Below are 115,343 nucleotides of genomic sequence, written 5' to 3' on the forward strand. Positions count from 1 at the left end.
GTTACATGTTATATCCGGGTTCCCAAAAGTTTAAAACTTTTGAGCTATTTGTTTGGATTCCTGAAAAATTTCAAGTCTCCGTAAGTTCACTCGTTATTCAGTTTTCAAGGTGCAAAGAATGCCTTATTATCAAGCATTTTCTTTTGTTTTGTCGTCCGTCTCAGCGGCGACTTTAATAATATAACATGATCCTTTTATATAATGCAAGTACTTTTTTTAAAAAAATGTTCCCACTAAAAAGTGAGAACATTTTATGCTAAAGATTAGATAATAATGGATGGTATAAAACCATTCATTTAAAGCATTCTGTCACTTTTGGGGATCATTATTAAAATCCCTGGCCCCACTCAAAGCTTTTGTCGGTTAAATACTATTTTTCTTTCATCGTTGGAAATAATAATACGTCACGTATAGATGGTGAATCAGTTAATAACATAACAAGTCGATCCATTCCAATTCCTAACCCACCTGTAGGCGGCATTCCATATTCTAAAGCTCTTATAAAATCATCATCCATCATATGAGCTTCGTCATTTCCTTGCTCACGTTCTTTTATTTGAGACTCAAATCTTTCCCTTTGATCTATTGGATCGTTTAACTCAGTAAAAGCATTCGCATGTTCTCTAGCAACGATAAACAATTCAAAACGATCTGTAAATCTAGGATCCGCTTCATTCTTTTTAGCTAATGGTGAAATTTCTACAGGGTGTCCATAAATAAATGTAGGTTGAATCAACGTCTCTTCAACAAACGTTTCAAAGAATTCATTCACAATATGTCCATATGCCATCGTAGGATCTACTTTAACATTGTGCTTTTTGGCAAGCTGATGTGCTTCCTCATCCGTCATCTGGACACTGAAATCTACACCCATTACATCTTTAATCGCATCTACCATTGAAATTCTTTTCCATGGAGCACCTAGATCAACTTTAACTCCCTGATAGTCAACTACTTTATTACCTAAAACTTGTTCAGCTATATGCCCGATCATTTCCTCTGTTAATTGCATGATATCTTCGAAGTTTGCATAAGCTTCGTAAAGCTCCAACATAGTGAACTCTGGGTTATGACGTGTAGATATTCCTTCATTTCGGTATACTCGTCCTATTTCGTAAACTTTCTCCAACCCACCTACAATTAATCTTTTAAGATGCAATTCAATTGCAATTCTCATATATAATTGCATGTCCAATGCATTATGATGAGTAATAAACGGGCGTGCAGCTGCACCTCCTGCAATAGTATGAAGTGTTGGAGTCTCTACTTCTAAGAAAGATTGTTGGTTTAAATATTCACGCATAGATTGAATGATTTTTGAACGAAGGATAAATGTTTCTTGTACATCCTGATTCATAATTAGATCTACATATCTTTGACGATATCTCAGTTCTACATCTTTAAGCCCATGAAACTTTTCAGGTAATGGGTATAAAGATTTAGAAAGAACTGTAACTTCCGTTGCCTTAACAGAGATCTCTCCTGTTTTTGTTTTAAAAACAAACCCTTTCACCCCAACAATGTCTCCAATATCCAACATCTTGTAAGCTTCAAATTGATTTTCCTCAACTGTATCTTTACGAACATAAATCTGAATCTTACCAGAAATATCCTGAATATGAGCAAAACCAGCTTTACCCATACCTCTTTTTTGCATAATACGACCTGCAATAATGACTTCCGCTTTTTTCTCTTGCAAATCTTCTTTTGTAAACTCGGAATAATCAGAAATAATTTCATTGGCTGTATGTGTACGTTCAAACTTACCACCAAATGGATCTATTCCTAAATTTCTAAGTTCATCTAACTTATTCCGGCGTATTTGTAACAACTCATTTAGTTCTAATTCTTGGCTCACTTATAACTCCACTCCTTTAGCTTTCACAACAATATTACACAAAAAAGCTTCCATAGGAAGCAATCATCGGAAGCTTTTTTGTAGATGGGAATAATGAATAAACTATTTCATGATATCAATGATTTTATATTGTATCACGCCAGCAGGTACATTTACATCTACAACCGATCCTTTTTCTTTACCTAGAATCGCTTTCCCTACAGGGCTTTCATTGGATATTTTATTTTGAGAAGGGTCAGATTCTGCCGTTCCAACGATAGCATATTCAACCTCATCTCCATACTCAACGTCCTTTAGAACCACTCGAGAACCGATGTTTACTTTATCAGTACCTACATCATCGTTATTAATAATACGTGCATTACGAAGCATTTTTTCAAGTGTAATTACTCGCCCTTCAATAAATGCTTGCTCATTTTTAGCATCTTCATATTCAGAGTTCTCACTAATGTCTCCGTATCCGATAGCTACCTTAATTCTTTCCGCAACCTCTCTACGTTTTACGGATTTTAAATTTTCCAATTCATCCTCTAGCTTTTTTAAACCCTCTGGGGTAAGAATTACTTCTTTATCAGACATATTGAAATCTCCTGTCATTTAAGTATTTTTCATATTTGCTTCAACCAGCAAATAGAAATTGCTCTATTTTAATATATTAAAGTTTCAGCCCATGATGACAGATTCATGATGACTCTTTAATTCAAGGGTTGTTTCATATTTTATTCTAATGGTTGATTATATGGTAAGGATGTTAAAAAGTCAATAAAGGGTTGCTTATTTAGATAAATCTAATGAATTACGACATTATTATCTACGTTCTCACTTTTTTGCTGTTGAGATTCAACAAAATTTTTAAAAATATTTTTCATTCCATCTCTTGTCGTTTCAGACATAATTTCATCTTTGACTTTTGCAGAACCACGTAATCCTTTTAAATACCAAGCCATATGTTTACGCATTTCTCTTACAGCAACATTCTCGCCCTTTAAATCAACTAAACGATCTAAATGCAACAACGCGATGCGCATTTTTTCATTTACATCAGGTTCAGGCAATAGTTCTCCATTCGTTAAGTAATGAATCGTGCGATAAAGCATCCATGGATTTCCTAACGCTGCTCTACCAATCATAACACCGTCACATCCAGTGTAATCAAGCAAATGTTTTGCATCTTCAGGTGTAAACACATCACCATTTCCGATTACTGGGATTTGTACCGATTGTTTGACTTCTTTTATAATATCCCAATTCGCTTTGCCAGTATACAATTGCTGCCTTGTTCTTCCATGAACAGCTACAGCTTTACCACCTGCACGCTCCACAGCTTGTGCATTTTTAACAGCAAATATATGTTCATCATCCCATCCCATTCTCATTTTTACAGTAACTGGTTTAGATACTGCTGATACAACAGCAGAAACCATCTCTTCTATTTTAGATGGATCTAACAGCCATTTAGCACCTGCGTCACATTTCGTAATTTTAGGTACTGGACATCCCATGTTGATATCTATAATATCAGCATTCGTATTTTGATCAACGACCTTTGCAGCTTCAACGAGTGAATGTTTATCCCCTCCAAAAATTTGTAAACTAAGAGGTTTTTCTCTATCATCGACAAACAACATTTGCATCGTTCTTTCATTTCCATGTAAAATCGCTTTATCACTTACCATTTCAGCACATACTAATCCAACACCAAATTCTTTTGCAATTAATCGAAATGCTGGATTACAAACTCCTGCCATAGGAGCTAGCACGACATTATTTTTGGTTTGGATATTTCCAATTTGCAACATTTCTTTATTCCTTTCAATTTAATCTTCACTTTTTAATTCTTCAGCATCGATGTACAATGCTTCTGATATTAGTTGAATTGTTTTTTCATCAGGTTTAATGGATCCTCGTTCAATAGAGCCTAATTTACTAATTGAAATACCTACTTTAACCGCAAGTTCAGTTTGAGTGTAACCCTTTAATTTTCTGAAAGCTCTAATACGTTGAGCCACTCGGTTCTTTTCCAAAGTCTTACTCCTTCTCTCTCACTCTCAAGTTCCATTAATTGATCCACTGTACTTTGAATTTGTTGTCTTTCTTCTTCTGCTTGAATCACATCCAAGAGTGGGATAAGTACAAACAACCTTTCATTCATCCGTGGATGAGGAACAATAAGTTGGTCTGTGTTTATTTGAACATTGTCATATAACAATAAATCTAAGTCAATGGTCCTTGGCCCCCAATGAATTACTCTTTGTCTTAATAATGATTTTTCAATTACTGTTAATTGATTTAGTAATTGTTTGGGAGAAAACGTGGTTGTAACCAAAACAACCATATTTAAAAAAGCATTCTGATCTGTATACCCTACAGGATCAGTTTCATATATATTTGAACATCCTATCACTTTTATAGGGCTTTTATTTAATTGTTGTACCGCATCTTTAAGATAAGTTTCTCGCTCACCTATGTTTGACCCTAACCCTATATATGCAATACTCTTCCTATTGTCTTCATTCATGTTTACACGTTCTTTCGATGGATTTCAACAGCAACACCTGAAAAGTGTATATCAAAAGGTGGATTAGGTTTAGTTACCTTCACTGTAATTTCGTTGATCTTAGTATAAGTTTTCAACACTATAGATGCAATATTTTCTGCTAAAGCCTCAATAAGTTGATATGAACGTCCTTCCACAATTCCTTTAATCACATCGTAAACTTCTGCATAATTAATGGTTTGATTTAAATCATCACTCTTTCCTGCTGATTGTAAATCAAAAAAAAGAGTAGTGTCTATGTAAAATTTCTGACCTAATTTCCTTTCTTCAGGAAAAACCCCATGGTAACCGTAAAACTCCATTTTTTCCATTATCATTTTATCCAATTTTAAAACTCCCCTCATTATATTTCAATCACTTTTTAACAACATTGCATCCGTCATCGTTGCCACTCGTTTCATTTCTTTAATATCATGGACACGAACGATTTGACACCCTTGCATCATTCCATAAACAATAGTAGTCGCTGTACCTTCTATAACATCATTAGAAGGTAAATCCAATACATTTCGAATCATAGACTTTCTTGATGTACCTAATAAGACAGGATATCCCATTGCAACAATTTCACTTAGATGATTCATTAAGATTAAATTTTCATCAAGAGTCTTTGCAAATCCGATGCCTGGGTCTAAAATAATCTGCTCATTTTTTATTCCTGCTTGATGAGCAATGTTTATGCTTTCATTTAAATCAAAAATAACGTCCTGAATAAAATGATCGTATCCTTTTTCCTCTCGATTATGCATGATGATGACTGGACATTGATGTTTAGCAATAACAGAAGCCATATTCCTATCTTTTTTTAGACCCCATACATCATTCACAATATTCGCTCCAGCGGTTAAGGCTTTCTCAGCAACCTCAGCTTTGTATGTATCGATAGAGATGGGAACTTGAATCACATCCTTTAGTACTTTTATAATTGGAATGACTCGTTGTAATTCTTCATTTACATCAACTGTCTCGGCGTTAGGTCTTGTAGATTCCCCACCCACATCAATGATATCCGCTCCCTCTTCAATCATCTTCAATGCTCTTTCTACTGCTGTTTCTTCACTTATATACTTCCCACCATCAGAAAAAGAATCCGGGGTTACATTTAAGATACCCATGATTAGCGTTTTTTCTCCCAATGTTATTGATCGGTTCTTACAATTTAATTTTCGAAAACCAGTGTGGGGTCTTGATCTAGATATAAATAAATTCTGTCTCATTTGTATCCTCCTATAGCTGATCTATATTTTTCAATCCAATCCCTTGTCTTGGAACCAACTCTTCCTGACCCTACGTTAAACTTTTCACCTTGTAAATCATATAGTGCTGTTATTGGTACGATTTCTTGAATAGAATTGGTTATAAATATCTCATCAGCAGTCATTAAATCCTCCCATAAAAACCTTCCTTCAATGACTTGAATGCCTATCTTTTCTAACCATTCAATTACATAAGCTCTTGTAACTCCTGGTAAAATTCCAGTATCTATGGATGGAGTGTAACAATCCTGGTCACGAACGAAAAAAACATTACTTACAATACCTTCTGCTAAATACCCTTCAGCAGTTAAAAATAGTCCCTCTGCTTTTTTATCTGTAGCCGTTTCATTCATTTCTTTTTTTGCTAAAATATTATTCATATAATGAAGTGATTTTAAGCGTATGTCTGCCTCTGGAGTATTTCGTTTAATATTTAATAGCTGAATTGCTTTTCCTTTTTGATATAAATCCTCGTTTATAACAGGTAGAGCTTTCATATAAATGATCTCATTGTAATTGGAATATTCATCTAAAGGTAATCCTAAGTGGCCCTCTCCTGCTGTAATGGTATAACGTATATATCCATCTTCTAGTTGATTTATTTTAAGCAATTTTTCAATTTGTTGTAAAACACGATGTTTGTCATGGACCCAATTCACACCAATCATTTTACAGCTTTTTTCTAAACGATTTAAATGTTGTTCTATTAAAAAAGGTTTTCCTTGATAAGTCCGAAACGTTTCAAATAAACCCATACCGTAAAGAAAACCGTGATCAAATATAGATATCACGGCCTCCTTTTCGTCAAGTATTGTATCATTTATACTAACTTTCATTTGTCTGTTCTCTCTTTGCATTTTTTCGGGAGATGAAATTGTTTAATAGTTGTAAACCATGGTCTGTAATAATTGACTCAGGGTGAAATTGTACCCCTTCGATGTTATATTCCTTATGCCTTAATCCCATAATCTCACCCGCTTCTGTTTCAGCACTAATCTCCAAACAATCCGGTAGTGACTCTCTACGAACAATTAAAGAATGATATCTCGTTGCTGTGTAAGGAGATGGAATATCTTCAAATATCGTTTTGCCATCATGAAAAATCGGAGAGGTTTTACCATGCATAAGTTGTTCAGCTTTAATCACTTCTCCACCAAAAACTTGCCCAATCGCTTGATGGCCTAAACACACTCCCAATATAGGGATCTTTCCTTTGAAATGATCAATTAAACTCAAACTGACTCCCGCTTCATTAGGTGTACACGGTCCTGGAGAAATTAAAATATGATCAGGTTGCAACTGTTCTATTTTTGAAATGTCAATTTCATCATTTCTATGAACAAGAACCTCTTGTCCAATTTCACCTAAATACTGTACCAAATTGTAAGTAAATGAATCATAATTATCAATGACAAGTATCATACCAAATGCGCCCCCTTTTACACTTGATGGATTAATTCACTGTATTGAATCGCTTTCCATAATGCTTTCGCTTTATTTAAACTTTCCTTATATTCTCTATAGGGATCAGAATCAATGACAATACCAGCCCCTGCTTGTATATAACCGATCTGATCTAAAACAACTAAAGTACGTATTATAATATTAAATTCCATATTCCCATTGTAGTCAATCCAACCAATGGACCCTGTATATGGACCTCTCCTAACTGGTTCTAATTCTTCAATGATTTCCATCGTTCGAATTTTTGGTGCTCCGGTTATAGTTCCACCAGGAAATGTTGCTGCAATAACGTCGTACCCGTCTTTGCCTTCAACTAATTCACCGTGTACCTCTGAAACGATATGCATGACATGCGAATAGTATTCTATTTCCATAAAATCTGTAACTTTCACCGAACCAAATTTAGAAATTCGACCTAGATCATTTCTTTCTAAATCCACTAACATAACATGTTCTGCGCGTTCTTTCTCATTCAATATCAGTTCTTCTGCCAGTTTCTTGTCTTCTGCATTGTTATTCCCTCTGCGTCTTGTACCTGCTATTGGTCTTGTACTTACAATATCATCCTCAAGTTTAACTAATAACTCCGGAGATGCGGATACAAGATGAAAATCAGGACATTTCAAAAAACTCATATATGGTGAAGGATTCAACAGTCGCAGCCATTCATAAAGTTCTTCTGGAGAACTATTTAATCGTCTGCTTTGCCGTAGTGAAAGATTTACTTGAAAAACATCCCCTTGGGATATGTATTGTTGAATTTTTTTAACTGCTTCCATATACTCATCTTTTGCAAAGGCTTTCTCAACTCCTTCTATGGATTCTACATCGATGTGAAGTTGATCTTGTTCTACTGAATTTTGAAATATCCTCTGTCTTTGATGAGATGGGTGGAGATCGTTTATATTTACGATATCATCCCACTTTTTTTTCATATGTTCCACTTTTTCTTTAGCCTTTAAAAATTGATAATGAAGCATATCCTCGTTTATATGCTTATCTGCAACAGGAAGATGGACTGCACAATACAGACATTGATTAACCTGATCTATAATCCATAACTCATCTATCATCATAAAATAATAATCTGGAAGTTCTAATTCCTCTTTTGAAAGATTTGGTATTTTTTCTATTGAGCGAATAACATCATAACTCCAATAACCAACACAGCCTCCAACAAATTTTGGAGCCCCTTCTACTTTAGGAGAAGCATAACCGCGCATCCAGTTTTTTACTAAATCCAAAGGTTTGCCTTGAACGTGAATTTTATTGTTATTTTCATCAGAAATGATGCCTTTATTATCGCTGCCAAATATAGTTGAAAAAGGCTGTAATCCTAAAAAGGAATATTGCCCGGTCTTGCCGCTTTCTAATACAAATGCATGATCTGAACAATTCTCCCAAGCTTTTTCCCAAGAAATCACATCAACACTAGGTAAAGGGAATGCTTGTATATATGGGAGCATCGTATATTCATTTGTCCAATGCTTCCACTGCTCTAAAGAGGTTAATATCACGATGAATACCCCCGAGTTTGTTTAATTTTTTTTAACTCATTATTAATCATATTGATTACTAAGTATATCTGAAATAAATTAAAATAAAAAGTCCCTCTTTCGAAGGACCAGATGATAAATGATTTTATAGTTTTCAATCGACGTTTAATAAATTCCGTTTTCAGCGCCGAGAAGATTTAATTTAAACAGGTTATAGGGTTTTTGGGGTGATTACAATTATTCGAATTGATATAGTGGAGTGCTTAAATAACGCTCACCATTACTTGGAACAACTGCAACGACTCTCTTACCTTTGCCTAGTTTTTTTGCGACTTCAAGTGCTGCATAAATCGCTGCGCCAGAAGAAATACCACCAAGAATACCTTCGGCTTTTGCCACTTCACGAGAAGTTTCAAAAGCTTGTTCATTCTCAACTGTAATCACTTCATCATAAATATTTGTATTTAAAATTTCTGGAACAAAACCTGCTCCTATACCTTGGATTTTATGAGGTCCTGGTTTACCTCCAGACAGTATAGGAGATGCCGCAGGTTCAACTGCTACTATTTTTACATCTGGGAAGTTTTCCTTTAATACTTGACCCGCACCAGTAATCGTTCCACCTGTACCAATTCCTGAAATAAAGGCATCTAATCCTCCTCCATCAAGAGAATGAATGGCTTCTACAATTTCAGGACCTGTGGTTTTCACATGAATTTGTACGTTTGCTTGATTGTTAAACTGCTGAGGCATAAAGTAATTAGGATTCTCAGCTTGAATCTCTTCAGCGCGTTTGATAGCACCCTTCATACCTTCTGGACCAGGAGTCAGAACTAACTCCGCACCATATGCACGTAATAAGTTACGTCTTTCCATACTCATCGTTTCAGGCATAACAAGGATAGCTTTGTAACCTTTAGCTGCCGCTACCATGGCTAAACCTATACCTGTATTTCCACTTGTCGGTTCAATAATCGTATCGCCTGATTTTAATAATCCTTCTTTTTCGGCTGTTTCAATCATGTTAATTGCAATACGGTCTTTAACACTTGCTCCTGGGTTTTGAAATTCTAACTTTACATAAATTTCTGCACTATCCTCAGGAACAACTCTGCTTAAACGAACTAAAGGTGTGTTACCAATTACCTCTGTAATGTTATTAACAATTTTAGACATTATTTTCCCTCCCGTTTTTTCTAATTATTGCATAAATAAATATATTTAAATGTTATTTCCGACTAAATTAGTAGGTTTTATAAAATAATAGTACCAATTCATATTATAAATGTCAATATGAATTACCTGTCCATTTTTAAAATTAATTTTTGTAAGTCCTCTGCATCAAATTGATATTTTTCATTGCAAAAATGACATACAACCTCGGCTTGTCCATCTTCAGTAATAATTTTATTTATTTCAGCTTTTCCTAAACTAACTAAAGTATCTGTTACTTTTTCCCTACTGCATTGGCATCTAAATTTCACATCCATTTGATCCATGATCTGAACAGAAGGGAGAACCTCTTGTAAAATTTGCTCTAATGTCTTGTTCTCTTCTAACAATTCTGTCACTGGTTTAATTTGACTAAAACTTTGTTCTATGTTCGTAATTTCCTCATCACTTAATCCTGGCATCAGCTGTATGATGAAACCACCTGCTTTTCTAACTGATGTATCCTGATCAACTAAAACTCCTACAGAAACAGCTGAAGGGGTTTGTTCTGATTTCGCAAAATAGTACGTGAAATCTTCTCCTAATTCACCTGAAATAATAGGGATGCTCCCTCTATAAGGTTCCTTTAACCCTAAATCCTTAATAATATAAATCGAACCTTCTCTACCTACTGCACCTGAAACGTCTAATTTATTTTGAGCATTGCTTGGCAAATGGACATGTGGATGATCTGCATAAGCACGTACTTCTCCATGAGCATTGGCATCAACGACAATCTGACCCATCGGACCATTCCCTTTGATTTGAATCGTCAGCTTTTCTTCATTTTTAAGCATTGCACCCATCATAACTCCTACAGAAGCAGCCCTTCCTAATGCTGCCGTAGCAGTAGGCCATGACTCCTGCCTTTGACGAAGCTCCTCAACAAGATTTGTAGTATGAACAGCAAATGCACGTACTTTCCCGTCCATAGCTGTACCACGAATAAGATAATCATTCATTTTGTTTATTCCTCCTAAGATGAAGATGGCATTTCATTACGTTCATAAATAATTCTTAATCCTTCTAATGTTAAGAGAGGATTAGTACGTTGAATTGTTTTAGACTCATTAGAAATTAATTCTGCTAATCCCCCCGTTGCGATGATATTTGGTTTTGTTGTAAATTCTTCTTGGATTCTTTCCACAATTCCATCAACCTGACCAGCATACCCAAATATGATACCCGCCTGCATGGAGCTCACCATATTCCTGCCAACAACATGTTTAGGTTTAACTAGCTCAATTCTAGGTAACTTAGCTGCTTTTTGATACAGCGCTTCAGTAGAAATCCCAATACCAGGTGAGATTAAACCTCCGATATACTGAGATTTTTCATCAATATAATCAAATGTTGTTGCTGTTCCAAAATCTACGATAATTAGTGGAGCACCATATAACTCAATCCCTGCAACGGAGTTAACGATTCGATCTGCCCCTACCTCCCTAGGATTTTCATAACGAATATTTAACCCTGTTTTGATGCCAGGACCTACAATAATTGGCTCTTTACTTAAGTATTTTGTACATAATGTTTCCAAAACGTACATTAATGGAGGGACTACAGAGGAAATAATTATCCCTTCAATCTGTTCTTTTTCAATTTTTGCATGATGAAATAAATTATGTATCATAATGCCATATTCATCAACGGTAGCTGAACGATTTGTACTCAGTCTCCAATGATGTAATAATTTTTTACCTTCATATACACCTAACACAATATTGGTATTTCCAACATCTATAACAAGAATCAAAACGTAGTCACCTTCTTTTCATTTAAATCTAAACTAATGTCTATGTTCTGGATTGAAGTCGTTAATCCCCCAACTGAGATAACATCCACTCCAGTTAAGGCAATTTCTCTTACAGTATTAAGGGTTACTCCTCCTGATGCTTCCACAATAACATGAGAAGATTGCTCTTTTATTAATTTTACACTTTTCGTCATATGTTCAATAGACATATTATCCAGCAATATTATATCTGCAGCTAACGCTTCTTTTATTTGATCCAACGATTCAATTTCCACCTCAATTTTCATCGTATGAGGGATTTGATTTCTTGCTGATTCAATTGCATTCTTCACACTGCCTGTTGCCTTTATATGATTGTCTTTAATCATAACTGCATCATACAAACCTAGCCGATGATTGTACCCACCACCAACTTTAACCGCATATTTTTCTAATATGCGATGACCAGGTGTCGTTTTCCTTGTATCAGCAATTTTAACGGGTAAGCCACTTAATTCTTTGACAAAGGAATTTGTTTTGGTCGCTATTCCAGAAAGGCGTTGCAATAAGTTAAGGGCTATCCTTTCACCCATTAATATGTTCCTCGTGTTTCCTTCTACTGTTACGATGGTATCACCCTTATTTAAAAAGGAACCCTCTATTGCTTTTTCATTAAATTTGATGTTTGGATTTACAATTTCGAAGACTAGTTTCGCAATTGGCAAACCTGCCAGCACTCCACTTTCTTTCGCATGAATGAACCCAATAGATTGATGTTCAACCGGGATAGTAGATATACTTGTCACATCTCCTGTACCTATGTCTTCCTTCAACCAGTCTTTAATATTTTCCTTTATTTCTTCCATACTTCCTTCAATCATGTTCAATACACTCCTCTACTATACCTTGATCACGATGATGCAATATATGTTTACGCCATACAATTTCATCTCTTTCAGGGAAATCCTCTCTATAATGTGCACCACGGCTTTCTTCTCTTACTTTTGCTCCTTCTGTAGTTAACAATGCACAGATTAATAAGTTAACAAATTCAAACTCCTCTAACTTCGTAAGATGTGATTCAAACACAGGCAATTGTCGCTTCAATTCTACAAGCCCTTTATCTAATCCTTTTAGTGATCTTTCTAGACCGACGTACCTAAGCATAATTTTTTGCAGCTTTAATCGCCTTTCAACCATAGCCTGGGTATTATGTTTGCGATCAAATTCCACTTTTACTTCAGGTACCTGTTTCAAAGAAGCAAGTTGATTGATTTGATTTACAATTCTTCTTCCAAAAACAATCGCTTCAGATAGTGAATTGCTTGCTAAACGATTTGCTCCATGAACGCCAGTTGAAGATACTTCCCCACAGGCAAATAACCTTTTGACAGAAGTTTCTCCATTTAAGTCTGTTTTCACTCCACCCATCATGTAATGTGCAGCAGGTGCCACAGGGATCCAATCAACCGTTAAATCCAATCCATAATCTAAGCAAAATTGATAAATGGTTGGGAAACGATGTTTCACCTTATCAGGAGATTCATGAGAAATATCTAAATAAACAAAGGTAGAATTCGTCTTTGCCATTTCACTTACAATTGCTCTAGCTACTACATCACGAGGTGCCAGCTCTAGCTGAGTATGATATTGATCCATAAAACGCTCACCTTTAATGTTTCTTAATACAGCACCTTCGCCTCTAACTGCTTCAGATATTAAAAAACGGGGTGCACCTGGGTAATATAAAGCAGTTGGATGAAATTGTATAAATTCCATATCTTTAATCAGCGCCCCTGCTCGATACGCCATGGCTATACCATCACCTGTTGCAATAGTTGGATTTGTTGTGTATCGAAAAAGCTGTCCAGAGCCTCCTGTACATAGAACTACTGCTTTTCCCTGTACATAAACACGTTCACCATCAGATTTTTGTATGAGTGCACCACAGCATTCCCCATCGTTTGTAATCAAATCAATAACAAAATGGTCATCCCACATTTCAATGTTCTCCCTATCTCTGACTTGCTCCGATAAGGCACGTACAATTTCAGCACCTGTTGCATCCCCATACGCATGTAATATACGTCTTTGACTATGAGCCCCTTCCTTCGTGAGGGCAATTTCACCATCTTCTTCATCAAATTGAGTTCCCAGCTTCATCAGATCTTTCACACCATCAGGCCCTTCATGTACAAGAACGTTCACTGCTTCTGTGGAACATAAACCTGCCCCTGCAATTAGTGTGTCTTGTCTATGATAAGCAGGGGAATCTTTTTCATTCATAACAGCTGCTATCCCGCCTTGAGCATATCGAGTATTACTGTCTAATAATGTTTTTTTCGTAATCATAATAACATCATTGTCTTTACTTGCTTTGATCGCTGTAAATAAACCTGCAATCCCTGAACCAATCACGATAACATCTGTATGTATATGTGGTAATTCATCTATTGAAAAATCAATCAAATATTGAGGTATCACTCTTCATCACCTGTTTTCTTCTACATAGATTAGTGCATATAAAAAGAACACCCACAAAAGTGATGTGATCCCCAGTTCGTCGTGGATGAACTGGTGTCGAATTTAGACACATGGACGTGGCTGTTTTTCGACTATTACTTTTGCGGGGCTCTGAGCCATTATAAAATGGACTATTATTTAACTTCTAACATACGCTCTAATGATAATTTTGCTTTCTCTGCAATGTGAGGCGGAACATAAATTTGTGGTTTCATATCCTCTAAGGAACGCACTAATTTTTTTAAATTATTCACTTTCATATTAGGACAAACTAAAAACTTCGTTGCAAAATGGAATTTTTTATTAGGACTGTCCTTACGAAGCTGATAACCTGTGCCGTCCTCTGTACCAACGATAAATTCTTGACTATCAGATTCTTTACAATATTTCAAAATCCCTGTCGTGCTGCCCACAAAGTCTGCAATCTCCACGACTTCTGGCCTGCACTCTGGGTGTACTACAAACTCTGCATTAGGATATTTAGCTTTCATTTCTTCTACATCTCTGACAGTTAACATATCGTGAGTGTTGCAATACCCTTCCCAAAGGATCATCTTTTTGTCCGTAAATTGGGACACATAATGGCCTAAGTTTTTATCAGGTACCCAAATAATTTCATCGGAGTCTAAAGACTGAATTACTTTCACTGCGTTTGCAGAAGTACAGCATATGTCAGTTTCAGCTTTGATTTCAGCTGAGGAATTAATATAAGTTACCACTGTTGCATTAGGATGTTTACGTTTTAATTCACGCAATCCCTCTACATTAACCATATCAGCCATAGGACAACCTGCTCTTTCATCAGGTATAATGACTGTTTTATCTGGAGCTAATATTTTAGCACTTTCACCCATAAAATGGACACCACAAAAAACAATGACATCTGCATCTGTCTCAGCGGCTTTCTGTGCTAATAAAAATGAATCTCCACGAAAATCTGCTACTTCTTGTATTTCATCGCGTTGATAATAATGTGCTAATATAATGGCGTTTTTTTCCTGTTTTAGTTCGAGCAGTCTTTCTTTCAACTGCTGATTTCGTTCTGCTTTTCTCTCTAAAGCCAAAGCTTCCATTATTAATCCACCCCTCTAAATGACTTTGTGAAAAAATGAACATATAAATACGAGTGCTTTTAATTTATTATGTTTAAAACCATGTTACTTTACTAAATCAAATTTTTCAACTAATTTACACAACATAAATCGTGATGTCAACCAAAATTGGGCAAGAAAAATCCGGAAGTGTTCAATACACTCCGGATTTTGATTAATAGAACTAACTTATTTATTTTTATGCTTTGCCATCTGTATCGTCTTTTTCATCATTATTTTTATCAAATTTAAGTTTATTAGCGTCATCTTGGTCATCCTGTTTTTGAATGTTGACTTTAACATCGTCATCACTTACTTTAGGACTAGCATTGACCTGTACATCTTTATGTTCACCAGGTTTTCGCTCAAGAATTTTCCCTTCTTCTATAATTTCAGTAATTTGATCTTTATCTAATGTTTCTAAATTCAATAATGATTTTGCGATAAGATGTACTTTATCTTCATGTTTGGTTAAAATTTCTTTTGCTTGATCATATCGCTCTTGAATCATTGTTTGCATCTCTTGATCAATTTCATATGCTATAGCATCACTATAGTTCTGCTCATGACCAATATCTCTTCCTAAAAACACTTGTCCTTGTGTTTGACCAAATTGCATTGGACCTAGTTTACTCATTCCGTATTCCATAACCATTGCTCTAACGATACCTGTTGCTTTTTTGAAATCATCATAAGCTCCTGTACCTACTTCACCTATAAATAATTCTTCTGCAACCCTTCCACCAAGCAATCCAGTAACTCTATCTAAAAGTTCATTCTTTGTATTCAGCATACGATCTTCCCCATCTTTAGGGATCATCATGGCATAACCACCAGCACGTCCTCTTGGAACAATCGTAACTTTATGCATTATGTCAGCATTTCGAACAAAATAACCAATGATAGTATGCCCTGCTTCATGATATGCAATGGTACGTTTTTCTTTTTCGCTAATCACACGGCTTTTCTTTTGGGTACCTACAACTACACGATCAAATGCTTCATCCAATTCACTCATACTGATATCTTTACGATTTCTTCTAGCTGCAATAAGAGCAGCTTCGTTTAATAAATTTTCTAGATCGGCTCCTGTAAATCCTGTAGTATAACGAGCCAATGTTTCTAAATTAACATCGTTTGAAATAGGTTTATTGCGAGCATGTACCTTTAAGACAGCTTCACGTCCTCTTACATCAGGACGGTCTACAGTAATCTGTCTATCAAAACGTCCAGGACGTAAAAGTGCAGGATCTAATATGTCTGGTCTATTGGTTGCTGCAACGATAATAATTCCTTCGTTTGCCCCAAAACCATCCATCTCAACAAGAAGTTGATTTAAGGTTTGTTCACGTTCATCATGACCTCCACCTAAACCTGCTCCACGTTGTCTACCAACAGCATCAATTTCATCAATAAAGATAATGCATGGCGCATTTTTCTTTGCATTTTCAAATAAATCACGTACGCGAGATGCACCAACACCTACAAACATTTCCACAAAATCTGAACCACTTATAGAGAAGAATGGAACACCTGCTTCTCCAGCAACAGCACGCGCTAATAACGTTTTACCTGTCCCTGGTGGTCCAACTAATAAAAGTCCCTTTGGAATTCTTGCTCCTAAATTTGAAAACTTTCTTGGATCTTTTAGAAATTCAACAACTTCTACAAGTTCTTGTTTTTCCTCATCTGCGCCAGCTACATCATTAAAAGTTACCTTTTTCTTTTCGTCATTATATAAACGGGCTTTGCTTTTACCAAAGTTCATCACTTTGCCGCCGCTACCCTGAGCTTGATTAAGCAAGAAGAAAAATATAACAAAGATAATGACAAACGGGATAAGTGATGTCAACAATGTCACCCATACGCTTGGTGTTTCCATCGGTTTGTACTCAACCTCTGTATGCTGTTTCAACAACTCATCAAGTGCATCGGTGTCTGGACCATAAAGCTGAAAATTTATAGATCCTGTTTCACTTATAGGATTAACAAATGTCCCTTCTAAATTCGTAGTATAACCATCAAATTGTGAAGAAACCTCTAGAATATTATTATCTAATAATTGCTCTTCAAATTGAGAGTAGTTCAAAACCTCCACCTGTTCGTTTTGACCACTAATAAATCGAACAATACCAATAATAATTAAAAAAACTAATAAATAAAATCCAGTGTTGCGAATGAATCGATTTTTCATCCCCTACCTCCTCTACAAAGCACATTATCTATTTTAACATATCCTAACTTTCATTCACAACTTAGCCATTAAGTGGTGTTCAAAGGCCTTATTGAACTACGTCATTAAGAGTGTGAATAAACTTCATTTTTTAATATTCCTATATAAGGAAGATTGCGATATTTCTCAGCATAATCCAAACCATATCCAACAACAAACTCATTAGGTAATATAAAGCCTTTATAGTCAACCTCTAGATCTACGGTTCTTCCTCCTGGTTTATCAAACAAAGTCACGATAGTTGTAGAGGAAGCATTTCTGCCTTTTAGAACATCTACTAAATAACTTAAAGTTAAACCACTGTCAATAATATCCTCTACAATAAGCACATCTCTACCTTCAACAGGCACGTCTAAATCTTTAATAATTTTCACAACGCCTGATGATTTGGTAGACTGACCATAACTAGAAACCGCCATAAAATCAATTTCCAGAGGGATGTCTATTTTTTTAACTAAGTCTGACATAAAAATAAAAGCACCTTTTAAAACACAGATCACTAATGGGTTTTTCCCTTTAAAATCTCTAGTAATCAATTGACCTAGCTCATTAATTTTTTCTTGAATTTGCTCTTCGCTGTATAATGTCTGTTTTATATCGTTATGCAAAAAACTGACCTCCTAAATTAAAGTATGGAATTTTTGTATTGAATATGTAAAATACGTGAAGTCTTTTCTTCCATTTCTGCATGGCTGGAAACACGAATACCAGGAATCCATAGCACTTGCTGCTTAGCATCAACCAATAATGGAATTTTCTCTCTCATGGAAGGTGGAATTTTTTCATCAATGAAAATATCTTTTACTTTTTTAGTTCCATTTAACCCTTTTAATTTGATTCGATCTCCTGGTTTCCGATTTCGAATAGATAAAGGGAAAATAAGTTGATTCATATCAAAAATCACTTCCGTATTTGATTGGCCTTTTATGAGAGAATCTAAGTCGCTTTTTGAAGCTGATTCAGCTGCAAACTCAAATAATAGGTTTGCTTCAAACACTTCAAGTTGAGTTGTATTCTCCTCAACCTTATAACTGAATGATAAATTTTCTTGTATTTTCTTTTGATTTGAAAACTCAACTTGATCATATTCTCTAATAAAAAAAATCTGTTCACTAATATCGAGATGCATTGTGGATGTACGATTTTGTTCTATTGCGACGCGGCAAATTTCTATCGTTTTGTATTCAAATGAATAGTGCCCAGAACAAAGATAACTTAATATTAGTTTAATCAGTCTTCTTTGTAAAGCAATGTGTAGGGAAATAAAAGTCTTTCTAGAAAAATAAAAACCGTAGTTATTTTTCTTTATGATTTTCTTAAAGTATTTATCCGTCTCCTGCTCCAAATAACTTTGTTCTTCAGTCATCATATCAGACAGACGATTTAAGGATTGTTCCAACTTATGATTATATTTCTTTAAGTATGGGATTACATCTAATCTAATTTCATTTCTGAAATACTTTTTCTGTAGATTGCTACTATCTTGAGTATATTTTAATTGGTTTTGATGACAATATGAAAGGATTTCTGATTTGTATATACGTAACAAAGGACGAATAAATTGCATTCTATTTTCCATCCTTCTCATAGAAATGCCAGTTAATCCTTCTGGTCCTGTACCACGTATCAATCTCATCAATATTGTCTCTGCTTGATCATCAGCATGATGTGCTAAAGTTATTTTACTTGAACTGTATTGTTCTGCAATTTGATATAAAAATTCATATCTCTTTTCCCTAGCCGCAACTTGTGCATTTTTTCCTGTTTGTTCAATATAAGCAGGAACATCTATTTTTCCAATTTCACAAGGAACTTGTAACTCATTACACCACTGTTGAACTAAGGTTTCTTCTTGATCTGCCTCAATCCCTCGAAACTGATGATTGATATGCACTGCGATTAACTTAAAATTCCAATTCGATGAAAGAGTATGTAAAATATGAAGCAAAGCCATTGAATCAGGACCACCCGATAAAGCAACGATGATCCTTTCACCAACTTCAAACAAATGGTTTTCTTTAATGAGATTCTCAACGTTTTGAACTAACTCCATATGTTCGCTCCTCTTCACTGATGTTATGGCGTGTCGTTGACTTTCACTATTGTTTAATCATGTACTAGTAAATAAAACTAAAATAAACAGTCACAACTAACACAAAAATGGAAGAAGCCAATGCAGGTTTTAACCATGGTAATTCAATTGAGTATGAATTTTCAAAACCATCACCATACATTAGTTTTTTCCATTCTTCAAGAGCACGTCTTGTTGATGAAAATTTTCCGTTTATCGCTTTTTCAAAAAAGGGGATCATATGTTTACAATAAGGATTCATTTTAGCTCTTCTTAATAAATAAGCACCGTTTTTTTCCTTCGAAACTATATTTGAATTGGAAATGGCTCCGGTCAAAATCAAACATAAAATAGCAAAGGAAAAAATATCATAAGCTTCGTCTGCTTTTCTTGTCCCAGCTAACCAGTGCCCTCGATCATATATTTCTGTAAATTGCTTTATGGAGTGTCCTTTTGGTGTCACTCCCCCATAATCTATCAATGTCACTTTACCAAACTCAGAAACAATTACATTTTCAACTTTTAAATCACCAAATATGAAATCCATTTGATGTAATACTTGTAATTGATTTAAAATATTCAACCCTACTAAGTGAATCCACTGATGTCCATTTGAATTTAAAAATAATTTTGCATTCAACCCTTCAATATATTTCATAACATAATAAGGGTAAACCTCACCATTCAACTCAAAATCATCAGAATCTATAAAGATTTCCTTTTCTGGTTCAAGCTTTTTATTTATTTTTTTTAATACATTAATTTCAGACTGAAGACTTATGTCGTCCAAACCAATCTTGATGGCAGATACTTTCTGATCATGGTTTACTAAATAGACTTTACCACTTGTACCTTCTCCAAGCAAACATTCTATACAATAAATTTTTTTATTCCACTTTCCTTGGAGTTTAAATCCCCGATGTAAAACAAGACTATTTGTTGATTTATACGATGTAATCACTTAACATCGCACCCTTTTTATGTACATCTTTAGTTTCATTCAACATTTTCACTTCATCTTCTGAATGTTTGTCGATCATATATTTAATAACTTTTAATAGAGCAGGACCTGTGGGCGTTGCACCCCTCATATTTATTTTATAAAATAAACGTTTCATTATTGCAAATTCAGTGGACCAATCCAAATCCATCTCCGCAGGTTCATTTTTATTTTTTGACCCAGGAAAATGGAACAAAGAAACCTCACTTCTACCTTTTCTAGCTTGTAAACTTAACATTAAATCATGAACTGCATCTTCAACTGCATTAATTTTAGGTTTCATACTGGCACTAGCATCTATAAGTAATACTACCCGTAAAGACATATTTTCTTCCAAATCTTCTATTACATCTACTACCTTTTCACGTTGATCAGGATGCAAGTTTTCTAATGAGGTTGTTGATCCTATGATATGCTGCAATTCTTCATTCACAACTTGCTGTATCGTATGTACGACCGTTTTACGAGTCATCATTTGAACGGTTTGAGATAATTGTTTGGAATTAACAATTTTACTTAATCCACCTCCGGATTTAGCCATATCTTCAATTTCTCTCGTACCGCGCAGTCCAAAATCTCCCTCGTCTACAACCCCTATTACATTAACAACGATATTTTCCTCACGAGCTTGAGCTGCTGCCGTCACTGGATCTAACCCTACATTTGAACACCCATCTGTTATGACAATAATTTGTTGTACCATAATATCAAAACCTCCAAACTAATAGATTAATAGAAACAAAAATATTATTTTCTATTATTCCCATTTATTGAAGGATTAAAACCTTTTTTAATAACAACCAGAAACAATTATCCAATTATCCTACTGTTTTTGAAGGTCTCTCAATTTGTGTTTGACCCGTCCAACGAAATGTAGACCATTCAGGTACATGCTGATCAAGTCTAGCTACAACTACGGTCATATCATCAAGTATCTCTCCATGATTTTGGCGAACAATCGCCTCGAATAAACAATCCGCTATATCTTGGGGATCGTCCGTCTGCATGTTTTGTATATTTCGTTTCATCCAAAGCTCTTTATTGTTAGCTAATCCAGGCGCATCGTAAATTCCATCACTCATCATAATGATAATATCATTGGGTTGCATTTGCATTTCTATTATATCAACATCAATTTCATGTAAAATACCTACAGGTAAGTTATTTTCAGATATCGTTATCACTTCATCTCCTCGTTTAATGAAACTAGGAGTAGATCCAATTTTTAAAAATGTGGTTTTTGCAGTATATAAATCAATTAATGCCAAATCAATGGTTGCAAACATTTCATCAGAGGATCTTAAAAACAGTACAGAATTCACTGATTTAATTGCAATCTTTTCATCCATACCTGACTGAAGCAATTGTTCAAGAATACTTAGAGCGGTTCTACTTTCTTTATGTGCGCGTATTCCATTCCCCATTCCATCACTTATGGAAACGGCAAACTTCCCAATCCCCAACTCAGAAATGCTGTAATTATCACCTGAGAGCAATTCCCCTCCTTTTGCAACTTCTGTTGCACCTGTAATCACTTCATATTGTTTAGCAGATGCAAAGGTAACTACATGATAACCTTCCTTCACTAACTCCTCTTTTAACACAGCTATATTTTCTCCCAATATATTTGATAAAAGAGGGGCTATGATTTTACGGCTTTCGTCAAAACCGTTTGTATATTGATGTACCATTTCAATATCCACATTACCTTGATCCAAGCTTATGATATCCACACTATAGATGGATAGTCCTAACTCCTCTAAGGCTTGGCGGATTTGTTCCTCTTGCAAGTTTAATTCTTGACCCTCTCTTTTAATTTCATCAGCCAAATCCTCCATCACTTGTGAGACACCTATAAGTTGGTCTGCAACAATCTGTCGACTATCTTGAATCTGTTGCTTCCATCGTACATCTTGTTTTAACATATCATAATGGTTTTTCATGACTTCTAACATTTGTTCTGTTTTTATGCAGCTATTTTTCCATTCTATAGGGATGTCTCTTTTCCCAATATTAGGATTACCTTCTATTTGCGCCAACATATCATTCATATAATTATAAGTTCTATTGAACTTCCCTTCCCAGCACTGTTTTTGCCTCCAGCAAGTCGTACATGTTCGTTGGAAAACAGAATCTAACATCATTCCTATCTGCTCATCATTACCTTTATTGATATCATTTTCACCTAGTTGCACAAAACTACTGGATAACTGTCGAAATGTTTCAGAAAATTGCCCTACTCTTTGAGCTGTTAACTCTCTTACTTTTTTAGCATAGTCAACCTGTGTTTTAACATGTTCTTTTGTACCAGGTACATATTTCGCAATGGTTTGAATAAAACTTTTCGGTGTTAATAAAAACAGTACGATTGCAGCTAATGTTTGCCAAATGGACACTAAAATTTCAGTTTGTTGGCTATTGTACATTGCTAATATTGAAGTACCTAACAACATTCCTATAGCCACTGCTAGCTTATTTCCCTCCTTTACTAAACCTGCTAATAATCCAGAAAAAGCTAATAGGCTAATTTGATGAACAGCATTTATATTTGCTAAGCTAAGTATAATACCTGAAACGACCCCAATAGATGCACCTAATGAAGCTCCGCCAACCAATGCGAATAATAAAACGAGATATCTGGACAATACTTGCTCAACTGAAATATCTGCAATAAACCATCCAACCGCCCCTGTAAGAACAGAAGCAATTAATATAGTAAGACAAATCACTTCTTCGTTTTTTAATTGATACTTTTTTTTAGTCAATGTGAATATAGACACCGCTTGTATAAAAATCAGTGTTAAAATAAAACTTAACACAGACTCTACAATAACGGACATTCCTCCATACCATGTAAATCCTTTAAACAAAAATAAATAAAATGCATGAACAAAAAAGCTGGTTAAAAATATGATGATAGGGGCATATGATAAATCCCTTTTTTCTAATTTTTCAAACCCCATTTGTAAAAAATAGAAAACCAACATTTGCACAATAATAGCATTTGAGATCATAAAGGATGATGATATTGCACCAATGCTTAAACAAAGGCCTGTCCAATAAACTAAGTCTCTACGCAAATAATAGAGAACACCAAAATATGAAATAGCAAAGGGGGAAAATTGCTCTAGAATAACCGAACGTCCTAATAAAAATGCCATCACTAAAAGTAATATCGTTGTTTTTTGATTTTTAAGAAGCTGCATTAGGGAATTTTCCAGCGTCATTTTATAAAATGACGTTTTGATCATGTTATACTTTCTAGATTTCAACTGAACCGGAGGAATTAATTTCATACTTTTTGCACCACCTATATAGAGATAAGTGTCTCTAGTATATTAGGTATCTACTAGAAAGTTTGTCAAAATGAGGTAGTAGTTTCAAAAAAAAAACCGACAAAAAAGACCTGGTTTCATATCAGACTCCTGTATAGTTGCAAATTAATCCATCATAAACGCCATTTTATTAAATATTTGTGTCGATAATAATAAAAAAACCACAAATTGGAATTTAATTTTTACAAAAAAATAAAAAAAAGTGCTTTGATCAGCACTTTTCCATTTATATGATTAAGAGCGTTTAGCTCCTTTTCTTCCTCGTCTGTCATTTTTCTTTTGATTTAAAGAAGACATGCGTTCTTCACTGTCTTTTAAAAACTTTACCATTTGATCTTCAAAGGAAAGATTTAATTTTTTAGGTTTAGATCTAGCACCTCTCTGCTGTGGACCCCTTTGTGCACCTCTCTGTGGTTGTGAGGGTTTATCTACAGCCTTTCGAATAGATAGTCCAATTTTACCATCCTTCACTTCAATCACTTTCACAGTTACAACATCATCTACTTTTAGATGATCACTCACACTTTTCACGAAATTATCTGCAATTTCTGAAATGTGTACTAGTCCAGTGACTCCCTCAGATAATTCCACAAAAGCTCCAAAATTTGTTATACCAGTAACTTTTCCCTGCAACTTGGTGCCTACTTCAATTGACATAAAATAAATTGTTCCTCCCTTAAAAATATAAGAAAACCACCTGTTGGTGACCTTTCAGTTATCGTTTAATACATCACCATTTTTAAATAACAGATCAAATGTAAACATTTTATTCGTAGGTACTATCAGTAGTATTATAGTATTCAGAGTATATCTAGTCAATAACTCATTACTTCCATTTAATTCACTTAGTTAGTATTAAAAGCGTTTCACCTTCTTGTGTCATTTGTAAATCTTTTCTAACTCTTTGTTCAATATATTCAGGATCCTGTAAACGTGTGATTTCATTATGATATTGATCATTTAATTTTTGTGTTTCAGTTAATTCCTCATCAAGAAGGATACGCTGTTCATTTTTTTCATCCAATACCTGAACTTGATTCCATATTGTCATTGTCGCCCAGCTCATAAAAGAAATTAAAATTACCATCAATAACTTGAATCGCCTTCTAAATCCAATGTTTGGTTTTATTTCCTGAGCCTGACGTCCATTCATCTAGAATCCTCCTGATTCATACATTTTATCGCCTTGTAAATCTTTTTATAATAGGATGTAGCCATTTTAGTATATTTGCTTTAAATGGTTTTAGCAACCAGTTTAAAACCCTCCAAATTGGATACAACAATTGTAACATAAATTTGCAAAGGAAAATAGAGATAGCCATAATAATACCTAACAAAATGAGTGTACACCTATATATCATCTTAAGAGGAATGATGATAATAATAGAAAATAATTTTTTTACAAAACGAATAAGTGCTTTCATCCATCCAATCATTAATATTACTATTTTAATCGTTAATGGACTAAAATAAACATAGTGAAAGAAGATTCCGAGCGTTAGTCCAAGAAATACGTATAAACGAACTTCTCCTGAATTACTTAAATACAACATTCTGAAGACAAACAAAGTAGATAGTATCCAATATACAATATCTAAAGACGAAATGAGCCATCGACGAAAATGAAATTGAGACGCTACAACGCGGTATATATCATATATAATTCCTAACATCATACCACTTATTATCATCGTCAACAGGGAAATAAACTGAGAAGAAAGACTCACTTGAATAACTTGCTAATAAAGCCTCTAGGTTTTGAGCTTGTAGCGTCTAAATATGCGGTTGTATTCACTCTTCCTTCTATTGCAACTAAACCTTGCTCTAAATTTAAGTTTTTAATATGCAAGTCTTCCCCTGTCACAGTTAAAAAACCATATTCTGTATCCAACAAAAACTCCTGACTATCAAAACTCTCTACGTTTTTCACTCCAGATATTTCAAGAAGTTTTCTATTTAGCATTTTTATTTCTTGTCTTTTTTGTCCCGTTTGCTCTTTCATAGCATGTACCCCCCTTCTATCATTACCTTATGGGACAAAGCTCAATTTTAGAACAACTAAAATAACCCACAAAAGTAAAGACAAAGGTAAACCATCTAAGAACGCACCTAAAAAAGAGACTAATTAAATAATCAGTCTCTTTCTCTTAAAATATACCATCTTTAGATTTGTTCATTTCTTCTTTTAAAACAGTATACATTTCACTCGCTTCATCTTTTCGAGATGTTTCCGAAATTTTATGAATACGAACTGTCACTGTTTTTTGCCCAAAATGAATAGTTAACTCATCATTCTCTCTTATCGAACTGCTTGCTTTAGCAACTTTACCATTGATCCATACTCTTCCCTGATCAGTTACCTCTTTAGCGATTGTTCGACGTTTTATGAGTCGGGAAACTTTAAGAAATTTGTCTAACCGCATTATTTTACGGCTTCTTTAAGTTTGTTACCCGCCTTAAATGCTGGGACTACAGTCTCAGGAATTGTAATTTCCTTACCTGTTTGAGGATTACGACCTACACGACCTGCACGTTTACGAGTTTCAAACGTACCAAATCCAATAAGTTGTACTTTATCTCCAGCTGTTAAGGCACTTGTTACTTCTCCAAGAAATCCATTAAGAACTGTTTCAACATCTTTTTTTGATAATCCACTTTTTTCTGAAATATTACTCACTAAATCAGCTTTGTTCATTTTAAGAAACCTCCTAATATTATACGGTATATCATTTTTTTTGAAAGATAACCTTTCCCGGTTTAACTATTTCTTTATTTTTAAGGAAAATCCTGCTGAAAAGTATATTTTTTTTAAATATACTACTATTGGACTATTTTTTTAAACCTTTTGATTTTGCTTTTTGCCAAATTTCTTCCATTACTTGTATACTAGTCTTGTCAATTTCTTCCCCTCTTAAACGTATTTCCTTCTCAATATAGGAAAATCTGTAAAAAAACTTTTGATTTGCCAAACTAATGGCCTCATCAGGATCAATTTTTAAAAAACGAGATAAGTTGATTAAAGAAAACAATACATCACCAAGCTCCTCTTTTTTGCGATCTGCTTCATTAGAAGTTTGAATCTCTTCTTTTAGCTCGTTAATCTCTTCAGCTACTTTATCAAATACTTGATCAATCGTCTCCCAATCAAATCCAACTTTTGCCGCTCTTTTTTGATACTCCACCGCTTTCATCAAGCTTGGCAAACCACTGGGTATACCTGATAATAGGGATAAGTTTTCAACATCCAACCCTTTTCTCTTCTTCTCTTCTGTTTTCATCTGATCCCAATTTTGCAAAGCTTCTTCTGAATTGCTGGCTGAAGTATTTCCAAAAACATGAGGGTGTCTACGTATCAACTTCTCATTTAATCCTGAAACTACATCTTCAATCGTAAAACTGCCTAACTCATCTTCCATTTGTGCATGCAACATTACCTGCATTAATAGGTCACCAAGCTCTTCACACATGGCTTCAGGATCTTGCTCATCAATCGTTTCTATTACCTCATAGGTTTCTTCAATTAAATTTTTCCTTATGCTTTGATGAGTTTGCTCCCTATCCCAAGGGCATCCTTCAGGACTCCTTAGTATATTTACAATTTCACGCAATCGATCAAAACTTTGATTGAGCAACTTTTCATCAGAACTGGACGGTACCCAAATGAGGGATAGGTTACCGTACGTTTGATCATGATCTAATTCATACAAAGGAATTTTACGAATCTCCTCTTGCCCTTCAACACCTAACGCATGACCAACTACTACTTCATAATCGTCTGGGTAAATCTCCATTAAAGTTAATTTCACATCTGAAGCCACAAAAGAATCATAAATTTGTGCAATGATGGTATGTAGTTGTGGTTGTAGCATCGAAGATTTCAGATTGGTGGCATCCAACAATTGGAATCCGTCGATTGGATCGAAACCAAACCTTAAAAAAGATTGGTCAAGAAAGCTCTCCCCACCTAAAATATGTAGTTCTATTGCAAACTCCTCACATTGTTTTTTTAATAATTGAACGGTAGATTCTGCAATCATAGGGTGCCCTGGAACAGCATATACAACATCTTTTTTGTTAGTTAAAACAGTCTTTATTAGTTCCTTAACAATGGCATCATATACTTCAGGGAAGGAATCAAAAGATTCATATAGGTGATCAAAGGAATGGAAACTAATTTTATTTTCTTCTAAAAAATGCACAACTGGATGATGTTTCGTTCTTAAATAAAGTTGCTCAGATAGTTCAATTTTCCTCCAAATCCCTAAGCTAAGTTGATTCTCATCTCCTGATCCTAAACCAACAATGGTGATAGACAAGGGCATAGTTTCACTTCCTAAATTTAATTTTAACGAGCAATGTTCTAATTTTATTACCTAAACTTGGCATATGGTTCAAATCATCCTCACTAATTGCGGTTGTAATAAAAAGACTTAATAAATAAACCAACGCACCAAAAAACACAGATAATAATGAGATCACTGTAGCATTCAAGCGGTGTCCTAACTCCATTAGGACGTGTGAAAAAACAAACTGAAACCCAACATTAATAAGATAGATGGTTACACCCATCAAAAAAATAGAAAGAACTGGTTTCAGCAAATAATTTGATAAATTGAATGAAAACTTCGTTTTTCTTCTTAATGTTATCAAATTTAAAATACTTGCAACAAGAAAAGCTAGTACTGTTGATAATGCAGCCCCTTCAATCCCCCAGACTGCAACAAATAGAACGTTTAACAAGATCTTTATTATCGCTGCAATCAAAAGATTGACAGCAGGAATTACTGGAGACCCTATACCTTGTAAAATACTTGTAGAAATAATATTTAACACACTAAATACAATCGTAAAGGATAAGATGGAGGCATTTAACGTTCCCAATTCATTTTCAAATAGCATAGTGGAAATAGGTTTAATACAAAAAAACAACCCAAAAGATGCAGCAATTCCAATTAGCCAAGTAATACGAATTGATAATTCAGTATGTATCTTCATTTTATCGAACTGACCTTGTAGCTTATATTGTGCCATCAGAGGCACAAGTGCAACGGATATAGAGCTGAAAATCATAGAAACCAATTGTACTAATGTTAGTCCACGGGCATAAATGCCAAATTGCTCTATTGCCTGTGATTCATTTAAACCATGAAATACTCTTATCAATCTTGGTATTGTAAAGGAGTCAACTATACCCAGAAATGGCACGACAATAGCACCTAAGCACACAGGTATTGCATAACCCATGAGTTTTTTACTAATCTTCCCAACAGAATTGGAATTGGATTTAGTTGTAGTATAATCTATTTGAAGATTATTTTTTTCTATAGTCCATATCACGATGATAACCATTAACCCGGCTAAAGCACCCACTGTTGAACCAAAAGTTGCTCCTGCCGCAATCGACTCATTAGAATAGCCTCGAGAGGTAAAAAGCAATAATAAAACAATCATTGTGATAACACGTATAGTTTGCTCAGTAAGTAAAGAAATAGCTGTAGGTAACATGTTTTGTTTACCTTGAAAATAACCTCTTATTGCTGACATTATGGGTACAAATAACAAAGCAAAAGAAATGCTTTGAATAGCTTTTACGGTATGCATATTATCTATTGCTTTTGCAATGACAGGTGCTCCAAAAAATAGAAGTGAAAAAAAGAGCAATCCAGATAAAAATAAAATAATACTGGATACTTTTAAAATTTTAACCGCTTCTGCTTCATCATTTCTTTCCAGACTTTCAGAGACAAATTTTGAAATAGCAACTGGAAAACCTGCTGTAGCTAGAAAAATAATCAAAGTATATATAGGAAATACTGCACTATAAATACCAAATGCCTCATCTCCACCTATATTTTGCATTGGAATTTTTTGAAGTGTACCAAGTAGCTTGGATATAATAGCCGCTGCTCCTAATATGGTCACACCTCTAAGTAAAGTGGATCTTGGCATTTCTTTCTCCTAACTATAAATATCCTTAGTGAATAATCAACTTTTTAAACATCATATATTATATAGGAAAAAAGAAAAAGCTTCCAACATAAGTGGGAAGCTTTCACTAATTTAATGACACATTAATGTTCAATTTGTTTGCCTAGAAACCCAGCTGCCGTTTCAACCATTTTGACTTCCATATCACTCATTTTTGAATCATCTTCTTTACTTGCTAAAATGACTGTTCCAATTGGATCGCCGCCTGTAACAATTGGAGAGATAACAATGGAGGAAAAGTTTTCTCGCATATCCTTACATACTTCATATTCTCCAGTTGTATCATGGAAAATTGTTTTACGCTGTTCCATGCTTTCTTCAAGTAATGAACCAATACGCTTTTCCAAATAATCTTTTTTTGCTCCACCTGAGACTGAGATGATCGTATCGCGATCAGAAATGATTGCAATATGATTTGTACTTTCAAACAGAGATTCAGCATATTCCCGTGCAAAATCACCCAATTCCCCTATTGGTGAGTATTTCTTTAATATGACCTCACCATCTCGATCAACAAAAATCTCTAATGGATCTCCTTCTCTAATTCTTAAAGTACGACGAATTTCCTTTGGTATCACAACTCTGCCTAGATCATCTATGCGACGAACAATTCCAGTTGCTTTCATGTTCATGATGCCTCACTTTCACGGAAGATTTTATTTAAACTGGATATCTTTTGTGTTGGGTTTACGTCCATAGTATTCATCTTCTCCCAAATTCTTATACACAAAAAGTTAACAAAATATGATCATTTTTGGTTCACTGGTAGCTTTTGTTGATACTTAGAATTTGAAAAACTTATCAATTCTTAAGTTATAAAAAAGGAAGATCTTTTCTTGTTAAAATGAGGACATCACTCATCCAAACAAAAAGATCTTCCTTACATACTGTTCTGAGACTTCTTTTACTAATAACCTATGGAATACTTACCCCGGTAATGAGATCAGAAACCTCTGTTGTACTATAATCTTGAAGCTCCTGTTGTACTAAACTTGTAATGAGTCCTTCTTTCACGTCGTCAAAGGACAATTCCGTACGATTATCTACTTTAATAATGTGATAACCATAAACGGTTTTTACTGGCTCCCCAATTTCACCAATGGGCTGTGCAGCAGCTGCGAGTTTAAACTCTTCCACCCAATTATTGATATTTGCATTTTCGTAAGTACCACCATTATTTTTGGAGCCTTCATCCTCTGAATATTCTTTAGCTAATGCTCCAAAATCTTCCCCTTCATCCAACTTTGCTTTAATCTCATCCATAATTTCCAGAGCTTCTTCTTCAGTCCGGATTTCTTCCCCTGTTCCAGGATCGTTCGTTTTAACCAATATATGACTTACAGTAGCTTCAACCCACTGAGTTGGATTATCTTTTAAAATACGATCATACTCCGCTTTCACTTCCTTCTCAGAAATATCTTTTCTTAGCACTTCCTGAGAAATGTTAGAGATATAAATAAAATTTTTAAAATCTTCCTCTTCTATACCTGCATCTTTTAATCCAGTATTCCACGAACCTTCTCCATTTGTAACTTCATATTGTGATTTGAATTCTTCTAAATTTGTTTCTGATATTGTTTGTTGTTCCTTTTTCGTTTCTTCATCTGCCTCTTCACCCAATAATTCAAAGGCAATTAGCTGCTTAACTAAATTGTCACTAAAACCTGGTGTTGACTGAAGTTGATCTACATATTCAGGTGTATATAATAACTTCATTACACCTATAAAATCATTATACTCCTCTAAAGTTATTTCCCCGCCTTCATATTCTGCTACGTTATTTTTATCCTTTGTTGGATCAAATGTTTCTACTTGGTCCGTGCTTCCGTTATCTTCACTTGTATCATTTTTTTCATTATCGTCTTGTCCACATGCACTAATGATTAATACTAGTGATAAGGAAAGTAATAACCCTGTCATCCATTTTAATTTACCTTGCTGCATTTTGTAGTTCCTCCTTATTTTTAAACACTTCTTTATATTTTACCAAAAATTGTTCCATCAAATCTAGAATTTGATCAGACTCGAGTCCTTTTCCTTTTATAACAATTTGTATTTTTTGTCCAGGGATAAGTTTAATTTTACCCTGATACTGTGAACTTAATTTAAACAGTTTTTGTCCATCAATTTTGCCATTTTGCGAATCATCCATCTGCATCACGATATCATCATTCTTTCTAGTAATAGAAGCAATGGAGTACATTAATCCATACGCTTTTAGCTTAGCTACTTCCAGTAAATTAGAAACCGCATCCGGAATGTCACCAAAACGGTCTACAAGCTCGTCGTACAGATCATTCACTTCGTCTAACTCCCGCATTGATGCTACTTTTTTGTAAATTTCAATTTTTTGCATACTATCATAAATATACTCTGGTGGAATATAAGCATCAATTCCAATATCAATTTGTGTAATGATTTCCCTCACAGGTTCGATCACATCGCCATGCAACGCGGCTTTTTTCTTAGAAATTTCATCCGCTAACATTTGCGAATATAAATCAAATCCAACGGAAGCGATAAATCCATGTTGTTCTGCTCCTAATAAATTTCCTGCTCCACGAATGGAAAGATCTCTCATTGCAATTTTAAATCCTGATCCAAGCTCAGTAAATTCCTTAATTGCTTGCAATCTTTTTTCAGCCACTTCATTCAGAACCTTATCTCTTTGATAGGTCAAATAAGCATAGGCCACTCTATTGGATCGGCCAACTCTTCCTCTTAATTGATAGAGTTGTGATAATCCCATCTTATCTGCATCATGGACAATCAACGTATTTACATTTGGAATATCTACACCCGTTTCTATAATGGAAGTGCTCACAAGCACATCATATTCACCATCTAGAAAATCCAGAATTGTTTTTTCCAATTCTTGTTCTGACATTTTGCCATGACTAACCGTAACTCTAGCGTCTGGAACAAGAGCAGATATTTGTTCAGCCATTTGAGAAATACCTTGCACACGATTAAATAAATAATATACTTGTCCATTCCTCGCTAATTCTCTTTCAATGGCTTCTCTGACAAGCGTATGACTATGTTCCACAACATAAGTCTGTACAGGAAATCTATTCTCAGGAGGTGTTTCTATAACAGATAAATCCCTAACACCCAGCATTGACATATGTAGAGTTCTTGGAATTGGTGTGGCAGTTAAGGTCAATACGTCTACATTGGTTTTTAATCGTTTCAATTTTTCTTTATGGGATACGCCAAATCGCTGCTCCTCATCTACGATAAGTAGACCCAAATCTTTAAATACAATATCTGCAGATAATAAACGATGTGTACCGATGACAACATCTACTGTTGCATTTTTTATACCTTTCATCGTTTCCTTTTGCTCTTTTCTGCTTCTAAAACGACTTAACACATCAATTTTAATTGGATATCCGTTAAATCGCTCTTGAAAAGTTTCAAAATGCTGATGTGCTAAAATGGTTGTAGGAACTAAAATAGCCACTTGTTTTCCTTCCATTGCAGCTTTAAATGCTGCACGAATCGCCACTTCAGTTTTACCATATCCAACATCACCACACAATAACCGATCCATTGGTTGTCTTTTTTCCATATCCGCTTTTATTTCTTGAATGGACTTTAGTTGATCTGCGGTTTCCTCATAAGGAAACATACTTTCAAAGTCTGCCTGATATGTAGTATCTTTATTAAAACTATAACCTTCAGACTCTTGTCTTGCTGCATACAGCTTAATGAGGTCATCTGCTATATCTTTAACGGAAGTACGAGCCTTATTTTTTGCTTTTGCCCATTCTGTACCCCCTAGTTTGTATAACTTTGGCTCTTTATCTTCAGAACTCACATATTTTTGTACAAGATCAAGTTGATCAATCGGTATGGAAAGCTTATCATCATTTGCGTACATAATATGAATATAATCTTTATGAATTCCGTTAATCTCTAATGTGCCAATACCTACATATTTTCCAATCCCATGATTGACATGAACAACATAGTCACCTAGTTTTAAATCTAAGTAACTTTTAATTTTTTCTGCATTTTCAACCCTTTTATTCGTTTTTCTAATTTTTCGATGTTTTTTGTTAAACATTTCCTCTTCTGTAATAACAGCAAGATGTGCAGAAGGAAACTCAAATCCACTTGTTAGATTATGGTTCGTAATACTGGGTTCTTCAATATGATAATCCCCCAAAACTCGCCTAACCTTTTCAATTCTTTCCTCACCATTTGCTAGAATCACTACCTCTGTCCCTGCTTTTTTCCAACGTTCAATTTCTGATTTTAAAACATTCATTTGACCATGGAAATTCTGCATAGGACGGCAGGTAAAATTAACAATATTTTGCGGATGAGCATGAGGAATCTGCCTTAAAAACAAAGAGAAATAAACCATTGGGAACGGCTTGGATTTCATAATGGTATTATATTCTGCGGCAAGAGCAAAAGCAGGAATAGTCCGTCCATGTTCTAGTAGAGTTGTAATGGATTCTGCTTCATCTTTCTCGATTTGTTTCACAGTTTCAAACAAACGTAAAGGCTCATCGACTACGATGAGTGAGTCTTCTGGCATATAATCCAACAAAGTTTTTCGTTCTGGATAAATGAATGTACTGTATTTGTAAATATCTTTAAAATAAGATTCATTCTTTAAAGAATCTATTTCACTAGTAATCGATGAGGAAATTTTTTCCTTTAGTTGCGAATCATTTATTTTGTTTAAATATTCATCTAGTACACTTTTTGCATGTTGAGCTGCATTCTGAAATCTGTGTTCTTCTGCAATTAACTCCTCACAAGGAGTAATCACAATCGAGGATACTTTTTCTATGGATCTCTGATCAGATATATCAAATGACCTTATAGAATCGATTTCTTCATCAAATAATTCAATGCGAAAAGGAGTCAAAGAAGTCATGGGATAAAAATCGATAATACCACCACGAATACTCATATCCCCTTTAGCTTCAACTCGCTCTACTCTTTCGTAACCTAGTAAAGTCATTTGTTTTTTAAATACTTCTAGATCCAGTTCCTCTCCCACTCCCAATTGAATATGGGCATCCTTCATTGCTTCTGGTGTTGGAAGGAACTTTCTAATTCCAGCATAAGGTGAAATAAGAATACCTCTAAAACCAAGCGAGCATCTTGATAATACCTCAAGCCTTTGCGCAATCATTTCCGGACTTGCAACAGCGGATTCTGTTAGAGTCAACTCGTTTGCAGGATATAAAAGAAGATCAGAATCCGAAAAGCACTCTTTAAGATCTTCGTATATTTTCTGTGCTTGAAATAGATTATGTGTCACTATCATCATAGGTTTATTCATTTCTGAATACATTGCGGCTAATACCATTTGTCTTGAAGAACCAACCAAACCTGATACGAGCTGCTCTTTCATATTAGAGTGTATTCCATTAATGATAGACTGTACGTTGGTATCTTCAGTAAATGATTGAATAATTCTTTTCAAATTCTACCCCCCTCACACTAAAAGAAGCCTCAGCTAAAACCTGCTAAGACTATAAAACCAGTTTAGTCAATGTTCATATTATCCATAAAAAGTGAATCTATTGCAATGGATTGGATATTAATGATAGCTCTGGATTTTTATCTAGTGCTTCTTTACAATAATCACACACTACTTTAACGGTGATATCACCATGCTGATTGTATGAAACCATATCATTTCTTTCTTCAGGAGTTAACAAATGAAATCCTAGACGCATTTCATTTACTTCCCCGTTTGAAATCTCACCTATTTTGGTTTGACAGTGACGACAAATATATTTTACTGACATAAATCATAATGCCTCCCGACATGTGAATTATTATCAGTATGTTCAACTGTTTATGTTTTTAGCCAAATTCAGTTAATTAAACTTTGCCATCGTTTTTTCAAATGGTTCTTCTAGTGCATGTGTTAATGCATTACAAGATTTTGAGATCATTTCATTCAAAATCTCCAATTCATTTTTATTAAAGTTAGATAGGACATAGTCAGAAACAGAATACCCTTTAGGAGGGCGTGAGATACCTACTCTTATTCGATTAAAAGATTGAGTACCCGTATGTTCAATTATGGATTTAACACCGTTATTTCCGCCGGCGCTACCTTTATATCTCAATCTCATTTTCCCAAATTCTGTATCTAAATCATCATATACAACAATCATATCTTCTATGTCTACTTGATAATAATCCATGTAAGCTCTTACCGCTTCACCTGAAAGGTTCATATATGTCATCGGTTTAATTAACACTACTTTTTGACCTTTTATATTTCCCTCCCCTATTAATGATTTACATTTATTCTTAGAGATTTTAATATCATTTAATGCAGCAAATCGGTCGATGATCATAAACCCAAGATTGTGTTTTGTGTTTTCATATAATTTACCAGGATTACCTAATCCTACGATCCATTTCACGCTTTTATACCTCATTTTAATTGTTAGTTTTATTTTTAATACGATTTTTTAACTTGTTAGCGTATCCTTTTTTTGTCGTTTGCTTTACTCTCGCAATAGCAACACTGTCTTCATCCACATCCTCTGTTAATGTGGAACCAGCAACAACATAACTGCCTCTTCCAATTTTAATAGGTGCAATTAAGTTAGCATTGCTACCTATAAATGCCTCATCCGCGATTTCTGTTATATGTTTGCGATAACCATCATAATTTACGGTCACTACACCGCATCCAATATTCACATTTTTTCCCACTTTTGCATCACCAACGTAACTTAAATGAGATATCTTACTATGATGGTCAATGGTTGCATTTTTTATTTCTACAAAATCACCGATTTTTACATGTTCACCAATCTTAGAGCCTGGTCTTAAGTAGGCAAATGGTCCTATATTAGTGTGACTTTCAATTGAAGATTCAACTACTACAGATTGTTTTATTGTAACATAATCGCCAACTGTTGTGTTTTGTATTTCAGAGTTCGGACCTATGATACAGGAGGAACCAATATGACTATTTGCTGTTATTCTTGCCCCTGGCAATAGTGTGGTATCCATTCCAATCGTGACCTCTGCCTCAACATAGGTATTCACAGGATCAATAACGGTAACTCCATTTCTCATATGTTGTTGAAGAATGCGATCTCTCATAATTTTTTCTGCTTGTGCTAACTGAACACGATCATTAATCCCAAAAGATTCATTTGAATCTTTTAAAACATAACCTTCAATCTTTTCGTTCTGTTGTTTTAATATGCCAATAATATCTGTTAAATAATACTCCTCTTGGGCATTATGATTTGTTACTTGATTCAAGGCCTGAAAAAGTTTCTTATTGTTTACACAATACGTACCAGTATTTATTTCTTTTATTTCATTTTCCTCTGTAGAACAATCTTTTTGCTCAACAATACGTGTAACATATTGATTGTCCCCTCTTACAATTCTGCCATAACCATGAGGGTTATCCAATTCTGCAGTTAATATAGTCGCTGCTGCGTTTGTATCTTTATGAACTTCTATTAATTTAGTTAGTGATTCGGCTGTGATTAATGGTCCGTCTCCATTAATAATGAGCGTAACTCCCTCTTCGTTCTCCAATAAAGATTTTGCCTGCAACACAGCATGACCAGTGCCTAGTTGCTTCTCTTGAACCACATATTCAACTTCATCACCTAAATAAGATCGTATTGCTTCCCCTTCATGTCCAATTACAGTAACAATTCTTTTACAATCTATTCCCTTCAATACATCTATCACGTGCCCTACCATCGGTTTCCCACAAACAGGATGTAATAATTTATGTAATTTTGACTTCATTCTTGTGCCTTTGCCAGCTGCCAATACAATTGATAAAAGTTCCAAATCTAAAACCCTTCCTTTACTTTGCATTTATACTATAAGTATTAATTTTTATTATCTTTGTTACCTTATTTTCATGTCCCAAAAACAAATTTTGTTAATCGGTTTATATTATACAAAAAAGAACCAAATAGAATATGAAAATAAGATAAATATTTAACAACTTGAATGTTACAAACGTTTTTCCTATATTCATGATAACATACAAAGCTATGTATGTTGATAAAGTGAAAAGAGAGCATTAAGCTCTCTTTTCACTTTGTTCTTATGCTCCCTCTTCAATTACTCCATCTTCCTCTGAAGAAGCATTGTCATATTCTTCTAATACTGCTAGCTGAATCTTCTCACGAGTCGGTGAAGATATTGGATGAGCAATATCTCTAAACTCTCCATCCGGGGTTCTTTTGCTTGGCATCGCTACAAACATCCCATTGTTCCCCTCGATAACTCGAATATCATGAACAACAAATTCGTTATCAATAGTGATCGATGCAATCGCCTTCATTCTTCCTTCGGAATTAACTCGGCGGAGTCTTACATCAGTAATTTGCACTTGTGTTCACCACCTTTTATTAAAAAGACTTGGTTAATACTTCCACAAATCTATGAAAATTCCTTCTTTTTTTCTAAAAATTTTAAAGTTTTTGTGACAAAAACATAAATCTCCCATAAAAAATGTAAATTTCATAAAATAATGGTTATTAATCCATTATTTTATGAAATAATTTTATACATAGACAACCAACTCTATTTCCACCAATACATCCTTTGGAAGTCTTGCAACTTCTACGGCTGAACGAGCAGGCTTGTGATCGCCAAAATAAGATGCATAAATTTCATTCACATCTATGAAAAAATTCATGTCTTTTAAAAACACAGTCGCTTTTACAACGTTTTGAAATGATGCCCCTGCTTCCTGTAAAACGGCTTCTAAATTTTTAAACACTTGATGAGTCTGCTCTTTAATACCACCTTCTACAATGTTTCCATTCACATCAAGAGGGATTTGGCCAGAGGTATAAATAAAACGTTCCACTTTTACAGCTTGAGAATAAGGTCCTATTGCCTTTGGTGCAGAATCAGTATGTACAAATTGTATTGTCATGGTATATCATAATCTCCTTTATTATTTTCAAAATAATTGCCAGGGCAAACAGAGATTTTTTTGGATTTTAATTCAACGCTTGTTATTTTAGCAAGTGAAACATAATCTGTAATTAAATTTTCTTCGTAACCCTTTTCCCTTGATTCAACAAAAACACCTACACCAACAACTTTGGCATTAAATTCTTCCAATAAATCCTTCATTCCTTGAACGGTTCCGCCCGCTTTCATAAAATCATCAATAATTAATACTTTTGATTGTTCATTCAAAGCTCTTCTGGAAAGAGTCATCATTCTTATTTTTTTATTAGATCCAGAAACATAATTAATACTTACAGCAGAACCTTCCGTCACTTTATTGTCTCTTCTTACAATTACAACTGGTATGTTTAAATAGGAAGCAACCGCATAAGCTAAGGGAATCCCTTTTGTCTCAACGGTCATAATCACATCAATTTCTAAGTTTGAAAATATAGATGCAAACATCTTTCCAATTTCATTTATGTATACAGGTTGTCCTAATATATCAGACATATATAAATACCCGCCCGGCAAAATTCGTCCTGGTTCCTCGAGAAGTTGACAAATCTTCTTTATCATTTCAAGAGATAAGTCTTTAGGAATTTGGGGGATGTATTTCACTCCTCCTGCAGCCCCAGCTAAAGTATGGAGTCTACCCAAACCTTCTGATTCAAACACCTCTTTGATAATTGCAAGATCTTCGCTCACCGACGATTTGGCAGCGTTATATCTTTCTGCAAAGGTGGTTAATGGGATGAGTAAATGGGGGTGGATTAATAAATATTGGGTCATTTCAACCAATCTCGCACTTCTTTTTAACTTCCTCATAACATCCCTTCCTGTATAAACCGAATATTAATTTTAAATATATCATTATTATACGTGTTTTTACTAAAATAATAAACCTATGTTAATATTCTGACCACATATACGTTGTTGCAAAAGCCACGTAAACCATTATATATTTTTTTTACTTTTGATTGTTTAGAAACAAGACCAAACACTGTCGGCCCACTGCCGGACATTAAAACTCCTTCAGCACCCAAACGAAGCATGACCTCTTTTAATTGACTAATTTGAGGATACATCGGAATGGTGACTTCTTCTAAAACGTTGCCAAGGGAACGACAAATGTGCTGAAAATCCTTGTTCTCAATTGCTTTTTTTAAGACTTCCGTTTCAGGATGTTTATTAATTTTATTTACATTTAATCTTCTATATACATCAGGTGTTGACACATTAATGGGAGGTTTAGCAAGAATAACCCAACATTGAGGAGGAGATGATATCTTCTCTAATTTTTCTCCCCTTCCCCTTGCTATTGCCGTACCGCCTTCTATACAAAAAGGGACGTCTGAACCTAGTTCCTCTGCTACTTTTTTTAAATCATTTGTTGAAATATTTAACTCCCATAATCTATTTAACCCTCTGAGCGTGGCTGCAGCATCACTACTCCCACCAGCTAAGCCTGCAGAAACAGGTATTTTTTTATCTAAATGAATATAGACACCCTTCTTCACATCGTACTTTTCTTTTATTAAACGCGCAGCTTGAAATGCTAAATTTTTCTCATCTAGAGGAATATAACCGGCTTGACTGGTAATGATAATGGTATCTCTTGATAATTCAGCCATCTCCAACCGGTCTGCAAGGTCTACCATTGTCATAATCATCTCAACTTCATGGTAACCGTCCTCTCTTTTTCTTAGCACATCTAATGATAAGTTAATTTTAGCCGGAGCTTTTTCATATATTTTCATTAAAACACCTTCTTCAATTACAATAAGTGTACCATTCTTTAAGTGCCTCTACTGAGTTAATTAAACTTAGTTATATTACTCTATATAATATAACAAATGATTTTATAAAAAGCACTATGCATGAATGATGCGTTTTAATTCTTGGCCGAGATTAGAAGGATGCCAGCGAGGGGATCGATTACGAGAAAACTAAAAAACTAAAGCAAGCGCTTTAGTTTTAATTTATCAATATTATGATTGTTTAGTAGAAACCTGCTCAGCTATTTGTATGGCTCTTTTTACCATGTTTCCAGCATCTTTTGTTTTTATGCCTCCCCAACCTTCACGTTGTACCGTTTCATAAAAACCAAGATCTTTTGCAAGTTCATATTTAAATTGTTCTGACATGACATTTCCTCTTCGTCTTCGACCCATTATAATTCCCCCCTTTTCATAAAGTTAGACATTTTAGTAACCATTCATCTTCCTTATAAATAAAAGATACAAACTTCTTGTATGTAAGGATAGTATGTGACAAATGGGCTCATAAGATACTGTGGATATAAAGGAAATATCCTCATATGTTAGACTGCATCAAATATTTAATAAAAGTACAAAAAAAAACAAAACCTTTACAGGTTTTGCTGATAATTAATCATATATACTATGCATGTGTTACATGTTAATGTTCAATGTAAGTAATTTTAACTTGTCCCTCATCATTGCATACAGTAACTTCTACAGATTCCGTTAAAATGTCAGCATAGGAATAAGACACTCTTTTAAAGGCATGTTGTTCCTGATCTAATTTAACAATAAATACAGAAGGGTAGGTTTCTTCTAACACACCTGTTCTTTCAATGGTTTTCTTTCGTCCACCATTTGCTTTTAACATTATTTTAGCCCCAACATGGGTCTCCAAGCTGCGTTTTATTTCTGACAATGAATTTTTTGACATGTCCAACTACCACCTCTTTCAAGTCCATTATATCTAAAGGGTTGTGGAATGTCAAATTAAACAATTATATCAGTGAAACAAAGTTATTGTCAATGATTATTTTCACTGTTTTTAATATTAGGAAGCCCAATTCTATAGCTGCCTCTAGATTCAATACCACCTATTCCTTTTATACCGCTAATCGTATAACTAATTACATCTGACATATTCACAGTATCTTTAATAGAGGTATAGGAAATTTTAGATGCAATTTGAACTGGATCTAGGGCGTGGATTAATATTCGTTGTGGAGAACTGGCAAAGTTAGCACCTGCTTGTAAAAGAGCTTCAAAATGTGATTGACAAGCACCTGCAACAATCATAAGCGTATCTTTATTTTTTTCATATTCTCTAGCTATTTTCACTGCTTTAGCAAAATTTCGAGAATTTTTGTAACTATCTAAACTATAATCATCCCTGTTTCTGCGATTTTTAATCATACTATCATGCCCAGTTATCACTAATATATCTGGTTTCACTGTAGGTAAAAGATCATACAATTGTTCAGGCATATCTTTCTCACGAAAATAATGTCCTTCTACTGGAACTCGCAGCTTGTTGTATAGATCTAGGCTTTTAGTTAAGTAACGTGAGTCACCGTCCAAATGAAGCACTTTCCCTGGCACTTCAAAGTATGATTTTAATTCCTCTTCCTTATCTTGCCCACCTAAGATATGCAAATTCGTCTCTTGCTGGACCCTTCTATATCGCTCGATCAATCGTTGTGTTTGCTGCACTTTAGTATGTGATCTCATATAATCTTTGGTTGAGCGGTAATCAATCACTTTATTTAAATCCATAATAGGAGAGTCTGCTACCAATCGATATTCAACTCCACTTAAAAATGCATTTTGTCTGTTAATATCTATAATTTCAAATACAACATCTTCGCCATAAGACTTTCTAGTTACTAAATCTCCTCGATTCATCATCTCACCCCTCCTCATCTATACTATGGAGCAGATGTTATTTTTGTGTATAAATAAGGGGAATGATTTTATGCCTATAGGACAAAGGCTAAATTATACTTTTAAAAGAACATTGCTCAACCTTGCATATTCTTCTATGCTTAATGTTTCACCACGTCTAGAGGGATCAATGTCAGCAGATTGCAATATGGAGATTAACTTTTGTTTATCATCCTTAGTAAAAAGATTAGAGATTAAATTGTTAATTATTGTTTTTCTTCTTTGTCCAAAACTGGCCTGTACTACCTTGAAAAAAAATATACTATCCTCCACTTGTACAATGGGTTCCCTGCGCCTCTTCAATCTAATCACTGCCGAATCAACATTCGGTTGTGGAATAAAAACCGTATGTGGAACAGTTAACACCATCTCTGCTTCACAATAATATTGGACTGCAATACTTAAACTGCCGTAATCTTTACCTCCCGGTAAAGCAACCATTCTTTCTGCAACTTCCTTTTGAATCATAACTACAATATTTTCTATAGGCAATTGTTTTTCCAACAAAGCCATTATGATTGGAGTAGTCACATAATAAGGTAAATTAGCAACAACACTTACTTCTGTTTGATCTTTAAAATGTTCTTTAAAAATATTGTTCAAGTCTATCTTTAGCACGTCACCATGAATGACTTCAACATTATCATAAGACTGAAGTAAATCATTTAATATAGGAATTAACCGCTGATCTAATTCAATTGCAGTGACTTTTCCTGCTGAGAGTGCTAACGATTGCGTTAATGCACCAATGCCTGGACCAATTTCCAAAGCACCTTTATTTTTATCCAACTCTGCTACATTTACTATCTTTTCTAGAATATTTTGATCAATTAAAAAATTTTGACCTAAACTCTTTTTAAATGAAAAACCATACCTCTTTATTATTTCTTTTGTATTTTTAGGTAATGAAATTCTATCAAAATAAGTGTTGTCCATATGTTTTCATTCAATCCTTTAACTTAATTTGTTGTAACCCATTCGTAAATTCTATTTTTGTAATTTGAAACATTTTGCATCTTTTATAAAATTGTTTCCCGTTGCAATATCCAATCCCTAATATTTTACCCAACTCCGTCCTTCTTTTCGCAGCTTGAGGATGGATGATCAGACCCGCATCCATAAGGTCCTGCCAAGATATTTGTTCTTCTATATCCATAAACTCTATTTTTGCATTTTCAAGTGCCGATTTTATAGCTTGAATTGAAGCATTCTCAACCCCAATATCATCTTTATAGCTAGCCTCTTCTCTAGTCAGGAAAGCATGTTTACATCCTTTTACTTTGGACGAAATGATTTTACGAATTCGTTCACCTGCATGATCAGGATCAGTAAAAATAATCACACCTCTTCGTTCCTGAGCTAATTGTATCCTTTGAATCACTTCTTTATTAATCGCTGATCCACCTGTTTCAATTGTGTCAGCTTCAACCGCTCTCTGAATAGCAGTGGTATCGTCTTTCCCTTCAACCACAATCATTTCCTTAATCATCTTTTTAATCCCTTCTGTTTACTCTCATCCAAGTATATATGATATCTGTTTCCATAAACAAGGATACTTATGTCATTGTATAATTGAATAAGGTTAAATAAATCATAATGTTAAATCATGGAATAATGAATAGACCCCAATAACTTTGGGGCCTTAATTCGATATTTACGTTGAATATTATGGTTTTTCAGGACCAATTACATAAACTGTATAACCCCTCTTTGTGCCAAAAGCTTCAACATAATTCGCATCATCAAAATAAATATCTACCTTTTTACCTTTTACCGCACCACCTATATCCTCTGCTCTTCTGAAGCCAAAACCTTCGATATAAATCCACCATCCTAGTGGAATGACGTTTGGATCTACAGCCACCGTATGACCTTCCTTCACGGTTGTTCCTGTATAAGTAATACCATATTGAGGATGTCCTTTAGATTTACCAGTAGATTTGAATCCAGCATCATAAGCTGTTAATTTTACATTATTTAGTACTTTTTTATAACCAAATGTGTTGCCTTCCACTGTAATTTCAGCAACATCTGGTGAAGAACTTGTTAATTTTGCAATAGGCTTTAAAGTACCCTTTGCTAAAATTTGATTTTTACTTTCAATTTGAACAACTTCCTGAACAACTTCCTCTGATATGATCTTACCATCTTTCATTACTTTTTCTGTTTTTGTAAGCAATACTCCCTCACTGCCTTCTTGTACAATGACCTCCTTACCTTCTAATAATGTTGGGTCTTCTATCGTAACAACATCATAATTAATGGGTGATTGTACAGCTTCAACAGCTGTTTCAATTCTTGTGATTTTTATTTCTAAACTTTCCATTACTTTACTATCTAGAGAAGTAGATACTTCATCTAGAGGATCCAATTCAATCTTTTGTTCCTCAATTACTTGTTTTACAGTATCAGCTGTCGTATACACCACTTCACTTTGGCCATCTGCTTTTATCAATACAGGAACTGCGTAATTAATCATAATTTTATCCTGATCTATTAAAATAGCATCTAGTCGTTTTGAAATTTCATCATGTGCATTAATCATGATTTGCTGTTCTACTAATAAATCTTCCAATACATCCTCTTTTGTTTGAACAATCTTCTCCTCATCGTTAATGACTAAATAAATTTCCTTTGAATTAAAACCATATAAAACCCAACATAAGATAATAACAGCCGTAATTAATCCAGAAGCTAGTAAAGATGTGAGAGTTTTTTTATTACGGACTCTCATCCAATTCCCCCTTAAAACCTTTGTATTTCAAAAATTTAAAAAAATGTGAAAATAATAATTATTATGCAATTTAGAAAAAAATAATTCTTATGGTATTTGGAAAAATATATTAAACTTTTATAATTGTTTATTTAAGATCATACTTAACTTATCCTAAAAATGTAAAACCTCAAAAAGAAAAGATTAGAGGAATAAAACAGTAAATTTCATGAAAATGAAATGTTTTAATCCTCTAATCTTAAGTTTTACACTAATTATCTCTATTTAACTGCTTAATGCGAATAACACATTATATTTGAAAACATTTTTTAGCATTATTCGTTGTGATTCGTGCTATTTCATCAAATGATAATCCCTTTAATTCCGCTGCTGCCTCTGCTACATATTTAACATATGAAGTTTCATTTCTTTTTCCTCGATAAGGATGAGGAGTTAAATAAGGACAGTCTGTTTCTACCAATAACCTGTCTAAAGGTACATTTTTTAGCACTTCTTTTGGCTGTTTTGCATTTTTAAAAGTAACTGGTCCCCCAAAAGATATGTAAAAGTTCATATCCAAACACTTCTTGGCAATTTCCCAGCTCCCAGAATAACAATGCATTACTCCACCTACTTCAGCAGCATTTTCTTCGGCTAAAATATTTACAACATCTTGATGTGCGTCTCTATTATGAATCACGATAGGTTTATTCACTTTACGTGCTAGTCTGATTTGTTGTCTAAAAACTTTTTGTTGGATATCTTTTGGGGAAGTATCCCAATAATAATCTAATCCTATTTCACCTACAGCTACTACCTTTTTGTGATTGCATAGTGATTCTATCCAATTTAAGTCTTCAGGAATCATATGGATTGCATCTGTTGGGTGCCATCCAACAACCGCATATATAAACTCATATTTTTCTGCAAGCTCTATCGTTTCCGGGATCGTTTCACGGTTGAAACCCACATTGATCATTATTGAAACTCCGTTTTGCCTAGCTCGTTCAATTACTTGTTCTCGATCTTCATTAAATTGTTCTGCATTTAAATGTACGTGCGTATCTATTAACATCGTTTAACTCCCTTCATTTATCCTAGTCCATAGTCTACATAATTTTATGGGAAAATGAAATAAAACATTATAACACATAAATATTATTCGACATAATTCATCAAAAACTAATGGTGATTTGTCGATTTTATATAAAGGCAGACCATGAATTTAAATACATAAAAAACTCACTTTTCGTCCTGAAATTAAGATTCGTTGCATAAATATAAAATATTATACATTATTTAGAAATTTATAATTTTTAATTAAAGAAGTATTGACTAATTTGGCAAACATTAGTATCATAAGGGAATGAAAATATTGTCGAAAATTGGCGTTTTTTAATAAAAGAGAGGGGAATGAATTTATGAAATCCACAGGTATTGTTAGAAAAGTTGATGAATTAGGTCGTGTAGTTATTCCAATTGAACTACGTAGAACTTTAGGCATTGCAGAGAAAGACGCGCTAGAAATATATGTTGATGGGGAAAAGGTCATGTTAAAAAAATATGAACCTGCATGTATTTTTACGGGTAATGCAAATGATTTAGTTTATTTCAAAGGTAAAATGATCAGCAAAGAAATTATTCCTGAACTAATTGAAATTTTTAATTCAAGCAAAAAAGATAATTCAGTGACAAAAGAAATTATTTAGTATATAATAGAATAAGATTTAGTTAATTCTAACCTTTTCATATCTCCTTTGTCTCCTGCCGTTATATATATAATATAATCATAACGGCAGGATTTTTTTCTTAAAGGAGATGATTATATATATCCCTCTTAGATACCTTGCGATCTACCGCGACTTTTTTCATTGCTTCCTTCTTATCAAAATCCTGATTGATGTAATATTCCAGATGTTCTTGAATGGATAATAAACTCCACCATAACTCATCTTTTCCTTCTACTTTTTTAATATTCCCTTCTACAACGATGCAATATTCTCCTTGAACTTTCATATCATCCATATAACTGATACATTCTTCTAATGTTCCTCTGATGATTTCTTCATATTTTTTAGTTATTTCTCTTGCAATAGAGATACGACGATTTCCCCACACTTCTAACATTAAATGAAGTGTATTTAATAATCGATGCGGAGACTCATAAAAAATAATAGATCCTGTAGTTTCTAACAATTCTTGAATTTTTTCTTTTTTATCTTTTTTATTACGAGGTAAAAATCCAAAAAACATAAATTGATCTGTATCTAATCCTGAGATGATTAGAGCGGATAACGCAGCATTTGCACCAGGAATAGGAATCACTGAAAGATTGGATAGTATGGCTAATTGTACTAGCTCATTTCCAGGATCAGAGATAACAGGTAAACCAGCATCACTGACCAATGCAATGTCTTTGCCCTGCTCAATAAGACGTATAATTTCTTTACCGCTTGCATGTTTATTATGCTCATGGTAACTAATACTACGTGTTGAAATCTGAAAATGAGAAAGAAGTTTCCTCGTTTGTCTTGTATCTTCACAAGCAATACAATTCACTTCTTTTAATATTCTAAGAGCTCTATAAGAAATATCCTCTAAATTCCCAATGGGAGTACCTACTAAGTATAGGCATCCTTTATTTGTTTCATCTTTTAAAAAGCTTTTTTGTATATTCATTTTGCAGCATCTCCATAATATATTTCCATCAACTCATTGCAATATTGATTGTGATCATCATAAACAATCAAAGGATCTAATATATGCATATCCGCTTTTCCATTCCTAATTCCCTCTACAAGCACCATATTCGCTTCTTCACCTATTCTAGGATGTACAAATCGAATTCGTTTCGGTTCAATGTTGTACTGCCTCATTAAAACAATAATATCCGCTAATCTAGATGCACGATGTACCAGACCCACCTTGCCCCCACTCTTCACAAGTTTATTGCAAGCTGAAATAACATCTTCTAATGTACATAAAATTTCATGTCGTGCATTAGCAATAAATTCATTTTCATTTTGTTTTCCAGAATATGCTGGAAGATAGGGTGGGTTTACTGTAACCAGATCAAAACCCCCATATCCCAGTTGAGTATGTACTAATTTTAAATCAGCTTGAATGATAGAAATTTGATCTGATAAATCATTCATTTTTATATTTCTTGCAGCCATATCCGCTAATTTTTTTTGAATCTCAACTGCAGTGATCTGTGCTTTTGTCCTTGTAGATAACAATAATGGGATCACACCGTTACCAGAACATAAATCTAAAATATTCCCCCTGATAGGAACAGAGCAAAAACGTCCTAGTAATACGGCATCCATTGAAAAACTAAAAACCTTATCACTTTGTATAATCTTTAAATCTTGTGTTAATAAGTCATCAATTCTTTCGTGCTCCATTAAAGGTATGTTTTCTTTCATAATCAGTTCCTTTTTAATTTACCCATATTATTTTAAATTTGTAAAACCGCAGGATGTCCCCTGCGGTTTAAATAACTTATAATTCTATTTGTTTAAAAATGATAAGCAAAAGAGGCAGTCACCTTCTGTTCGAAGATGTCCATAATATACATTACAAATATGAAATCCTTCATAATACAAACGAGCTAAATTATCATAACCTTCACCGATAACTGGAGAAGGAGGATTTTCCTCTTGTATTTTATCTGTATCAGGCTGGTCTTTTTTCAACATACTTCTCAACTGCTGATTTTCTAAACTTAAACGTTTATTTTCCTCCAACAATTGTACAAGTTTTTTTTTCATTTTGCCAATATCTTTATATATATCGCCTAAATGCTGTTCTAGTTCATTGGCCTGTGCATAGATATCCTTATTCTCCACAATTCCACCTCAGTTTAAAAAAACTGCATTTATTCATTCTTGTTCTACAACATCTTCAAGGGATAATTCCTTCACTTTTTCCATTTCAAAAATTTTAACTTGTACTGAACTTTTTTCTGGATTAATGGAAATAACCTTTCCTTCTCCCAATGAGGTAATCACAAAACTTCCAACTTTAGGCAGGTCATTTTTGGCGCTTTCGTATTGATCGTGTTCAAACTTTAAACAACACATGAGTCTACCACATAGTCCAGAAATTTTGGTTGGATTTAAGGAAAGTCTTTGGTCTTTTGCCATTTTGATGGAGACTGGTTCAAAATCCCCCAGCCATGTTGAACAGCATAAAGTTCTTCCACAAGGGCCAATACCTCCTAACATCTTGGCCTCATCCCTTACACCAATTTGCCTTAATTCAATACGTGTTTTAAAAATACTCGCCAAATCTTTAACTAGCTCTCGAAAATCTACTCTTCCTTCAGCTGTAAAGTAAAATATGATTTTATTTCTATCAAACGTATATTCTACATCAATTAATTTCATATATAATTGATGTTGATTAATTTTATCTAAACAAACATAAAAAGCCTCTTTAGCATCTTTTTTATTATTTTCCATCACTCTAACATCCACTGATTTCGCTATACGAATCACTTTCTTCAGGGGAAGTACAATATCTGACTCATCAACCTGTTTTTCCCCAATGACTACTGTCCCGTATTCTATGCCCCGTGCTGTTTCTACAATCACATGATCATCTTTTTGTACGGGATGATTCGTTGGATCAAAATAATAAATCTTGCCCGCTTTTTTAAAGCGAACCCCAATCACTGAGTACATTTCAACCCCCCTTAATTTGGATCATAAATTGATCAAGAGCTAACTGAGGATTTACATTAAATCGAAGTTTCTTTTTTGTATTTACTGTAATCTCCATACATTGAACCCAATCATTCATCTGACGTGTAAATGCATTTTTTTCTAACCATGTAAGCTGGTCTTCAAAAACAAGTCTGTCCTTTCGACCGCTTTGTATTTGAATGATATCTTTAAACCAAAGTATAAATAAATCTAAAAGTAAATTCAGCTCGTCTGTAAGGTTGGATTTAAATATTTTTTGTTGTGCTGTAATGCTCGCAAGGGAAAACTTATTTAAACTTTCCTTAGCTAATTGTATCATTATGCCTCTAATTTCTGCAAACGAATTTAATTGGATAAGCTCTCTAGCTTCTTCCAGTCCAGATGTTAAATGTACACTGCTGTATACTAACTCTCTCGAAAATCCTTCTGAAATTAATTGATCAGCCATCTTGTATGGGGATTGTGGCTGGAAAGATATCCATTGCGAACGTGATCGAATGGTTGGTAGAATAGCATGTCCATTATCTGAAATTAAAATAGCGATCACGTTGGACTGAGGTTCTTCTAAAAATTTAAGTAAACTGTTTGCTGCTTGCGTTGTTAATCGATCAGCTTGAAATAATATATATATTTTCTGCTGATTTCCATTCATTTTATATGAAAAATCTTTTTGTAGATCTCTAATTTGTTCTATTTTTATATGATTTCCATCTGGTTCTATAAGACGAAGCTGGGGATGGTTCCCATGTTCAAACTTTTTACATTCAATGCACTGATCACAGGCATCAACTTTATTATGAATACAAAAAATAGCCTTTGCAAAATTCAAGGCCATTTTTCTTTTCCCTGTACCTGAAGGTCCTGTAAATAAATAAGCATGAGAGATTTTATTCATCCTTAATCCATTCTGAAGTTTCTTTTTCACCTTGTTTTGATTTATGATTTCATCAAAAGACATGATATATCCCCTTAACATTCCCATTAAAATAATATATTGATCAACATCCCACGTATTTCCCCTACTTTGTGCAATATTTCAATTCTACCTTGTTCACTTTTTAATAAATCGTCTGTCATTTCTAACAACGATTGATCGACTTCTTCTAATAGTTTATATCTTCTCCCTCTTCCGCGCCGATCCTTACCTATTTTATTATTAAGCTGAATTCCATTTCGAACAGACTCATCCATAAATTGTTTTACAAGTTTCTTATAGGCAAACAATTCACGAACGGTCATGGATTTTGATAATCGCTTACCTTGTATTTCTATTTGAAGAATGGCTTGTTTTAATTGTTGACTTGATGCAAATCGTTCTTGGTGTTGTAACGTTTCAGAAAAATTTTTCATCGTTATTGAATTTTGGTTTGCTTGATCTGTAAGCAACACATTTTTTTGTAAGGAACGTAATCCAGAGTTTATCTTCAATTCCTTTTACCTACCTTTAAAAATGTTCAAATTTTTCCACAGGAAGAACAAATACTGCAGCTCCTCCTACCTGTACTTCAATTGGAAATGGGATATATGAATCCGTTGTTCCTCCGACAGGGGAAACTGACGATACTAACTGATCCCTCACCTTGCAGTTTGATTTTATGACACCAATAGCTTCATCTATTTTTTCATCTTCTACGCCAATCATAAAAGTGGTATTACCCGCTTTTAAAAATCCACCGGTACTTGCTAATTTTGTCGCTCGAAAGTTTGATTTAATTAATGCGTTAGACAATCGGTTACTATCCTTATCTTGCACTACTGCAATAATTAATTTCATTTTAATCCCTCCTACTATTATACTTTAAAATAGATTAAACTACTAATGGTTTTCATCATAGTCATGGTTCACCCTAAAAAGCATTGTGAGGATTATTTATTACTATTTGCTAATAATATAGTCATATCCTTTAATATTTCTTCTGATATAACATCAATAGGTTGATTCGCATTGATTAAGTATACTCTGTCTGGATTTTCATTTGCAATTTCTAAAAAACCCTCTCTTACCTTTTTATGATAGTCATGGGCTTTTTGTTCTATACGATCTAAAATGATTTCACCCTTTTTATTTATCCTCTGTGATAATCTAGTCTTACTTTCCTTCACGCTTACATCCATCATATACGTTCTTGTCGGTTGTAATCCAGAGCTTGCAAAGTGATTAATCCCTTTAATTGTTTTTTGGTCAATTCCCAATCCAACAGATTGATAAGCTATGCTCGCATCAATATAACGATCACACAATACTATTTTATTTTGCTGTAATGCTGGAATAATAACCTCATGTACATGCTGTGATCTAGAAGCAGCATATAAGAGCACTTCTGTTTGATCTTTCATTTCTTTATATTCTGTTGATAAGAGTATGTTCCTCAATAGATCACTGATTCTTGTTCCTCCCGGTTCTCTTGTTGTAATCACATCATAACCGAGTTTGATTAATGTATTAGATAGTTGTTGTATTTGAGTGGTTTTACCCGAACCATCTGGACCTTCGAATGTTATAAATAAACCGTTCACAACAAACCTCCTTGTTGACTGAATTTTTGTATGGTTAATTTAAAATTGAAATTTTATGATTAACTATTTTTTTCGATCCTTGAAAATGAGCTCCTGAATCTATATATTGTTTTATTTTCAATATCATTTCATTTGTAATAGTTTCACCTTGATAAAGCAGAGGAATTCCTGGAGGATAGGGAATAATCAACTCAGCAGATCTGGAGTTCAATGCTTCATCTAAACTTACTACTTTTGTATTTTCAAAGTGATTTTCCATTTTCACAGGTGGACTTAAGTTTGTAATGGCCATTTCATTACATATATTCGTTATGTTTTTACCCAGTTCCTTCTTTTTCAAATTGAAATGAACTGATATATCCTTTAATGCCTTTAAGAGCTTGTTCATATCATCTTCTATTGTGGAAGCGCTGCAAACAATTAATATAAACTTTGGATCCGCCATCTCAATCATGCAGCCGCGTATTTCTAGAGATGCTTGCAAATCATAACCCGATAAAGTTTCTGTAAGGTCATGTATTAATATTTTAAAAGGGTCTTGGGTATAATCCTTTCCAAAATCTTGTGTAATATCCATAATCTCAAACCAGCTCAATATTTCCATTTCCTTTTTAAAGGTTAAAATAATCGATTGCACCTTGGAAAGACTCTCTCTACCCTTGGTGCTTATCCATCTGCGACTGATATCTAGTGAAGCCATTAAAGGATACGATGGACTAGAGCTTTGTAGCATGGTTAAAAATCGATGTAACCTCTCTCTGTTTATCATATTTCCTTGAACATGAAGCATACCACTCATTGTCATCGATGTTAACATCTTATGAGTGGATTGAACAACAGCATCTACACCACAGGATAATGACGAATCAGGTAATTTAGGATGAAATCCATAATGAGCCCCATGGGCTTCATCAATTAATATAGGAATGTGATATCCATGTACTAAATCAACTAACCTTTTCAATTTCATCCCGATACCATAATAATTTGGATTCGTTAGAAGCACAGCCTTGGCATCTGGATACTGAACTAATGCTTCTTGTAATTTATTTATAGACACACCTAAATCAAGACCCGTTTTGGGGTCTATATTAGGGGGTAGAAACACAGCCTTGGCTTCCGCTAATACAAGACCATTAATAATAGATTTATGTACATTTCTTTGTACGATAATAATATCCTCTCGTTCACATACAGATAAAATCATGGCAAGATTCCCTACAGTACTACCGTTTATCAAAAAATAACTTTGCTCTGCTCCAAAACAATCTGCAGCAAGTTCCAAAGCAGCTTTAATAATACTTTGAGGATCATGAAGATCATCTAGGCCGGTTATCTCAGTATAATCAATCTTCATAATCTGTTCAAAATAATATCGTTCATCTTTATTCAAATCTAATCCAAATTTGTGACCAGGCACATGAAAACTAGCATGTTGCCCCATGTGATATTGTTTCAACATATCAAATAAAGGAGCTTTATGTTGATCCATTTTCAAGCATAACCCCCCATGTATTAAAACTTGCCATTCACTATATTATCATAATTTATATTAATAATATCATCCAATACGTCAAAAAAAAACCGCCAAATGTGGGACGGTCACTTATTACTTAGATACGCCTCTTAAATTTAAAAACTTGTAATCAAATAATATTTTTATACCATATTCTTCTTAACTTTTTAATATAAAATGAATACTTTGCATCGTTTACATCTGTGCGTATAATTTCAGATTCACAACGATTACATATAAATTCAGTGCATATCTTGATGCCATTCTTATTTTGTTGATCACATACTATACAGGTATAGTCTAACTTACTCTCCATAGACTTCCCACCCTTGTTTTTTCTATCATTATGCCACATTATCTATCCTCTTAAACTTCTAAATTAATCTTAGAAAAAATATTTTCAAAAAATATACCGATATTGTGTTTTAATATTCGTTATTATATGTACATTAAAATTAAAAGGTGTAAAAATTATACACTTAAATACTTGTAAACAAAAAAAGACACCATAGTAAAAGTATCACTACAGTGTCTTTGGTTAGCTTGGCAACGTCCTACTCTCCCAGGACCTTGCGGTCCAAGTACCATCGGCGCTGGAGGGCTTAACGGTCGTGTTCGGTATGGGAACGCGTGGTACCCCTCCGCCATCATCACCAAACGTATAAATAATTAATGAAGGTCGACCAAGTTCGGACACATCCATGTGACCAACGTCGACATCAATTCATCCTTGAATTGAAAAACTAGATGCGAAACAAAGATAAGCTTGGAATCTTTATTTTGAATATTTTTGGATAAGCCCTCGACCGATTAGTATTCGTCAGCTCCATGCATTGCTGCACTTCCACCCCGAACCTATCAACCTCGTCGTCTTCAAGGGGTCTTACTAAATTGGGAAATCTCATCTTGAGGGGGGCTTCACGCTTAGATGCTTTCAGCGCTTATCCCTTCCGTACTTGGCTACCCAGCTATGCTTCTGGCGAAACAACTGGTACACCAGCGGTACGTCCATCCCGGTCCTCTCGTACTAAGGACAGCTCCTCTCAAATTTCCTACGCCCACGACAGATAGGGACCGAACTGTCTCACGACGTTCTGAACCCAGCTCGCGTACCGCTTTAATGGGCGAACAGCCCAACCCTTGGGACCTACTTCAGCCCCAGGATGCGATGAGCCGACATCGAGGTGCCAAACCTCCCCGTCGATGTGGACTCTTGGGGGAGATAAGCCTGTTATCCCCAGGGTAGCTTTTATCCGTTGAGCGATGGCCCTTCCATTCGGTACCACCGGATCACTAAGCCCGACTTTCGTCCCTGCTCGACCTGTACGTCTTGCAGTCAAGCTCCCTTATGCCTTTGCACTCTTCGAATGATTTCCAACCATTCTGAGGGAACCTTAGGGCGCCTCCGTTACGCTTTAGGAGGCGACCGCCCCAGTCAAACTACCCGCCTGACACGGTCCCCGACCCTGATTCAAGGGCCTAGGTTAGAACTCGAATACGATCAGGGTGGTATCCCAAGGGCGCCTCCACCGATGCTTGCGCACCAGCTTCCAAGGCTCCCACCTATCCTGTACAAATCGTACCCCAGTTCAATATCAGGTTGTAGTAAAGCTCCATGGGGTCTTTCCGTCTTGTCGCGGGTAACCAGCATCTTCACTGGTATTAAAATTTCACCGGATCTCTCGTTGAGACAGCGCCCAAATCGTTACGCCATTCGTGCGGGTCAGAATTTACCTGACAAGGAATTTCGCTACCTTAGGACCGTTATAGTTACGGCCGCCGTTTACTGGGGCTTCGGTTCATAGCTTCGCCTAAAACGGCTAACCATTCCCCTTAACCTTCCAGCACCGGGCAGGCGTCAGCCCGTATACTTCGCCTTACGGCTTCGCACAGACCTGTGTTTTTGCTAAACAGTCGCTTGGGCCTTTTCACTGCGGCTCCCTCGGGCTATACACCCTAACGGAGCACCCCTTCTCCCGAAGTTACGGGGTCATTTTGCCGAGTTCCTTAACGAGAGTTCTTCCGCGCGCCTTAGAATTCTCTTCTCGCCTACCTGTGTCGGTTTGCGGTACGGGCACCTTCACCTGGCTAGAGGCTTTTCTTGGCAGCATGAGTGCGAGTTCTTCGGTACTACAATTTTCCCTCCTCATCACAGCTCAGCCTTATCAGTGTGCGGATTTGCCTACACACCAGCCTTACTGCTTGAACAGACTTATCCATCAGTCTGCAACTGTTCCCTTCTGCGTCACCCCAATTGCTCATAACGGTTTACGGTGGTACAGGAATTTCAACCTGTTGTCCTTCGATTACGCCTTTCGGCCTCACCTTAGGTCCCGACTTACCCTGAGCGGACGAGCCTTCCTCAGGAAACCTTGGGCTTTCGGCGGACAAGATTCTCACTTGTCTTTTCGTTACTTATACCGGCATTCTCACTTGTGTACAGTCCAGCACTCCTTACGGTATACCTTCAATCCATACACAACGCTCCCCTACCCCTGATACCATTGTATCAAGCCATAGCTTCGGTGGTGTGTTTAGCCCCGTTACATTTTCGGCGCAGAGTCACTCGACCAGTGAGCTATTACGCACTCTTTCAATGGTGGCTGCTTCTAAGCCAACATCCTGGTTGTCTGTGCAACTCCACATCCTTTCCCACTTAACACACACTTGGGGACCTTAGCTGATGGTCTGGGCTGTTTCCCTTTTGACGATGGATCTTAGCACTCACCGTCTGACTCCTGGGGTTTAAAGTCTATGGCATTCGGAGTTTGACTGAGCTTGGTAACCCTTGACGGGCCCCGCACCCAATCAGTGCTCTACCTCCACGACTCACCCCCAAGGCTAGCCCTAAAGCTATTTCGGGGAGAACCAGCTATTTCCGAGTTCGATTGGAATTTCTCCGCTACCCCCACCTCATCCCCTCATTTTTCAACATAAGTGGGTTCGGGCCTCCAGTGAGTGTTACCTCACCTTCACCCTGGACAGGGGTAGATCACACGGTTTCGGGTCTACGTCAACATACTCATACCGCCCTATTCAGACTCGCTTTCGCTGCGGCTCCAGCTCTTCACTTTAACCTTGCATGCTAACGTAACTCGCCGGTTCATTCTACAAAAGGCACGCCATCACCCATTAAACGGGCTCTGACTTCTTGTAAGCACACGGTTTCAGGTTCTATTTCACTCCCCTCCCGGGGTCCTTTTCACCTTTCCCTCACGGTACTGCTTCACTATCGGTCGCTAGGGAGTATTTAGCCTTGGCAGATGGTCCTGCCAGATTCATACGGGGTTTCACGTGCCCCGCACTACTCGGGATCCACTCCGGAGAGAATGATTTTTTAGTTACAGGACTTTTACCCTCTTTGGTTCGCCTTTCCAGACGCTTCACCTAAATCATTCCTTTGTAACTCCATGTGGAGTGTCCCACAACCCCAACAGGCAAGCCTGTTGGTTTGGGCTAATCCGCGTTCGCTCGCCGCTACTGACGGAATCACTTTTGTTTTCTCTTCCTCAGGGTACTTAGATGTTTCAGTTCCCCTGGTCTGCCTCCGCTAGACCTATGTATTCAGTCTAGGGTACGTACCTATTACAGTACGTGGGTTCCCCCATTCGGACATCCCCGGATCGAGGTCTGCTTACGACTCCCCGAGGCATTTCGTTGTTCGCCACGTCCTTCTTCGGCTCCTAGCGCCTAGGCATCCTCCGTGTGCTCTTAATAGCTTAACCATTAAGTTCGATGTTTTATATGATCACTCATAATTGAGAATTCCATTTGCTAATTAATGCTTCTTTGCTTTCGCTATCTAGTTTTCAAGGAACATCAGTCGCTTGATCCACCTTTGTGGTGTTTTTTGCGACAAAAAATATCTTACCACATCTGCTTTTCTTCAGTCAACCGTTTTTTCAAACCATTTCTTGAAGTTTTTGCCTCTATGGTGGAGCCAAGCGGGATCGAACCGCTGACCTCCTGCGTGCAAAGCAGGCGCTCTCCCAGCTGAGCTATGGCCCCATAATTTAAACCCAAAAAGGTAATGGTGTGCTGCGAGGAGCACGTCCCATATGTTTAAGGGATAGTATGATGTGGTATTTTATTCGTTTTATTTATTCGGTACGTTTGTGGTGGGCCCTAGTGGACTCGAACCACCGACCTCACCCTTATCAGGGGTGCGCTCTAACCAGCTGAGCTAAGGGCCCGTACCGCTTGGCAACGTCCTACTCTCCCAGGACCTTGCGGTCCAAGTACCATCGGCGCTGGAGGGCTTAACGGTCGTGTTCGGTATGGGAACGCGTGGTACCCCTCCGCCATCATCACCAAACGAATGTATAGAGTGCCTTGCACTCTCAAAACTGAAAACGAGTGAACTGTATTCTCCATAGAAAGGAGGTGATCCAGCCGCACCTTCCGATACGGCTACCTTGTTACGACTTCACCCCAATCATCTACCCCACCTTCGGCGGCTGGCTCCCCAAGGGGTTACCTCACCGACTTCGGGTGTTGTAAACTCTCGTGGTGTGACGGGCGGTGTGTACAAGACCCGGGAACGTATTCACCGCGGCATGCTGATCCGCGATTACTAGCAATTCCGACTTCATGCAGGCGAGTTGCAGCCTGCAATCCGAACTGAGATCGGCTTTGTTGGGATTGGCTCCACCTCGCGGCTTCGCTGCCCTTTGTACCGACCATTGTAGTACGTGTGTAGCCCAGGTCATAAGGGGCATGATGATTTGACGTCATCCCCACCTTCCTCCGGTTTGTCACCGGCAGTCACCTTAGAGTGCCCAACTTCACTTGCTGGCAACTAAGATTAAGGGTTGCGCTCGTTGCGGGACTTAACCCAACATCTCACGACACGAGCTGACGACAACCATGCACCACCTGTCTCCTCTGTCCCGAAGGAAAGCCATATCTCTACAGCGTTCAAAGGGATGTCAAGACCTGGTAAGGTTCTTCGCGTTGCTTCGAATTAAACCACATACTCCACTGCTTGTGCGGGTCCCCGTCAATTCCTTTGAGTTTCAGTCTTGCGACCGTACTCCCCAGGCGGAATGCTTAATGTGTTAACTTCGGCACCAAGGGTATCGAAACCCCTAACACCTAGCATTCATCGTTTACGGCGTGGACTACCAGGGTATCTAATCCTGTTCGCTCCCCACGCTTTCGCGCCTCAGCGTCAGTTACAGACCAGAGAGTCGCCTTCGCCACTGGTGTTCCTCCACATCTCTACGCATTTCACCGCTACACGTGGAATTCCACTCTCCTCTTCTGCACTCAAGCTCACCAGTTTCCAGTGCGACTCGGAGTTGAGCTCCGAGTTTAAACACCAGACTTAATGGGCCGCCTGCGCGCCCTTTACGCCCAATAATTCCGGACAACGCTTGCCCCCTACGTATTACCGCGGCTGCTGGCACGTAGTTAGCCGGGGCTTTCTTCTCAGGTACCGTCTAAGCAAATGCAGTTAACATCTGCCTTCTCTTCCCTGGCAACAGAGCTTTACGATCCGAAAACCTTCTTCACTCACGCGGCGTTGCTCCGTCAGACTTTCGTCCATTGCGGAAGATTCCCTACTGCTGCCTCCCGTAGGAGTCTGGGCCGTGTCTCAGTCCCAGTGTGGCCGATCACCCTCTCAGGTCGGCTACGCATCGTCGCCTTGGTGAGCCCTTACCTCACCAACTAGCTAATGCGCCGCAGGTCCATCTCTAAGCGAGAGCTTACACCCTCTTTCTTCATCTCATCATGCGATGAAACGACCTTATCCGGTATTAGCTAATGTTTCCACTAGTTATCCCAGGCTTATAGGCAGGTTACCTACGTGTTACTCACCCGTCCGCCACTAAGAACATTAAAAAGCAAGCTTTTTAATCTCTTCGTTCGACTTGCATGTATTAGGCACGCCGCCAGCGTTCGTCCTGAGCCAGGATCAAACTCTCCATTAAAGGTTGTAATCTCTCGATCACAACTATTTTAGAGCGCTTGGCTCATTCTCTTGTTACTATTTTTTCGGTTCCCTGAAAAAGTAATCGGAATACTCTACTGAGCTTCACTTCACTTTTTTAGGTTTATGAACGGGTTCCCAAAAGTTTAAAACTTTTGAGCTATTTGTTTGGATTCCTGAAAAATTTCAAGTCTCCGTAAGTTCACTCGTTATTCAGTTTTCAAGGTGCAAAGAATGCCTTATTATCAAGCATTTTCTTTTGTTTTTATCGCCCATCTCAGCGGCGACTTGATAAATATAACACATATAAAACTATCATGTCAACACCTTTTATTTTTTTTCTAGCAGAACATAAAATCTTTCTAATCTCTATGCTTAACTTACGATTAATGGCAAATTAAAGTTCGTTTTAAATACTATATATATGTATAATTTTATTCCGAAAGAAAATGGATAACTAATTTCATATGATTAAAAATTTTATACCCATAACTCCTAACAAACCTGGGACCCCCAAAAGACCACTTGTAATGAGAACTACTGAATTCATCGGTAAAATATCCCCTTCTACTATTAAATTGATAATATAAATAAAAATAGCAGAAGTAATGATATTTATTAATACATAATTCATCCATTTTGAAACCTTCTGATAGTTTCTTATTCCCAGAATAAGTGCAAAAACAACAAATACTATGATTAAGTAAGATATAAACCCCATTCTAATCCCCCGCTTTTAATTTCTTCAACTTAGTAATCTGTAAATCCTTAGCCTGTCTTATTAACATTTCATACCTTTTTTCCGCTGCTTCCAATGAAAATATAGCAAAATCAATCTCGTCTTTATCAACAGCGTAATTAAACCTTTCTCCTGCTGCAATCCAATCATTTTTAGCTTTTTCTACTTCCTTATTAATTAACATTTCACTATTATCTATTTTATTAGAACTAAATTTGCTTAGGTACTGCTGAATACTCGCCATAAAAAACCTCCTTAGGTTATCATTCTCTCGGGAAGCATAATTAATATAATATATAAATTAAAACTATAGAATAGAACTTCAATAGCCAAATTAATTCAGCTCTAAATCAAAAACAACACTAAAAGATTAGCGAAAATTGAAAATTGTACGCAAAAAAAGCCACCTAATGGTGACTTTTATAAATATAATAGTTAGATTATGAATGTATTATTATGCCAATGTAGGTTGAATCGGCAGTACTCGTTCAATTTTTGTATTATGTTCTTGTACTTCCTCATTTTCTAGATATTGCACCCTGCCAATATCTGCACCTAATTGTTTTAATTTCTTAGTTACATTTACATATCCACGATCAATGTGATGAATTTCAGAGATTATTGTCTCCCCTTCAGCTGCTAATCCTGCTAGAATTAACGCTGCACCTGCTCTTAAATCTGTAGCATTGACCTTTGAGCCAATTAATTTAGTATTGCCAGTTACTACTGCTGTCTGTCCTTCTACTTTAATTTTGGCATTCATTCGTTTAAATTCAGAAACATGCATGAAGCGATTTTCAAATAAAGACTCAGAGACAATACTTGTACCATCTGAAATCATTAATAAGCTCATCATTTGAGATTGCATATCTGTCGGAAATCCTGGATATGGTAATGTTTTCAAGTCAACTGCTTTTAATGTAGATGAGGCAGAAACTCCAATTCCTTTTTCGTTGATAAGAATAGTGACCCCCATTTCTTCCAACTTTGAAATAACAGGTGTTAAATGGTCCCCAATTGCACCTTCAATAAAAATGCTTCCTCCAGTTATAGCTGCTGCAATCATGTATGTACCAGCTTCAATACGATCAGGGATCACAGTATGATCAACACCTGATAACTGTTGTACACCTTCTATTCTAATCATTCCTGTTCCTGCGCCTCGAACCTTCGCTCCCATTCCATTTAAAAAGTTTGCTAAATCGACAATTTCTGGTTCCTTGGCCGCATTTTCAATAATTGTCGTACCATCAGCTAGTGTGGCAGCCATCATAATATTTTCTGTCGCTCCAACACTAGGAACATCTAGATATATTTTAGCACCTTTTAATCTACCTTTAGATCTTGCTTCGATAAAACCTTGCCCGAATTCAATCTGAGCACCCATGGCTTCAAAACCTTTTAAATGTTGATCTATTGGACGAGTACCAATCGCACATCCTCCAGGTAAGGAGATTTTAGCATAACCCTCACGACCCAATAAAGAACCAGCAACTAAAAAAGACGCTCTCATTTTTCGTACCAGTTCGTAAGGTGCTTCATGTGCTTTTACTTCTTTGGCATCAACTTTTAAAACTTCATTCTCAAACTGAATATTTATCCCCATTGCCTCTAACACTTTAGCTATGGTAAGAACATCATCAAGAGGAGGAACATCATGAATTACACTTACTCCATCCTTTGCTAAAATTGAGGCAGCTATAATAGGTAATACAGCGTTTTTGGCACCGCTTATTTTGACTTTACCAGATAATGGTATGCCTCCGCGGACGATTATTTTTTCCATTATTAGGCCTCCGCGCATCAATAATATAGTCTGCAATCTTTTCAATTTTACACTACTATCCAATTTGTTACAACTAACTTTTATTTCCTGTTTTGTTTGTTCGAGTAATCATTTATTTAACATTGTTCACATTTCCCGCCAATGTTATTCTGCTACACTCATTGAAATAAATATTTTATTGCTAGAGACCAGTTATAATATTGAATGATAAAATTTCCCAGCTGATTACCAATCACAATTGTAATGATAACTTTTAATAATTTGGCTTCAAAACTATTCGGGTTTTTCATGAAAATATCAAATCGAAAAGATTGAAGCACTTTCCAGCACAATAAAATACTTAACAATACAATAACTATATTCGTAATGTTGTTTACAATTGCCTCCATCAACATGAAGCATTACATCTCCTACTCACTCTAATAATAAGTTATATATTAATGTAGCAAATTCAGCACGGCTTGTCTCATTTTGAGGCCTAAATGTGCCATCACTATAACCACTAATAATTCCATCCAATTTTAATTGAGTTAATACACCAGATGCCCAATACCCTTGAGGTATATCCTTAAAAGGATTTTCACCTTCCACACCTTCTTTACCAAGAGCGTTTGCTATTATTTTTGCTGCTTCAACTCTGCTTAAATTGTCGTTCGGAGCAAACGTTCCATCTGTATAACCATTAATTAAACCAGCTTGACTAGCTAAGAAAATTGGTTTATATGCCCAATTTTCACTAGATATATCTATAAATGGTGATGATGCAGGTTCTTCACCATTCAGCTCCATTGCCCTAACTACCATAGTGATTGCTTCGGCTCGTGTAATATTCTCATTTGGAAGAAAACGTCCATCAACCCCGTTAACTATTCCTCGCTCCCAAAGTTCTTTAATTTCCTCTTTTGCCCAATGTGTTTCAACATCTGTAAAGACTGTATCAATATTTCGCTCTGTAACTTTTAATGTATACATTTGATAATCAAAAGCCTGATCAGATACAAGTTTGACATAATAAGTTCCGGCAGACAATCCGTTTAAATGTTTATTGATGTTCGTTTTTCCTTCGTTTGTAGTTAGAAACACTAAGCTCTGTGTCGAATTTAACACACTTAATGTTACGTTTCTATCTTTTGGCAAATGATCTAAATCAATACTAATGTCGCTTGTTTCCTCAATTCTAAATGAAAACCAGTCTTCGTCTGTACCATGTTCAAAAACTCCATTTAATTCAGTATTCAAATTTAGTTTTGTAGTTTGATATGCTTTATCATTAGGTTCATTTACATCAACAAATGTAGGAAGATAATTTATTTGCAAATAATAATTCCCTATAATAGGTAAAGAGTTCATACCCTCTTCCTCATAGTTCTGTACTTGAAAATAATATTTCCCAGGTAATACAGAATCAGAAGAATAAAATTCATCTTCTCCAGCATTACCTCTATCTATGGAAAAAGAAGTGCCATCTGGTTTTTGTAGTATTAATTGTAAATCCATTCGATTCGTATCAGTAGAGAGTTCAATTTTTAAATTACCTTCTTGGACGACTTCTAGAACATACCAATCTTTATCGTTAACTTGATGGAATGTACCCAAAATGTATTCTCCCGTTTCCGGTAAAACAAACGCTTTATCTTGAGTATCATTATCTTCATATAAATCAGCCGCGATTACAAATTGAGAAGTAAATTCATATGACAATAATTCATGATCAGTCTGGTCTCTATACCTTAATTGAATATAACTTTTTTGATCTTTTTTTACTGGTAATTTTACAGACTGTGATAAATCATATATTATAATTTCTCCATTAAAATGATAAAGCAATTCAACATCCGTTACATCAACATCGTCAGTTAAAGTTGATTCAAATTCAAATTTTAAACTTCCATCATATAAACTTTCTAAATAAAACCAATCCTCATCGTTTTCACCTGTTAGTACACCTGTCATCATAGCGTCCATTTGAAGAGGTTTAGACTTATCTTTACTATTATTATCTTCATAAATATCTTCAATAGCTGGATCAATCAAAGCAGAATCAATTCTTAACAACCCATAACCAGTGTACTCATCCCAACCGATGTCATGAACATCTTCTGCAGTTTGTCGAATTAAGTTCCTAATTTGAGAAGGTTCTAATTCAGGATATTGTGACCAGATTAGTGCTGCTGCTGCTGCAACTTGAGGCGCGGCCATAGAAGTCCCATTATTAGATGTATAACTTCCATCAAGACCTGTCGTATATACATTTACAGGTGCTACCACATCAATCTCTTGCCCAAAATTTGAGTATTCAACAATGCTGTTATCGTTTTTCAATCCACCAACAGCTAGAACAGAAGGATACGCTGCTGGATATCGAATCGACCGCTGACCATCATTACCAGATGCTGCTACAATTAATACTCCATTATCCTCTGCATATTGAACAATTTCCTGTAAATATGGTGAAGCACTATGTAAGCCCAACGACATTATTACTATTTTCGCCCCATTCTCCACCGCATATCGAATACCTTCTCCAATATCGGATTCATTGCCTAACCCTTGTTCATCTAATGCTTTAATAGGCATAATTTGGGTATCCCATAGTATACCTGAAACACCAATTACATTATTCCCTGTAGCAGCTACAATACCAGCCACATTTGTTCCGTGTCCATTATCATCTTGCGGAGGAAGACTTCTATCTAGTATATTTACACCTTCTACTAAATTGTCTACTAAATCGGGATGATGCAAATCAACTCCTGTATCAACAACTGCTATTTTTATCGCAGTATTTTCATTTGCAATATCCCATGCTTCAACAGCACCAATATTGCTCAAATAAGATTGTTGAGATATAAACTCATCATTTGGCGCAGAGAATACTTCAACTGTATGGTTTAACTGAAAATACTCAACATGTGGAGAGTTATTTAAACTAGACAACCATAAATGTATGTTTTCACCTTGATTCGGTCTTAATACACTAATGTTAAAGTCAGTATATTGTCCTACCACTTCACTTATTGATAAAAGCTGCTCATCCTTTTCATCAATCCATTTAATAATCCAACTTTGATCAATGTGATATTCAGATGATTGCGCATAAATGTGGTTCTGGGTATGTATAGTTTGTATGACTAATGTTGCAAATAGAAAAGAGACTATTACAAATGCATTTGTTATATATTTTTTCATGATTGTCCCTATCCTTTGTTTTATATTTATAATCTATAAACTAAATCTATCATGTTTTATATTAATAATAAAGTAAATCTTTCTATATTTTTTATTTACTCAACTGGAAAATAATTCTGGATGAATAATGGAAGTATTTTTTATAGAAATAAAAAAATCACCCCTACATCATCAAGTTATACTTTTCAAAATCATAACTTGATAATATGAGAGGTGAAAATAATATGAGAAGTGTAAGAAATCATTTATTAACGACACATATGATGCCGTCAAATTCTCCACTATTTCGTATTTTTATGGAAGACATATGATAAACCTTACTCCTTACTATCTGATAAAAAAATCTGTCCCTATTGTAAAGATGTTGTTAATGTAGCTTAAAACATATTGAGGAAAGAATCCAAGAATAATGGTAACCACAGTGCTGATCCATATTGTAATACATATAGGAGCTGTTAGTTTCAACTTGTTCGAACCTGCTTCAAAATTTGTTCGCATAAACATTTGACGAATAATAGAAAAATAATAATAAAAGGATATAACACTGGTAAGAATCATAACGATTGCTAACCAATAGGCTTTAACTTGCAGTGCAGCTAGTAAAATAAATACTTTACCGATAAACCCTCCTGTAACAGGTAGCCCAGCTAGGGATAGAAGAAGGATCACAACTGCAAATGCTGTATATGGTGCCCTATAATATAGACCTGCAAACCCTTTTAGCTCATCATTACCTGTAGTCCTCTCAATTGCCATCAACACTGCAAATGCGCCAAGATTCATAAACAAATAGGCTATTAAATAAAAATACAGTTCAGAAAAATTAGATGAATGCGGAACTTGACTATGTAAACCAATTCCAATAGGAACTAATAAGTATCCTGCATTCGCTACACCTGAATAAGCTAAAAGACGTTTCACATTTCGTTGTTTTAAAGCTAGTGCATTCCCTAAAATCATTGCAGTAGCAGCAATGATTAAAATGATCATAAACAGGTCCAAAAAGATTGGGCTCTGCTCTTGTCCCCCAACTCCGTAATAAACTAAATATACCAATCTAAATAACATCGCAAAACCAGCCGCTTTGGAAACTGTAGCTAAATATGCGGTTACAGGTGTTGCTGCTCCTTGATATACATCTGCTGCCCACGTATGAAAAGGCGCTGCAGCAATTTTAGTCCCTAATCCTGCAATGATTAACATGAAACTAACAAAGATCATCAACTCAAAGGAACTATCACTGAATTGCAATGCTTGATTGATTTCATTTAAATTTGTACTACCGGACAGACCATATAAAAATGACATACCGTATAGTATAAATGCTGAAGCTATACCTCCAACGACGATATATTTAAACGAGGCTTCATTTGTTTTCGTATTCCCTTTCCTTATTCCTACCATAATATAAGAAGTGATACTGAGCAACTCAAGACCTACATACAAAGTAATTAAGTCTCCTGAGGATGCCATAATCATAGCGCCTAATGTCGCAGGTAAAAATAAATAATAATATTCTCCTCTGTGATGAATGTCTTCCTTTTTAATGGAGCCAATACTCATGAAGAGAATGAAGATTGTTCCGACAAGGAATATCAGTTTAAATAAATTTGCAAAATCGTCTACTCGATAACTTAAATTTAATAATTGTACAGGAACTAGTGGGTCCTCTGAAAGATTTAACAATCGCATATAATGAATGACAAATGCGGTTGAAATCATTAGAGAAATAATCGATAACCATCCTAATATCGTACGATTTACCTTGTTAGGTAATATCAAATCTAAGACCGATATGATAACTGCAGCGATGACTAAAGTGAGCTCTGGTGATAAATATACTAAATCAGATAAATGAAGACGTTCCTCCATTGGTTAACCCCCCATCTTCGAGATTATGCTTAGAATCGTTTCTTGCATTGGTTCAATTAAAACAGCTGGATATATCCCTAGAAGAAGAATAAAAGCAACCAAAGCAATCATTGGAACGGCTTCAATTAATCTTGCCTCATTCATCTTGGTATATTGTGCTGGCAATGATCCAAATGTCATTTTCAATACCCCTCGCAACACATAAACAGCAGTTAATACAATTCCAAGTGTACCTATTACAGTAACGATAGGCATCGTATCAAACAATCCTACAAAGGCTAAAAACTCACTAATGAAACCTGATAAACCTGGTAATCCCAATGAAGCCATACCTGCAATTAACAAAATACCACTTATAAATGGAATAGACTTAGCTAAACCACCCAATTCATCAAGTTTTGTAGTTTGGGTTCGTTCGTAAATACTACCGACAATTAAGAACATTAAAGCGGATATCAAACCATGTGAAACTAATTGATATATTGCTCCTTGCATACCAACCACATTAAAGGCTGCAATACCAAGAAGTACAATACCCATATGACTTATACTTGAATAAGCTAAAATTAATCTAAATTCATTTTGTACAAATGCTAATATGGCACCATACAAAATATTAATTATTCCTAAAACAGCTAAAACATAAGCCCATTCTTTTGCTTGTTCTGGAAATAATACAACCCCAAAACGAATAAGTCCATATGCACCCATTTTTAACAGTAAACCAGAGTGAATCATAACAATGGATGGAGGTGCTTCTGTATGTACCCTTAACATCCAAGTATGGAACGGGAAAATCGGTAATTTAATTCCAAATGCCACAAGCAGCATAATGAAAATAAACCACCTCATATTCTCGCTCAAATAAAATATAGCCCCTTCAATATTCACAAAGGCTTGTGGATTATTTAACTGATCAAATATGACACCTACATCAGATGTATATCTCAATAAATTAGCAGCTTCGTCAAAATAAAAACCTGCAGAATTAATTAGTATCAATATGGCTATCAACATGATAGCAGAACCAACACCATTGTAAATTAAAAACTTATTTGCAGCTCGCTCTCGATCTTTGTAACCCCATATTCCAATTAAGAAAAACATAGGAATTAAAGTGATTTCAAAGAAGATAAAAAACAACATTAAATCTTTTGCGAAGAAAACACCCAATATACCTAATTCAAGAATTAAGAACAGTATATAAAAAGTCTTCCATCTTTTTTTGATGTATACAGAAGCAAGTGCAGCCATTGCACAGACCAAAGCAGTTAAAAATGCTAATGATAATGATAATCCATCCACACCCATTAAATACTTAAATTCGTAAGCATAATCTACTTCTGGAGCACCAGATGGTGATATCAATTCACTATTTAATGGAATTTCTAAAAATTTCTTCTCTTCTGTAAATTGCATGCCAGAAGAGGTATTATCAAACTCAATATATAATAAGGCTGACAAAATTAATGTGAATATCGTTGTAGCTATAGCAATCCATCTAATCGCTTTCCCTTTTTTGCTTGGAATAAACAAAATAATCAATATTCCTATCAAAGGAGAAAATGTAATTAAGGAGAGTAAAGGCAGATGTTCTAACATTTAAAAATACCTCCTTCCAAGCATAGCTGCGATAATAATAATAAATCCAAGCAATGTCACTAAACCATAAGTTTGTATTTGTCCATTCTGGACCCTAGTACTCGCTCTACCAGTTGCCAAAACAATATTGGCTGTTAATTTAACTAATCCATCCACTATAAATCGATCAATTGTGTTTAGGATAAGACCCAATACACGTAATGGTTTCACAATGGTCCATTCATATATCTCGTCTATATAATATCGATTGGCTAGTAAATGATAAGCCCAGTTTCTTGAATTTTCATTTTGAGAAACTGATTTTTCACTAAACACGATCCAACCTATTACAATACCTGCAACAGCTACTAAGGTAGATAAAATCATGACAATCCAATTCGTATGTTCTTCGACTACATCACCCGTTAACCATTCACCTAACCAAGAATTAAACGGTGTAAATAGAAAACCTGAAATAACAGCTAAAACGCATAAAACAATTAGTGGTAACGTCATCACAATAGGTGACTCTTTGGGGGTAACAGAAGAACGATTACTTCCCAGAAAAGCAACCTTAAACAATCTAGTCATATAAAATGCAGTGAAAAATGCTGCAGTGATTCCAATAATAAACAAAATCATGTTGTCATGATACGCTTCTGTTAAAATTGCATCTTTGGACCAAAAACCTGATAACGGGAAAATTCCTGATAAAGCTAATGCCCCGATAGCAAAAGTGACCGTGGTTACTTTCATCGATTTCCAAATACCGCCCATTTCTCTTATATCTTGTTTATGCAAAGCATGTAATACACTACCTGCACCGAGGAATAGAAGTGCTTTAAAAAATGCATGTGTCATTAAATGGAATACTCCGGCTGTATAAGCTCCTATTCCAAGAGCCATGATCATATACCCTAGTTGACTGACAGTAGAATAAGCCAGAATACGTTTAAAATCATTTTGAGCGATTGCAATCGTTGCTGCAAATATCGCAGTAAAACCACCTACATAAGCTACAACCTCCATTGCAATAGGTGATGCTAGGAAAATATCATAAGTACGTGCAATTAAATACACACCTGCAGCAACCATTGTAGCCGCATGAATTAAAGCACTAATAGGTGTAGGGCCTTCCATCGCATCCGGTAACCAAGTATGTAACGGAAATTGACCTGATTTTCCCATTGCCCCTACAAATATTAAAATTGCGATTGTAGTAATAACCCAAGCTTCAATTGGAATGCTATTTGTACTAAACGCATTATGTATATCTGTAAAATCTAAAGAATGATTTGGCATATACCAGAACAACATTAAGATGGCAATAAATAATCCAACATCTCCAATTCTGGTAACAATAAAGGCTTTTTTCGCCGCAGCTTTAGCTGACTCTTTTTCATACCAAAATCCAATAAGTAAAAAAGAACAAACACCTACAAGTTCCCAGAAAATATATAATTCAAGTAAGTTTACCGATATTACAAGTCCTAACATTGAAAATGTAAATAATGAAATATAACTATAAAAAACCGAAATTCTATGATCATCCTTCATATATGCTTTTGAATATAAATTGACTAATAAACTGACTAGGGTGACAACGATTAACATCATCGCATTTAAATTGTTAATTTCAAATCCTAATCGAATAGAGATATCACCAAATGACAGCCAATCAAACTCTTTCCAAGTGTAAGCATCCATCGTACCATTCAGACGTTCAAGTAAAACTAAAAAGGCGAATATAAATGAGAGTAGCGCAGCTCCAGTGCTGATATAGGCACTCCATTTGTTTCCTTGCTTACCGATTGCAACCAGTATAACAAAAGCAATCAATGGAAAGAGTGGTATAAGCCAAGCTAATTGAGAGAATACCGATTCCATAGTACCCTTCCTTTCCTTAAGTATTTATTCTTGTTCAAAAAGGTAGTTATTTTTTCAATGAATTCATTTCAGTAACATTTGCTGTTGCTTTATTTCGATACAATGCAATTAAAATGGCTATACCTACTGCGGCTTCAGCTGCAGCAATCGTGATATTAAACAAAGAAAAAATTTGCCCTTTTAAGGAAGGATTGATTCCAAATTTCGCAAAAGCAATCAAATTAAGATTTACTGCGTTTAACATCAATTCAATACATAATAATACGATAACCGCATTCTTTTTTGACAGTGCACCATAGAGACCGATCACAAACAACACAGCAGCTAATGTAAGATAAGAAGAAATCATGTTGTTTAATCCTCCTCCCTTTTAGCCACAACGATGGCTCCGATGAAAGCGACCGTCAATAACACAGATACCAATTCAAAAGGAATCACATGCCAAGTAAAAAGCTCAATTCCTATCATTTTTGTATTGTCTTCAGTAGAAGTAAATTCTTGAATTGGAAAAGCTGCATCCTGAATCGCTAAATATAAAATAACAAAAAAACCGATGCTCCCAACTAACAAGAGTACGTTATGTAATACTCTCTTCGGCTCTTCATTTTGCTTTTCATGTTTCGTCATCATAATTCCAAAAATCATTAAAATCGTCATTGCACCTGCATAAATTAAAACTTGTACAAAGGCTAGAAACTCGGCATCAAGCATAACGTATAAACCTGCAAGACTAATAAAAGTAGTAGCAAGAGCTATAACCATGTGGACAACTCTTTGGAGATTAATTAAAAAAACTGCACCTATAATAATGAGCATGGAAAAAATAATAAATAATACATTTTTTCCATTCAATATGAAATCTATAAAATTCTCCAGCATAAGCTACTTTTCCTCCTTCTTCGCCTTTGATGGGATGGATTTTGGTTGCAAATTAATGCTGTTTTCTTTTCTAACATTTGTATTATTATCATTTAACCAATCCATATTTTTAAACAGATCATCCCGACTATAGGTTGCTAATTCAAAATTATTCGTCATAACAATGGCCTCTGTAGGACAAACTTCTGTACATAAATCACATAAAATACAAATTTCAAAGTTGATATCGTAAGTGTCAATTACCTTTCCTTTTTTCTCAGGATCAGGATTTTTCTTCCCTATAAGATCAATACAGTCTGTAGGGCATATATTCATACACTGATTACACACGATACATTTTTCAGGATCAAAATGCTGCACACCTCGAAAACGATCGGGCATCTGTAAAGGAACATCAGGATATTGATAAGTTATTTTTTTCTTCGTAAGATTTCTTAAGGTAACACCCATTCCTTTAACTATACCTTTCAACGGTTTCACCTCACTTCAATAGTAGCATTATTTAATAATTTCTATAATAATTGTCGTTACAAATATATTAACCAAAGCCAATGGTAATAAAACCTTCCAACCTAACGACATTAAATGATCTACTCTTATTCTTGGCAGCGTTGCACGAATCCAAAATAGGAAAAATACGATGGATGAAAATTTTAAAATAAACCATATTATCCCTGGGATAAAATTTAGAAATGGCAACGGAGAATGCCAGCCACCTAAGAATAAAATTGTCGTTAGTGCTGCAATGGCATATACATAAACATATTCAGCTAGCATAAAGAAAGCAAATCTAAAACCACTGTATTCCACATGATAACCGGCAACTAATTCTGATTCTGCCTCTGGCAAATCAAATGGAGTACGGTTTAACTCTGATACTGCTGCTATGATAAATATGATAAATCCAACGATCTGGGGAAGAACATTCCAGTTCCAAAAACCTCCCGCTTGACCTTCTACGATGGTATTTAAACTTAAACTGCCACTTAAAAGAATGACACCGACAACAGACATGACTAAAGGGACTTCATAACTAATCATTTGAGCAGCTGAACGCATGCCACCTAATAATGAATATTTGTTATTTGAAGCCCATCCACCAAGTAATATCCCTATAGTTGAAATACTGGATAAAGCAAAATAATATAATAACCCTACATTCAAATCTGCAAATTGCAATTTTGCAGTGTAAGGAATCGTTGCCAGCACTATAAACGCGGGTACAAACGTAATAACAGGAGCTAAGATAAATAGAAATCGATCTGCCTTATTTGGAATCGTATCCTCTTTAATTAACAGCTTCAATACATCTGCAACAGTTTGAAATAAACCTAATGGTCCAACACGGTTTGGTCCTTTTCTCAATTGAATCCAACCAATAACTTTACGTTCAAAATAAATGGCATAGGTTACAAAACCAAGCACCACTAAAAGAAGAACAGTAGCCCATAATAAAAACCAACTAAAACTAGATAATGTTAGTTCCTGGAGCAGATCCATTAGCCATCTACCTCCCCTAATACAATATCAACACCACCAAGAATCGTCACTAAATTTGTCATGGTTTCACCTACTAGTAACTTAGGTAAAATTTGCAGATTTACAAATGAAGGTCTTCTAAACTTCAAACGATAAGGTTGTGGTTTTTTCTTAGATACAATATGACAACCAATTTCTCCTCTTGGAGATTCAATACGTGTATAAACTTCACCTTCTGGAGGTCTAATTACTCGTGGTACTTTGGCCATTATTTTCCCATCTTCAGGAAACTGTTCTACAGCTTGTTCCAAAATACGCAAACTTTGTTTAATTTCTTCAAATCGCACTAAGTATCTAGCATAACAGTCCCCTTCTGTTTGAACAGGAACATCAAACTCAAAACGATCATATATACTATATGGCTGGTTTTTACGAAGATCAAACTTTACCCCTGTGGATCTTAAATTAGCACCACTAAGGCCATAATCAATTGCAGTTTGTGCATCATATTTGCCAATACCTTTAACTCTAGCTAAAAAGATTTCGTTTCCACTTACTAACTGCTCATATTCATCTAACTTTTCTCTCATGTATGGTATGAAATCACGGACTTTATCAATCCAGCCTTCAGGAGCATCCCATTTCACACCGCCTACTCTCATGTAGAAATAAGTAAGTCGAGCACCACATAATTCATTAAACATATTTATGATCATTTCCCTTTCTCTAAAAGCATAAAGAAAAGGACTCATAGCACCGATGTCTAATAAATAAGTTCCCCACCATACTAAATGGCTAGCAATGCGCTGCAACTCCATAACAATTAAACGTAAAAACTCTGCTCTTTCAGGAATTTCAAGGTCCATCAACGTTTCAACTGCATGACATAACACGTAATTGTTTGTCATAGCAGAGACATAGTCCATTCTATCTGTATAGGGAATAACTTGAGTGTAAGTTAAATTTTCAGCTAGTTTCTCAGTACCTCTATGTAAATATCCGATTACAGGTGTTGCTTCTGTAATGACTTCTCCGTCTAACTTTACGATAATTCTAAAAACACCATGTGTACTCGGATGCTGTGGTCCAACATTTAATAGTAATTCTTCTGTACGTATCATCTGGTTTGTTACACCTCCGGATCTATCGGTTCATAGTCTTTTCTTAAAGGATGCCCTTCCCAATCATCAGGCATCATGATCCTTGTTAAATTAGGATGACCCGGAAATTGAATACCTAACAAATCATAGACTTCTCTTTCATTCCAGTTCGCCGCATTCCATACAGGTGTGACTGATGGGATAGAAGGATCTTTTCTATCTGCTTTGACCTTAATGCAAATATCGTATTGGTTGTCTGAAGACATCGAAAGTAAATAATAAACTACCTCAAAATGTGTCTCATAATCTATACCAGTAATATTACGTAAATAATTAAGCTTTGGTGTTTCTGACTCTTTAAGCAACATAGCAGTTTTATCCCAATAAACACTTCCAATTACAATGCATGGCAAGTTCCTATCTAGCTCATTGATATAAGCTTCTTCAACTGCATCTTCTGATACATTTGTTTTTATGAACTCAACCAAGCGATCTAATCTATCTTGATTTGGTAAAGGTTCTACAACTTCTACTGCTTCAGTTTGCTCAATTTCCTTTTTTGCTTCTTTAGGGTCCATTTCAGTAACTTGTTTTTGATCACTCATACCTCTGTCACCCTTTTCCCCGTTTTTGCTTCATATTTTATCTTTTCTTGTAATTTATTTATTCCATAAATTAAAGCAGCTGGATTAGGAGGGCAGCCTGGAATATATACATCTACAGGAACAATTTGGTCTACCCCTTTGACTACAGAATAAGATTTAATATATGGACCTCCTGCCGTAGCGCATGAACCCATCGCAATGACCCATTTCGGTTCAGGCATTTGATCATATAAACGTCGTAATAGAGGAGCCATTTTTTTAGTTACTGTACCGGATACAATCATGACATCTGATTGTCTTGGAGAGGTACGGAATATAACTCCAAAACGATCTAAATCATAATGTGATGCACCAGTTCCCATCATTTCAATGGCACAACAAGCTAAGCCAAAAGTAAGTGGCCATAAGGAATTACTTCTCGCCCATGCCTTTAACTGCTCTAAGGTACCCATAAATACGTTACGTTCCAATTCCTCTTGTTCTTCTGGTGAAATCTTTGCTAAATCGAGTTCCATTGCAACACCTTCTTTTTCCAAGCGTAAGCTAATCCTACAACTAATAATGATACGAAAATCAACATTTCAACTAAAGCAAAAAGTCCTAATTTGTCATAAGCAACTGCCCATGGATATAAAAAGACAGTTTCAACATCAAAGATAACAAACATTAGAGCAAATAAATAATAACGAATGTTGAAACGAATTTGACCTGCACCAACAGGTTCGTTTCCACTCTCATAAGTGGTGTACTTCTCTTTCGTTGGATTATTAGGTCTTAAAAACCGACCAAACGTAAGCGCTGCCACGGGTAAGAAGATACCGAGCGCAATAAAAATAGCGACGATAACATAGTTATTGATGTATGTTTCCATCGGCTTAGTCCCTCCATTCAATGAAGTCCAATTTATAAGTTTTTCTTATAGACATTTTTAATTTCAATAATAAATGTCGTGAACATTATAACAAAAGCTTCCATCGAAGTCTATTGTACAATTAATGTATTTTTTTTAAGCAAACTATTGTTGGTAATCACTGGATTATCCATTACTGGTCATGGACATTCAGAAATTTAAAGCTGTTATCTATTTATCATGTACAAACAGTATATTTTCAAACAAAAATATTTGCTTCAAAATTAAATATAATACATAACCTCATATGTTTTTTATTAAAAAATCAACTATTGTATTTCTTATAGTGATTATAAAATGTGATGTATTTCACAACCATCTATGTTAAAGTAGTTAATTTCTTTATAAACTATGATATTAATAAACATTTTGTGATCAATCATGTAAAATATCACAATAATATATACTTACTTATCCTATAGAAAAAAACTGCCGACATATCATGTACGACAGTTTTTAATTCAACATTTTTAAAATTGCTTGTCAGTGGAACTGATTCGATTGATCGCTTTTTGCAAAGCCATCTCAGCACGACGAAAATCATAATCAGCCTTTTTATCAGCCAATCTTCTTTCTGCGCGTTCCTTAGCGGCTTGAGCACGTTCAACATCAATTTCTCCTGCACGTTCTGCAACATCAGCAAGAATAACCACTTTTTCTTTACTTACTTCCATAAAGCCACCATGTACCGCGATGACCTCTTCATCGTTTCCATTTTTTACCTTCAACGGTGCAACTTTTAAAGCTGTGACTAGTGGAATGTGATTGGGTAAAATACCTAGTTCACCTTCCACACCTTTAACGACAATCATATTCACGTCCTGAGAATAAACTTTTCTCTCAGGTGTTACGATTTCTAATGTAAAAGTACTCATAACTTCCTCCTACAAGTTTCATTTTTAGAAACTTAGGATTTTTAAATCAACCCTATTATAAAGTTTTGGCTTTTTCTACAGCTTCTTCAATTGTACCTACATACAAGAAAGCTGCTTCTGGTAAATCATCATGTTTACCATCCAAAATTTCTTTAAAACTACGAACTGTATCTTTAACAGGAACATATTGTCCCTTTTGTCCAGTAAACTGCTCAGCAACGTGGAAGTTTTGTGATAAGAACCTTTGAACTTTTCTCGCACGTTGTACTGTTACTTTATCTTCTTCGGATAATTCATCCATACCTAAGATGGCTATAATATCTTGAAGCTCTTTGTAACGTTGCAAAATTTGCTTAACTCCTTGAGCAACCTCATAATGCTCTTCTCCAACAATCTCAGGAGTAAGAATACGAGAACTTGATGCTAATGGATCTACCGCTGGGAAAATCCCTAACTCAGCAATTTTACGCTCCAAGTTTGTTGTAGCATCCAAGTGAGCAAATGTAGTTGCAGGAGCTGGATCTGTATAATCATCGGCTGGTACATAAACCGCTTGAATAGAAGTTACAGAACCTTTCTTCGTTGAAGCAATACGCTCTTGCAATTGACCCATTTCAGTCGCGAGCGTTGGTTGGTAACCAACCGCTGATGGCATACGTCCGAGTAATGCGGACACCTCAGAACCTGCTTGTGTGAAACGGAAGATGTTATCAACGAATAAAAGTACATCTTTTCCTTCTTGATCACGGTAATGCTCAGCCATTGTCAATCCTGTTAGTGCAACACGCTGACGAGCACCAGGAGGCTCATTCATCTGTCCAAATACCATTGTTGTTTTTGGAAGAACGCCTGCGTCCTTCATCTCATGATAAAGGTCGTTTCCTTCACGAGTACGCTCACCAACACCGGCAAATACTGAAATACCACCGTGCTCCTGTGCGATATTATTGATTAATTCCTGGATTGTAACAGTTTTACCAACACCGGCTCCACCAAACAACCCAATTTTACCACCTTTAGCATAAGGGGCAATTAAATCAATAACTTTAATTCCTGTTTCCAAAATTTCTTCTTCTACAGAAAGCTCTGTAAATTCAGGTGCAGGTCTATGAATTGGGCTTGATGCTTTTGTTTTAATTTCACCAGCATTATCAATTGGTTCTCCCAGCACATTTAAAATACGACCTAATGCAGCATCGCCCACTGGAACAGAAATAGGATTACCTGTATCAACAGCTTCAGTTCCACGAACTAAACCGTCTGTAGAAGACATAGCAACACAACGTGCTACATTATCACCAAGATGAAGAGAAACTTCTACAGTTAAATTGATATCCTTTTCTCCAGAGGACTCCGCTTTTTTTTCTATTGTAACAGCATTTAGAATTTCAGGCAGGTTTCCGCGTTCAAATTCAATATCAACTACGGGACCCATTACCTGTAAAACGCGTCCTTTGTTCATGCTTTTACCTCCTTAAGATTTTCAAAAGTTAGTGCATTTATTTTCATTATCCCTGAGCGTTCGCTCCAGCAATAATCTCAGATATTTCTTGTGTAATTGCAGCTTGACGTGCACGGTTATATACAAGATTAAGACTAGCAATTAAGTCAGTAGCATTGTTCGTTGCATTACCCATTGCGGTCATTCTGGCACCAAACTCACTTGCTTTACCTTCCAATACTGCACTATAGATCAAAGTTTCAGCATATTTAGGCAATAATACATCCAACACTTCCTCTGCAGAAGGCTCATATTCATATAGAGCAGAATTACCACTGGATTCAGAAATATCACTTAATGGTAAAAGACGTTTTTCTACAGGAATTTGTGTAATTGGATTCACAAATTCGTTATATGCTAAATATAACTCATCGTATAAACCATCACTAAAGTTCTGCACTGCAGTTTTAGCAATTTCTTGAATGTCTAAGTACTGAGGATTATCAGGTAACCCTGTAACTTGAGACACAATCGGCATATTTCTTCTTTTGAAATAATCTCGACCTTTTCGACCGATCACAAAAATAGAGTAGTCATCTGTAGAGCTGTGTTTTTGTTGTATTGTGTTCATGACCATACGCAAAAGATTCGCATTATAACCTCCTGCTAAACCACGGTCAGAAGTAATCACTAGATAACCCGTCTTTTTCACTTCTCGGCTTTCCAACATCGGATGCTTTAAATTTTTTGTTGCAGAAGCAATGTTAGAAATTACTTCTTTTATTTTATCTGAATACGGTCTGGCAGCTTCAGCATTTTCTTGTGCTTTTCTTAACCCTGAAGCAGCTACCATTTCCATTGCTTTTGTAATTTGTTTCGTATTTTGGAAACCACTGATTTGGCGTTTTATATCACGCATACCTTTAGCCATTTAGTTCACCTACCTTATAGGCTATTTGAAAAAACACACTCTACTTCTTATCAGAAGGACTATACAGATCCAGCAAAACCTTTTTTGAAGGTTTCAATCGCTTTATTTAGTGCTTCTTCAGTTTCGTCTGATAATTGACCAGTTGTTTTAATTGTTTTTAGAATATCTGACTGATTCGCATCCATATAGGATAAGAATTCTGCTTCAAACCTTGTTATATCCTTCACTTCAATATCATCTAAGAAACCTTTTACAGCTGAATAAATGCTCACTACCTGCTTCTCAACTGGCAACGGCTGATTAACACCTTGTTTCAAGATTTCAACTGTACGTTCCCCTCGATTTAATCGAGCTTGGGTAGATTTATCAAGATCTGAACCAAATTGAGCGAAAGCAGCTAGCTCTCTATATTGTGCAAGGTCTAAACGTAATGTCCCTGCTACTTTTCTCATAGCTTTAACTTGCGCAGAACCACCAACACGGGATACTGAAATACCGACGTTAATCGCTGGACGTTGTCCTGCATGGAACAAATCAGCTTCTAGGAAGATCTGTCCATCCGTAATGGAGATAACGTTTGTTGGAATATATGCTGATACATCACTTGCTTGTGTTTCGATAAATGGAAGAGCAGTTAATGAACCTCCACCGAGATCATCATTCAATTTTGCTGCTCTTTCTAATAAACGAGAATGCAAGTAGAATACATCCCCTGGGAAAGCTTCACGACCTGGAGGTCTTCTTAATAACAAGGATAACTCACGGTAAGCTGATGCTTGTTTAGTTAAATCATCATAAATAACTAATACGTGTTTACCTTGATACATGAAATGCTCACCCATTGTACAACCTGTATAAGGTGCTAGGAATAATAATGGAGCTGGTTCAGATGCACCTGCTGTAACAACGATTGTGTAATCTAAAGCACCATTTTTACGAAGTGTTTCTACAACACCTGCAACTGTGGATTGCTTCTGACCAATTGCTACGTAGATACAGATCATATCATTCTCTTTTTGGTTAATGATTGTATCGATAGCTATTGTTGTTTTACCTGTTTGGCGGTCACCGATAATTAACTCACGCTGTCCACGCCCAATTGGAACCATGGAGTCAATCGCTTTAATTCCCGTTTGCATCGGCTCATGTACTGATTTACGATCAATAACACCCGGCGCTGGGGATTCTATTGGTCTAAATTCTTTCGTTTCAATAGGTCCTTTACCATCTACTGGCTGTCCTAACGGATTTACAACACGTCCAAGTAATGCATCACCTACAGGAACCTCCATAATACGGCCTGTACGTTTTACTTGATCTCCTTCACGGATATCCGTGTAAGGTCCTAGGATTACGATACCAACATTATCTTCTTCAAGGTTAAGAGCCATACCCATAACGCCATTAGAGAATTCTAATAATTCACCAGCCATGACATTTTCAAGACCGTGAGCACGAGCTATACCGTCACCCACCTGGATAACAGTACCTACATCAACCACTTGAAGTTCAGATTTATAATTTTCAATTTGTTTTTTTATCAACGTACTGATTTCTTCAGGTCTGATACTCAATGAACCTCACCCCTAACTATATTGCTTGCTGTTTTAATTCCTTTTCAAGTGCAGCTAGTTTGCTTACTAAGCTGCCATCATATAAACGGTCGCCTATGCGAACTTTTAATCCACCTAAAAGGTCTGGATCAACTTCATTTGAAGCGTTGATCTGTTTGCCTGTTAATTTGCCAAAACGTTCTTCAACTTCTTTTAATTCATCATCAGACAACTTAGAAGGTGTATATACCACCGCATCTGCCTGACCTAGAAATTCATTGGCAACCCCAACATAATATCCATAAATCGCTGCTAAGATTGAACCTCTTCCTCTTTCAAAAAGAAGCTGGACCGTATGAAGTACAATTTCAGATACTTTTCCTTGAAAAGCATTGCTGATTACTTCTTTCTTTTTGTCCACTCCAATATTCGGATGGGAAATAAATTTATTAAAATCCTTATCCACTTCTATAAATTGCACAATTGATTTTAATTCTCTTTCCACTTCTACAATTACATTTTGTTCTCGAGCAACTTCAAAAAGTGCTTTAGCGTATCTTTTTCCTACTAATGTGTCGCTGCTCATAGTTTTCCTCCTACCTCTTTCAGGTATTTGTCAACTAATTGTTGTTGTGATTTTTCATCAAGCTTTTGCTCGATAATTTTGGAAGCAATCATAATGGACATTGCTCCTACTTGTGCACGCAACGTCTGAGCTGCTTTTGATTTTTCGTTTTCAATATCTTTAAGCGCATCCTCTTTTAACTTCGCCGCTGTTGTCTTCGCTTCTTCAACGATTTCTTCAGCTTGTCTCGCACTCGTTTGTTTCGCTTGCTCAATAATTTGATATGCTTCCTGACGAGTTTGTTGCATGGACGCCTCTTGTTCTTTTAGAAGTTTGTCTGCTTCTGCACGATTAGTTTCTGCCGTACGCATTTCGTCTAATACATGCTCTTTACGCTTTTCCATAACGGACATTAATGGTCCGAATGCAAATTTGCTTAGTAACCAAAACAAAATACCAAACGCAATAATTTGAAAAACTATAGATCCATCTATACTCAACTTTAGTCACTCCCTTCTCAGAGATTCATACATCTTAATCTGACAAAATGAAGGCGTGGAGGCTTATACCATCCCCGCCGAACTTGAAATATAATTGTTACCTTATAAAACAAATACAAACAATAATGCAAATACAAGAGAAATAACTGGTAGTGCCTCAACTAAACCGATACCGATAAACATTGTTGTTTGTAAAGTCCCGCGAAGTTCTGGTTGACGAGAAATCCCTTCTACTGTACGTCCAACGATTAAACCATTACCAATACCTGCACCTAGTGCACCTAAACCAATCGCAATTGCTGCTGCTATAAACTCCATGAAAAATCCTCCTTAAATATTAAATAAATTATTTTTATTACTTTTAATAAAATCTATAATCTGATCTCAGCAGGTTGCTGAGTTAGATTCATTAATGATCTTTAGCGATACTTTGTGAAATATACACCATTGTTAAGATGGTAAATACAAAAGCTTGGATTGTACCAACAAATATACTGAAGGCTTGCCATACGATTAATGGAACCATTCCTGCAATACCTGCAAATACACCTGCCGAAGCCGTCATTAAAATTACTCCAATTAAGACCTCACCAGCATAAATATTACCAAATAAACGCAAACCAAGAGTTAATAATTGTGAAACTTTTTCAATTATGTGGAGCGGAAAAAACGCTGGGACTGGATCAATGTAATGTTTGAAGTAATTTTTAGTATTTCTAGTAACTCCTAAATAATGTACCATTACAATTACAATTAAAGCTAACCCCATAGTAGCACTCATACTAGCTGTTGGTGATTTCCAAAAGAGTAGTGATACGTCATCTGCATGTGCCGCTTGTGCATATAAATCTGGAGAAATTGGAATGCCGAAAAATGTCGGAGCTTCGTGAAAATGAAAGGACAAAGCAAACGGAAGGCCTAACATGTTGGCTACAAAAATATACATAATTAAAGTAATCCCTAACATGATGAAACTTTTTCCTTGTTTCATATCCATCGTGCTGGCGACCATATTATGTATGAATTCAACCACCCACTCAAGAAAATTTTGCATTTTCCCTGGATTTTCAACAGACAATTTTCGAGTTCCTAATAAAGCAATAATAAAAACAATCAAACATGTGATTGTAATCATAATCAAATTGGAAAGATCAAAAGGTATTCCAAACAATTTAATCATCGGTGATTCATGCATCTTGTCATTTTCCCCCCCTTCTGTTAATCCATTTATTTGCTGTTTTTAATAGAAATAATGCCCAGTAATAGTGTTACTAATTGCACAAAAAATAATCCAGCTAATGTAGTAGAAAACGCAATGTGTTGTTCGAACTTGAAAGAAATAACCACCGCAATTAAAGCGAGTGATGCTCTTGTCATGAATCCATCATTTACTCTGCGTTTAACTTTCTTAATGGCAACTTCAGACATCAGTTCTATTTTCCACTGTAAATATCTTGCATTGATTAAACTAACAATAATACCCAAAATCAATCCTGCAATATAAACTCGATAATCAGGCAACAGTGCCCACGTTACAAAACAAACGGCTAATACATACAAAGTTATTTTGTAAGCGTTTTTTGTTAGGGTCGACAAATTATTCATTTGAGCCCCCCGTGTACTTTTTAATGATCATCATAATGCTTATGACCCCCACAACAAACCCTATCATAATACCAACAACGATCCATATAGGATTATCGTCTAAATATTTTGTTGCTAGAGTTCCAAGGCCATAACCGGCAAACATACAGACAACCATATCTAATCCAATCGCACTGACTAACGCAACGGCTTTCCATGGATTATCTTTAGGATTTGAATTGCTCATTATACATTTCCCCTATTTAAATCCCCATTTATTTTAACGAAGCGAAGCATTGTTTGTCAATTGGGTAAAATTCAAACATTTCGTGAACAAAACGGCGATACCCTTGATATTAAAGGGTTTTCAAGTTTAAAAACTATACAGTGCAACTGTATGCTGTAACCTTTTTACGTTGAAAATGGTTCCGGTTTTTCATTCTTTTTTCCAAAATGATGCAAGATGGATTGTACAATTCTTTTTGAGGCTTTACCGTCACCATATGGATTTGCGGTACGACTCATTTTTTCATATTTTTGAATATCTACTAGTAACTCCTTCGTCCTTTGATAAACGTCTTCTTCATCAGTTCCGACTAACTCTAACGTTCCTGCCTCAACTCCTTCAGGACGCTCCGTTGTTTCTCTTATTACTAAAACAGGAATCCCAAAGGAAGGAGCTTCCTCTTGTAACCCACCTGAATCGGTTAATATCATATGAGTATGATTATAAAAATTGTGTAACTCAACAACATCTAACGGATCAATGAGTTTAATTCTAGGGTGTTCGCCTAATATTTCATTAGCAGGCTCCCTTACAGCAGGGTTCAAATGCACTGGATAAACTACGGCAACATCTTCAAATTCATCCACGATTCTTCGAATGGCATTAAAAATTTGTCGATGAGGCTCACCTAAAGATTCTCTTCGATGTGCTGTCATTAATATTAATCTCTTTCCTTTAGCCCAAGATAATACAGGATGAGTGAAATCCTCTCTTACAGTATATTGAAAAACATCAGTCGCCGTATTCCCAGTAATATAAATGTTCTGTTCAGATTTATTTTCCTTAAATAAGTTATTAGATGACCAATTTGTAGGTGCAAAATGAAGGTCAGCAATCACGCCTGTGAGCTGACGATTCATTTCTTCAGGATAAGGATTCTGTTTATTCCAAGTTCTCAATCCTGCTTCCACATGACCTACTTTAATTTGTTGTAAAAAAGCAGCATAACTAGCTAAAAATGTAGTTAGTGTGTCACCATGCACTAAAACTAAATCTGGTTTCGCTTCTTGAAGCACTGATTCTAAGCCTTGTAAAACACGTATTGTAATCTCATTCAGCGTTTGTCGATCTTTCATCACATCAAGATCATAAGCCGGTTGAATATTAAATACATCTAATACTTGGTCTAACATTTCTCTATGTTGTGCTGTTACACATACCTTTGAGTCGATTAAATCAGTATGTTTTTGTAACTCTAACACGAGTGGAGCCATTTTAATAGCTTCAGGTCTAACCCCGAATATTGTAAGTACTTTTAGCTTATCCATTCAGCTATCATCCTTTAACGTTACTTTGTTCCAAATAAGCGATCTCCTGCATCCCCTAATCCAGGAATGATATAACCTTTTTCATTTAGATGACTATCGATTGCAGCAACATAGATATCTACGTCAGGATGTGCTTCTTGCACTGCTTGAACACCTTCTGGAGAGGCAATTAAACACATTAACTTCATTTGACTGCAATCATTGTTTTTTAATACTTGTATTGCCGCATTCGCCGATCCTCCAGTAGCAAGCATTGGATCAATGACAATTAGCTCTCTTTCTTGAACATCAGTTGGTAATTTAGTGTAATATTCAACTGGCTGCAATGATTCAGGATCACGATATAAACCTACATGACCTACCTTCGCTGTTGGATGTAGTTTTAAAATACCGTCTGTCATACCTAATCCAGCACGAAGTATTGGAACTAAACCAAGCATTCTCCCAGATATCACTTTACAATTTGCGGTTGCAACAGGGGTTTGAACCTCTACTTCTTTTAGAGATAAATCCCTAGTAATCTCATAAGCCATTAACATGGCAACTTCATCAACTAATTGACGGAAGTCTTTTGTTTTCGTTTCTTTGTCTCGAATAAAAGTTAGTTTATGTTGGATCAAAGGATGGTCACATACAAATACCTTTCCCATTAATTCCTATCCCTCCTGAAAATAAAAAATCAATTTCTTTATTCCATATTTACAGTCTATATTTCATCTAAACTTATAGATCAAATTATTCAAACTGTCATAAGCGAATAAAGGCATACCTCTTCAAACCTTAACTATTATAACATTTTGTTCTTGTTGTTACACCTCATATGTTTGTTATCTTTTCCCAATCACAAAAAAACATCCTAGATTCAACCATCCAGCATGTTTTAAAGTGTGATTTGTTTTATCAAAACTTTTACCACCAAATATTTATTTGTATGATTTGAATAATTCCTCTATATGACTTTCTGTTTGAAACAAACGTTTATTAAGTACGCCAATTTGATGGTTATAAGATTCAACATTTATTGAATTATTTTTAAACAAAGCATTAATATCTTTGGGTTGGCTTTCTTCTAAACGATACACACTTTGTTTTATTTCAGATATACCAGATCGCATTTCACTCATTTCAATATGTAAAAATTTTATTTCTGATTGAAACTCATTTCTCATTTCTTTCATTTCATTCTTTACTGTTCCTATCTCTATACTCAGTTCGTTTTGAATTGACTTTGTTTCAGTTTGCAAATCCTTTCGTATTGCTTTTGTTTCCGATTCTAATGAATCTAACTTGTTAAGTGTAAGATTTAAGATTTTATCAGTCACAACCATAACCCCTTTCAGTGGATTGCTTTAATTAATTATTGAAAAATAATTCTCAATTTTTATGTATATCTTAATAATACACTTAACTTGAATATAATTCAAGTTTTATTTAATTATTTGAATTATATTCAATGTTAAACATCATAACTCTCTAGAAATATAGGAGAGAGGATACTTGGGTTAGACGGTAATTATAATTAGGAGGCTTAAAAATTAGAGGTATTTGGTGGTCTTATTTATGTTGTTTTACTACATTTATTGAAATTAACGGTATTTAGTGGTCTTATTTCAATTAATAATGGTTATTTTGTTGTATCTTGAAGTATAAATATCGAAAATAAGACCTTTAATTTCCTCTATTTACTTGAAGGAGCTTTCCTTTCATCATATAAGACCACAATTTCCCTTTATTTTAAACGATCTGCTTTGGCTAATTTTATTTATATCAAAATCGAATACTTCTTTTAAATTCTGAAGTCCCCGAAAAGGAAAGGACATAACATTTTAGAGATACTTCACTCTTTTGGGGGAAACTTAAAACTTAAAATTTAAAACTTATAAAACCCACTCTCTTAAAGCACAAAAAGGTGCTGGTTCTTACAACCAACACCTAAACTATAACTTAAACTTTTTATCCTATAATTTTTTTGCGGCCCACCTCTATAATTTCAATGAGGTTTTCCTGCATCATATTGAAAAATTAAAACTAATATTGGACTAGCTAAATTATATATTCAATTAATAAGTCAAACCTTCATACAATGGATACTTAGCAGTTAACTCTTTTACTAAACCTCGAGCTTTTTCTAACAGAGTCTCATCTTCAGGGTTTTTCAACGTCATCGCCATGATTTTGGCAATGGATTTCATTGCTTCCCCATCCATCCCTCTTGTTGTTACAGCTGGTGTTCCTATGCGAATACCGCTTGTTACAAATGGGCTCGTTGGGTCAAAAGGAATCGCATTTTTGTTGACTGTAATATGAACTTCATCTAATACTTTCTCAGCAACCTTACCAGTAATATCTAAATTACGAGTATCTACTAAAATTAAATGATTATCTGTTCCACCTGAAATAATGTTTAGTCCTTCAGCTTGTAAGCTTTCAGCTAAGATCGCAGCGTTTTTCACAACATTTTCTGAGTAAGTTTTGAATTCAGGTTGAAGAGCTTCACCAAAAGCAACTGCCTTAGAAGCAATAACGTGCATTAATGGACCACCTTGTGAACCAGGGAAAACAGCTTTATCTATTGCTCTTGCCCAAGGTTCTTTACAAAGAATCAGACCACCTCTAGGTCCTCTTAAAGTTTTATGCGTTGTTGTTGTTACAAAATGAGAATGGGGAACTGGATTTGGATGAAGCCCTGCAGCTACTAGTCCTGCAATATGCGCCATATCCACCATCATTAATGCACCAACTTCATTTGCAATTTTACCTAATGTTTCAAAATCAATGATTCTAGGATATGCACTTGCACCTGCAACGATCATTCTTGGTCTATGTTTAAATGCTAATTTACGCACTTCATCATAATCAATCATAAAATTTTCTTCACTCACACCATAAGCTACAAAGTTATATAAAATTCCTGAAGCATTTACTGGGCTGCCATGTGTTAAATGGCCTCCGTGCGCTAAGTTCATGCCAAGCACTGTATCACCAGGTTTTAAAGCTGCTAAGTAGACAGCCATATTAGCCTGAGCACCAGAATGGGGTTGAACATTAGCATGTTCAGCACCAAAAATTTGTTTAGCACGATCTCTTGCAATATCTTCAACGATATCAACATGTTCACAGCCACCATAATAACGTTTGCTTGGATACCCTTCCGCGTATTTATTGGTCAATACTGTACCCATTGCTTCCATAACTGCTGGAGTGACAATGTTTTCTGAAGCAATTAACTCTATATTATCTCGTTGTCTGCGTAATTCTAAATTTAATGCTTTTAAAACCTCTGGATCTTGACCGCGTAAATTTTCCATCCTCTTAACATCCCCTTAATATTTTATTTACAACGATTAGTGTTGTTATTTATTTCATATACAGCTCTTTGTCCGCCAATTAATTTTGGACGAGTAATCGCCATATTTACACGCGCTTTTCCAATTTCACGATAAGTAGGTCGCAAAGGAACTGCTACTTGCTTCAAATGCATACCAATTAAAGTTTCTCCAATATCTATTCCAGCATGTGCTTTGATTTTTTCAACTATTACAGGATTTTTGAAATGTTGATATGCAAAAGTGGCCATCGATCCACCAGCTTTTGCAACAGGTATTACGGAAACCTCTTCAAGAACATATTGTTGTACAACCTCTCTTTCAACAACAAGAGCTCTATTTAAATGTTCACAGCATTGAAAGGCAACATAAAAATCCAAATCCTTTTGAACGGCTTGAATACCTTTAAAAATTTCTGAAGCCACCATCTCAGCACCTGACGTTCCGATGTGCTGACCTAATACTTCACTGGTACTCGTTCCTATAACAATAATTTGTTGAGGTTTAATGTTCCCCTCTGTTATGAGCTGTCTCGTTATTTCCTCAACCTGTTTACTCATTTTCTCAAGTTTATTCATTTAAATTTTCACCACCATAGTTGATGAGTGTTTCTTATTCAGTGTGCACTTCACCCTAATCATTAAGGATGTATAGTGGCTTGCTTTTCTATTGCATTCATTTTTTTAATTCGATTCACATGTCTTTCTTCGTTAGAAAATTCTGTTTCAATCCATATTTTCACTATATCTAATGCTAATCCAGGTCCGATCACTCTTTCTCCCATAGCAAGAACATTGGTATCGTTATGTTCTCTTGTTGCTTTTGCGGAAAATGTATCATGAACTAACGCACAACGAATGCCTGGATATTTATTTGCTGCAATAGACATGCCAATACCCGTTCCACATATTAAGATTCCTTTGTCTGCATCACCATTCAATACTTTCTCGCAAACTGGAATCGCATAGTCAGGATAATCAACTGAATCAGAACAATCACAACCTACATCTATCACTTCATGACCAAGCTTGATGATAAAATTTTTAATGTCATTTTTGAGATTGTATCCACCATGATCCGCACCAATTGCTATTTTCATTATGATCGTTCTCCTTTATCAAAAGTTCGTGAATGATAGGGTGTATGAGATCCTCAAAGTGCAAAAAAAGAGCAGCAGACATAAATGTCTATGCTCCTGCCCAGGCGACCGGCCGTATTACTCGGTGCTCCATTGTGGTAATTTCCACTTTGCCGCCAGTTACACCGAATTCTTCACGTATAATGTTATAATAGCGTAATTATTTGACAATTACAACCGCATAATGCAACATAATGGGTCCTAAATTTCTAATGACTGAATTGCATTTTGCGGAATAACTGTTCCTTATTTAACCCTTTTTCAATTTAATTAAAAGTTTATTCAAATACTCTTCAATTTCCTCTGCTACCATTTTATAATCAACAATCGTTCCTCCAAAGGGGTCAGCTATATCATAGTCGGGTAAATCTGATTCCAACTCCAGCAATTGTTGTTTTAAATAGTCGGGTATTTCTTGACCTAAAGATAACTTCATTTGTAGATCAGCTATTAATTTTTCTCTTTCTACGATACGGTCCATCACTTCTATATTATCTTCAACATACTCTTTTAATGTAAACGTTTTTTCCACTGCTTGTGGGTAGTATTCTATGATGTGGCGCTTATGATTCATCGTCATCGCAAAAATATAATCTGCCCAATTCACCCACTCATCTGTAACTTTATTAGATATAATATTATTTGATAAGCCTTTTTCCTCTAATATTTTTGCAGCATTTTCAGAAATGGCGTGATTGTCCATAGCAAATACTCCAGCTGAACGTATTTCTATATCTAAACCTTCTCTCTGAACTAATCCAGCAAAAATACCTTCTGCCATGGGGCTTCGACAAGTATTTCCAGTACAAACAAATAAGATATGTTTCATAAAAGAAAATCGTCCTTCCTAGTCGGTTTTAACTTGCTTAGTCGTATTTTATATTAAAAATTTTATTCCAAAAGCTAACAAAATAATTCCACCTATTGCCTCGCCATATTCACCTAAACTTACAGAAATAGATCTCCCTAATAATAATCCTAAAATAGATAATGTCCCTCCAAATATACCAAATAATAATACCGTTAGTATGATATCTGAGGAAAATAAACCAAGGGATATGCCTACCGAAAATGAATCAATACTCACACTTAATGAAAATATTAATATTCCCCACAAAGTGCTGTGATCAAAAGCCTGAAATTTCTCCCCCCTTATAGAACTATATAACATATGCAAACCTAATAATACAAGTAAAGTACCACCTGCAATTAAAGCAACATCACCTAAAATCGTACTCACATATTTACCAGTAAATATCCCCATAAGCGGCATCATGATGTGAAAAAAGCCAACGATCATACTAATTTTTAAAATATCTAATAACCTAATTCCCCTCATTCCAATTCCTACGCCTAAAGAAAAAGCATCCATTCCTAATGCAATTGCCATGATTAGAATTGTTATAAATTGGCCTAATTCAACTGAAACGGCTGTCATGTTATCTCCCCCATGTCCACTATTCTATAAACAATATGCGGACATGAAGTGAAACATGCTATACTTGTACCACCTGATTTCCAGATGCTTTCATCAAGCGATTCATGACAGCTAGTCCCATCCCTTCTTCAGAACAAGCTTCAGCAAATATAATTGTTACTTTATTTTTATCAAACATTCTTAAAGCTGCGTATAAATCATGTGCAGTTTCATCTATTCGGCTTCGACTGCCATAAGTTAGAACCAAATCTGCATTGTATTCTTTTTTACTTTCTATAAAAGTGAGAATACCTGTTTTTTCACCTTGCTCTTTTGCTTCATCAATTGCTGACTGAATGGTTTGCTTCACTTTTTGTTTGTTTTCTCCTTTTACAACGGTTAATAACCCATTAGGAGCATAGTGCTTATATTTAATACCTGGTGAACGAGGTATTTGTTCATGAATAGATGATTTGTCTAGATTTTCTTTTTCATATGAAAATTCAACAAGAGGAGTAATTTCTTGCAACTGTGATTTGGTAATACTTCCTGGTCGTAAAATATAAATATGATCCTCTTCCATTTGTATCACAGTAGATTCTATCCCTACTCCTGTTGCACCACCATCGATAATTCCTCTAATTCGTTCATCTAGATCCTCTTTCACATGTTTTGCTTCTGTTGGGCTTGGCTTACCTGAACGATTTGCACTAGGTGCTGCAATAGGGCAATTGGCTTTTTCAATTAATTCCAAAGCGATAGGGTGATCTGGCATTCTAATCGCAACCGTGTCTAATCCTGCAGTTACTTTGTTGGAGAGATTAGCATCCTTTTTTAGTCGAAAAATAATGGTTAAGGGTCCAGGCCAAAAACGATCCATAACCTGTTCTACCTTATCACTAACAGATTCCACTAAATCATGTAATTGTTTTTTATTTGAAATGTGCACGATGAGTGGATTATCAGATGGTCTACCTTTAGCTTGGAATATATTGTTTACTGCAATATTAGACGTAGCATCCGCACCTAATCCATAAACAGTTTCCGTTGGAAAAGCGATGAGATTTCCCTTTTTTAGTTCTGATGCCGCTTCTTCAATAACAAGAGCATCCTCTTCTCCAATTATTCCCTTATTTAAATTCCAATAGATTGTTTTCATGGCTTATAGTGTCCTCTTAATTAAGTAAATATAATATAGAATTATACTTTGTATGTTGCCATTTAAGCAAATACCCCTTTAATAGAGTTTGTAATACTAACTATTAAATCCCAGAGAAAAAAACGAGTTTCCGGTTGTTGTTCTACTGTTTCTAAATTACTGTTTATTTTCACTTCTTCCTGATTTTTATTTACATCTTCTTGTGTTATGGCTTCCCCAGTTGTTATATCAACAAAACATAAAGGTGGAAAAAGAACACACCACCAATTCTGCCCTTGTCCTGCACCTACAATGACACGGAGAGCTTCATAAACTCCAGCAGGGTACACTTTATTCCCATACATTTTTGTAGGAAAATCAAATTGTCCTAACTCAACAGAATAAGATTCTCCAAAACCGTTATCTTGTAATACCTTTCCTACAAGTGCTTCTATTTGATTCATATGGGACATGACCATTGCTCTAGCATCCGTAATTTGATTAGGTTTAATCACCCAATCATTCATATAGTTCACAATTTCATTACGAATCTCCCCTTTAATCCACTGATCACGAGGTGAGTCTGAATTCGCTAATATTCTTAAGCGAATGGATTGTTCTGGAATTGTGTTTTCAATTAAAGTTGCATGAGCCTGCTGATACTCCCAATTCATAAATAACATAATAAGGACAAAACAAAGATAAATATATGATTTCCATTTGGAGGGTTTTAACATAAGAAATTCGCTCCCTTTGTGTATAATCTATCATTTAGTTTGTCCATTGAAAGAAGGAGTTAAACCTCTGAATCTATTAAAATTTGATAGATAAAATTAGCTCATTTCTCAATTGACATAAATATATATATGCGATATATTGCATATAATAGAGAAAATGGAGGTGTTAGTTCGATGCCAATACCTAAGAATTTTACTTCTCCGTCAAGAATCACTGCTAAGGAAAGGGCACTGAATCAAATACAAAGATGGATCATAGAGGGTACTCTAGAACCAGGTGAAAAAATATACGATGCCGAAATTTCCGAAGCATTAGGCATTAGCAGGACGCCAGTAAGAGAAGCCTTATTGTTGCTTGAAACGCAAGGACTCATCGAAATGCGTCCTGGCAAAGAAACTAAAGTAACAACAGTCACAAAGGAAGATGTCAAAAAAATTTTTCCTCCTCTAGCCACATTACATGCTTTAGCAGCAGAGGAAATAGCAGAAACCATATCGGTTGAAAAAATCGAAGAGCTAAAAGAAATCAATCATCAGTTTGAATTAGCCATTCAATTAAAAGAACCATATAAAGCGATGGAAACAGATGAACAATTTCATAATTTTATTATTGAACTAGCTGATAACTCCTATATTACTCATTTTTGTTCGATTATGGACCTTCATGTTCGCCGATTGAAGTATTTATTTTTAGCACAAGAATTGTTATCACAGGAAGATTCCATCAATGAACACAGGTTAATTATTGATGCCTTTCTTAATCATGATAAAGAAAAAGCGGCAAGCATTATGAAACAAAATTGGATAGGACCTTTACAAAATGTTTATAAATTGATGGAACTTCAAGAACACGAGGAGTAAATCAAATATCATTTTATTTTGATTAAAATCATTAATTTTTTGAGGAGGAAAATGGATGAAAACAATAGGGTTACTTGGTGGTTTGAGTTGGGAGTCATCTGCAATTTATTACAAACTAATAAACGAAAGAGTTAAAGAAAAGTTAGGTGGTCTTCATTCTGCAAAAAGTATGTTGTATTCTGTAGATTTTCAAATGTTTAAAGATTTGCAATATGAAGGAAAATGGGAAGAAGCAACAACGGAACTTATCAATGCAGCTAAACAATTAGAAAAAGGTGGTGCTGATTTCCTAGTCATTTGTACAAATACAATGCATAAAATGGCACCTGAAGTACAGGATTCCATTTCAATTCCTTTATTGCATATTGCAGACATTACTGGTGAACAGATTAAATCAGCAGGTATAAAAAAAGTAGGTTTATTAGCCACAAACTTTACAATGGAGCATAGTTTTTATAAAGACAAACTATCTAATTATGACTTAGAAGTCCTAGTTCCAAGTGAAACAGATAGAAAAATAGTTCATGATACGATTTACAATGAACTTTGTTTAGGAAAAGTAGATGAATACTCCAAAAAACAATACTTAGATATTATTAAAAAACTTATTAATAATGGTGCTGAAGGAATCATTCTTGGATGTACTGAGATCACTATGTTAATAAATGAAGAAGATATAAACGTTCCAGTGTTTGATACGACTAAGATACATGCAATAAAATCTGCAGATTATGCTTTGCAATCATAAAATTTAAACCTTTAATATAATGGGAGCTCACCTTTGAGCTGATAACATTTTACGGACGCGGTGTAGAGGTAATACTCTTTTCTGCGTTCTTTTGACTTTTTGTAAATAGGATCGCTTAAAGTTTAAGTTTTGTGCATAAGATGTTTACATTTTATGATTGACTGCTACTACATGCCTTCCTATACCCGCTAAATCTTTTACGACATAAACTTCATTCCATTGATTCAATGACTGTAACCATTCAGCTACTTGTTTTGCTTGACCTTGTCCAACTTCAAGTCCTACGATCTTTGGATAAACAGGCAAATCACTTAATTGTCTTATCATTTTATCGTAAAAATAAAGTCCATCTCCGCCGCCATCCAATGCATTTAAAGGTTCAAAATCCTTTACTTCTATCTGTAAATCCTTCATATCCTTTGATGGGATGTAAGGAGGATTAGAAATTAAGACATCAACCTCTCTTTTATTTTCAATAAGTGGATGCAACAAGTCACCCTGTACAAATTCTATCTGATTCATAACATTGTTTTTTATGGCATTTTGTTTCGCAACCTCAATCGCCTGATCTGATATGTCGACAGCTATCAACTCCCACGAAGGGTTATGTACTGCTAGAGTGATAGGAATGATACCGCTCCCTGTACCAATATCTGCTATAACAGGTTTGCTGTCTTGCCACATTTGTCTACATTCTTGCATCATTTTCTCAACTAGGATTTCCGTTTCTGGGCGAGGAATTAATACTGAATGGGTAACCTTAAAGGTTAATCCAAAAAATTCTTGATTGCCTATAATATATTGAACAGGTTCTCCCTCTGCTTTTCTGTTCAACATGTCCTTCCACTTCTGTCTTTTATTATGTGGAAAAGGTTCGTGCCAACGTAAATAGAAATCATTGTGCTTCCAATCTAACAACGCTTCTAACATCCATCTGCAAACTTGTGAAGGGTCTTGAGTATTTTTACTATCTGTTTCCTTTAAAAAAGAAGAAGCCTCTAAAAAGGCTTCTCTAACGGACATTTGTTGACTCATATTAACCTTCCTCATTTTCCATTAATTCCGCTTGTGCTTCTACAGTAAGAGCAGCAACAACCTCTTCTATTTCACCCGACAAAACTTGATCCAACTTATGCAAAGTTAAACCAATCCGATGATCTGTTACACGACTTTGAGGAAAATTATAAGTGCGAATTCTTTCACTACGATCACCTGTTCCAACCTTACTTTTACGCTCATCTGCATATTTCGCTTGTTCTTCTTGTTGAATTTTATCATAAATTCTAGCTCTTAACACTTGCAAAGCCATTTCTTTATTTGAGTTTTGTGATTTACCATCCTGACAGGTTGCTACGATGCCAGTAGGCACATGGGTAACACGAACAGCAGATTTCGTTGTATTAACGGACTGCCCACCCGCTCCACTTGAACAAAATGTATCCACTCGAATATCACTGTCCTTAATATCTACTTCAACGTCTTCCGCTTCAGGTAACACACCAACTGTAGCTGTAGAAGTATGAATACGTCCACCAGATTCAGTCGTTGGAACTCTCTGAACACGGTGTGCACCACTTTCAAACTTCAATTTGCTATATGCACCTTTTCCTTTTACCATAAATATAATTTCTTTAAATCCACCTAAATCATTAACATTAGCTTCAAGTATTTCTGTCTTCCACCCTTGTAAGTCAGCATATCTTGAGTACATCCGATAAAGATCTCCTGCGAATAACGCAGCTTCATCCCCACCAGCTGCGCCACGTATTTCTACAATGACATTTTTATCATCATTAGGATCTTTAGGAAGCAAAAGAATTTGAATCTTTTCTTCTAACTCTGTTTTTCTAGTTGAAGATTCGTCAAGCTCCATTTTAACTAAATCACGCATTTCATCATCTAGTTTTTCATTGATCATGGACTTGGCTTCATCATATTGTTCTATAACAGATTTATATTCAGTGTATGCTTCATACACTTCTTGTAAATCAGATTGTTCTTTAGACAATTCTCTTAATCTTTTCGCATCATTGGCTACATCTGGATCACATAATAATTCACTTAGTTTCTCATAACGATCAGCCAAAGACTGGAGTCGATCTAGCATAATGTCCACCCCTTTTTGAGCGTATTAAAAATCTATTCACGAAAAATAAAAAATAAAAGCAATAATTTATCTATTTATTCTAAAAATTTTATTAAATTGGGTTCAGGATGTCAACTTACACATTAAACCTAAAGTGCATAATATCCCCATCTTTGACAACGTACTCTTTTCCTTCTAATCCTAACAACCCTTTTTCACGAGCTGCTCCCATGGAACCACAAGCTATTAAATCATCATAAGCAACAACTTCTGCACGAATAAAGCCTCTTTCAAAATCCGTATGAATAACACCTGCTGCTTGTGGCGCTCTTGTCCCTTGACGAATGGTCCAAGCTCTAACCTCTTGTTCACCTGCTGTAAAATAAGTATCTAACCCTAACAGTTTATATGCAGCTTTAATTAAGCGATCTAATCCTGATTCAGTAATCCCAAGCTCTTCTAAAAACATCTCTTTGTCTTCGCCTTCGAGTTCAGCAATTTCAGATTCAACCTTGGCACTGATCACCACTACTTCAGCACCTTCTTGTTCTGCCAGCTCTTTCACTTTGATTACAAATTCATTATCTTCTTGACCAACTTCATCTTCACCTACATTTGTAGCAAATAATACAGGTTTCATTGTTAATAAATGAAGGTCACGAATCAACAATTTCTCATCATCGGTTAATTCTAAACTTCTGGCGGGTTTATCTTCATATAAAACAGCTTTTACTTTTTCTAAACATTCTACTTCAGCTGCGTACTGCTTATTCCCACCTTTCATATTTTTACGTGAACGTTCAATTTTACGTTCCACAGACTCAATGTCTGCTAAAATTAATTCCAAATTTATCGTTTCAATATCACTGATTGGATCAATCGTTCCAGATACATGAGTAATATTTTCATCCTGAAAACAGCGAACAACATGCACTATCGAATCTACCTCACGGATATTGGCAAGAAATTTATTTCCTAAACCTTCACCTTTACTTGCTCCTTTTACTAACCCTGCAATGTCTACAAATTCAAATGCTGTTGGAACTACCTTCTTCGGGTTAACAAGTTCTGTTAGTTTGTGTAATCTTTCATCAGGTACTTCTACCACACCTACATTTGGATCAATCGTACAAAATGGGTAATTTGCTGATTCCGCACCAGCTTGCGTAATTGCGTTAAATAGTGTGGATTTACCAACGTTAGGTAATCCAACAATTCCTGCTTTTAAAGCCATCTATGTCAACTCCATTCAATTTATAAGCAACCCACAAAATCACTTCCACTATTATATAGTAGTCAAAGTGTATTGTCATCTTTACTCATCCTATAAAAGTGAACAATATACCCAATACATATAAAAAGACAAAAAAATAGAAGATGAAGCGATTCCCTCAGTCGCTCCATCTTCATCTATGGGAGATACTCCTTGCTGGTAAAACAAAAATTAATTTTTAAACGCACACCTCATCATGAATGTCGATATTTCTTCTTTTTATTTCTTCGTACAGAAGGCAAATAAATTTCCGATCTAAATTAAATTCCTTAGCCTCTAAAAAACATTCAATTAAACGTAGATCACTTAAGTTATGCATTGTCATGTCATCCTCCCTCAAAGAAATAAAAATTAACAATTGATTGTGTGCTTCAAATTAATCCCTGTTAATGGTAATTATAAGTAAAGTAGGAGGAAAATTCAGCGTAAACCTGTTTCATTAAAATGCAAACTTTGCGTAATTAACTTTCATTAACTTGTATATCCAATATAATAAGAATTACAACCTTTACCAGAAGACTGCCTATTTGAGTTTATTATTATAGTTTATTAAATTTTAAAAAATATATTACAATGAATATTTATTTATAGTTATGGAGGTCTATTCATGCACAAAAAATCTATTATTACATTATTAATATGTTTAGTCTTCATAGCACAAGTCTGGTTTATTTATATTACTTTTAGTTATCCTTATACTGGTGTTATATTAGATAAAACAGAACAAAATGAATGGGTAATTGAGAGATTTGAAAGTGAAAGTGTTGATGTAGGATTAAAGGTTGGGGATATCATCTTAGAAGTGGATCATAAAAATGTTAACAAACACGCTTCTATTTATAAATTTCATGGATTGGAACAATTTAAACAAGTTTTAGTATTGCGTGATGGTGAAAAAGTGGAGGTGCTTAATCATACATTTCCAAGCGTAACTACTTATGATATATTACCTCTTTTTAGTTTACTTCTTTCCTTTCTTTTAATATTTTTACTTTACAAATATTCATCCCATCATGAGTCTGCAAAACACTTATCCTATCTTCATGTGGTAATTGCTATGGCATTTATTAGCACAGGGGCTTCTAGTCGTGGGGAAGTACTTGGATTGATATTTATTTATACGTTAGTCATGTTTCTACCAATATTATTTTTAAATTTTTTATATGTTTTTTTAAAAGAGAAGGCAGATGTAATCATATCTATAAGATTTACTAAATTACTAACAATCCTTATTTTGTTCACTATACTCCCACAACTTTTCTTTTTTACTGATTCATCTGCAATATATTTTATATATGACATAATTGGATTTTTGGTAATTTGTTATCTTTTGTTTGGTTTGCTATCTATATTTTTAATATTGACAAAACTATATTTTTCTTATCGAAAAGAGAAATCATATGCTTCCACTTTAATTAAATCTATATGGGTATCGTTGTTTTTATCATTTGCACCCCTTAGCATTTTTTCTTATCTACCATTTATAATTACAGGTAATGCCATCATGGAACCAATTTATACTACTTGGTTTATACTTTTTTTTCCTTTTTCATTTTCGTATTTAATTATTACTAAACAAATATATGATTTAAATGTCATCACTCGTAGAATTTTATTTATCATTTGTTTTTCACTTCTTCCTAGTGCTTTCATTATTACTATGATTATGTATTTATTTAAACCTGATTTGTCTTCAAAACAATTAACCTTAGCTCTTATAACAACTTCCTTTATTTTATTTTTAACCTTAGCTTTAACACGTTATATTACAAATAAATTTGAAAAATGGATTTATCCAAAAAAACATAATTTAAAAATGAAGCTAAATCTGATTGTTGAAAAGTTAGGGACAATCACTAATTTCCATGAATTTAAATCCATTATATTACCAGATATTATTCAATTATATAAAGTACATGGTGCCGCTATTATTTTAATTTATAAAAATAATTACGAATCAATCAGTAAAGGGACAATTGATGTAGAAGAAATTAAAAACTTATTAAAAACTCCAAAAAATTTAGATGAACATCCCTTCTATACTAGTTATGAAATTAATCGTCATAAAGAATACACAAGTTATTTAGTGTTAACAAAAAAAACAAACAATACTGTGTTAGGACTAGAGGAAAAACAGTGGCTTTTTCTAATTTGCTCCTACTTAAAAATTTGTTTAGAAAATATTTATTATTTACGTAAATTACGCTTTGAATTACAAGAAAAAGAAAGGTTTAGAATTGCTACAGACCTACACGATTCTACGATGCAGGATTTATTCTTCTTAAAACGAAGATTAGGAGCAGTAGCAGGCAATAAAAGCATAACTAAAGAAGAGAAAAAAGAAATTACTAACCTTTTAGATTATATAGATATCATCAACTTAAGTTTAAGGCAAGGGTGCTTTGAATTATATCCATATACAATTCAGGATATGGGATTAAATCATGCTATCCATAAACTTATTGATCAACTTCAGCTAATCCATGATCTAGAAATTAACTTTTTAGAAATCAATGAAATTGAGAATTATAGTATGGAAGAAAAACGGCAACTATTTCGTATCATACAAGAACTTCTTAATAACACCATAAAACATGCTCAAGCAAATACAGTAAATATTACTTTTAAAACAAAAGAAACAATGTTTCGATTAATATATGAAGATAATGGAATTGGTCTAGATGTTAAAAAGAAAGCTAAGCATTCTACTAAACGATCTGAATCAGGTCTAGATCATATTCGATATCGTGTCATAGATTTAAATGGCAAATTAAAAATAAAGTCCAATGTAGATAAAGGCGTTCAAATTCATATGACGTTTCCAATAGAAGAGGAACAGAAATGGGGACTATCCAGTTGAATAAAAAGCTATTAATCACAATATTAATTACAATATTTATTGCTATTCAATGTTGGTTTGTTTTTCTGACCATTAAATATCCTTATACTGGTATTGAAGTAGAAAAAAATGATAATAATCAATGGATCATTTCAAATGTACGGATTAAAAATATAGAATCTTTAAATGGTATTCAGATTGGGGATAAAGTCTTACAAGTAAATCATGAGGAGGCTAGTGAACACTATTCTATTCAAAAGTGGAAAATTGTAAGACAATTTGATCATTTGTTATTATCAAGAAATGATCGTGTTTTTGAAGTTAAAGCTAGTCAAATCTCTAGCTATGCTCTTAATGGCTTAATACCTTTTATGTGTGGTGTTTTTTGTTATTTTCAAGCTATTCTACTAATGATAAGGATGCCCCAATTAAAATCTGCAAGATTCTTGTCATTTTTATTTTTTACCAGTGGTCTGACATTTATTGCAGTTAATGCTTCTACGAGGGCAGACATACTTGCAAAAATAGTAGTTGTTTCTAGCACAATGACTATTCCTATCTTATTTTTACAGTTCTTATTTGTACTAATTAAAGAAAAAACTGAAGTACAACAAACACCCACAAAAATTTTTAAATATTTATATCTTGTTATAATATTAGTTTTTCTCTTTCAATTATTTGATTTTTTTTACACTCCATATTCATACTACTTTTATATTGTAACAAAGAACTTTGCAATGATATTTTTTTTATTAGGATTACTAATAAACTTTATATATTTGTTAACCATTTACTTTAAATATCGCAAGGAAGAGAGTTATACCTCTACATTAATTAAAATCATTTGGTTTTGTTTATTTATTACTTCAGCCCCATTTAGTTTGCTTTCATTTTTACCTGACCTACTATTTGGAGCACATTGGGTTAATCCATTTTATACAGTCTTCTTCTTCTTTTTCTTTCCTACAACATTTGCTTATCTAATTCTTTCAAAACAAATTTTAGATATTGAAGTTGTTATAAAAAGAATAATATTCACACTTGTTTTTTCTATTATACCTAGTATTTTGATCGTGATTTTCATATCAATTATATTTGACCTAAAAATTACAATACAAAATGTAGTAATAGCTTTTATTTGTACTTTAATCACCTTATTTTTATCATTGTTTTCAATAAAGTATATCCTTTTAAAGTTAGAAAACACCATATTCCCACATAAACGTGGTTATCAAAAATCATTGGATCATATTCTTAAAAAACTTACTTCTATTACAAACTTTCATGATTTAAAAGACCAAATATTAACAGATATTATCGACCTGTTTCAAGTAAGTGGAGGAGTTATTGTATTAAAATATAAGGATAAAGCTGAAACCATTCTTGTAGGTAAAATTAATGTTAAGGAAGTGGAAAAATTATTAGATTCAACTTCGTTAAATGAAGAATCTCCTGAATATTCTATATTTCAAATAAATCTACATCAAGAATATACAAGTTATTTGGTACTTACGAAGAAAAAAAACAACTCCAAACTTGGATTAGAAGAAACACAGTGGATGGATCTTATTATTTCCTATATGAAAGTTAGTTTAGAAAATATATATTTTATTAGAAAATATTCTTTTGAACTACAAGAAAAAGAAAGATTTCATATTTCTATTGACTTACATGATTCAACCTTGCAGGATTTATTATTATTACGGAGAAGAATATCTATATATGTCGAAAAAAGTACATCTAAAGAAGTAAATCAAGAACTGAAAAATATCGTTAATTATGTAGACATGATAAATGTAGGTTTAAGACAAAACTTTTTTGAGCTTAACCCTTACTTAATTAAAGAAACAGGTTTAATTAAAGCAGTTGAGCAATTAGTAGATCAAGAAAAAGCAATGAATAATTTTATTATTAAATTTACAACTAAGAATGCTGATAAAATAGAAAATAGTAAAATGGAAGTAAAACAACATGTTTTTCGTATAATTCAAGAGCTTATTAATAATACAAAAAAACATGCCGAAGCATCTGTTGTGAATATAGACCTTAGAGCGATTGATCATACACAATCTTTAATTTATAAGGATGATGGGATTGGCTTTGATACTAACCTAATAAAAAGCAAACCAACTGAATTGAAGGGAATTGGTTTGGAGCAAATTCGCTATAGAGTTAATGACTTAAATGGAGATATGAAATTTATAACAACTAGAGGAAATGGAGTAAAATTAATTATTAATTTCCCTTATAATTAAAGCTACGATTAATATTATATTTCTTTAAATATAATATTAATAAGCTAGTTATTACCAAGGAAAACCTTCTTTTTTCTTTTCCGAATCTTTTAAAAGTATATTTCTTATTGATTGTATTTCATTTTTTGGTAGTTTTAATTCAGATATAGTTATATTCATTTTATCTAATTCCATTCTCTTTAAACGTTTAATAATATTTTGTAAATCTGAAGACCATTTTACTGACTTCATATTTTCACTTCACTTTCTACTTCTTATTATTTACTTTATATTACTAATACTTTTATAATATATCAACATCAAATCTTTACTCAATACATTATTTTAAAGGAGGTATAAAGGTGAAGAGAAATTTTTTATATAGAAGTTTGTTTTTTTTATTCTTAATTATTCAAATTTGGTTTTTATATTTAATAATTCAATATCCAAATTATTCAATTTTTGTTAGTGAATCTGAAGAAAATATTTGGTCAGTATACAGAATCGATAGTTTTACTAATGAACTAGGTTTACAAATAGGTGATACTATCCTTGAAATAGATCATATAGCAGTAAATAACTATTTTATTTCTAATAACAATGAGGTTCTTGTCGATTTTAAAACCATATTAATATCTAGAAATGATACTGAATTACAAATTGAAGTTAATACCACTTCTTTATTAGATATTTTCGATACATTGTTATTGGTTAGTTTTATTCTTTGTTATTTCATTGCTTTTATCCTATATAAAAATATAACTAACTCACCTTCTGCAAAAATGCTCTCTGTAATTTTTATGTCACTTGCACTTATTTTTATTAGTTTAGGGGCTTCAAGTCGTGGAGACATTCTAGGTAAAATAATAAATTATTCATTGTTAATGTTAATACCAATTTTATTTTTACATTTCCTAATAAAATTATTTAATGAGAAAACAGCTATAGAGCTTTCCAATAGATTACTCAAATATCTATATATTTTTGTATTTATTACATTCACCGTTCAATTTTTAAGTTTCCCATTTTTTTTTACTATTGATACTACCCTCAACATAAGTAGAACTACTACAATGTTAATTTTCTTATTTGGTATTTTAGCAAATTTTACACTGCTAACTATAATTTATTTTAAACATAAAAAAGAAAAGACATATACTTCAACACTTATTAAAACGATTTGGATATCCCTTTTTATTTCAGTTTTTCCATTTAGCTTTTTCTCATTTTTACCTGATTTATTGTATGGTGAACAATGGATTAGTACAACTTATACTTGTTGGTTTGGACTATTATTTCCCATATCATTTGCTTATCTACTTTTATCAAAAAAGCTCTACGACATTGATATTTTAATACGAAGATATTTGTTCACTATTATAATCTCAATCATCCCAAGTGGAATTATAGTATTTTCTAACGAACTTACTTATGTTAATAGCCTATTAAGCTCACATTACATAGTCAGTTTTATCATTACTACTTTTATATTATCATTATTACTATACTCTTTTGAATACCTTACTACGAAATTTCAACGAATTATTTTTCCTAAGAGATATCATTTAAATAATGCACTTAAAAAAATATCACAAAATCTTAGATCCATATCTAGTTTTCATGAATTAAAAGATATTACACTCGTGGATATTGTTAACACAATGAATGTGTTTGGTGGAGCGATTATATTTAAATATAATGATTCAATTGAAACCATAAGCGAGGGAGATATCGATTTAAACAAAGCAACAAAAATGATAGAAACGAATGAAGTTGATCATGACTACATATGTTTTGAAATTACAGACCACGAGGAATACACAAGTTACTTAGTATTAACAAAGAAGAAAACAAATACAGTGATTGGAATGGAAGAAAGCCAATGGATAAACTTAATCATAACTTACTTGGCCGTTAATTTAGAAAATCTCTATTTAATACGTAAACTAACGATGAAACTAGAGCAGTTAGCCGTACATATTCCTGATGAAAAAACAGCAAATGAATTTTTATGGTTTCGTAAATTTATGTTTGAATTGCAAGAAAAAGAACGTGTACGAATAGCAACTGATCTCCATGATACTACGATGCAAGATTTATTTTTCTTAAAAAGAAGATTAAATTGTTTAATAGAAAATAAAGATTTAAATCATAAACATGCAAATGAAATTAAAAATATAGTTAGTTATGTAGAAATTATCAACGTCAACTTGCGACAAAGCTGTTTTGAGTTGCATCCTTATTTACTACAAGAAGCAGGGCTAATTCATGCTATAAGAAAGCTAATTCAACTAGAATCGGCGATGAATACATTTGAAATTGAGTTTAGTGTAGAGGACGAATACCAAATTGAAGAAAGAAATATGGATTTTAAAAGTCATATTTTTCGAATGATCCAAGAAATGATTACAAATACAAAAAAACATGCACAGGCTACAAAAGTAAATATATCTCTTCAGACGATGAATCATGAAATACAACTTCAATTTGAAGATAACGGAATCGGATTTAATGAACAATCAAATAAAGAACAAGACACTCTAAAATCAGGAATGGGAATGGAACAAATCAAAAGTCGTGTTCTATATTTAAACGGTAAATTAAAGGTTGAATCTAGTATCGGTAAAGGGGCTAAATTTTGGATTACCCTGCCAAATAAGGAGGAGAAATCAGCATGAATACAAATAAAAAAAATGTTTTAATCGTAGATGACCATCCTTTAGTTGCAAAAGCTACAAAAAATTTACTAGAAAAAAATGAATTTATTCAAGTCATTGACATGGCTTATAATGGTAAACAATGTTTAGAGATGATGGCATTACATCAACCCGAAATTGTCTTTTTAGATTACCGTCTCCCTGATATGACAGGTGTTGAAATTGCCGAACAAATTAGAAAAAAATTTCCATGTACATTGATCATCATTTTCTCTGGAATCGATATTACGGATCTCACTAATAAATTAATTGAATTAAAAGTATGTGGGATTATATCTAAAGAATCAAGTGAAACCACAATTATGAATATGGTTAATTGTATTTTAGACGGGCATACGATGTTGCCTTTTTCTATGTACCATCAAATGAGGATGATGAGTATAAACCATAATCCTATTGAAAGCAAATTAAATGATGATGAGATTAAAATTATGACCCTTATAGTTAAAGGGGCTACACATGAACAAGTTGCAGATGAAATCCATCTTAGTAAACGTTCTGTAGATAATTATTTAAAAAAAATATATGGAAAGTTAAATGTGAAGACAAAAGTTCAAGCAATAGAAAAATTCGTTCAAATGAAAACACAGAACAATTAACGAGGGGGGACAGTACTGATTCATGCTAACAGAAATACATAAAGAAATGAACAAGATGATTTCTCAATATGATCATGTATCAGAATTAAAAGATTTAGTGTTATCATTCATAAAAGAACAAACTAAATATGATCTGCATTGGTCAAAACTGACCCTATATAGTCACAGAATGTTTGGTGGAAAGTCTGATCATATTTATAAAGTGGCTGCTATTACAGAAATGATATTTTTAGCCTCAGATATTTTAGATGATATTCAAGATCAAGATCATTTAACTAAACCATGGATGCAATATCCTAAGGATTACATGTTTAATATCATATTAACAATTGTGTTGAGTTCAATTGCAGAACTAAATACAATATTTGAGGACAAACCTACAGCTTTGTCAATTAGTAAAGTCAATCAACTTATTACTCAATCTATTCAAGGTCAACAATTAGATATCCAAAACACTATATCTACCGAAGAAGAATATTTCTTTATGCTTGAGAAAAAATCCAGCTCATTAATTAGATTGGCTTGTTACTTGGGTTATTCATCTACTGAAAAAAATTACGAATCAAATTTTACAAAATTAGATGAATTAGCATCAATCTCTGGTATTATCCATCAGTTAGAAAACGATATAAACGATATATTTATAACAGATCATAAAAACGATTTACTACATAGAAAAAAAACACTACCGGTATTATATTTGTTAAAACATAACGATGAATTTCCAATTTTCAAACAATATTATGAAGGTGAGGTAACTAAAGAAGAATTCCTTACAAAAAAAGACGAGATCAATCAGATCATTAAAGACTCGGGATGCATTGAATACGCTAGAGTAATACAAACGCTTTATATTCATAAATTCGATGAGGTGTTTGAAACACTAGATGCTGTTTCCCCATGGAAGGAAAGATTTAGGGATTTGGTTTATACTGAAAAATAACTAAATAAATGACATAGAAAAACAAATATACATTGTGAAAGAAACTTAATTCTTCTAGAATTTTAAGATTATTTTTTTAAAAAATAGTTTTTATAATGATGGAATAAAAAAATAAAAGAACTACTAGATAATTAAAATGTATTCTCTGTAAAGGACATTTTATAGTAATTATCTAAATTGTAGTTCTTTATTTAAAATTATATCTTTATTTGATCTATCCTATGTTTTGTTATTTTCCCAACATTTGTTTTACAACTTCTTTTGTTTGAATCAAACCCGTTGGATCTTCTTTTGTTTTATACTGGCAAAAACGTTCGGCCCACTCTGATGTTCTAATCCTTAGAGGAAGTGGATTCGTATTAAATTGAGCTAGGACGACTTCTGCAACTTCTGAAGGTGTTTGATAAATATTATCTGATCGATCTGTTCTTGTTCCCATATAATCATTTACAACTGGTTCAAAATCATCCTTATAGAAACCACCGTTACTAGCCATACCCTCAAGAACACTATTTGCGAATTCAGATGAAATTCCACCAGGTTCAACAATCATGAACTCCACTCCGAAATACGGAGTTACATAAGTAGCTAGGCTCTCATAGTAACCTTCCAAAGCAAACTTCGTTGCACAGTAAATTTCATTTAATGGTTGTCCCACTAAACCACCTACTGATGAAATTGCTACAACTTTTCCCTGTTTTCTCTCACGCATGTATGGAAGAACAGCTTTTGTACAGCGAATTGCACCAAACGTATTAATATCAAATACATTGATATATTCTTTTTCAGTAGATTGTTCGGTTGTTTTAATATAACCAATTCCCGCATTATTCACTAATAAGTCAATTTGTCCTTCTTGATCTATTACCTTTTGAATGGCTTGATCAACTGATTCTTGTGACTGTACATCTAACTGCAATAATTCAATACTTAAACCTGATTGTTGCAAATCTCGAACAGATTGCCCTTTTTCTAAATTTCTCATTGTCGCATAGACCTTCCAGCCTTCATTTGCTAATTTTTCTGTTAATGCCAGACCGAGACCTGTAGATGTTCCTGTAATTACTGCAATTTGTTTTGTCATTGTTCATCCTTCTTTCTTTTTTTTATTACGTATAGGTGTGGCTTCTCCCTAATCAGGCGGAGTAGAGTCTCCATCTGATTTCACGATGTTTAAGCTTTGCTTAAACGAGTTCACTAGTTTAGCTATCTTTGCAATTCATTCAATGGTTTTATTCCTGATATAATAATTTTTTTTAATCTTGGGAATGTTTCATTAGTATCTACTATTTCCCATTCCTGATGAGATTTGGTTTTGAGCATTTTATCAGATTTAGTTAATGCTTGCCAATTAAAATCCATAGTAACATGATATTCATTTGAGTGGAGGGACTTAATTACTAAGTTCTCGACTAAATGAGTACTTACCTTAATGTTTTTAGAAATAGAGAGCCAACTTTCAAACTGGTCTATATTCGTAATAGGATCATCTGTGCTTGGCACTTTCATATAAAAATCTTTATAAAAGATATCTTGAAAAGGAGATGCATCCCCATCTAATTTTTCCATTAAAGATAAATAATAATGTATTAAACTTTTAACTCTATTTTCTGCATAAGTATCCTTAAATTCAGACATATGATTCATCATTTCAATTGAACCAATTTTAATTTCTGAGAAGTACCATTTATCCTCTTTTAAAATTAAAATTGTATCGTAATGAACTTTATAGCTTGTAACTTTTCCTTCTTTATTTTCATTTTGATAAATGATATCTGCCACTAAACTTGATTTATTCTCTTCCACTTGAGTAAAGGTAATTTTTTGTACAGAATGAGCGTTTTTTTGATTTAGTGGTCTTTGATTCTCATAATGTATATACTGTTCTTTATTTAATACTTCACCGTCCCTTTTCACTTTAAAATCATGATCTAAAATTGATAATTGATTGTCTAATGTTTGTTCTGTTCGTTCTCGTTCGTAAAAAATGTACCATCTGTATAAAAGTGATTTTGCATATTGTTCATGCATAGTTGACTTAAATTCCATATTAATATCATCCTTTTGATCAGTTTTTTATATCAAGAAAATATTTAATGATTCTTCTCGGTTGCTTTTATTAATTACTATGTGTCAGTTTGTCCTTTTCCAGTTTGTTATGCCACATGTTTTCTATACTTTTTACTTTTGAATTTAATTATAAGGGTTAAAGTTAACTCTAAGTCAAGAATATTAATATTTGATTTTAACTTTAGCTTTCCATTAAAATATACACAACACTGATTATTTTATTCACAATTTTTACATTCTATCCAGTGGTTGTCCACAACATTATCCACAACCTGTGAACAAACGTTCATAACCGACCAGCAGAATTGAGGTATTCACATGTTAATAAATACAGATCATCATCATCATTTTATGTTAGAGGCAATCAAAGAAGCAAAAATTGCTGAATCCAAAAATGAAGTCCCTATTGGAGCCGTAGTGGTGTGGAAAAATAAAATTATTGGCAGAGGACATAACTTAAGAGAAACAAGCTTTGATTCCACTGCTCACGCTGAAATGATAGCCATTAGAGAAGCAAGTGATTATTTGCAAGCTTGGCGATTATTAGATTGTTCCCTATATGTTACATTAGAGCCTTGTGCGATGTGCGCGGGTGCGATAGTACAATCCAGAGTGAAACAAGTTATATATGGTGCCTCCGATCCAAAAGCGGGTTGTGCTGGTACTTTAATGAATCTACTGCAAGAAGACCGTTTTAATCACCAAACAGAAGTCGTTACAGGTGTGTTGCAAGAAGAGTGCAGTGATTTATTAAAAAAGTTCTTTAAGAGATTAAGAAAATAATAATGTATAAAAAAATCAATGCTAATCCACTCTATACTAAGAACTATGAAAATTTGTAGTGGAGGTTTTAAAGTGACAAAACAGAAATCCAATTTAGATAAAAATTTAGAAAATGTAGTTGAGGATTTAGATGAAAATCCAGTCAACAGCTTCCATGCACAGCAGCTACATCAAAAACATGAGGATCGCAAGCATGAAGATTTAAAGAGAGATAAAGGATATAAAGGTGATGAATCTAACCCTCAATAATGAATTAACGACAAATATTAAAAAACTGGAATCCTTATATCGGAAACCAGTTTTTTATTTTTACTAATTATTATGATTTATTTTTCATATATACAGTAACTTCAGAACGATTATGGAACAATTGTTTTACACCTTTAATTTCAAACCATTTTTCTAGCGTAGATATAGCTTGATCTACCCTTTTTTTCATGTTTTTTTTGGGTAATTTTAATGTCAAAATCATCAAGCTATTTGATTTTAGTAGCTTTTTGGCTTCTCCCATTAATTCTACCGACTCAAAGGTGTCCATTTTCATGTCATTCACGACCACATCAAATTTAGTGCTTTCATCGCGAGTGAAAAAGACTTGCGCTGTTTCTTTAAAATGTTTTACTTTCGGATGTTTTTTCAAAGATCGATCGAGATTAGCTGGATCTACAGCATATACCTTAGCATTACGTTGCAACAATACCCGTGTCCATCCCCCAGGTGCCGCTCCCAAATCAAGTGCTACACAGTTCTCAGGGAAATGAATATCAAATACATCCATTGCTTCAAGCAACTTAAATTCAGCTCTAGATATTTGACCTTCTTCTTGTGCAAACCGATGTTGTCCACCTGACCAATCACTTAAATTTGCTTCAGATGTTGAAATTCCTATATAGACTTGTGATTCATAAAATGCGATAGAAATAATCTGCTCAGGTTTTTGAATATGTAATGTATAACCCATTTCTTGAACCTTTGTAGAAACAAATTTGTTCACATCGAACCTTTTGTAAGGTCGTTCCATTGAAGGATCAATCAAACGTGTTTGAACAGAAAAGCTTTTATTCTTATCTAATAGGGAGGAGATTTGACTCACATGTTTATGTATAACTTGCAAATCCTCTTCAGTTTGAGTTAACTGTACCTCTTTATGTACTGGAGACATGTGCTGAATATAAATCGGCTTTTGAAAACGAAAATGCTCTGTCAACCTGTTAAAACCTACACTCAATTGAATAAGCCCGATTCCTTGATCAAACCATTTGATAAGACTCCCCTCGGGGTCTGCTGATTTAAACTCCTGTAATCCAATATCACTAAATTCAGGTTTGATTGTCATGATTATTTGTTTTGTATCTTTTATTTCTATGCTTGAAATATTGTTTTGTATGCTCATAATTATCACCATTCTGATCTTATCATAATGTATTTTATATTACTATTTTAATAAACTACATGAGAGTAATTTGTATTACGTTTATTACATATAGCTTATGTAAATAATATAATAAATACAAGCTAATTATCATATGATGATATTGTGTGAACAAACAGGTTGTATTTTCATAAAAAAAAACACAAAATAATTGATATTTAACCATTTACATTTTTTTCTTGAAAAAGTATAATAAAGAAAGTTGAGAAAAAAGAAAAAACCGCAGGTGTTACAGCACCCACGGTTGGAAGTACAATAGCCGTCTAACAAGGCGGTAGGATAACGATATTGAACGAATAGACCGCAACCTATTGGCATGAGGGCGGTCTCTTTTTCCGTTTTCTGCGGAATTCAAGAAATGAGATAATTAACCTTCCAATATTGATCAAAAGATTGCAAATCTCCATTTGGCCTCACCCCCTTTCAGGGTTGTAGCCCACCGCCCATATATAAACCAACTATTATACATGTCTATTTTACCATATTTTTCATAAAATTGTAAAAAGAATTTCACATTTATATTTTTTATTGCATATTTAAACATGATTATGTTTTTTAATACAAATAAAAATTCACGAATAGTTTCTATATGACTAAAATAGAATAATACTTTATAATATAGGGCTTTTACTAAGATTTATCTCTAAGATAAGATTAAACATAGTGTGAATGAAAGAACCATATTTGAATAGTTTGGCATGTAAATTAAATAAAAGTTATTAATCTCATTATTTTATTCATTTACATATTCTGGGTTTTATAAATCTTATAGTATATAAAAATTCCCATCAGATTAATCATCCAATGGGAAAATTTTATTTATATACTTTTAATTAGTTAGACGTAGCTTCTTCTAAAAGCGCTTCGATTTCTTCATCAGTAAGATCTAATTCTTCAAGTCCTTCAATATCGAATTCACCTAGTTCTGGAGTTTCTTCAAATGTTTCATATGCAGAATTCATAATTTCCTCTAATTCCTGTAATTTAATGATATTCTCATTGGATACTTCCACTGTAAACTCCGGATTTTCGTTAATTTGATCCATACCTAATGACATATCAACTACAATGTTAACTGCTTGCCCATCAGTGATAGCATCTACATCCATTTTTAACGCTTGGTAAGAAATATAGTTATCATCATTGATTCCATTTAAGAATGAAAAATCATTAACTTTTAAAGTATTTTGTTCATCTTCTAGAAATGCAACGAATTCACTTTTTCCATTAGCTAATTCTTCTCTAATTTGTTCTAAATCTGTTGATTCTATTTGTGTAACCTCAGACCATTTTGGATCAGCTAATAAATCCAGTATCTCTGGAAGTGCATCATCCATAAAAGTTAACATAGCTTTTTCAAATTTCTCATCAGTGATTTTAATTTCAACTGCTTTTTTTACATCGGTACCTTCTGGAAGATCTGCATCTTCAACTAAAGTAAAGTATTCTTCCTCATCAAAATGTTTAAACATTATTTGAGATATTTCCATGATAAGTTCATTTTGTTTCTGAAGATCTCCGTAATTAAATGGTGTTACTTCTCCTTCTGACATTTCAGCTAGTTCATTATAATCAATTTCAATAAACTTACCCGTTACTTCTTGTGGCATAGGCACAAATGGAATCGAAGGTACTTTAATTAACATTCTCTCTTCTTCCATTATCATCGGTAGACTTATATTAAAACTCATATCTCCAGGTATTTCTAAATCCATCACCATTTCCATTTTCATTGGATCTTGTTGATAAACACCCGTCATATTCATATTAATATCTTGGAACATACCTGCAAACATCGCCATTTCTGGTGCTGCTGCCATAGCTTCTTCCGGTATGTTCAAACTTAATTTCACATTCCCATCAAAAGAATAGGATTTCATCTCTAATGATTTTTCACTTGCATCTTTTAACAAGTCCTTCGGACCTGGTTTCTCTCCACAACCACTAAGAACGACTGTAAACATAAGTAACATAGTTGTTGCAATTAAAAATATTTTTCTTTTCATCCAATTTCTCCCCCTTTTAATAAAAACCTTCCTTATCATAAAACAAAATAAGCCATAAAAGCAATATATATTTATACCCATATTTTTATTCCAGGTTTCACTTTTCTTATCATATTTAAGAAAAAAAAAATTGTCATATAATGCAACTTTTACATACTTATTGTCGTATAACTTATGAGGTGTTTACATGTTAAAAAAGAGTCTGCTAATAGGAGCTAGTATTTTTTTAGTTGTTTTTATAAGTATTTTGTACAGGGTGAATACAAGTTTAAATGATACTGAAATTACTGTTCCAGAATTTGATCAAATTGTTAAACCAACAGAAGAGTCCACAATAACAACTACGTCAAACAAAGAAGAAGAAAAAGAAAAACCAGAGGATTTTTATGCTCTTTTAATAGGAATTGATTTTCGTGTAGATCCTTTTACATTAAATACAGATTCCATTATTGTTGCTCATATAATTCCTCAAAATAAATCAGTAAAACTAGTTTCAATCCCAAGAGATACAAGAGTTAAATTTGATGGTCAACTTTTAAAACTTACTTCATATAGAGATTACAACCCTGAGTATGTTAAAATAAATTCCACTTTTAGCGATGGATATCAACATACTTATATTAATAGTAAAAAAGACCCATCTATTTTATCTGGCGAAAGAATTACTGTAAATCATGCCAAACTTCCAGAAGAATACATAAGTTCAGGAATGGTTGTGTTAAGAGATGAAGTGGAGCAATTACTAGATATTGAAATTGATTATTCTTTTTTAGTTAATTTCCAAACGGTTGTTTCTTTAGTGGATGCAGTAGGCGGGATAGATATTTATGTAGATCGTGATATGCAATATGACGACTCTGTAGATAATACAAGTATTCATCTTAGCCAAGGACAACAAATATTAAATGGCCAAAATGCACTTAACTTTGCAAGATTTCGCCAAGATAATCGGGGAGAAGCTTTTTATTCCAGTGATTTTGATCGGAGCAGAAGACAACAGGAGGTCATTCAAGCAACGTTAGACAAAATTGCAAGCTGGGAAAATATCAATCAAGTTTTTGATTTATTAGATATTGTTACTGAAAATTTTAAAACAGATATGAACAAAACTAAAATGTTAAAGCTAGTAAAAGATTTTTATGGTATATCTAGTGATTCCATTATCACAGTACCTTTTGAAGGTAGTTGGCAAAATCCTTATGTAGTTATTAAAGATGAGGAGCTAGATAAGCTACAAAATGACTTTAAATCAATAGAAATAATGAGCAAAAACTCAGATTTAGCTTCACAATAATTAAATTTTATATTACATATATTAATAAAATAGGGCAACCTCCTTCTAAAGGTTACCCTATTTCTTTTTTTTCAAATCTTCTGTAGTGTAATTAAATCGATCTACTGGGGTTGAAGGTCAATCCACCAATACATTGGAATATAACATGAACCGCCGTGTACCGAACGGTAATGTGGTGTGAGAAGATGGGGGTTAAGTCACCCCCTCCTACTCGTTTTTAAACTCCTCCAAATCCTTCTCCGTGATTAGCTCTGGAATGATTTTTATTTTTTGCTTTTTTTGAACCAGATAAGGCTTCACCCTTTGCATCCTTTACTTGATCTAATTTACGCTCTGTATATTGGTGTGGATTCTCTGGTGTTAAACGTTCATTAGACATTTGAATTTGAATCCTCCTTTATAGAAGTAAAAGTATTCGGATCTATTCTTCAAAGCTTTCCTCACTTTTTGGGGTATTAGGATTGTGTTATAGTTTGTAATGTTTGAGCACATTCATGGATATGCCTAACATAATCTTCTGCCAACGTTTGAATCACTTCATTATGCTCATCAATTGCTTTATTATTTTGCTCAACATCAATTAATGAAACATCTACTTTTCTTTCGTCCTCATAAATACATCTAAAATCAAACGTGTACATGGCATGACCTGCTGTTGAAATATGAATGTTTAAAGCATTAGAATTTGCATTATCTAAACTAACATCCACTGAATCTGTTTTATTTAATATTGTCGGTAATGTACTTTGCCAATTTTGTAAAAGCTGCTCTGAATTGATCGTTAGTGCTTCATTGTCCATATTTACACCTCCGCTTCATTAATTT

General features: G+C 34.5%; 115 protein-coding genes, 2 tRNA genes, 4 rRNA genes and 1 riboswitch. Of the genes, 11 read left to right on the plus strand and 110 right to left on the minus strand.

From position 1 onward, the window contains the following. Nucleotides 1-370 precede the first annotated feature (370 nt). The 47 genes from lysS to VQL36_RS00235 form a co-directional block, all read right to left on the minus strand. A complete protein-coding gene (gene lysS / locus VQL36_RS00005; RefSeq protein WP_349247344.1) occupies nt 371-1,858 on the minus strand; it encodes a lysine--tRNA ligase in 1,488 nt (495 codons plus the stop codon). Nucleotides 1,859-1,960: 102 nt separating this feature from the next. Then, a complete protein-coding gene (gene greA / locus VQL36_RS00010) occupies nt 1,961-2,437 on the minus strand; it encodes a transcription elongation factor GreA (protein WP_349247345.1) in 477 nt (158 codons plus the stop codon). A gap of 209 nt (nt 2,438-2,646) precedes the next feature. After that, entirely contained in the window at nt 2,647-3,657 is a 1,011-nt protein-coding gene (dusB, locus tag VQL36_RS00015; protein WP_349247346.1) for a tRNA dihydrouridine synthase DusB, read from the minus strand. Between the two features lie 18 nt (nt 3,658-3,675). Continuing rightward, on the minus strand, nt 3,676-3,882 hold the full coding sequence (locus tag VQL36_RS00020) for a helix-turn-helix transcriptional regulator (protein ID WP_349247347.1): 207 nt from the start codon (nt 3,880-3,882) through the stop codon (nt 3,676-3,678). Beyond that, nucleotides 3,834-4,376, minus strand: a complete 543-nt coding sequence (gene folK / locus VQL36_RS00025; RefSeq protein WP_349247348.1) for a 2-amino-4-hydroxy-6-hydroxymethyldihydropteridine diphosphokinase — start codon at nt 4,374-4,376, stop codon at nt 3,834-3,836. The genes VQL36_RS00020 and folK overlap by 49 nt, the downstream gene beginning before the upstream one ends. Before the next feature lie 2 nt (nt 4,377-4,378). Then, nucleotides 4,379-4,741 (minus strand): dihydroneopterin aldolase, encoded by a 363-nt coding sequence (gene folB / locus VQL36_RS00030; protein ID WP_349247349.1) that lies wholly within the window; start codon nt 4,739-4,741, stop codon nt 4,379-4,381. A gap of 24 nt (nt 4,742-4,765) precedes the next feature. Beyond that, nucleotides 4,766-5,632: a dihydropteroate synthase gene (folP, locus tag VQL36_RS00035; protein ID WP_349247350.1), complete on the minus strand. Its 867-nt coding sequence runs from the start codon at nt 5,630-5,632 to the stop codon at nt 4,766-4,768. Next, a complete protein-coding gene (pabC, locus tag VQL36_RS00040) occupies nt 5,629-6,507 on the minus strand; it encodes an aminodeoxychorismate lyase (RefSeq protein WP_349247351.1) in 879 nt (292 codons plus the stop codon). Before pabC ends, folP begins: the two co-directional genes overlap by 4 nt. Then, entirely contained in the window at nt 6,497-7,093 is a 597-nt protein-coding gene (gene pabA, locus VQL36_RS00045; RefSeq protein WP_349247352.1) for an aminodeoxychorismate/anthranilate synthase component II, read from the minus strand. The genes pabC and pabA overlap by 11 nt, the downstream gene beginning before the upstream one ends. 17 nt (nt 7,094-7,110) lie before the next feature. Then, nucleotides 7,111-8,652, minus strand: a complete 1,542-nt coding sequence (locus VQL36_RS00050) for an anthranilate synthase component I family protein (protein ID WP_349247353.1) — start codon at nt 8,650-8,652, stop codon at nt 7,111-7,113. A 216-nt stretch (nt 8,653-8,868) separates the two neighbouring features. Next, nucleotides 8,869-9,807 carry a cysteine synthase A gene (gene cysK, locus VQL36_RS00055; RefSeq protein ID WP_349247354.1) on the minus strand — a complete coding sequence of 313 codons (939 nt, stop codon included), beginning with the start codon at nt 9,805-9,807 and terminating at the stop codon, nt 8,869-8,871. Between the two features lie 122 nt (nt 9,808-9,929). Beyond that, nucleotides 9,930-10,814, minus strand: coding sequence for an Hsp33 family molecular chaperone HslO (gene hslO / locus VQL36_RS00060; protein ID WP_413789547.1), 885 nt, complete (start codon nt 10,812-10,814; stop codon nt 9,930-9,932). Nucleotides 10,815-10,819: 5 nt separating this feature from the next. Then, nucleotides 10,820-11,599 carry a type III pantothenate kinase gene (locus VQL36_RS00065; protein WP_349247356.1) on the minus strand — a complete coding sequence of 260 codons (780 nt, stop codon included), beginning with the start codon at nt 11,597-11,599 and terminating at the stop codon, nt 10,820-10,822. Further along, a complete protein-coding gene (nadC, locus tag VQL36_RS00070; protein WP_349247357.1) occupies nt 11,596-12,459 on the minus strand; it encodes a carboxylating nicotinate-nucleotide diphosphorylase in 864 nt (287 codons plus the stop codon). Before nadC ends, VQL36_RS00065 begins: the two co-directional genes overlap by 4 nt. Beyond that, entirely contained in the window at nt 12,452-14,062 is a 1,611-nt protein-coding gene (gene nadB / locus VQL36_RS00075) for an L-aspartate oxidase (RefSeq protein WP_349247358.1), read from the minus strand. The genes nadC and nadB overlap by 8 nt, the downstream gene beginning before the upstream one ends. Before the next feature lie 173 nt (nt 14,063-14,235). After that, nucleotides 14,236-15,174 carry a quinolinate synthase NadA gene (gene nadA, locus VQL36_RS00080; protein WP_349247359.1) on the minus strand — a complete coding sequence of 313 codons (939 nt, stop codon included), beginning with the start codon at nt 15,172-15,174 and terminating at the stop codon, nt 14,236-14,238. Between the two features lie 217 nt (nt 15,175-15,391). Beyond that, the gene (ftsH, locus tag VQL36_RS00085) at nt 15,392-17,386 is read right to left on the minus strand and encodes an ATP-dependent zinc metalloprotease FtsH (RefSeq protein WP_349247360.1); all 1,995 of its coding nucleotides are present in this window, start codon (nt 17,384-17,386) and stop codon (nt 15,392-15,394) included. A gap of 104 nt (nt 17,387-17,490) precedes the next feature. After that, entirely contained in the window at nt 17,491-18,033 is a 543-nt protein-coding gene (gene hpt / locus VQL36_RS00090; protein WP_349247361.1) for a hypoxanthine phosphoribosyltransferase, read from the minus strand. A 17-nt stretch (nt 18,034-18,050) separates the two neighbouring features. Continuing rightward, entirely contained in the window at nt 18,051-19,478 is a 1,428-nt protein-coding gene (gene tilS / locus VQL36_RS00095) for a tRNA lysidine(34) synthetase TilS (protein WP_349247362.1), read from the minus strand. A gap of 64 nt (nt 19,479-19,542) precedes the next feature. After that, nucleotides 19,543-20,457 (minus strand): protein kinase domain-containing protein, encoded by a 915-nt coding sequence (locus tag VQL36_RS00100; RefSeq protein WP_349247363.1) that lies wholly within the window; start codon nt 20,455-20,457, stop codon nt 19,543-19,545. Continuing rightward, nucleotides 20,441-21,199 (minus strand): vWA domain-containing protein, encoded by a 759-nt coding sequence (locus VQL36_RS00105; protein ID WP_349247364.1) that lies wholly within the window; start codon nt 21,197-21,199, stop codon nt 20,441-20,443. The genes VQL36_RS00100 and VQL36_RS00105 overlap by 17 nt, the downstream gene beginning before the upstream one ends. 115 nt (nt 21,200-21,314) lie before the next feature. Further along, nucleotides 21,315-23,792, minus strand: coding sequence for a stage II sporulation protein E (spoIIE, locus tag VQL36_RS00110; protein WP_349247365.1), 2,478 nt, complete (start codon nt 23,790-23,792; stop codon nt 21,315-21,317). Nucleotides 23,793-24,065: 273 nt separating this feature from the next. Next, nucleotides 24,066-24,488: a S1 domain-containing RNA-binding protein gene (locus VQL36_RS00115; RefSeq protein ID WP_162038428.1), complete on the minus strand. Its 423-nt coding sequence runs from the start codon at nt 24,486-24,488 to the stop codon at nt 24,066-24,068. A gap of 184 nt (nt 24,489-24,672) precedes the next feature. Then, the gene (locus VQL36_RS00120; RefSeq protein ID WP_349247366.1) at nt 24,673-24,984 is read right to left on the minus strand and encodes an FtsB family cell division protein; all 312 of its coding nucleotides are present in this window, start codon (nt 24,982-24,984) and stop codon (nt 24,673-24,675) included. Nucleotides 24,985-25,009: 25 nt separating this feature from the next. After that, nucleotides 25,010-25,558, minus strand: a complete 549-nt coding sequence (gene yabQ, locus VQL36_RS00125; RefSeq protein ID WP_349247367.1) for a spore cortex biosynthesis protein YabQ — start codon at nt 25,556-25,558, stop codon at nt 25,010-25,012. Further along, nucleotides 25,555-25,833, minus strand: a complete 279-nt coding sequence (yabP, locus tag VQL36_RS00130) for a sporulation protein YabP (protein ID WP_349247368.1) — start codon at nt 25,831-25,833, stop codon at nt 25,555-25,557. Before yabP ends, yabQ begins: the two co-directional genes overlap by 4 nt. A gap of 145 nt (nt 25,834-25,978) precedes the next feature. After that, nucleotides 25,979-26,254, minus strand: a complete 276-nt coding sequence (locus VQL36_RS00135) for an RNA-binding S4 domain-containing protein (protein WP_349247369.1) — start codon at nt 26,252-26,254, stop codon at nt 25,979-25,981. Beyond that, a complete protein-coding gene (locus VQL36_RS00140) occupies nt 26,254-26,526 on the minus strand; it encodes an HU family DNA-binding protein (protein ID WP_160647626.1) in 273 nt (90 codons plus the stop codon). The genes VQL36_RS00135 and VQL36_RS00140 overlap by 1 nt, the downstream gene beginning before the upstream one ends. 133 nt (nt 26,527-26,659) lie before the next feature. Beyond that, nucleotides 26,660-28,153 carry a nucleoside triphosphate pyrophosphohydrolase gene (mazG, locus tag VQL36_RS00145; RefSeq protein WP_349247370.1) on the minus strand — a complete coding sequence of 498 codons (1,494 nt, stop codon included), beginning with the start codon at nt 28,151-28,153 and terminating at the stop codon, nt 26,660-26,662. A gap of 4 nt (nt 28,154-28,157) precedes the next feature. Beyond that, nucleotides 28,158-29,780: a polysaccharide biosynthesis protein gene (locus VQL36_RS00150; protein ID WP_349247371.1), complete on the minus strand. Its 1,623-nt coding sequence runs from the start codon at nt 29,778-29,780 to the stop codon at nt 28,158-28,160. A 122-nt stretch (nt 29,781-29,902) separates the two neighbouring features. Next, nucleotides 29,903-30,445, minus strand: a complete 543-nt coding sequence (gene spoVT, locus VQL36_RS00155; protein WP_349251085.1) for a stage V sporulation protein T — start codon at nt 30,443-30,445, stop codon at nt 29,903-29,905. Nucleotides 30,446-30,734: 289 nt separating this feature from the next. Continuing rightward, nucleotides 30,735-31,763, minus strand: a complete 1,029-nt coding sequence (locus VQL36_RS00160) for a peptidylprolyl isomerase (protein ID WP_349247372.1) — start codon at nt 31,761-31,763, stop codon at nt 30,735-30,737. After that, nucleotides 31,750-35,271, minus strand: a complete 3,522-nt coding sequence (gene mfd, locus VQL36_RS00165) for a transcription-repair coupling factor (protein WP_349247373.1) — start codon at nt 35,269-35,271, stop codon at nt 31,750-31,752. Before mfd ends, VQL36_RS00160 begins: the two co-directional genes overlap by 14 nt. Nucleotides 35,272-35,368: 97 nt before the next feature. Then, nucleotides 35,369-35,599, minus strand: a complete 231-nt coding sequence (locus VQL36_RS00170; RefSeq protein ID WP_349247374.1) for an anti-sigma-F factor Fin family protein — start codon at nt 35,597-35,599, stop codon at nt 35,369-35,371. A 72-nt stretch (nt 35,600-35,671) separates the two neighbouring features. Then, nucleotides 35,672-36,229 (minus strand): aminoacyl-tRNA hydrolase, encoded by a 558-nt coding sequence (pth, locus tag VQL36_RS00175; RefSeq protein ID WP_349247375.1) that lies wholly within the window; start codon nt 36,227-36,229, stop codon nt 35,672-35,674. Nucleotides 36,230-36,245: 16 nt separating this feature from the next. Beyond that, nucleotides 36,246-37,634 carry a bifunctional UDP-N-acetylglucosamine diphosphorylase/glucosamine-1-phosphate N-acetyltransferase GlmU gene (gene glmU / locus VQL36_RS00180; RefSeq protein WP_349247376.1) on the minus strand — a complete coding sequence of 463 codons (1,389 nt, stop codon included), beginning with the start codon at nt 37,632-37,634 and terminating at the stop codon, nt 36,246-36,248. A gap of 262 nt (nt 37,635-37,896) precedes the next feature. Continuing rightward, the gene (gene spoVG, locus VQL36_RS00185; RefSeq protein WP_305994244.1) at nt 37,897-38,184 is read right to left on the minus strand and encodes a septation regulator SpoVG; all 288 of its coding nucleotides are present in this window, start codon (nt 38,182-38,184) and stop codon (nt 37,897-37,899) included. A gap of 174 nt (nt 38,185-38,358) precedes the next feature. Beyond that, the gene (locus tag VQL36_RS00190; protein ID WP_349247377.1) at nt 38,359-38,736 is read right to left on the minus strand and encodes a RidA family protein; all 378 of its coding nucleotides are present in this window, start codon (nt 38,734-38,736) and stop codon (nt 38,359-38,361) included. Beyond that, nucleotides 38,733-39,584 carry a pur operon repressor gene (gene purR, locus VQL36_RS00195; protein ID WP_349247378.1) on the minus strand — a complete coding sequence of 284 codons (852 nt, stop codon included), beginning with the start codon at nt 39,582-39,584 and terminating at the stop codon, nt 38,733-38,735. Before purR ends, VQL36_RS00190 begins: the two co-directional genes overlap by 4 nt. A gap of 77 nt (nt 39,585-39,661) precedes the next feature. Then, entirely contained in the window at nt 39,662-40,516 is an 855-nt protein-coding gene (ispE, locus tag VQL36_RS00200) for a 4-(cytidine 5'-diphospho)-2-C-methyl-D-erythritol kinase (RefSeq protein ID WP_349247379.1), read from the minus strand. A gap of 231 nt (nt 40,517-40,747) precedes the next feature. Beyond that, on the minus strand, nt 40,748-40,930 hold the full coding sequence (locus tag VQL36_RS00205) for a small, acid-soluble spore protein, alpha/beta type (RefSeq protein ID WP_349247380.1): 183 nt from the start codon (nt 40,928-40,930) through the stop codon (nt 40,748-40,750). A gap of 247 nt (nt 40,931-41,177) precedes the next feature. Continuing rightward, nucleotides 41,178-41,453, minus strand: a complete 276-nt coding sequence (gene veg / locus VQL36_RS00210; RefSeq protein ID WP_160647612.1) for a biofilm formation stimulator Veg — start codon at nt 41,451-41,453, stop codon at nt 41,178-41,180. A gap of 89 nt (nt 41,454-41,542) precedes the next feature. Then, on the minus strand, nt 41,543-42,421 hold the full coding sequence (yabG, locus tag VQL36_RS00215; protein WP_349247381.1) for a sporulation peptidase YabG: 879 nt from the start codon (nt 42,419-42,421) through the stop codon (nt 41,543-41,545). A 93-nt stretch (nt 42,422-42,514) separates the two neighbouring features. Then, a complete protein-coding gene (rsmA, locus tag VQL36_RS00220) occupies nt 42,515-43,396 on the minus strand; it encodes a 16S rRNA (adenine(1518)-N(6)/adenine(1519)-N(6))-dimethyltransferase RsmA (protein WP_349247382.1) in 882 nt (293 codons plus the stop codon). A 10-nt stretch (nt 43,397-43,406) separates the two neighbouring features. After that, entirely contained in the window at nt 43,407-43,949 is a 543-nt protein-coding gene (rnmV, locus tag VQL36_RS00225) for a ribonuclease M5 (protein ID WP_349247383.1), read from the minus strand. A 177-nt stretch (nt 43,950-44,126) separates the two neighbouring features. Then, complete coding sequence (locus VQL36_RS00230) at nt 44,127-45,194, minus strand: G5 domain-containing protein (protein WP_349247384.1); 1,068 nt, start codon at nt 45,192-45,194, stop codon at nt 44,127-44,129. 289 nt (nt 45,195-45,483) lie between these two features. Next, entirely contained in the window at nt 45,484-46,248 is a 765-nt protein-coding gene (locus VQL36_RS00235; protein ID WP_349247385.1) for a TatD family hydrolase, read from the minus strand. Nucleotides 46,249-46,594: 346 nt separating this feature from the next. On the opposite strand from VQL36_RS00235, the gene VQL36_RS00240 reads away from it, so the two are divergent. Then, a complete protein-coding gene (locus tag VQL36_RS00240; protein ID WP_349247386.1) occupies nt 46,595-46,882 on the plus strand; it encodes an AbrB/MazE/SpoVT family DNA-binding domain-containing protein in 288 nt (95 codons plus the stop codon). Between the two features lie 100 nt (nt 46,883-46,982). Here the strand turns inward: VQL36_RS00240 and rsmI are convergent, their stop codons facing one another. The 52 genes from rsmI to spoIIR form a co-directional block, all read right to left on the minus strand. After that, entirely contained in the window at nt 46,983-47,852 is an 870-nt protein-coding gene (gene rsmI / locus VQL36_RS00245) for a 16S rRNA (cytidine(1402)-2'-O)-methyltransferase (protein WP_349247387.1), read from the minus strand. Further along, nucleotides 47,849-48,601 (minus strand): tRNA1(Val) (adenine(37)-N6)-methyltransferase, encoded by a 753-nt coding sequence (locus VQL36_RS00250; protein WP_349247388.1) that lies wholly within the window; start codon nt 48,599-48,601, stop codon nt 47,849-47,851. The genes rsmI and VQL36_RS00250 overlap by 4 nt, the downstream gene beginning before the upstream one ends. Before the next feature lie 84 nt (nt 48,602-48,685). Beyond that, the gene (yabA, locus tag VQL36_RS00255; RefSeq protein ID WP_349247389.1) at nt 48,686-49,024 is read right to left on the minus strand and encodes a DNA replication initiation control protein YabA; all 339 of its coding nucleotides are present in this window, start codon (nt 49,022-49,024) and stop codon (nt 48,686-48,688) included. A gap of 33 nt (nt 49,025-49,057) precedes the next feature. Next, nucleotides 49,058-49,861, minus strand: coding sequence for a stage 0 sporulation family protein (locus VQL36_RS00260; protein ID WP_349247390.1), 804 nt, complete (start codon nt 49,859-49,861; stop codon nt 49,058-49,060). Nucleotide 49,862: 1 nt separating this feature from the next. After that, nucleotides 49,863-50,840, minus strand: a complete 978-nt coding sequence (gene holB / locus VQL36_RS00265; RefSeq protein ID WP_349247391.1) for a DNA polymerase III subunit delta' — start codon at nt 50,838-50,840, stop codon at nt 49,863-49,865. A gap of 23 nt (nt 50,841-50,863) precedes the next feature. Further along, nucleotides 50,864-51,310 (minus strand): YaaR family protein, encoded by a 447-nt coding sequence (locus VQL36_RS00270; RefSeq protein ID WP_349247392.1) that lies wholly within the window; start codon nt 51,308-51,310, stop codon nt 50,864-50,866. Between the two features lie 16 nt (nt 51,311-51,326). After that, nucleotides 51,327-51,656 carry a cyclic-di-AMP receptor gene (locus VQL36_RS00275; RefSeq protein WP_349247393.1) on the minus strand — a complete coding sequence of 110 codons (330 nt, stop codon included), beginning with the start codon at nt 51,654-51,656 and terminating at the stop codon, nt 51,327-51,329. Between the two features lie 92 nt (nt 51,657-51,748). Next, a complete protein-coding gene (gene tmk, locus VQL36_RS00280; RefSeq protein WP_349247394.1) occupies nt 51,749-52,399 on the minus strand; it encodes a dTMP kinase in 651 nt (216 codons plus the stop codon). Nucleotides 52,400-52,433: 34 nt separating this feature from the next. Then, nucleotides 52,434-53,891, minus strand: a complete 1,458-nt coding sequence (locus VQL36_RS00285; RefSeq protein WP_349247395.1) for an aminotransferase class I/II-fold pyridoxal phosphate-dependent enzyme — start codon at nt 53,889-53,891, stop codon at nt 52,434-52,436. Nucleotides 53,892-54,045: 154 nt separating this feature from the next. Continuing rightward, nucleotides 54,046-54,231, minus strand: a complete 186-nt coding sequence (locus tag VQL36_RS00290) for a sigma factor G inhibitor Gin (RefSeq protein ID WP_349247396.1) — start codon at nt 54,229-54,231, stop codon at nt 54,046-54,048. Between the two features lie 225 nt (nt 54,232-54,456). Next, nucleotides 54,457-54,573 (minus strand): 5S ribosomal RNA (gene rrf, locus VQL36_RS00295). Nucleotides 54,574-54,705: 132 nt separating this feature from the next. Further along, nucleotides 54,706-57,640: ribosomal RNA gene (locus tag VQL36_RS00300) — 23S ribosomal RNA — on the minus strand. 207 nt (nt 57,641-57,847) lie between these two features. Next, nucleotides 57,848-57,923: transfer RNA gene (locus tag VQL36_RS00305), tRNA-Ala, on the minus strand. A 108-nt stretch (nt 57,924-58,031) separates the two neighbouring features. Beyond that, nucleotides 58,032-58,108, minus strand: a tRNA-Ile gene (locus VQL36_RS00310). 5 nt (nt 58,109-58,113) lie between these two features. Beyond that, nucleotides 58,114-58,230 (minus strand): 5S ribosomal RNA (gene rrf / locus VQL36_RS00315). Between the two features lie 61 nt (nt 58,231-58,291). Continuing rightward, nucleotides 58,292-59,848 (minus strand): 16S ribosomal RNA (locus tag VQL36_RS00320). The 16S, 23S and 5S rRNA genes sit together here with 2 tRNA genes alongside, the layout of an rRNA operon. A gap of 462 nt (nt 59,849-60,310) precedes the next feature. Beyond that, entirely contained in the window at nt 60,311-60,568 is a 258-nt protein-coding gene (locus VQL36_RS00325) for a pro-sigmaK processing inhibitor BofA family protein (protein WP_349247397.1), read from the minus strand. 1 nt (nt 60,569) lies between these two features. Further along, nucleotides 60,570-60,830 carry a DUF2508 family protein gene (locus tag VQL36_RS00330; protein ID WP_349247398.1) on the minus strand — a complete coding sequence of 87 codons (261 nt, stop codon included), beginning with the start codon at nt 60,828-60,830 and terminating at the stop codon, nt 60,570-60,572. A gap of 210 nt (nt 60,831-61,040) precedes the next feature. Continuing rightward, a complete protein-coding gene (gene murA, locus VQL36_RS00335) occupies nt 61,041-62,372 on the minus strand; it encodes a UDP-N-acetylglucosamine 1-carboxyvinyltransferase (protein ID WP_349247399.1) in 1,332 nt (443 codons plus the stop codon). Nucleotides 62,373-62,530: 158 nt separating this feature from the next. Further along, entirely contained in the window at nt 62,531-62,767 is a 237-nt protein-coding gene (locus tag VQL36_RS00340; RefSeq protein ID WP_349247400.1) for a DUF1146 family protein, read from the minus strand. Between the two features lie 19 nt (nt 62,768-62,786). Then, on the minus strand, nt 62,787-65,561 hold the full coding sequence (locus VQL36_RS00345) for a S8 family peptidase (protein ID WP_349247401.1): 2,775 nt from the start codon (nt 65,559-65,561) through the stop codon (nt 62,787-62,789). Between the two features lie 327 nt (nt 65,562-65,888). Further along, complete coding sequence (locus VQL36_RS00350; RefSeq protein WP_349247402.1) at nt 65,889-67,433, minus strand: NADH-quinone oxidoreductase subunit N; 1,545 nt, start codon at nt 67,431-67,433, stop codon at nt 65,889-65,891. Between the two features lie 3 nt (nt 67,434-67,436). Further along, on the minus strand, nt 67,437-69,035 hold the full coding sequence (locus tag VQL36_RS00355) for an NADH-quinone oxidoreductase subunit M (protein ID WP_349247403.1): 1,599 nt from the start codon (nt 69,033-69,035) through the stop codon (nt 67,437-67,439). Beyond that, complete coding sequence (gene nuoL / locus VQL36_RS00360; protein WP_349247404.1) at nt 69,036-70,901, minus strand: NADH-quinone oxidoreductase subunit L; 1,866 nt, start codon at nt 70,899-70,901, stop codon at nt 69,036-69,038. A 46-nt stretch (nt 70,902-70,947) separates the two neighbouring features. After that, the gene (nuoK, locus tag VQL36_RS00365) at nt 70,948-71,250 is read right to left on the minus strand and encodes an NADH-quinone oxidoreductase subunit NuoK (protein WP_305994145.1); all 303 of its coding nucleotides are present in this window, start codon (nt 71,248-71,250) and stop codon (nt 70,948-70,950) included. Nucleotides 71,251-71,255: 5 nt separating this feature from the next. Beyond that, entirely contained in the window at nt 71,256-71,780 is a 525-nt protein-coding gene (locus VQL36_RS00370) for an NADH-quinone oxidoreductase subunit J (protein WP_349247405.1), read from the minus strand. A 3-nt stretch (nt 71,781-71,783) separates the two neighbouring features. Then, a complete protein-coding gene (gene nuoI / locus VQL36_RS00375; RefSeq protein WP_349247406.1) occupies nt 71,784-72,251 on the minus strand; it encodes an NADH-quinone oxidoreductase subunit NuoI in 468 nt (155 codons plus the stop codon). Nucleotides 72,252-72,278: 27 nt separating this feature from the next. After that, nucleotides 72,279-73,280, minus strand: a complete 1,002-nt coding sequence (gene nuoH, locus VQL36_RS00380) for an NADH-quinone oxidoreductase subunit NuoH (RefSeq protein WP_349247407.1) — start codon at nt 73,278-73,280, stop codon at nt 72,279-72,281. Beyond that, nucleotides 73,280-74,380, minus strand: coding sequence for an NADH-quinone oxidoreductase subunit D (locus VQL36_RS00385; protein ID WP_349247408.1), 1,101 nt, complete (start codon nt 74,378-74,380; stop codon nt 73,280-73,282). The genes nuoH and VQL36_RS00385 overlap by 1 nt, the downstream gene beginning before the upstream one ends. An 8-nt stretch (nt 74,381-74,388) precedes the next feature. Further along, a complete protein-coding gene (locus VQL36_RS00390; RefSeq protein ID WP_349247409.1) occupies nt 74,389-74,964 on the minus strand; it encodes an NADH-quinone oxidoreductase subunit C in 576 nt (191 codons plus the stop codon). Then, nucleotides 74,961-75,479: an NADH-quinone oxidoreductase subunit B family protein gene (locus VQL36_RS00395; protein WP_349247410.1), complete on the minus strand. Its 519-nt coding sequence runs from the start codon at nt 75,477-75,479 to the stop codon at nt 74,961-74,963. Before VQL36_RS00395 ends, VQL36_RS00390 begins: the two co-directional genes overlap by 4 nt. Beyond that, the gene (locus VQL36_RS00400; protein ID WP_349247411.1) at nt 75,464-75,835 is read right to left on the minus strand and encodes an NADH-quinone oxidoreductase subunit A; all 372 of its coding nucleotides are present in this window, start codon (nt 75,833-75,835) and stop codon (nt 75,464-75,466) included. The genes VQL36_RS00395 and VQL36_RS00400 overlap by 16 nt, the downstream gene beginning before the upstream one ends. 509 nt (nt 75,836-76,344) lie before the next feature. Beyond that, nucleotides 76,345-76,749, minus strand: a complete 405-nt coding sequence (locus VQL36_RS00405) for a F0F1 ATP synthase subunit epsilon (RefSeq protein ID WP_349247412.1) — start codon at nt 76,747-76,749, stop codon at nt 76,345-76,347. A 55-nt stretch (nt 76,750-76,804) separates the two neighbouring features. Further along, nucleotides 76,805-78,211, minus strand: a complete 1,407-nt coding sequence (gene atpD / locus VQL36_RS00410; RefSeq protein ID WP_349247413.1) for a F0F1 ATP synthase subunit beta — start codon at nt 78,209-78,211, stop codon at nt 76,805-76,807. 46 nt (nt 78,212-78,257) lie between these two features. Next, on the minus strand, nt 78,258-79,121 hold the full coding sequence (gene atpG, locus VQL36_RS00415; RefSeq protein ID WP_349247414.1) for an ATP synthase F1 subunit gamma: 864 nt from the start codon (nt 79,119-79,121) through the stop codon (nt 78,258-78,260). A 59-nt stretch (nt 79,122-79,180) separates the two neighbouring features. Further along, a complete protein-coding gene (gene atpA, locus VQL36_RS00420; RefSeq protein WP_349247415.1) occupies nt 79,181-80,695 on the minus strand; it encodes a F0F1 ATP synthase subunit alpha in 1,515 nt (504 codons plus the stop codon). A gap of 16 nt (nt 80,696-80,711) precedes the next feature. Beyond that, nucleotides 80,712-81,260 carry a F0F1 ATP synthase subunit delta gene (locus VQL36_RS00425; protein ID WP_349247416.1) on the minus strand — a complete coding sequence of 183 codons (549 nt, stop codon included), beginning with the start codon at nt 81,258-81,260 and terminating at the stop codon, nt 80,712-80,714. After that, nucleotides 81,257-81,739, minus strand: coding sequence for a F0F1 ATP synthase subunit B (atpF, locus tag VQL36_RS00430; protein ID WP_349247417.1), 483 nt, complete (start codon nt 81,737-81,739; stop codon nt 81,257-81,259). Before atpF ends, VQL36_RS00425 begins: the two co-directional genes overlap by 4 nt. 102 nt (nt 81,740-81,841) lie before the next feature. Next, nucleotides 81,842-82,057, minus strand: coding sequence for a F0F1 ATP synthase subunit C (gene atpE / locus VQL36_RS00435; RefSeq protein WP_349247418.1), 216 nt, complete (start codon nt 82,055-82,057; stop codon nt 81,842-81,844). 91 nt (nt 82,058-82,148) lie between these two features. Next, nucleotides 82,149-82,934: a F0F1 ATP synthase subunit A gene (gene atpB / locus VQL36_RS00440; protein ID WP_349247419.1), complete on the minus strand. Its 786-nt coding sequence runs from the start codon at nt 82,932-82,934 to the stop codon at nt 82,149-82,151. A 32-nt stretch (nt 82,935-82,966) separates the two neighbouring features. Beyond that, a complete protein-coding gene (locus VQL36_RS00445) occupies nt 82,967-83,344 on the minus strand; it encodes an ATP synthase subunit I (RefSeq protein WP_349247420.1) in 378 nt (125 codons plus the stop codon). After that, nucleotides 83,337-83,570 carry an AtpZ/AtpI family protein gene (locus tag VQL36_RS00450; protein ID WP_349247421.1) on the minus strand — a complete coding sequence of 78 codons (234 nt, stop codon included), beginning with the start codon at nt 83,568-83,570 and terminating at the stop codon, nt 83,337-83,339. The genes VQL36_RS00445 and VQL36_RS00450 overlap by 8 nt, the downstream gene beginning before the upstream one ends. Before the next feature lie 164 nt (nt 83,571-83,734). Beyond that, nucleotides 83,735-84,877 (minus strand): non-hydrolyzing UDP-N-acetylglucosamine 2-epimerase, encoded by a 1,143-nt coding sequence (gene wecB, locus VQL36_RS00455; protein WP_349247422.1) that lies wholly within the window; start codon nt 84,875-84,877, stop codon nt 83,735-83,737. Between the two features lie 20 nt (nt 84,878-84,897). Then, nucleotides 84,898-85,527 (minus strand): uracil phosphoribosyltransferase, encoded by a 630-nt coding sequence (gene upp / locus VQL36_RS00460; RefSeq protein WP_349247423.1) that lies wholly within the window; start codon nt 85,525-85,527, stop codon nt 84,898-84,900. A gap of 273 nt (nt 85,528-85,800) precedes the next feature. Then, the gene (locus VQL36_RS00465; RefSeq protein ID WP_349247424.1) at nt 85,801-86,199 is read right to left on the minus strand and encodes a hypothetical protein; all 399 of its coding nucleotides are present in this window, start codon (nt 86,197-86,199) and stop codon (nt 85,801-85,803) included. Between the two features lie 738 nt (nt 86,200-86,937). Next, on the minus strand, nt 86,938-88,185 hold the full coding sequence (gene glyA / locus VQL36_RS00470) for a serine hydroxymethyltransferase (protein WP_349247425.1): 1,248 nt from the start codon (nt 88,183-88,185) through the stop codon (nt 86,938-86,940). A gap of 23 nt (nt 88,186-88,208) precedes the next feature. Beyond that, nucleotides 88,209-88,781: a TIGR01440 family protein gene (locus VQL36_RS00475; protein WP_349247426.1), complete on the minus strand. Its 573-nt coding sequence runs from the start codon at nt 88,779-88,781 to the stop codon at nt 88,209-88,211. Between the two features lie 62 nt (nt 88,782-88,843). Beyond that, a complete protein-coding gene (gene rpiB / locus VQL36_RS00480) occupies nt 88,844-89,302 on the minus strand; it encodes a ribose 5-phosphate isomerase B (protein WP_349247427.1) in 459 nt (152 codons plus the stop codon). 91 nt (nt 89,303-89,393) lie between these two features. Beyond that, nucleotides 89,394-89,475, minus strand: a riboswitch (ZMP/ZTP riboswitch). A gap of 116 nt (nt 89,476-89,591) precedes the next feature. After that, complete coding sequence (locus VQL36_RS00485; protein ID WP_349247428.1) at nt 89,592-90,170, minus strand: low molecular weight protein arginine phosphatase; 579 nt, start codon at nt 90,168-90,170, stop codon at nt 89,592-89,594. A gap of 48 nt (nt 90,171-90,218) precedes the next feature. Further along, on the minus strand, nt 90,219-90,779 hold the full coding sequence (locus VQL36_RS00490; protein WP_349247429.1) for a manganese efflux pump MntP family protein: 561 nt from the start codon (nt 90,777-90,779) through the stop codon (nt 90,219-90,221). Between the two features lie 58 nt (nt 90,780-90,837). Continuing rightward, complete coding sequence (locus tag VQL36_RS00495; protein WP_349247430.1) at nt 90,838-91,917, minus strand: L-threonylcarbamoyladenylate synthase; 1,080 nt, start codon at nt 91,915-91,917, stop codon at nt 90,838-90,840. A gap of 62 nt (nt 91,918-91,979) precedes the next feature. Beyond that, nucleotides 91,980-92,633 (minus strand): stage II sporulation protein R, encoded by a 654-nt coding sequence (gene spoIIR / locus VQL36_RS00500; protein WP_349247431.1) that lies wholly within the window; start codon nt 92,631-92,633, stop codon nt 91,980-91,982. A 174-nt stretch (nt 92,634-92,807) separates the two neighbouring features. Here spoIIR and VQL36_RS00505 point away from each other — a divergent pair, with 174 nt between their 5' ends. Then, a complete protein-coding gene (locus VQL36_RS00505; protein WP_349247432.1) occupies nt 92,808-93,494 on the plus strand; it encodes a GntR family transcriptional regulator in 687 nt (228 codons plus the stop codon). Between the two features lie 55 nt (nt 93,495-93,549). Then, the gene (locus tag VQL36_RS00510; RefSeq protein WP_349247433.1) at nt 93,550-94,242 is read left to right on the plus strand and encodes an aspartate/glutamate racemase family protein; all 693 of its coding nucleotides are present in this window, start codon (nt 93,550-93,552) and stop codon (nt 94,240-94,242) included. Nucleotides 94,243-94,386: 144 nt separating this feature from the next. Here the strand turns inward: VQL36_RS00510 and prmC are convergent, their stop codons facing one another. From prmC to sda, 4 genes are all read right to left on the minus strand, one after another. Next, entirely contained in the window at nt 94,387-95,277 is an 891-nt protein-coding gene (gene prmC / locus VQL36_RS00515; RefSeq protein ID WP_349247434.1) for a peptide chain release factor N(5)-glutamine methyltransferase, read from the minus strand. A 1-nt stretch (nt 95,278) separates the two neighbouring features. Then, nucleotides 95,279-96,349 carry a peptide chain release factor 1 gene (prfA, locus tag VQL36_RS00520; RefSeq protein WP_349247435.1) on the minus strand — a complete coding sequence of 357 codons (1,071 nt, stop codon included), beginning with the start codon at nt 96,347-96,349 and terminating at the stop codon, nt 95,279-95,281. A 115-nt stretch (nt 96,350-96,464) separates the two neighbouring features. Next, the gene (gene ychF / locus VQL36_RS00525) at nt 96,465-97,562 is read right to left on the minus strand and encodes a redox-regulated ATPase YchF (RefSeq protein WP_349247436.1); all 1,098 of its coding nucleotides are present in this window, start codon (nt 97,560-97,562) and stop codon (nt 96,465-96,467) included. 217 nt (nt 97,563-97,779) lie between these two features. Then, complete coding sequence (gene sda, locus VQL36_RS00530) at nt 97,780-97,926, minus strand: sporulation histidine kinase inhibitor Sda (RefSeq protein ID WP_413789462.1); 147 nt, start codon at nt 97,924-97,926, stop codon at nt 97,780-97,782. A 282-nt stretch (nt 97,927-98,208) separates the two neighbouring features. On the opposite strand from sda, the gene VQL36_RS00535 reads away from it, so the two are divergent. Together VQL36_RS00535 and VQL36_RS00540 are read left to right on the plus strand one after the other, a co-directional pair. Beyond that, nucleotides 98,209-100,461 carry an ATP-binding protein gene (locus VQL36_RS00535; protein WP_349247437.1) on the plus strand — a complete coding sequence of 751 codons (2,253 nt, stop codon included), beginning with the start codon at nt 98,209-98,211 and terminating at the stop codon, nt 100,459-100,461. Continuing rightward, on the plus strand, nt 100,443-102,695 hold the full coding sequence (locus VQL36_RS00540) for a sensor histidine kinase (protein ID WP_349247438.1): 2,253 nt from the start codon (nt 100,443-100,445) through the stop codon (nt 102,693-102,695). The genes VQL36_RS00535 and VQL36_RS00540 overlap by 19 nt, the downstream gene beginning before the upstream one ends. A gap of 51 nt (nt 102,696-102,746) precedes the next feature. Here VQL36_RS00540 and VQL36_RS00545 read toward each other — a convergent pair whose 3' ends face one another. Further along, nucleotides 102,747-102,926, minus strand: coding sequence for a hypothetical protein (locus VQL36_RS00545; RefSeq protein ID WP_349247439.1), 180 nt, complete (start codon nt 102,924-102,926; stop codon nt 102,747-102,749). Nucleotides 102,927-103,036: 110 nt separating this feature from the next. Here VQL36_RS00545 and VQL36_RS00550 point away from each other — a divergent pair, with 110 nt between their 5' ends. From VQL36_RS00550 to VQL36_RS00560, 3 genes are read left to right on the plus strand one after another with little or no spacing between them, the layout of a single operon-like run. Further along, nucleotides 103,037-105,352: a sensor histidine kinase gene (locus tag VQL36_RS00550; RefSeq protein ID WP_349247440.1), complete on the plus strand. Its 2,316-nt coding sequence runs from the start codon at nt 103,037-103,039 to the stop codon at nt 105,350-105,352. Beyond that, complete coding sequence (locus VQL36_RS00555; RefSeq protein ID WP_349247441.1) at nt 105,349-105,990, plus strand: response regulator transcription factor; 642 nt, start codon at nt 105,349-105,351, stop codon at nt 105,988-105,990. The genes VQL36_RS00550 and VQL36_RS00555 overlap by 4 nt, the downstream gene beginning before the upstream one ends. A 22-nt stretch (nt 105,991-106,012) precedes the next feature. Further along, nucleotides 106,013-106,933: a polyprenyl synthetase family protein gene (locus VQL36_RS00560; RefSeq protein ID WP_349247442.1), complete on the plus strand. Its 921-nt coding sequence runs from the start codon at nt 106,013-106,015 to the stop codon at nt 106,931-106,933. 229 nt (nt 106,934-107,162) lie between these two features. Here VQL36_RS00560 and VQL36_RS00565 read toward each other — a convergent pair whose 3' ends face one another. Beyond that, nucleotides 107,163-108,017 carry an SDR family oxidoreductase gene (locus VQL36_RS00565; RefSeq protein WP_349247443.1) on the minus strand — a complete coding sequence of 285 codons (855 nt, stop codon included), beginning with the start codon at nt 108,015-108,017 and terminating at the stop codon, nt 107,163-107,165. Between the two features lie 122 nt (nt 108,018-108,139). Then, the gene (locus VQL36_RS00570; protein ID WP_349247444.1) at nt 108,140-108,982 is read right to left on the minus strand and encodes a hypothetical protein; all 843 of its coding nucleotides are present in this window, start codon (nt 108,980-108,982) and stop codon (nt 108,140-108,142) included. A gap of 339 nt (nt 108,983-109,321) precedes the next feature. Here VQL36_RS00570 and tadA point away from each other — a divergent pair, with 339 nt between their 5' ends. Together tadA and VQL36_RS00580 are read left to right on the plus strand one after the other, a co-directional pair. Then, complete coding sequence (gene tadA / locus VQL36_RS00575; RefSeq protein ID WP_349247445.1) at nt 109,322-109,786, plus strand: tRNA adenosine(34) deaminase TadA; 465 nt, start codon at nt 109,322-109,324, stop codon at nt 109,784-109,786. Between the two features lie 72 nt (nt 109,787-109,858). Beyond that, nucleotides 109,859-110,035: a hypothetical protein gene (locus VQL36_RS00580; RefSeq protein ID WP_349247446.1), complete on the plus strand. Its 177-nt coding sequence runs from the start codon at nt 109,859-109,861 to the stop codon at nt 110,033-110,035. Nucleotides 110,036-110,105: 70 nt separating this feature from the next. On the opposite strand, the gene VQL36_RS00585 is transcribed toward VQL36_RS00580, so the two are convergent. After that, on the minus strand, nt 110,106-111,179 hold the full coding sequence (locus VQL36_RS00585) for an SAM-dependent methyltransferase (RefSeq protein ID WP_349247447.1): 1,074 nt from the start codon (nt 111,177-111,179) through the stop codon (nt 110,106-110,108). Between the two features lie 872 nt (nt 111,180-112,051). Then, complete coding sequence (locus VQL36_RS00590) at nt 112,052-113,224, minus strand: hypothetical protein (RefSeq protein WP_349247448.1); 1,173 nt, start codon at nt 113,222-113,224, stop codon at nt 112,052-112,054. A gap of 187 nt (nt 113,225-113,411) precedes the next feature. On the opposite strand from VQL36_RS00590, the gene VQL36_RS00595 reads away from it, so the two are divergent. Beyond that, nucleotides 113,412-114,518 (plus strand): LCP family protein, encoded by a 1,107-nt coding sequence (locus tag VQL36_RS00595; protein ID WP_349247449.1) that lies wholly within the window; start codon nt 113,412-113,414, stop codon nt 114,516-114,518. Between the two features lie 217 nt (nt 114,519-114,735). Here the strand turns inward: VQL36_RS00595 and VQL36_RS00600 are convergent, their stop codons facing one another. Further along, complete coding sequence (locus VQL36_RS00600) at nt 114,736-114,897, minus strand: small acid-soluble spore protein P (protein WP_349247450.1); 162 nt, start codon at nt 114,895-114,897, stop codon at nt 114,736-114,738. A gap of 76 nt (nt 114,898-114,973) precedes the next feature. Next, nucleotides 114,974-115,318, minus strand: coding sequence for a hypothetical protein (locus VQL36_RS00605; RefSeq protein WP_349247451.1), 345 nt, complete (start codon nt 115,316-115,318; stop codon nt 114,974-114,976). Between the last annotated feature and the right edge of the window lie 25 nt (nt 115,319-115,343).

Origin of the sequence: Chengkuizengella sp. SCS-71B (assembly GCF_040100845.1) — a bacterium.
Lineage (GTDB): Bacteria > Bacillota > Bacilli > Paenibacillales > KCTC-33759 > Chengkuizengella.

Excerpts from the sequence above, each read along its gene's own strand:
- greA (WP_349247345.1), bottom strand. The coding sequence starts at position 2,437 with ATGTCTGATAAAGAAGTAATTCTTACCCCAGAGGGTTTAAAAAAGCTA.
- dusB (WP_349247346.1), bottom strand. The coding sequence starts at position 3,657 with ATGTTGCAAATTGGAAATATCCAAACCAAAAATAATGTCGTGCTAGCT.
- folK (WP_349247348.1), bottom strand. The coding sequence starts at position 4,376 with ATGAATGAAGACAATAGGAAGAGTATTGCATATATAGGGTTAGGGTCA.
- folP (WP_349247350.1), bottom strand. The coding sequence starts at position 5,632 with ATGAGACAGAATTTATTTATATCTAGATCAAGACCCCACACTGGTTTT.
- pabC (WP_349247351.1), bottom strand. The coding sequence starts at position 6,507 with ATGAAAGTTAGTATAAATGATACAATACTTGACGAAAAGGAGGCCGTG.
- pabA (WP_349247352.1), bottom strand. The coding sequence starts at position 7,093 with ATGATACTTGTCATTGATAATTATGATTCATTTACTTACAATTTGGTA.
- cysK (WP_349247354.1), bottom strand. The coding sequence starts at position 9,807 with ATGTCTAAAATTGTTAATAACATTACAGAGGTAATTGGTAACACACCT.
- nadC (WP_349247357.1), bottom strand. The coding sequence starts at position 12,459 with ATGATTGAAGGAAGTATGGAAGAAATAAAGGAAAATATTAAAGACTGG.
- nadA (WP_349247359.1), bottom strand. The coding sequence starts at position 15,174 with ATGGAAGCTTTGGCTTTAGAGAGAAAAGCAGAACGAAATCAGCAGTTG.
- ftsH (WP_349247360.1), bottom strand. The coding sequence starts at position 17,386 with ATGAAAAATCGATTCATTCGCAACACTGGATTTTATTTATTAGTTTTT.
- tilS (WP_349247362.1), bottom strand. The coding sequence starts at position 19,478 with ATGGAGTTAGTTCAAAACGTTGAGAATCTCATTAAAGAAAACCATTTG.
- VQL36_RS00105 (WP_349247364.1), bottom strand. The coding sequence starts at position 21,199 with ATGGTACAACAAATTATTGTCATAACAGATGGGTGTTCAAATGTAGGG.
- spoIIE (WP_349247365.1), bottom strand. The coding sequence starts at position 23,792 with ATGAAATTAATTCCTCCGGTTCAGTTGAAATCTAGAAAGTATAACATG.
- VQL36_RS00115 (WP_162038428.1), bottom strand. The coding sequence starts at position 24,488 with ATGTCAATTGAAGTAGGCACCAAGTTGCAGGGAAAAGTTACTGGTATA.
- VQL36_RS00120 (WP_349247366.1), bottom strand. The coding sequence starts at position 24,984 with ATGAATGGACGTCAGGCTCAGGAAATAAAACCAAACATTGGATTTAGA.
- yabP (WP_349247368.1), bottom strand. The coding sequence starts at position 25,833 with ATGAAAGAGCAAACGGGACAAAAAAGACAAGAAATAAAAATGCTAAAT.
- VQL36_RS00135 (WP_349247369.1), bottom strand. The coding sequence starts at position 26,254 with ATGCGGTTAGACAAATTTCTTAAAGTTTCCCGACTCATAAAACGTCGA.
- VQL36_RS00140 (WP_160647626.1), bottom strand. The coding sequence starts at position 26,526 with ATGAACAAAGCTGATTTAGTGAGTAATATTTCAGAAAAAAGTGGATTA.
- mazG (WP_349247370.1), bottom strand. The coding sequence starts at position 28,153 with ATGCCCTTGTCTATCACCATTGTTGGTTTAGGATCAGGAGATGAGAAT.
- VQL36_RS00150 (WP_349247371.1), bottom strand. The coding sequence starts at position 29,780 with ATGCCAAGATCCACTTTACTTAGAGGTGTGACCATATTAGGAGCAGCG.
- spoVT (WP_349251085.1), bottom strand. The coding sequence starts at position 30,445 with ATGAAAGCAACTGGAATTGTTCGTCGCATAGATGATCTAGGCAGAGTT.
- VQL36_RS00160 (WP_349247372.1), bottom strand. The coding sequence starts at position 31,763 with ATGCAGCAAGGTAAATTAAAATGGATGACAGGGTTATTACTTTCCTTA.
- VQL36_RS00170 (WP_349247374.1), bottom strand. The coding sequence starts at position 35,599 with ATGTCAGTAAAATATATTTGTCGTCACTGTCAAACCAAAATAGGTGAG.
- VQL36_RS00190 (WP_349247377.1), bottom strand. The coding sequence starts at position 38,736 with ATGACAATACAATTTGTACATACTGATTCTGCACCAAAGGCAATAGGA.
- purR (WP_349247378.1), bottom strand. The coding sequence starts at position 39,584 with ATGAGGAAGTTAAAAAGAAGTGCGAGATTGGTTGAAATGACCCAATAT.
- ispE (WP_349247379.1), bottom strand. The coding sequence starts at position 40,516 with ATGAAAATATATGAAAAAGCTCCGGCTAAAATTAACTTATCATTAGAT.
- VQL36_RS00205 (WP_349247380.1), bottom strand. The coding sequence starts at position 40,930 with ATGGGTCGAAGACGAAGAGGAAATGTCATGTCAGAACAATTTAAATAT.
- veg (WP_160647612.1), bottom strand. The coding sequence starts at position 41,453 with ATGTCAAAAAATTCATTGTCAGAAATAAAACGCAGCTTGGAGACCCAT.
- yabG (WP_349247381.1), bottom strand. The coding sequence starts at position 42,421 with ATGAATCGAGGAGATTTAGTAACTAGAAAGTCTTATGGCGAAGATGTT.
- rsmA (WP_349247382.1), bottom strand. The coding sequence starts at position 43,396 with ATGGACAACACTTATTTTGATAGAATTTCATTACCTAAAAATACAAAA.
- rnmV (WP_349247383.1), bottom strand. The coding sequence starts at position 43,949 with ATGATTAAGGAAATGATTGTGGTTGAAGGGAAAGACGATACCACTGCT.
- VQL36_RS00230 (WP_349247384.1), bottom strand. The coding sequence starts at position 45,194 with ATGAGAGTCCGTAATAAAAAAACTCTCACATCTTTACTAGCTTCTGGA.
- VQL36_RS00235 (WP_349247385.1), bottom strand. The coding sequence starts at position 46,248 with ATGTTAATAGATACGCACGTACATTTAAATGCAGAACAATTTAATGAA.
- VQL36_RS00240 (WP_349247386.1), top strand. The coding sequence starts at position 46,595 with ATGAAATCCACAGGTATTGTTAGAAAAGTTGATGAATTAGGTCGTGTA.
- rsmI (WP_349247387.1), bottom strand. The coding sequence starts at position 47,852 with ATGAATATACAAAAAAGCTTTTTAAAAGATGAAACAAATAAAGGATGC.
- VQL36_RS00250 (WP_349247388.1), bottom strand. The coding sequence starts at position 48,601 with ATGAAAGAAAACATACCTTTAATGGAGCACGAAAGAATTGATGACTTA.
- VQL36_RS00260 (WP_349247390.1), bottom strand. The coding sequence starts at position 49,861 with ATGTACTCAGTGATTGGGGTTCGCTTTAAAAAAGCGGGCAAGATTTAT.
- holB (WP_349247391.1), bottom strand. The coding sequence starts at position 50,840 with ATGTCTTTTGATGAAATCATAAATCAAAACAAGGTGAAAAAGAAACTT.
- VQL36_RS00275 (WP_349247393.1), bottom strand. The coding sequence starts at position 51,656 with ATGAAATTAATTATTGCAGTAGTGCAAGATAAGGATAGTAACCGATTG.
- VQL36_RS00285 (WP_349247395.1), bottom strand. The coding sequence starts at position 53,891 with ATGGATCAACATAAAGCTCCTTTATTTGATATGTTGAAACAATATCAC.
- VQL36_RS00290 (WP_349247396.1), bottom strand. The coding sequence starts at position 54,231 with ATGGAGAGTAAGTTAGACTATACCTGTATAGTATGTGATCAACAAAAT.
- VQL36_RS00325 (WP_349247397.1), bottom strand. The coding sequence starts at position 60,568 with ATGGGGTTTATATCTTACTTAATCATAGTATTTGTTGTTTTTGCACTT.
- VQL36_RS00330 (WP_349247398.1), bottom strand. The coding sequence starts at position 60,830 with ATGGCGAGTATTCAGCAGTACCTAAGCAAATTTAGTTCTAATAAAATA.
- murA (WP_349247399.1), bottom strand. The coding sequence starts at position 62,372 with ATGGAAAAAATAATCGTCCGCGGAGGCATACCATTATCTGGTAAAGTC.
- VQL36_RS00340 (WP_349247400.1), bottom strand. The coding sequence starts at position 62,767 with ATGTTGATGGAGGCAATTGTAAACAACATTACGAATATAGTTATTGTA.
- VQL36_RS00345 (WP_349247401.1), bottom strand. The coding sequence starts at position 65,561 with ATGAAAAAATATATAACAAATGCATTTGTAATAGTCTCTTTTCTATTT.
- VQL36_RS00350 (WP_349247402.1), bottom strand. The coding sequence starts at position 67,433 with ATGGAGGAACGTCTTCATTTATCTGATTTAGTATATTTATCACCAGAG.
- VQL36_RS00355 (WP_349247403.1), bottom strand. The coding sequence starts at position 69,035 with ATGTTAGAACATCTGCCTTTACTCTCCTTAATTACATTTTCTCCTTTG.
- nuoL (WP_349247404.1), bottom strand. The coding sequence starts at position 70,901 with ATGGAATCGGTATTCTCTCAATTAGCTTGGCTTATACCACTCTTTCCA.
- nuoK (WP_305994145.1), bottom strand. The coding sequence starts at position 71,250 with ATGATTTCTTCTTATCTTACATTAGCTGCTGTGTTGTTTGTGATCGGT.
- VQL36_RS00370 (WP_349247405.1), bottom strand. The coding sequence starts at position 71,780 with ATGCTGGAGAATTTTATAGATTTCATATTGAATGGAAAAAATGTATTA.
- nuoH (WP_349247407.1), bottom strand. The coding sequence starts at position 73,280 with ATGGATCTGCTCCAGGAACTAACATTATCTAGTTTTAGTTGGTTTTTA.
- VQL36_RS00385 (WP_349247408.1), bottom strand. The coding sequence starts at position 74,380 with ATGATACGTACAGAAGAATTACTATTAAATGTTGGACCACAGCATCCG.
- VQL36_RS00390 (WP_349247409.1), bottom strand. The coding sequence starts at position 74,964 with ATGAGTGATCAAAAACAAGTTACTGAAATGGACCCTAAAGAAGCAAAA.
- VQL36_RS00395 (WP_349247410.1), bottom strand. The coding sequence starts at position 75,479 with ATGGAACTCGATTTAGCAAAGATTTCACCAGAAGAACAAGAGGAATTG.
- VQL36_RS00400 (WP_349247411.1), bottom strand. The coding sequence starts at position 75,835 with ATGGAAACATACATCAATAACTATGTTATCGTCGCTATTTTTATTGCG.
- VQL36_RS00405 (WP_349247412.1), bottom strand. The coding sequence starts at position 76,749 with ATGAGTACTTTTACATTAGAAATCGTAACACCTGAGAGAAAAGTTTAT.
- atpD (WP_349247413.1), bottom strand. The coding sequence starts at position 78,211 with ATGAACAAAGGACGCGTTTTACAGGTAATGGGTCCCGTAGTTGATATT.
- atpG (WP_349247414.1), bottom strand. The coding sequence starts at position 79,121 with ATGGCTAAAGGTATGCGTGATATAAAACGCCAAATCAGTGGTTTCCAA.
- VQL36_RS00425 (WP_349247416.1), bottom strand. The coding sequence starts at position 81,260 with ATGAGCAGCGACACATTAGTAGGAAAAAGATACGCTAAAGCACTTTTT.
- atpE (WP_349247418.1), bottom strand. The coding sequence starts at position 82,057 with ATGGAGTTTATAGCAGCAGCAATTGCGATTGGTTTAGGTGCACTAGGT.
- atpB (WP_349247419.1), bottom strand. The coding sequence starts at position 82,934 with ATGCATGAATCACCGATGATTAAATTGTTTGGAATACCTTTTGATCTT.
- VQL36_RS00445 (WP_349247420.1), bottom strand. The coding sequence starts at position 83,344 with ATGAATAATTTGTCGACCCTAACAAAAAACGCTTACAAAATAACTTTG.
- VQL36_RS00450 (WP_349247421.1), bottom strand. The coding sequence starts at position 83,570 with ATGAGCAATTCAAATCCTAAAGATAATCCATGGAAAGCCGTTGCGTTA.
- wecB (WP_349247422.1), bottom strand. The coding sequence starts at position 84,877 with ATGGATAAGCTAAAAGTACTTACAATATTCGGGGTTAGACCTGAAGCT.
- upp (WP_349247423.1), bottom strand. The coding sequence starts at position 85,527 with ATGGGAAAGGTATTTGTATGTGACCATCCTTTGATCCAACATAAACTA.
- glyA (WP_349247425.1), bottom strand. The coding sequence starts at position 88,185 with ATGGAAAATTTACGCGGTCAAGATCCAGAGGTTTTAAAAGCATTAAAT.
- VQL36_RS00475 (WP_349247426.1), bottom strand. The coding sequence starts at position 88,781 with ATGAATAAACTTGAGAAAATGAGTAAACAGGTTGAGGAAATAACGAGA.
- rpiB (WP_349247427.1), bottom strand. The coding sequence starts at position 89,302 with ATGAAAATAGCAATTGGTGCGGATCATGGTGGATACAATCTCAAAAAT.
- VQL36_RS00485 (WP_349247428.1), bottom strand. The coding sequence starts at position 90,170 with ATGAAACATATCTTATTTGTTTGTACTGGAAATACTTGTCGAAGCCCC.
- VQL36_RS00490 (WP_349247429.1), bottom strand. The coding sequence starts at position 90,779 with ATGACAGCCGTTTCAGTTGAATTAGGCCAATTTATAACAATTCTAATC.
- VQL36_RS00495 (WP_349247430.1), bottom strand. The coding sequence starts at position 91,917 with ATGAAAACAATCTATTGGAATTTAAATAAGGGAATAATTGGAGAAGAG.
- spoIIR (WP_349247431.1), bottom strand. The coding sequence starts at position 92,633 with ATGTTAAAACCCTCCAAATGGAAATCATATATTTATCTTTGTTTTGTC.
- VQL36_RS00505 (WP_349247432.1), top strand. The coding sequence starts at position 92,808 with ATGCCAATACCTAAGAATTTTACTTCTCCGTCAAGAATCACTGCTAAG.
- VQL36_RS00510 (WP_349247433.1), top strand. The coding sequence starts at position 93,550 with ATGAAAACAATAGGGTTACTTGGTGGTTTGAGTTGGGAGTCATCTGCA.
- prmC (WP_349247434.1), bottom strand. The coding sequence starts at position 95,277 with ATGAGTCAACAAATGTCCGTTAGAGAAGCCTTTTTAGAGGCTTCTTCT.
- prfA (WP_349247435.1), bottom strand. The coding sequence starts at position 96,349 with ATGCTAGATCGACTCCAGTCTTTGGCTGATCGTTATGAGAAACTAAGT.
- ychF (WP_349247436.1), bottom strand. The coding sequence starts at position 97,562 with ATGGCTTTAAAAGCAGGAATTGTTGGATTACCTAACGTTGGTAAATCC.
- sda (WP_413789462.1), bottom strand. The coding sequence starts at position 97,926 with ATGACAATGCATAACTTAAGTGATCTACGTTTAATTGAATGTTTTTTA.
- VQL36_RS00535 (WP_349247437.1), top strand. The coding sequence starts at position 98,209 with ATGCACAAAAAATCTATTATTACATTATTAATATGTTTAGTCTTCATA.
- VQL36_RS00540 (WP_349247438.1), top strand. The coding sequence starts at position 100,443 with ATGGGGACTATCCAGTTGAATAAAAAGCTATTAATCACAATATTAATT.
- VQL36_RS00545 (WP_349247439.1), bottom strand. The coding sequence starts at position 102,926 with ATGAAGTCAGTAAAATGGTCTTCAGATTTACAAAATATTATTAAACGT.
- VQL36_RS00555 (WP_349247441.1), top strand. The coding sequence starts at position 105,349 with ATGAATACAAATAAAAAAAATGTTTTAATCGTAGATGACCATCCTTTA.
- VQL36_RS00560 (WP_349247442.1), top strand. The coding sequence starts at position 106,013 with ATGCTAACAGAAATACATAAAGAAATGAACAAGATGATTTCTCAATAT.
- VQL36_RS00565 (WP_349247443.1), bottom strand. The coding sequence starts at position 108,017 with ATGACAAAACAAATTGCAGTAATTACAGGAACATCTACAGGTCTCGGT.
- VQL36_RS00570 (WP_349247444.1), bottom strand. The coding sequence starts at position 108,982 with ATGGAATTTAAGTCAACTATGCATGAACAATATGCAAAATCACTTTTA.
- tadA (WP_349247445.1), top strand. The coding sequence starts at position 109,322 with ATGTTAATAAATACAGATCATCATCATCATTTTATGTTAGAGGCAATC.
- VQL36_RS00585 (WP_349247447.1), bottom strand. The coding sequence starts at position 111,179 with ATGAGCATACAAAACAATATTTCAAGCATAGAAATAAAAGATACAAAA.
- VQL36_RS00590 (WP_349247448.1), bottom strand. The coding sequence starts at position 113,224 with ATGAAAAGAAAAATATTTTTAATTGCAACAACTATGTTACTTATGTTT.
- VQL36_RS00595 (WP_349247449.1), top strand. The coding sequence starts at position 113,412 with ATGTTAAAAAAGAGTCTGCTAATAGGAGCTAGTATTTTTTTAGTTGTT.
- VQL36_RS00600 (WP_349247450.1), bottom strand. The coding sequence starts at position 114,897 with ATGTCTAATGAACGTTTAACACCAGAGAATCCACACCAATATACAGAG.
- VQL36_RS00605 (WP_349247451.1), bottom strand. The coding sequence starts at position 115,318 with ATGGACAATGAAGCACTAACGATCAATTCAGAGCAGCTTTTACAAAAT.